General features: G+C 70.5%; 95 protein-coding genes (2 of these 95 cut by a window edge). 41 read left to right on the top strand and 54 right to left on the bottom strand.

Annotated features, from left to right (window positions below):
- A protein-coding gene (locus BLV57_RS06775; RefSeq protein ID WP_091287633.1) for a glycoside hydrolase family 15 protein crosses the window boundary here: on the bottom strand, positions 1–488 show its start. The gene continues 1,348 nt to the left of window position 1, outside the view; only the first 488 of its 1,836 coding nucleotides appear in the window; it begins with the start codon at positions 486–488; its stop codon lies beyond the left edge, outside the window.
- A 184-nt stretch (positions 489–672) separates the two neighbouring features.
- Between BLV57_RS06775 and BLV57_RS06770 the strand changes: the two genes are divergently transcribed.
- The gene (locus BLV57_RS06770; RefSeq protein ID WP_245757182.1) at positions 673–1,140 is read left to right on the top strand and encodes a DUF7144 family membrane protein; all 468 of its coding nucleotides are present in this window, start codon (positions 673–675) and stop codon (positions 1,138–1,140) included.
- Positions 1,137–2,201 (top strand): AI-2E family transporter, encoded by a 1,065-nt coding sequence (locus BLV57_RS06765; RefSeq protein ID WP_091287632.1) that lies wholly within the window; start codon positions 1,137–1,139, stop codon positions 2,199–2,201. The genes BLV57_RS06770 and BLV57_RS06765 overlap by 4 nt, the downstream gene beginning before the upstream one ends.
- Here the strand turns inward: BLV57_RS06765 and BLV57_RS06760 are convergent.
- Positions 2,188–2,805, bottom strand: coding sequence for a GAP family protein (locus BLV57_RS06760; protein ID WP_091287631.1), 618 nt, complete (start codon positions 2,803–2,805; stop codon positions 2,188–2,190). The two genes, BLV57_RS06765 and BLV57_RS06760, sit on opposite strands and share 14 nt — an antisense overlap.
- A 119-nt stretch (positions 2,806–2,924) precedes the next feature.
- Between BLV57_RS06760 and BLV57_RS06755 the strand changes: the two genes are divergently transcribed.
- Positions 2,925–3,416, top strand: coding sequence for a DUF1269 domain-containing protein (locus tag BLV57_RS06755; RefSeq protein WP_091287630.1), 492 nt, complete (start codon positions 2,925–2,927; stop codon positions 3,414–3,416).
- On the opposite strand, the gene BLV57_RS06750 is transcribed toward BLV57_RS06755, so the two are convergent.
- The 3 genes from BLV57_RS06750 to BLV57_RS06740 form a co-directional block, all read right to left on the bottom strand.
- Positions 3,358–4,350 carry a TauD/TfdA dioxygenase family protein gene (locus BLV57_RS06750; protein ID WP_218134618.1) on the bottom strand — a complete coding sequence of 331 codons (993 nt, stop codon included), beginning with the start codon at positions 4,348–4,350 and terminating at the stop codon, positions 3,358–3,360. The two genes, BLV57_RS06755 and BLV57_RS06750, sit on opposite strands and share 59 nt — an antisense overlap.
- 634 nt (positions 4,351–4,984) lie before the next feature.
- Positions 4,985–6,247 carry an HNH endonuclease signature motif containing protein gene (locus BLV57_RS06745; RefSeq protein WP_091287628.1) on the bottom strand — a complete coding sequence of 421 codons (1,263 nt, stop codon included), beginning with the start codon at positions 6,245–6,247 and terminating at the stop codon, positions 4,985–4,987.
- Positions 6,248–6,528: 281 nt separating this feature from the next.
- Positions 6,529–8,067, bottom strand: coding sequence for an IucA/IucC family protein (locus BLV57_RS06740; RefSeq protein ID WP_218134616.1), 1,539 nt, complete (start codon positions 8,065–8,067; stop codon positions 6,529–6,531).
- Between the two features lie 61 nt (positions 8,068–8,128).
- Between BLV57_RS06740 and BLV57_RS06735 the strand changes: the two genes are divergently transcribed.
- A complete protein-coding gene (locus tag BLV57_RS06735; RefSeq protein WP_091287627.1) occupies positions 8,129–9,751 on the top strand; it encodes an IucA/IucC family protein in 1,623 nt (540 codons plus the stop codon).
- 103 nt (positions 9,752–9,854) lie between these two features.
- Here BLV57_RS06735 and BLV57_RS06730 read toward each other — a convergent pair whose 3' ends face one another.
- The 6 genes from BLV57_RS06730 to BLV57_RS06705 form a co-directional block, all read right to left on the bottom strand.
- Positions 9,855–10,646 (bottom strand): polyphosphate polymerase domain-containing protein, encoded by a 792-nt coding sequence (locus tag BLV57_RS06730; RefSeq protein WP_091287626.1) that lies wholly within the window; start codon positions 10,644–10,646, stop codon positions 9,855–9,857.
- Positions 10,643–11,227, bottom strand: a complete 585-nt coding sequence (locus tag BLV57_RS06725; RefSeq protein ID WP_091287625.1) for a DUF4956 domain-containing protein — start codon at positions 11,225–11,227, stop codon at positions 10,643–10,645. Before BLV57_RS06725 ends, BLV57_RS06730 begins: the two co-directional genes overlap by 4 nt.
- Before the next feature lie 57 nt (positions 11,228–11,284).
- Positions 11,285–11,941: a response regulator transcription factor gene (locus tag BLV57_RS06720; RefSeq protein ID WP_091287624.1), complete on the bottom strand. Its 657-nt coding sequence runs from the start codon at positions 11,939–11,941 to the stop codon at positions 11,285–11,287.
- Positions 11,938–13,314, bottom strand: coding sequence for a sensor histidine kinase (locus BLV57_RS06715; protein WP_091287623.1), 1,377 nt, complete (start codon positions 13,312–13,314; stop codon positions 11,938–11,940). The genes BLV57_RS06720 and BLV57_RS06715 overlap by 4 nt, the downstream gene beginning before the upstream one ends.
- A 12-nt stretch (positions 13,315–13,326) precedes the next feature.
- The gene (locus tag BLV57_RS06710) at positions 13,327–13,575 is read right to left on the bottom strand and encodes a hypothetical protein (RefSeq protein ID WP_091287622.1); all 249 of its coding nucleotides are present in this window, start codon (positions 13,573–13,575) and stop codon (positions 13,327–13,329) included.
- Positions 13,576–13,640: 65 nt separating this feature from the next.
- Positions 13,641–13,991, bottom strand: a complete 351-nt coding sequence (locus tag BLV57_RS06705; protein WP_091287621.1) for an RNA-binding S4 domain-containing protein — start codon at positions 13,989–13,991, stop codon at positions 13,641–13,643.
- A gap of 50 nt (positions 13,992–14,041) precedes the next feature.
- On the opposite strand from BLV57_RS06705, the gene BLV57_RS06700 reads away from it, so the two are divergent.
- A complete protein-coding gene (locus BLV57_RS06700) occupies positions 14,042–15,364 on the top strand; it encodes a M20/M25/M40 family metallo-hydrolase (RefSeq protein ID WP_091287620.1) in 1,323 nt (440 codons plus the stop codon).
- 52 nt (positions 15,365–15,416) lie between these two features.
- On the opposite strand, the gene BLV57_RS06695 is transcribed toward BLV57_RS06700, so the two are convergent.
- From BLV57_RS06695 to BLV57_RS06685, 3 genes are read right to left on the bottom strand one after another with little or no spacing between them, the layout of a single operon-like run.
- Positions 15,417–15,638 carry a DUF5703 family protein gene (locus BLV57_RS06695; protein ID WP_091287619.1) on the bottom strand — a complete coding sequence of 74 codons (222 nt, stop codon included), beginning with the start codon at positions 15,636–15,638 and terminating at the stop codon, positions 15,417–15,419.
- Positions 15,635–16,672 (bottom strand): YncE family protein, encoded by a 1,038-nt coding sequence (locus BLV57_RS06690; RefSeq protein WP_091287618.1) that lies wholly within the window; start codon positions 16,670–16,672, stop codon positions 15,635–15,637. The genes BLV57_RS06695 and BLV57_RS06690 overlap by 4 nt, the downstream gene beginning before the upstream one ends.
- 51 nt (positions 16,673–16,723) lie before the next feature.
- The gene (locus tag BLV57_RS06685; RefSeq protein ID WP_176968511.1) at positions 16,724–17,680 is read right to left on the bottom strand and encodes an aldo/keto reductase; all 957 of its coding nucleotides are present in this window, start codon (positions 17,678–17,680) and stop codon (positions 16,724–16,726) included.
- Between the two features lie 87 nt (positions 17,681–17,767).
- On the opposite strand from BLV57_RS06685, the gene BLV57_RS06680 reads away from it, so the two are divergent.
- The 3 genes from BLV57_RS06680 (at position 17,768) to BLV57_RS06670 (ending at position 20,166) form a co-directional block, all read left to right on the top strand.
- Positions 17,768–18,805, top strand: a complete 1,038-nt coding sequence (locus BLV57_RS06680; protein WP_091287926.1) for an LLM class F420-dependent oxidoreductase — start codon at positions 17,768–17,770, stop codon at positions 18,803–18,805.
- A gap of 1 nt (position 18,806) precedes the next feature.
- The gene (locus BLV57_RS06675; RefSeq protein WP_091287617.1) at positions 18,807–19,646 is read left to right on the top strand and encodes an undecaprenyl-diphosphate phosphatase; all 840 of its coding nucleotides are present in this window, start codon (positions 18,807–18,809) and stop codon (positions 19,644–19,646) included.
- A 100-nt stretch (positions 19,647–19,746) separates the two neighbouring features.
- Complete coding sequence (locus BLV57_RS06670) at positions 19,747–20,166, top strand: nuclear transport factor 2 family protein (RefSeq protein WP_091287616.1); 420 nt, start codon at positions 19,747–19,749, stop codon at positions 20,164–20,166.
- A gap of 50 nt (positions 20,167–20,216) precedes the next feature.
- Here BLV57_RS06670 and BLV57_RS06665 read toward each other — a convergent pair whose 3' ends face one another.
- Genes BLV57_RS06665 through BLV57_RS06625 form a run of 9 tightly spaced genes read right to left on the bottom strand, consistent with a single transcriptional unit; the run spans position 20,217 to position 31,920 of the window.
- Positions 20,217–21,155 carry an NAD-dependent epimerase/dehydratase family protein gene (locus tag BLV57_RS06665; protein ID WP_091287615.1) on the bottom strand — a complete coding sequence of 313 codons (939 nt, stop codon included), beginning with the start codon at positions 21,153–21,155 and terminating at the stop codon, positions 20,217–20,219.
- On the bottom strand, positions 21,152–22,462 hold the full coding sequence (locus tag BLV57_RS06660) for a nucleotide sugar dehydrogenase (protein ID WP_245757180.1): 1,311 nt from the start codon (positions 22,460–22,462) through the stop codon (positions 21,152–21,154). The genes BLV57_RS06665 and BLV57_RS06660 overlap by 4 nt, the downstream gene beginning before the upstream one ends.
- Positions 22,463–22,496: 34 nt before the next feature.
- Positions 22,497–23,357: a glycoside hydrolase family 191 protein gene (locus BLV57_RS06655; protein WP_245757179.1), complete on the bottom strand. Its 861-nt coding sequence runs from the start codon at positions 23,355–23,357 to the stop codon at positions 22,497–22,499.
- A 14-nt stretch (positions 23,358–23,371) separates the two neighbouring features.
- A complete protein-coding gene (locus BLV57_RS06650; RefSeq protein WP_091287613.1) occupies positions 23,372–24,256 on the bottom strand; it encodes an NAD-dependent epimerase/dehydratase family protein in 885 nt (294 codons plus the stop codon).
- Positions 24,253–24,975, bottom strand: coding sequence for a nucleotidyltransferase family protein (locus tag BLV57_RS06645; protein WP_091287612.1), 723 nt, complete (start codon positions 24,973–24,975; stop codon positions 24,253–24,255). The genes BLV57_RS06650 and BLV57_RS06645 overlap by 4 nt, the downstream gene beginning before the upstream one ends.
- Before the next feature lie 18 nt (positions 24,976–24,993).
- A complete protein-coding gene (locus BLV57_RS06640; RefSeq protein ID WP_091287611.1) occupies positions 24,994–26,322 on the bottom strand; it encodes a hypothetical protein in 1,329 nt (442 codons plus the stop codon).
- Positions 26,319–27,767 (bottom strand): GT4 family glycosyltransferase PelF, encoded by a 1,449-nt coding sequence (gene pelF / locus BLV57_RS06635; protein ID WP_091287610.1) that lies wholly within the window; start codon positions 27,765–27,767, stop codon positions 26,319–26,321. Before pelF ends, BLV57_RS06640 begins: the two co-directional genes overlap by 4 nt.
- Complete coding sequence (locus tag BLV57_RS06630; RefSeq protein ID WP_091287609.1) at positions 27,764–29,815, bottom strand: Agd3-related carbohydrate-binding protein; 2,052 nt, start codon at positions 29,813–29,815, stop codon at positions 27,764–27,766. The genes pelF and BLV57_RS06630 overlap by 4 nt, the downstream gene beginning before the upstream one ends.
- Before the next feature lie 2 nt (positions 29,816–29,817).
- Positions 29,818–31,920 (bottom strand): Agd3-related carbohydrate-binding protein, encoded by a 2,103-nt coding sequence (locus BLV57_RS06625; protein ID WP_091287608.1) that lies wholly within the window; start codon positions 31,918–31,920, stop codon positions 29,818–29,820.
- Positions 31,921–32,565: 645 nt separating this feature from the next.
- On the opposite strand from BLV57_RS06625, the gene BLV57_RS06620 reads away from it, so the two are divergent.
- Both BLV57_RS06620 and BLV57_RS06615 read left to right on the top strand, forming a co-directional pair.
- Positions 32,566–33,273, top strand: coding sequence for a histidine phosphatase family protein (locus BLV57_RS06620; protein ID WP_091287607.1), 708 nt, complete (start codon positions 32,566–32,568; stop codon positions 33,271–33,273).
- A gap of 60 nt (positions 33,274–33,333) precedes the next feature.
- A complete protein-coding gene (locus tag BLV57_RS06615) occupies positions 33,334–35,385 on the top strand; it encodes a M3 family metallopeptidase (protein ID WP_091287606.1) in 2,052 nt (683 codons plus the stop codon).
- A gap of 6 nt (positions 35,386–35,391) precedes the next feature.
- On the opposite strand, the gene BLV57_RS06610 is transcribed toward BLV57_RS06615, so the two are convergent.
- From BLV57_RS06610 to BLV57_RS06600, 3 genes are read right to left on the bottom strand one after another with little or no spacing between them, the layout of a single operon-like run.
- Positions 35,392–35,568, bottom strand: coding sequence for an acyl-CoA carboxylase subunit epsilon (locus BLV57_RS06610; RefSeq protein WP_091287605.1), 177 nt, complete (start codon positions 35,566–35,568; stop codon positions 35,392–35,394).
- The gene (locus tag BLV57_RS06605; RefSeq protein WP_425425963.1) at positions 35,565–37,148 is read right to left on the bottom strand and encodes an acyl-CoA carboxylase subunit beta; all 1,584 of its coding nucleotides are present in this window, start codon (positions 37,146–37,148) and stop codon (positions 35,565–35,567) included. Before BLV57_RS06605 ends, BLV57_RS06610 begins: the two co-directional genes overlap by 4 nt.
- A complete protein-coding gene (locus BLV57_RS06600) occupies positions 37,120–38,661 on the bottom strand; it encodes an FAD-dependent monooxygenase (RefSeq protein WP_091287923.1) in 1,542 nt (513 codons plus the stop codon). The genes BLV57_RS06605 and BLV57_RS06600 overlap by 29 nt, the downstream gene beginning before the upstream one ends.
- A 145-nt stretch (positions 38,662–38,806) precedes the next feature.
- Between BLV57_RS06600 and BLV57_RS06595 the strand changes: the two genes are divergently transcribed.
- Genes BLV57_RS06595 through BLV57_RS06575 form a run of 5 tightly spaced genes read left to right on the top strand, consistent with a single transcriptional unit; the run spans position 38,807 to position 48,007 of the window.
- The gene (locus BLV57_RS06595) at positions 38,807–40,207 is read left to right on the top strand and encodes a cation:proton antiporter domain-containing protein (protein ID WP_245757178.1); all 1,401 of its coding nucleotides are present in this window, start codon (positions 38,807–38,809) and stop codon (positions 40,205–40,207) included.
- A gap of 11 nt (positions 40,208–40,218) precedes the next feature.
- Positions 40,219–41,574, top strand: a complete 1,356-nt coding sequence (locus tag BLV57_RS06590; protein ID WP_176968509.1) for an NAD(P)/FAD-dependent oxidoreductase — start codon at positions 40,219–40,221, stop codon at positions 41,572–41,574.
- Positions 41,575–41,586: 12 nt separating this feature from the next.
- Positions 41,587–41,838 (top strand): acyl carrier protein, encoded by a 252-nt coding sequence (locus BLV57_RS06585; protein WP_091287604.1) that lies wholly within the window; start codon positions 41,587–41,589, stop codon positions 41,836–41,838.
- 10 nt (positions 41,839–41,848) lie between these two features.
- On the top strand, positions 41,849–46,975 hold the full coding sequence (locus BLV57_RS06580) for a type I polyketide synthase (protein WP_218134614.1): 5,127 nt from the start codon (positions 41,849–41,851) through the stop codon (positions 46,973–46,975).
- Between the two features lie 3 nt (positions 46,976–46,978).
- Complete coding sequence (locus tag BLV57_RS06575) at positions 46,979–48,007, top strand: ketoacyl-ACP synthase III family protein (RefSeq protein ID WP_091287603.1); 1,029 nt, start codon at positions 46,979–46,981, stop codon at positions 48,005–48,007.
- Between the two features lie 42 nt (positions 48,008–48,049).
- Here the strand turns inward: BLV57_RS06575 and BLV57_RS06570 are convergent, their stop codons facing one another.
- Complete coding sequence (locus BLV57_RS06570; protein WP_218134613.1) at positions 48,050–49,648, bottom strand: class I adenylate-forming enzyme family protein; 1,599 nt, start codon at positions 49,646–49,648, stop codon at positions 48,050–48,052.
- Between the two features lie 195 nt (positions 49,649–49,843).
- Here BLV57_RS06570 and BLV57_RS06565 point away from each other — a divergent pair, with 195 nt between their 5' ends.
- The 3 genes from BLV57_RS06565 to BLV57_RS06555 are packed head-to-tail and all read left to right on the top strand — an operon-like array spanning position 49,844 to position 53,176.
- Positions 49,844–51,433, top strand: a complete 1,590-nt coding sequence (locus BLV57_RS06565; RefSeq protein ID WP_091287601.1) for an FAD-dependent oxidoreductase — start codon at positions 49,844–49,846, stop codon at positions 51,431–51,433.
- Positions 51,433–52,218: a cyclase family protein gene (locus tag BLV57_RS06560; protein ID WP_091287600.1), complete on the top strand. Its 786-nt coding sequence runs from the start codon at positions 51,433–51,435 to the stop codon at positions 52,216–52,218. The genes BLV57_RS06565 and BLV57_RS06560 overlap by 1 nt, the downstream gene beginning before the upstream one ends.
- Complete coding sequence (locus BLV57_RS06555; protein WP_091287599.1) at positions 52,211–53,176, top strand: acyltransferase domain-containing protein; 966 nt, start codon at positions 52,211–52,213, stop codon at positions 53,174–53,176. The genes BLV57_RS06560 and BLV57_RS06555 overlap by 8 nt, the downstream gene beginning before the upstream one ends.
- Positions 53,177–53,228: 52 nt before the next feature.
- Here the strand turns inward: BLV57_RS06555 and BLV57_RS06550 are convergent, their stop codons facing one another.
- From BLV57_RS06550 to BLV57_RS06540, 3 genes are read right to left on the bottom strand one after another with little or no spacing between them, the layout of a single operon-like run.
- Positions 53,229–54,371 (bottom strand): nucleotide disphospho-sugar-binding domain-containing protein, encoded by a 1,143-nt coding sequence (locus BLV57_RS06550; protein WP_091287598.1) that lies wholly within the window; start codon positions 54,369–54,371, stop codon positions 53,229–53,231.
- A 31-nt stretch (positions 54,372–54,402) separates the two neighbouring features.
- Positions 54,403–55,353, bottom strand: a complete 951-nt coding sequence (locus BLV57_RS06545; RefSeq protein WP_091287597.1) for an aromatase/cyclase — start codon at positions 55,351–55,353, stop codon at positions 54,403–54,405.
- A gap of 35 nt (positions 55,354–55,388) precedes the next feature.
- Positions 55,389–56,171: an SDR family NAD(P)-dependent oxidoreductase gene (locus BLV57_RS06540; protein ID WP_091287596.1), complete on the bottom strand. Its 783-nt coding sequence runs from the start codon at positions 56,169–56,171 to the stop codon at positions 55,389–55,391.
- A 157-nt stretch (positions 56,172–56,328) separates the two neighbouring features.
- Here BLV57_RS06540 and BLV57_RS06535 point away from each other — a divergent pair, with 157 nt between their 5' ends.
- The 3 genes from BLV57_RS06535 to BLV57_RS06525 are packed head-to-tail and all read left to right on the top strand — an operon-like array spanning position 56,329 to position 59,046.
- On the top strand, positions 56,329–56,766 hold the full coding sequence (locus BLV57_RS06535; RefSeq protein WP_091287595.1) for a nuclear transport factor 2 family protein: 438 nt from the start codon (positions 56,329–56,331) through the stop codon (positions 56,764–56,766).
- A gap of 26 nt (positions 56,767–56,792) precedes the next feature.
- A complete protein-coding gene (locus BLV57_RS06530; protein ID WP_091287594.1) occupies positions 56,793–57,827 on the top strand; it encodes a methyltransferase in 1,035 nt (344 codons plus the stop codon).
- Between the two features lie 22 nt (positions 57,828–57,849).
- Positions 57,850–59,046 (top strand): nucleotide disphospho-sugar-binding domain-containing protein, encoded by a 1,197-nt coding sequence (locus BLV57_RS06525; RefSeq protein ID WP_091287593.1) that lies wholly within the window; start codon positions 57,850–57,852, stop codon positions 59,044–59,046.
- A gap of 92 nt (positions 59,047–59,138) precedes the next feature.
- On the opposite strand, the gene BLV57_RS06520 is transcribed toward BLV57_RS06525, so the two are convergent.
- Genes BLV57_RS06520 through BLV57_RS06505 form a run of 4 tightly spaced genes read right to left on the bottom strand, consistent with a single transcriptional unit; the run spans position 59,139 to position 63,872 of the window.
- Positions 59,139–60,104, bottom strand: a complete 966-nt coding sequence (locus tag BLV57_RS06520) for an aldo/keto reductase (protein ID WP_091287592.1) — start codon at positions 60,102–60,104, stop codon at positions 59,139–59,141.
- Between the two features lie 7 nt (positions 60,105–60,111).
- Positions 60,112–61,341 carry a nucleotide disphospho-sugar-binding domain-containing protein gene (locus BLV57_RS06515; RefSeq protein WP_091287591.1) on the bottom strand — a complete coding sequence of 410 codons (1,230 nt, stop codon included), beginning with the start codon at positions 61,339–61,341 and terminating at the stop codon, positions 60,112–60,114.
- Between the two features lie 29 nt (positions 61,342–61,370).
- Positions 61,371–62,609, bottom strand: a complete 1,239-nt coding sequence (locus BLV57_RS06510) for a nucleotide disphospho-sugar-binding domain-containing protein (protein WP_091287590.1) — start codon at positions 62,607–62,609, stop codon at positions 61,371–61,373.
- 18 nt (positions 62,610–62,627) lie between these two features.
- Complete coding sequence (locus BLV57_RS06505) at positions 62,628–63,872, bottom strand: nucleotide disphospho-sugar-binding domain-containing protein (protein WP_091287589.1); 1,245 nt, start codon at positions 63,870–63,872, stop codon at positions 62,628–62,630.
- Positions 63,873–63,998: 126 nt separating this feature from the next.
- Between BLV57_RS06505 and BLV57_RS06500 the strand changes: the two genes are divergently transcribed.
- Positions 63,999–65,153: a nucleotide disphospho-sugar-binding domain-containing protein gene (locus BLV57_RS06500; RefSeq protein ID WP_091287588.1), complete on the top strand. Its 1,155-nt coding sequence runs from the start codon at positions 63,999–64,001 to the stop codon at positions 65,151–65,153.
- On the opposite strand, the gene BLV57_RS06495 is transcribed toward BLV57_RS06500, so the two are convergent.
- Positions 65,146–66,066 carry an NAD-dependent epimerase/dehydratase family protein gene (locus BLV57_RS06495; RefSeq protein WP_091287587.1) on the bottom strand — a complete coding sequence of 307 codons (921 nt, stop codon included), beginning with the start codon at positions 66,064–66,066 and terminating at the stop codon, positions 65,146–65,148. The genes BLV57_RS06500 and BLV57_RS06495 overlap by 8 nt on opposite strands.
- Before the next feature lie 40 nt (positions 66,067–66,106).
- Positions 66,107–66,979, bottom strand: a complete 873-nt coding sequence (locus BLV57_RS06490) for an LLM class flavin-dependent oxidoreductase (RefSeq protein WP_218134611.1) — start codon at positions 66,977–66,979, stop codon at positions 66,107–66,109.
- 111 nt (positions 66,980–67,090) lie between these two features.
- On the opposite strand from BLV57_RS06490, the gene BLV57_RS06485 reads away from it, so the two are divergent.
- On the top strand, positions 67,091–68,608 hold the full coding sequence (locus tag BLV57_RS06485) for an FAD-dependent monooxygenase (RefSeq protein WP_091287586.1): 1,518 nt from the start codon (positions 67,091–67,093) through the stop codon (positions 68,606–68,608).
- Positions 68,601–69,599, top strand: coding sequence for a methyltransferase (locus BLV57_RS06480; protein WP_091287585.1), 999 nt, complete (start codon positions 68,601–68,603; stop codon positions 69,597–69,599). The genes BLV57_RS06485 and BLV57_RS06480 overlap by 8 nt, the downstream gene beginning before the upstream one ends.
- A gap of 66 nt (positions 69,600–69,665) precedes the next feature.
- Here the strand turns inward: BLV57_RS06480 and BLV57_RS06475 are convergent, their stop codons facing one another.
- The 3 genes from BLV57_RS06475 to BLV57_RS06465 all read right to left on the bottom strand — a co-directional run bounded on the left by BLV57_RS06475 (position 69,666) and on the right by BLV57_RS06465 (position 73,370).
- Complete coding sequence (locus BLV57_RS06475) at positions 69,666–70,568, bottom strand: SRPBCC family protein (protein ID WP_091287584.1); 903 nt, start codon at positions 70,566–70,568, stop codon at positions 69,666–69,668.
- Between the two features lie 22 nt (positions 70,569–70,590).
- Entirely contained in the window at positions 70,591–71,613 is a 1,023-nt protein-coding gene (locus tag BLV57_RS06470) for a class I SAM-dependent methyltransferase (protein ID WP_091287583.1), read from the bottom strand.
- 155 nt (positions 71,614–71,768) lie between these two features.
- Positions 71,769–73,370, bottom strand: a complete 1,602-nt coding sequence (locus BLV57_RS06465; protein ID WP_245757177.1) for an MFS transporter — start codon at positions 73,368–73,370, stop codon at positions 71,769–71,771.
- A gap of 122 nt (positions 73,371–73,492) precedes the next feature.
- On the opposite strand from BLV57_RS06465, the gene BLV57_RS06460 reads away from it, so the two are divergent.
- Positions 73,493–74,149 carry a TetR/AcrR family transcriptional regulator gene (locus BLV57_RS06460; protein WP_091287582.1) on the top strand — a complete coding sequence of 219 codons (657 nt, stop codon included), beginning with the start codon at positions 73,493–73,495 and terminating at the stop codon, positions 74,147–74,149.
- 93 nt (positions 74,150–74,242) lie between these two features.
- Entirely contained in the window at positions 74,243–75,280 is a 1,038-nt protein-coding gene (locus tag BLV57_RS06455) for a ketoacyl-ACP synthase III family protein (RefSeq protein ID WP_143046992.1), read from the top strand.
- Here BLV57_RS06455 and BLV57_RS06450 read toward each other — a convergent pair.
- The 3 genes from BLV57_RS06450 to BLV57_RS06440 are packed head-to-tail and all read right to left on the bottom strand — an operon-like array spanning position 75,255 to position 77,938.
- Complete coding sequence (locus BLV57_RS06450; protein ID WP_091287580.1) at positions 75,255–76,760, bottom strand: PH domain-containing protein; 1,506 nt, start codon at positions 76,758–76,760, stop codon at positions 75,255–75,257. The genes BLV57_RS06455 and BLV57_RS06450 overlap by 26 nt on opposite strands.
- Positions 76,757–77,281: a PH domain-containing protein gene (locus tag BLV57_RS06445; protein ID WP_091287579.1), complete on the bottom strand. Its 525-nt coding sequence runs from the start codon at positions 77,279–77,281 to the stop codon at positions 76,757–76,759. Before BLV57_RS06445 ends, BLV57_RS06450 begins: the two co-directional genes overlap by 4 nt.
- A 60-nt stretch (positions 77,282–77,341) precedes the next feature.
- Positions 77,342–77,938, bottom strand: coding sequence for a dTDP-4-dehydrorhamnose 3,5-epimerase family protein (locus BLV57_RS06440; RefSeq protein WP_245757176.1), 597 nt, complete (start codon positions 77,936–77,938; stop codon positions 77,342–77,344).
- 157 nt (positions 77,939–78,095) lie between these two features.
- Between BLV57_RS06440 and BLV57_RS06435 the strand changes: the two genes are divergently transcribed.
- The 13 genes from BLV57_RS06435 to asnB all read left to right on the top strand — a co-directional run bounded on the left by BLV57_RS06435 (position 78,096) and on the right by asnB (position 92,904).
- Positions 78,096–79,208, top strand: coding sequence for a nucleotide disphospho-sugar-binding domain-containing protein (locus BLV57_RS06435; RefSeq protein WP_143046991.1), 1,113 nt, complete (start codon positions 78,096–78,098; stop codon positions 79,206–79,208).
- A 12-nt stretch (positions 79,209–79,220) separates the two neighbouring features.
- Entirely contained in the window at positions 79,221–80,369 is a 1,149-nt protein-coding gene (locus BLV57_RS06430) for a nucleotide disphospho-sugar-binding domain-containing protein (protein WP_091287576.1), read from the top strand.
- 194 nt (positions 80,370–80,563) lie between these two features.
- Positions 80,564–81,544 carry a dTDP-glucose 4,6-dehydratase gene (rfbB, locus tag BLV57_RS06425; RefSeq protein WP_091287917.1) on the top strand — a complete coding sequence of 327 codons (981 nt, stop codon included), beginning with the start codon at positions 80,564–80,566 and terminating at the stop codon, positions 81,542–81,544.
- 28 nt (positions 81,545–81,572) lie between these two features.
- Positions 81,573–83,012: an NDP-hexose 2,3-dehydratase family protein gene (locus BLV57_RS06420; RefSeq protein ID WP_091287575.1), complete on the top strand. Its 1,440-nt coding sequence runs from the start codon at positions 81,573–81,575 to the stop codon at positions 83,010–83,012.
- Positions 83,013–83,023: 11 nt separating this feature from the next.
- Positions 83,024–83,968 (top strand): NAD-dependent epimerase/dehydratase family protein, encoded by a 945-nt coding sequence (locus tag BLV57_RS06415; RefSeq protein ID WP_091287574.1) that lies wholly within the window; start codon positions 83,024–83,026, stop codon positions 83,966–83,968.
- Positions 83,969–83,987: 19 nt separating this feature from the next.
- Positions 83,988–85,100, top strand: coding sequence for a nucleotide disphospho-sugar-binding domain-containing protein (locus tag BLV57_RS06410; protein WP_091287573.1), 1,113 nt, complete (start codon positions 83,988–83,990; stop codon positions 85,098–85,100).
- A gap of 1 nt (position 85,101) precedes the next feature.
- Positions 85,102–86,061 (top strand): Gfo/Idh/MocA family protein, encoded by a 960-nt coding sequence (locus BLV57_RS06405; RefSeq protein WP_091287572.1) that lies wholly within the window; start codon positions 85,102–85,104, stop codon positions 86,059–86,061.
- Between the two features lie 194 nt (positions 86,062–86,255).
- Positions 86,256–87,089, top strand: coding sequence for an AfsR/SARP family transcriptional regulator (locus tag BLV57_RS06400; RefSeq protein ID WP_091287571.1), 834 nt, complete (start codon positions 86,256–86,258; stop codon positions 87,087–87,089).
- 150 nt (positions 87,090–87,239) lie between these two features.
- Positions 87,240–88,211 (top strand): SDR family oxidoreductase, encoded by a 972-nt coding sequence (locus BLV57_RS06395; RefSeq protein WP_091287570.1) that lies wholly within the window; start codon positions 87,240–87,242, stop codon positions 88,209–88,211.
- Positions 88,212–88,285: 74 nt separating this feature from the next.
- On the top strand, positions 88,286–89,563 hold the full coding sequence (locus BLV57_RS06390; RefSeq protein ID WP_281244387.1) for a beta-ketoacyl-[acyl-carrier-protein] synthase family protein: 1,278 nt from the start codon (positions 88,286–88,288) through the stop codon (positions 89,561–89,563).
- Entirely contained in the window at positions 89,560–90,810 is a 1,251-nt protein-coding gene (locus tag BLV57_RS06385; protein WP_091287568.1) for a ketosynthase chain-length factor, read from the top strand. Before BLV57_RS06390 ends, BLV57_RS06385 begins: the two co-directional genes overlap by 4 nt.
- Positions 90,803–91,060 (top strand): acyl carrier protein, encoded by a 258-nt coding sequence (locus BLV57_RS06380; RefSeq protein WP_091287567.1) that lies wholly within the window; start codon positions 90,803–90,805, stop codon positions 91,058–91,060. The genes BLV57_RS06385 and BLV57_RS06380 overlap by 8 nt, the downstream gene beginning before the upstream one ends.
- Complete coding sequence (gene asnB / locus BLV57_RS06375) at positions 91,060–92,904, top strand: asparagine synthase (glutamine-hydrolyzing) (RefSeq protein WP_091287566.1); 1,845 nt, start codon at positions 91,060–91,062, stop codon at positions 92,902–92,904. The genes BLV57_RS06380 and asnB overlap by 1 nt, the downstream gene beginning before the upstream one ends.
- 68 nt (positions 92,905–92,972) lie before the next feature.
- On the opposite strand, the gene rfbH is transcribed toward asnB, so the two are convergent.
- The 6 genes from rfbH to BLV57_RS06345 all read right to left on the bottom strand — a co-directional run bounded on the left by rfbH (position 92,973) and on the right by BLV57_RS06345 (position 100,248).
- On the bottom strand, positions 92,973–94,280 hold the full coding sequence (gene rfbH, locus BLV57_RS06370) for a lipopolysaccharide biosynthesis protein RfbH (protein WP_091287565.1): 1,308 nt from the start codon (positions 94,278–94,280) through the stop codon (positions 92,973–92,975).
- A gap of 111 nt (positions 94,281–94,391) precedes the next feature.
- Complete coding sequence (locus tag BLV57_RS06365) at positions 94,392–95,546, bottom strand: nucleotide disphospho-sugar-binding domain-containing protein (RefSeq protein ID WP_091287564.1); 1,155 nt, start codon at positions 95,544–95,546, stop codon at positions 94,392–94,394.
- A 4-nt stretch (positions 95,547–95,550) separates the two neighbouring features.
- Complete coding sequence (locus BLV57_RS06360) at positions 95,551–96,705, bottom strand: nucleotide disphospho-sugar-binding domain-containing protein (protein WP_091287563.1); 1,155 nt, start codon at positions 96,703–96,705, stop codon at positions 95,551–95,553.
- Positions 96,706–96,740: 35 nt separating this feature from the next.
- Positions 96,741–97,892, bottom strand: coding sequence for a nucleotide disphospho-sugar-binding domain-containing protein (locus BLV57_RS06355; protein ID WP_091287562.1), 1,152 nt, complete (start codon positions 97,890–97,892; stop codon positions 96,741–96,743).
- A gap of 15 nt (positions 97,893–97,907) precedes the next feature.
- A complete protein-coding gene (locus tag BLV57_RS06350; protein WP_091287561.1) occupies positions 97,908–99,071 on the bottom strand; it encodes a nucleotide disphospho-sugar-binding domain-containing protein in 1,164 nt (387 codons plus the stop codon).
- A gap of 25 nt (positions 99,072–99,096) precedes the next feature.
- Positions 99,097–100,248 (bottom strand): nucleotide disphospho-sugar-binding domain-containing protein, encoded by a 1,152-nt coding sequence (locus BLV57_RS06345; protein ID WP_091287916.1) that lies wholly within the window; start codon positions 100,246–100,248, stop codon positions 99,097–99,099.
- A 196-nt stretch (positions 100,249–100,444) separates the two neighbouring features.
- On the opposite strand from BLV57_RS06345, the gene rfbA reads away from it, so the two are divergent.
- Complete coding sequence (gene rfbA, locus BLV57_RS06340) at positions 100,445–101,317, top strand: glucose-1-phosphate thymidylyltransferase RfbA (RefSeq protein ID WP_091287560.1); 873 nt, start codon at positions 100,445–100,447, stop codon at positions 101,315–101,317.
- 13 nt (positions 101,318–101,330) lie between these two features.
- Here rfbA and BLV57_RS43870 read toward each other — a convergent pair whose 3' ends face one another.
- The 6 genes from BLV57_RS43870 to BLV57_RS06310 form a co-directional block, all read right to left on the bottom strand.
- On the bottom strand, positions 101,331–102,056 hold the full coding sequence (locus BLV57_RS43870; RefSeq protein WP_143046990.1) for a LuxR C-terminal-related transcriptional regulator: 726 nt from the start codon (positions 102,054–102,056) through the stop codon (positions 101,331–101,333).
- Positions 102,057–102,698: 642 nt separating this feature from the next.
- Positions 102,699–103,688, bottom strand: a complete 990-nt coding sequence (locus tag BLV57_RS06330) for a malate dehydrogenase (protein ID WP_091287558.1) — start codon at positions 103,686–103,688, stop codon at positions 102,699–102,701.
- A gap of 521 nt (positions 103,689–104,209) precedes the next feature.
- Positions 104,210–106,261 (bottom strand): FUSC family protein, encoded by a 2,052-nt coding sequence (locus tag BLV57_RS06325; protein ID WP_245757175.1) that lies wholly within the window; start codon positions 106,259–106,261, stop codon positions 104,210–104,212.
- A complete protein-coding gene (locus BLV57_RS06320; RefSeq protein WP_091287556.1) occupies positions 106,258–109,284 on the bottom strand; it encodes a GH92 family glycosyl hydrolase in 3,027 nt (1,008 codons plus the stop codon). The genes BLV57_RS06325 and BLV57_RS06320 overlap by 4 nt, the downstream gene beginning before the upstream one ends.
- 187 nt (positions 109,285–109,471) lie before the next feature.
- Positions 109,472–113,764 (bottom strand): GH92 family glycosyl hydrolase, encoded by a 4,293-nt coding sequence (locus tag BLV57_RS06315; protein WP_091287555.1) that lies wholly within the window; start codon positions 113,762–113,764, stop codon positions 109,472–109,474.
- Positions 113,765–113,922: 158 nt separating this feature from the next.
- Positions 113,923–114,876, bottom strand: a complete 954-nt coding sequence (locus BLV57_RS06310; RefSeq protein ID WP_091287554.1) for a helix-turn-helix transcriptional regulator — start codon at positions 114,874–114,876, stop codon at positions 113,923–113,925.
- Between the two features lie 52 nt (positions 114,877–114,928).
- On the opposite strand from BLV57_RS06310, the gene BLV57_RS06305 reads away from it, so the two are divergent.
- On the top strand, positions 114,929–115,343 hold the 5' portion of the coding sequence (locus tag BLV57_RS06305; protein WP_091287553.1) for a VOC family protein. The gene runs 17 nt beyond the window's last position; 415 of the gene's 432 nt are visible here — the first part of the coding sequence; it begins with the start codon at positions 114,929–114,931; its stop codon lies beyond the right edge, outside the window.

The raw sequence follows: 115,343 nt of genomic DNA, 5'->3' as shown, positions 1-115,343 counted from the left end.
GCGTCACCGGGTTCGCGGACCGCGTGCAGGGTGAGCACGAGATCGCCCGCGTCGAACACGGCGCCGTCGGCGGTCACCTTGGTCAGGTGGTCCCGGCGGCCGTAGTCGAAGCGGGGCGCCACCTCGAACGCGAAGTCGATCTCGCCGCGAGCGCAGCGCAGCATCCGGACCAGCCGGTGGTTCGCGGTGGCCGCCGGGCCCGCTGGCGGCATGAAGTCGACCACCTCGCCGGTGCCGTGCTCGGTCGAGAACCTGGTGATCAGGATCGCCGTGTCGGGCAGGTACAGCTGTTTCGAGCGATAAGGCCCGGACACCGGGCCGATCCGGCAGTGGCCGCCGCGTTCGCCGTCCAGCAGCGCGGCGAACACGCTGGGCGAGTCGAACCGCGGGCAGCAGAACCAGTCGACGGCGCCGTCGGTGCTCACCAGCGCGGTCGTGTGGAGATCCCCGATCAGGCCGTGCTCGGCGATCGTGGGGTAGTGAGCCATGTCCCGTCCTCCTTGGTCCCCCTCACCGCCACCATGTCCGCGCCGTGCGGCGGTGGTCGTCATCCGCCGGGGATGAGCCCCGGCGCCCCGGCGGGCCGCTCTCGCGCGATCCGGGTGATGAGCGCGGCGTCCGGCGCGTGCGACCGTGGCCGCGGCAAAGGTCCATTCAGGGAACGGAGTCAGCATGCGTCAGCAACGCCACGACCGGCCCGGACGGGTCGAGGACCCGGTCAGCGAGGAGTGGGCGGCCCCGCCGGCGCCCGCCCGCTCCCCGATGTGGGCGGGCTGGGTCTGGTTCGCCGCCGTGATGATGATCATCATCGGCGTTTTCGGCGTGATCGAAGGCCTGGTGGCCATCTTCAGCGAGTCCTACTACGTCGCCGGTCCCAACAACGTGCTCGTGCTCGACGTGACCGGCTGGGGCTGGTTCCACCTGATCGCCGGGATCCTGATCGGCCTGACCGGGATCGCCCTGTTCTTCGACGCGACCTGGGCCAGGGTGCTCACGGTCGTGCTCGCCGCCGTCGACGCGGTCGCCCAGCTCTCGTTCATCGCGGTCGCCCCGGTGTGGTCCGCCATCGTGATCGCGCTCTGCGTGATGGTCATCTGGGCGATCGTGGTGCACGGCAGCGAAAGCCGGCTCGAGCTGTGACGACGGCGGCCCCGGCGCTGCCGCGGTGCCTGGTGATCCTGCTCGGCACGGCCGCGGCGGTGGTCACCGTGGCCGGGCTCAAGGCGATGGCCTGGCTGATCACGCCGGTACTGCTCGCGCTGGTGATCGTGATCGTGCTCAGCCCGGTGCACGCGTGGTTGCGGCAGCACGGTTTCCGGCCATGGGCCGCGACGCTCGTGCTCGTGCTGCTGATCTACGGGCTGCTCGTCGCGTTCAGCCTGGTGGTGATCGTCTCGGTCGCGAAGCTCACCTCGCTGCTGCCGCAATACACCGACCGGGTCCGGGAGCTCGCCACGTCGGCCGTCGACGCGGCCGGCAGCCTCGGCGTGCGGCCGGGCGCGCTCCGGGAAGCGGCGAACTCGCTGGATCTCGGCAAGGTGCTGACGTCACTGGGCGGGCTGCTGGGTGACCTCACCGGGCTGACCACGAGCATCGTGTTCCTGCTGGCGCTGCTGCTGTTCTTCAGCGTGGAGGCCAACGGCATCGACTCGCGGCTGAGCGACGTCGACGGCGACCGCCCGCAGGTCCGGGAGGCGCTCGGTGGCTTCGCGGGGCGCACCCGGCGCTATCTGGCGGTGGCGACCGCGTTCGGCCTGATCGTCGCGGTGGTGGACACGGTCGCGCTGCTGTGGCTCGGCATCCCGCTGGCCGTGCTGTGGGGCCTGCTTTCCTTCGTCACCAACTACATTCCGAACATCGGGTTCCTGCTCGGGCTGCTCCCGCCCGCGCTGCTGGCGCTGCTCGGCTCTGGCTGGCAGCGCATGGTGGCCGTGATCGTGGTGTACGCGCTGATCAATTTCGTGGCGCAGTCGGTGATCCAGCCGCGCTACGTCGGTGACGCGGTCGGCCTGTCGACGGCGCTGACGTTCGTGTCACTGGTGTTCTGGGCGTGGGTGCTCGGCCCGGTCGGCGTCCTGCTGGCCATCCCGGCGACCTTGCTGGTGATGGCCGTGCTCGTGGAAATCGACCCGGCGGCGGGCTGGGTGGCGGCGCTGGTGCGCGCGCCGCCCAAGCGCACCGACGAGCTCAGCCCAGGATGAGCACGACGAACAGGAGCGCGACGATGATGGTGACCAGCCAGCTGTGCCCGGTCAGCCAGTCGCGCACCCGGGGCATCGCCCGCTCGGCCTTGCGGCGGAAGAGCAGATAGGCCAGCAGGGGCAACGCGGCGATCAGCACGGTGGCGGCGATGAACGGCCACGCCGCCGCCACCGGCTCGCCGGTCCGCGCCAGCTCGGCGCCCACGGTGAGCATCACCAGCACGTCCGACGGGAACAACCCGATCAGCAGCAGCCCGGTGGTGAACGCCTTGCCCGGACCGGCCGTCATCAGCGACCCGAGCCAGTTCGGCGGCTCGATGGTCTTGCGGTTGATCCAGTTGTACCCCGCGACCCCGAGCAGCAGCGCCACCAGCACGAATTCGATGCCCTTGGCGGGCCCGCCGCCGTGCCCGCCCCCGACCACGAACCGCGTCGCCAGCCACGCCGTGAGCGTCACCCCGGTGTAGACCGCGACCGTCACGCCTGCCAGGAACGACAGCGACACCGCGACCGGCCGCTTGGCGGTGATGAACAGCAACGCGGACATGAGCTGCGGCCCGGCCATCATCGTGACGGCGAGCGGCAGCACGGCGAGATTCGTCATGTCCCGGAGCGTGGCAATCCGCCGGGCACGTGGTCATCACCCGCGCCGGGCGATGCGCGGGGGTGGCGCCATGGCCTGCGATGGCACCAGCGAAATCCCATCAGCGAAAGGGCAAGACCATGGTGACGTTGACCATTTGGCGCTTCGGCACGGCCGAGGGAGCCAACCGCGCGGCCAGGACATTGGAGGTGCTGACCCAGACCGAGCTCATCAGCGTCCACGACGCGGCGATCGTCTCCTGGCCGGAGGGCCGCAAAAAGCCCGTGCTGCGCCAGCTCCGCCAGGTGACCGGCCGGGGCGCGCTCACCGGCGCCTTCTGGGGCATGCTGTTCGGCCTGATCTTCCTCGTCCCCCTCCTCGGAGCCGCCGTCGGCGCGGCAGCGGGCGCGGCGGGCACGGCACTGACAGATGTAGGCATCGACGACGACCTCATCAAACAGATCCGCGATCAGCTCAGCCCCGGCACCTCAGCGTTGTTCGTGCTCAGCTCGGGCGCGGTGATCGAGAAGGTCGAGAACGCCTTCGCCGGCCAGGAAACACCCGAGCTGATCTTCACGAACCTGTCGCCGGAGGAGGAGCGGAGGCTGCGCGAGGTGTTCTCGGAATCCTGACCAGCGGAGCACCCGTGATCGGGGTGGACGCCCGCCCGTCCACCCCGACCGGGACCTCACCCGCGAGCATCACCCGATGCATGATGCGCGGGAAATCGAGGTGCCCGGTATCGCTGGGAGCCAGGTGAATGGTCGCCCGGTTGTCCCAGAAAGCCACGCTCCCCGCCTCCCACCGAAACCGCACGGTGTACTCGGGCCGCGTGACCTGTTCGAGGAACATCTCCAGTAGCAACCGGCTTTCGGCCCGCGAGACATCCCGGATCTGCTCGATGTAGTAGCCGTTGACGGACAGGATCCGTTCCCCGGTCTCGGGATGCACCCGCACGACCGGGTGCACCGAGGCGACCTGATGGTCCTGAAGATGCTTCGCGTAGGCATCCGGCCCCGGCCGCGTCTGATAGCCGACGCCCAGCCGATGCTCAGCCCAGAGCGTGTCGGAGAACCGCTTCACGGGCTCGGACAGGCCCTCATAAGCGACAGCCAGGTTCGCCCAGGTCGTGTCACCGCCGTATGGCGGCACGGTTTCGGCGCGGAGAATGGTCGCTGCGGGCGGGTCGATCCTGGCACCGTGGTCGCAATGCCAGCCCCGCAGCACCGAGTGACGCCTGCGTTCAAGCCACTCCTGGTTGTCCATGCCATAGCGCCCGGCGAGTTCGAGCCGGTCAGCCGTCGTCTCGACCTCGGGGAACTCTTGAGGCGAAGCGCTACCACGCGACCTGAGCACGACCGGCTCTCCGAACCGCCGCGCGAAGGCGACGTGAGCGGCGTGGTCGAGCTTCTGGTCACGGAAGAACACGACCTTCCACCGCAGTACGGCCGCCCTGATCGCGGCGACGACCGCGTCGTCGAGCTGCCCTGCCAGGTCGACTCCGGCGATCTCGGCGCCGATGTGTCCCGCGGCGGGCCGGACTTCGACACCGGCGACTGTTGTCACTGCGGACCTCCGCTCAGTCGTGATCTTGTCTCGACCGACCCTATGACGGCTGGGGTCGGGTTCGGTACGGCCAAGCGGATGTGTCCCGGCGCACGCCTCGTTACCCCGAAAGCCACTTTCGTCAGGTGCTATCTGGCGGAAGTGGCTTTCGGGCATCTCTTGCCCTGGGCTTGGGGTCTGTCTGGGTCGGATCTAGGGCGGTCCCGTATGGAAATTTCCGCTCGTGGGGTCGGGTGGTGTTTGGGGTCGCCGCGGAAATATCCATACGGACCGGGGCACGGTGGCACAACGCTGCTTGGGCTCGCCAGAAGCCTCGGCCGGTACTTGCTGCCTGCGTGAGCGTTGGGTCGGGCTGCCGGGGTCGTGGTGGGCGATGGCGGCAGGAAGGGTGATCGGGTAGGTGGTCGGCGGCCTGCGGGGGCGGCCGACGCTTTCTGTGGGGCTCGGGGTGGTTGTTGTGTGGGGTTTTCGGCCGTTGGGTGGCCGGAAAGCCTGCACATCGGCGGGGTGGATTCCTGGGTTCTGCGCCGGTGCCCGCGGCCGGGGTCGCTATCGCGCGGCGATGGGTGCTTCCGGTCTCTGCTGCGCACGTCGTGGAGGCATTGCGCCACAGGCGATCCTCACCTGCTTGCGATCAGGTTCGGGTGGTGTGCATGGTGTTGCGGCGGGGCGCCCGTGCGGGGTCGATAAACGCCGGGGGAATGAACTCCGGGTATCCGTCGCTGGCGATGCGGACTTCCCAGTCGCTGTTGTGGATCAGCCGGTGATGCCGTCCGCAGAGCAGCACGAGATTCCCGATCCGGGTTTCTCCATGGTGGGCCCAGAAAACGATGTGGTGCGCTGTGCATTGCTGGGGCGGGGCATCGCAGCCGGGGAAGGCGCAGCCGCCATCGCGGATCGCCAGCGCCCGGCGCTGGGCTGGTGTCGCGAGGCGCTGAGCCCGGCCCACATCCAGCGGCTCGCCATGAGAGCCGAGGGTGACGGGGATGACTTTGCAGTCACACGCGAGCAGGCGTGCTTCGGTGGCGCTGATGTCCCCGACCAAGTCCAAGCACGCTCGCCCGATGCCGGTCTTGAGTTCGTCGAGGCCGACGGTGACTACGACATGCACACTGTCCCCGGCCTGAGTCGGGATATCAGGGTTGCCCATGCCGATGCGGACGAAGTGGGCGAACGCGTCGCCGAGTCGTTCCCATTGGGATCGGGTGTCGCGGCCTTCTTCTTCGGTGGCGGGGCGGGGTTTGGCGAGTGGGTCCAGGGTTGCTTTGAGCCGGGCGATGGTTTCGGCGTCGGTTTTGATCTTTATGCCGTGGGTGCCGTCGCGGTGGGTCACGAACCCGAGTTCATGGCGCGGCTCGGTCGGATCCGGGTCTTTGGGTTCCCGTCCGTCGGGGTCGAGCCGGTCGCGCAGGTTCTTCGCGGCGTGGCTGATCTGCCGGGGTCCGGCGGTGCGGGCGAGGTTGACCAGGATCTGCTCACCGGTCTCGCGGTCTTCGGCTGAGACTGTGGGTGGGAGTGCCCCGAGCGCGGCGATGATCGGATCCAGCTGTGCGGCGCCGAGATCACCCGCCAGCGCTGCTGCGGCGGCATGTGGTGCCAGCGCCGGGATCCGCGTGCCGCCATCCTGGCGCGGGTTGAGCGCTCGGGCGCGGTCGACGCGGGCTTTGGCCTCGGAGTGCTTGATCTGCACCCAGTCCACCAGCATCCCCGGCACAGTGGCGTAGCCGGTTACTTCTTTCACGCCGCGGGATTCGATTTCGGCGAGGATTTGTCCTTGCTCGGCCTCCAGGCGCCGTTTTTCTCGTTCGCGGCCGACGTAGGCGAGCAGCAGCGTGTCTTTGTCGCAGCGCCACCATTCCGGCGGTGCTGCGGTGTCAGGACTTTCGGTGCTGATCATGCATTCCATGCTACGCGCGTTCAGAGTCATATGCCACTGGACACGCCGGGCTGGTCGACCCCACACCCAAGCAAGCAGCAAGTACCAGCCGGGGTTTCCGGCGAGCCACAACGAAAACCGACCACCGTGCCCCGGTCCGTATGGATATTTCCGCAGCGACCCCAAACACCACCCGACCCCGGAGCGGAAATGTCCATACGGGATGTCTTTAGATCCGACCCCAACAGACCCAGACCAAAGGCGACAGTCCGCGCAAGCCAGCCGAGCCCCGTGAAAGGCCCTCAGGCAAAGGGATTCGGCTGGTAAGCCCACGCCGTCGTCTCAGGAGCCAACCGCATCAGGGTGAGCGGCTTCGTAGGGATCGGTTCCCCCAGCAAGGCCGCCCTGTCCGTGCGAACAGCGGCACCGTCCGGCATAGCCGCGTAAGCCCGGCGCACCTGATCCCCGACAACATCCCAAAGCCCAGAGCAGTGCTCAGCGAGCGTCCCCACCAGACCGGTCATCGTCGTAGCAAAGAACGTCGCGAACAACTTCGCGCGCAGGTCGGCGTCAGCAACCCGAAACCGGTCCGGCATCCCCGGCCACGAGAGCCCGGCAGCCCGCAGCCGATCCGGGCCAAGCCGGATATCCGCGAGATCCCGATAGATCAGCCGACGCGGCCGACCCTTTTCCAGCACCAGCAACAAGTTCTGCTCGTGCGCCTCCAAAGCCACGCCCCAAGCGAGCAGAGTCAGCAGCGGTGGCAACGCCATCGCCGCGAACTCAGCCAACCACTCCGCCGGGCAACCCAGCGAGCACAGCGGCGGGCAGCCACCCGAGACCGGCCGAGCGGTCAGCGCGGCGATCGGCAGCACGGTCTCGCCGGGGCCGACGGCGGGGGAGTCCCGGACGATCGCGGCGAGATCCCGATGCGGTGAGCCGTCGATGAGCACCGCTGCGGCGGCGCGGTTCTCTTGCAGGCTGAAGCCGTCGAGGCGGGCGACCGTGTCGCGCAGGAACGCTGACAGCGCGACGCCCGTCTCGACGGAGCCGCCGGAGATGTCGCGCACCGCCGAGGTGAGCTGTGTGCTCAAGGCCGTCTTCACCTGCCAGGGCTTGCCGATCGGCGCGAGCGTGCGTAGCGCGAGAAGCGGTTCGGCGGGTAAGGCTCCGGGGTGAGTCGGACGCAGGCCGTGGCGCGGCAGGACGTTCGCCGACTGCCACGGGTGGACCGGGAGGAGCACGTCGGAGCCGCTGCGCAGATCGTCGGGCCAGTCGCCGCGGACCAGGCAGCGGTCAACAGACACGGCGAGGAGGTCGAGTGCGACGATCGGGCGGAATTCGGGGCCGTAGGCCAGATGGTCGGCCACCGTGAAGCCGGTCCGGTTGCGGCAACAGGGATGTAAAGGATGACCGTCGACGATGCTTTGTTCGTGTTCCGGCAACGTCGATGCCGGGTACCCGAGGGATGGAGCGCCTGCACGGGCCAGTGCCATGGCCGCGACGCTGTGGGCGACTTCGGCTTCCAGGCGGGCTGCTTCCGGCCAGCCGAGCGCCGCGAGGAACGCGGCGGGGTGGTCGTAGGGCTTGCCGTCGATGCTGATCACGGGGCCGGAACGGGTCAGGCGGCGTCCGTCTTCGAGGGTGATGGCGTCCGCCGAACGGTGCGTGATGCGGGGGAGCGGGTCGAGGCGGAAGCCGCGCCACAAGCGGTCGAGCACGGCCGCGCGTGCTCCGGGAAGCTTGTCGCGGTAGGGGAGTTCGGGGCGGAGCCGGGCCAGTTCGGTGGCGAACGTGGACTCAAGGGGTGATTCGAACGCCTGTGAGGAGACCAACGACACCGCACCTCTGCCGGTTACACGAGAATGATGGGCGACTGCGATCAAGCCTAGAGGGAGATCGGTGGAACCGAGCACTGACCTGGAGCGCCGCGCCGACGCCATCACCGGCACGGCGGTGCTGAACTGCCTCCGGCGCGAGGTCACCGCCGTCGAGGGCGGGCTGACGACCGACGACACGCACGTGACGATCAGGCTGCCGCGCGCTGGCATCGTGTTGCGCGCGCGGCATGGGCGCTGGGCGTCCGAACCCGAGCGGCTCACCGGTGAGGTCTGGAGTCCGCTGACCTGGCGGGAACTGGCCGGTGCCGTCTGCCAGGAACTGACCCTGCACACCGGCGTCGCGGCGGACGCGCTCGTCGCCGAGATCACCGACAGCCGTACGGCGCTCGAAGCGATGCTGCGCGCGCGTGTCGGCGCCGCGATGCCGGACGAGCTCTACCAACGCTCGGAGCAGGCGCTGGTCGCCGGGCACCGCTACCATCCGGCGCCGAAAGGCCGGGGCGGCATCGCGGCCGAGCACTGGCTGCCGTACGCGCCCGAGGCGCACGCGAGCTTTCCGTTGAGCCACTTGGCCGTCCGTGCGGATGTCCTGGTCGACGAGGGTGACACCGCGGCGCTGGAAGGACTCGGCGCCGTCGTTCCCGACGGCTACCGGCTGCTGCCCGCGCACCCGTGGCAGCTCACGTTGCTCCAAGACCGGTTACGCGACCTGCCCGCGCTGCGCGACGGCAGGCTGCTCACGCTCGGCACGAGCGAGCGCCGGGTGTGGCCCACCTCGTCGGTGCGCACGGTGTGCGATCCGGCCGCCGACCTGTTCTACAAGTTCAGCCTCGACGTCCGGATCACCAACGACGTCCGGCGGCTGTGGCTGTACGACCTGCGCTGGACCGCGCCGCTCGCCCGCGTGCTGCGGCCCGCGTTCGCCGACGTCGCCTCGGCCTTCCCCGGGACCGCCTTCCTGATCGACCGCGGCTACCGCACGGTCGACGTCGGCGACGTGGACGTCTACGAGGGGTTGGCGGTCGTCGTCCGCGACGGGGTCCGCGCGCACGCGCTGCCCGGGGTGACCCCGCTGCTCACCGCGGGCATCAGCGAAGGCTTCCCCGGCAACCCGCTCGACGGGCTCGACGCCGCGGCCACGCTCACCTGGTGGCGCCGCTACCTCGCGACGGTCGTGCCGCCGGTGCTGCACATGTACTTCCGCCATGGCGTCGTGCTCGAATGCCACCTGCAGAACGTGCTGGTCGGCGTCGGGCCCGACGGCATGCCGGTGCAGGCGCTCTTCCGTGACCACGAGGGCGTGCGGCTGCTCGCGTCCCGCCACGCCGGGCTGCTGCGCGAGGTCGACGGGCCCCACTCGCTCGCGCGGGGCGTCGACGCCGAGCACGGGTGGCAGCGGCTGCAGTACTGCCTGGTCACCAATCATCTGCACGAGATCGCGGGCGCGGTCATCGAGCGCCATCCCGCGCTCGCGCGGGACGTGTGGGCCGAGGCGCGGGGCGCGTTCGTCGCATACGGACGCGAGCACGGCGCGCCGGTGGAGTTGCGTGAGCTGCTGGACAGCCCGCAGGTGCCGAGCAAGACGAACCTGCTGCTGCGCTGGTTCGACGCGGACGGCGCGGCGAGCACGTACGTCGCGCACCCGAACCCGTTGCTCACCCGGTCTGAGGAAGCTGTGTCTTAGAAAGCTGTGGTGGTGCCGCCCGGTCGGGGGGCGTGCCGAGTGGCACCACCACACGCCAGGGAAGAGGGCACCCGCGATTGATCATGACGGCTGGGCCGCGGCTTCACCCGATGGAGTGAACGGCGAGTCGTCGCAGGGCGGGTAACCAGCGGTTTCCGCCTTGTGCCAGACCGAGCGCGACCAGGCCAGCGCAGTACTTGCTGACCGACAGCTCGTGCAGCCGCAGCCGGGAGAGTGCCTCGGTGGCCGGGCCGCGCCCGGCGGCCGACTTGACTTCCAGCAGCACCAGGTCGCGGGCCGCTGGCACGTCGTGGCGGCCCGATGACCAGGTCAGCGCGGTGTCACAGGTGATACGGGTGAGGCGGTCGGCGGTCACCAGCGTCGCCCTCCGATAGGTCGTGACGAGGGACGCGGTCAGCGGCCGCGGCGCGCGGGTGCCGTACGCGGCCATGAGCTGCTCGTCCAGGAACTCCAGCGTGGACGCGGTGAGCGTGTGCGCCGCCGCCGTCGGATGCGGGCGGCGGACCTTGATGGTCTCGTCACGCCTGCCGTTGAGCTTGAGCTCGCAGAAGGTGTCGGCCGAGTCCGCGTACGTCCGGGTGCGGATCTTGAACCGGCGCCTGCGGTCCTGCCGGTGCGCGCGGAACACCGCCAGGCCGGGGGTGTCGAAGTAGGTCGACGAGTAGCGGAACGAGCGCCCGCCCGCGATCTCGAGGCAGGACAGCTCCGGCCGGAGCGCTTCGGCGAGCGCCAGGAACTCCGACGGCCGCAGCAGGTATTTGCGGTCAGTCCGGCTCATCAACGCGCTCGTGGCGACGACCTCGGCGAGCGAAAGGGCGGGCAGACCGGCGGTCACCGCGTCGACGACCGCCGTGCCCCGGTCCGCCGCGCTCATCGGACCGCCACGGGCGCGCCGTGGGTGACCGCGGCCGGGTTCGGCCGGAACCTCACGTCGACGACGGTCACCTCACGCACGTAGTCCACTTCGGACACGCTGTGCCTGACGACCGTCCCGTTGAGCCTGCCCTGCAGCTCCAGCACCATGCTGGCCTCGTCGGGGTATACCGTGTCGAGCACGACCGTCCGCCGCACCGGGCCGACGGCGCGCGCGGGGTGGTCGGCGACGTACATGACGGTCAGCAGCAGTACGTTGAACACGGCGACCAGCCGCCAGTCCGCCGACGGCAGGCCGTTGACCAGGCCCAGCACCAGCGCGACGAAGTAGTACGCGACCTCCTGCTGGCTGATCGAGTCCGACCGCAGCCGGATGATCGACAGCACCCCGAACAGGCCGAGGCCGAGCGTGCCGGCGGCGGGCACGGACAGCAGCACGGCCACCGAGACGCACACCCCGACGTTGAGCGCGAGATACGCGCAGGCGAGGTCACGCCGATGATGGCGCCGGGCATAGATGCCGTAGGCGAGCAGGACGGCCGCGACGAGGTCGGCGGCGAGATGGAACACGGTGGTGGTCATGGGAACCACTGTTCCGCCCGCGGGGGAAAGCCCCGTGAAAGGCGGATGAGAAGCCGCTCATTCGAGCCGGTATCCCATGCCCCGCACGGTTTCGATCCGATCGGCGCCGACTTTCCGGCGCAGGTAACGGATGTAGACGTCCACGACGTTCGAACCGGGGTCGAAATCGAACCCCCAGACCCGGCCGAGCAGCTGTTCGCGCGAGAGCACCTGGCCGCGGTTGCGCAGCAGCGTCTCCAGCAGTGCGAACTCCCGCGCTGTGAGGTCGGTTTCCTTGCCCGCCAACGAAACGCGCCGCGTCCGCAGGTCCAGTGCGAGGTCGCCCGACCGCAGCACCGCGGGTTCGGCGTCGGCGTGCCCGCGCAGCCGGAGCCGGATCCTGGCCAGCAGTTCCTCGAAGGCGAACGGCTTCGCCAGATAGTCGTCGGCGCCACCGGACAGGCCCGCGACGCGGTCGACGACGCTGTCCCTCGCCGTCAGTATCACCACCGGCGTCGTCCGCCCGGCGCCGCGCAGCGCACGCAGCAGATCCGACCCGTCGAGGTCGGGCAGGCCCAGATCGAGCACGACGAGATCATGCGCGCCGGTGAGCGCCTCGGCGAGCCCGTCGGCGCCGGTGCGGGTCCAGCGCGTCGCGAAACCGTGCGCCCGCAAGCCTTTCTCGACGAAGGCGCCGATACGCGCGGAGTCCTCCACGACGAGGATGCTGGTCACGGTGCCTCCGAAGGCAGTTCGATGGTGAAGCGGGCGCCCGCGCCCGGCACGCTGTCGAGCAGCACCCGGCCGCCGTGCGCCTCGGCGATCGCAGCGACGATCGGCAGGCCGAGCCCGGCGCCGTCGTCCCCGCCCGCGTTGGTGCCTCGCTTGAAACGCTCGAAGATCCGCGCCCGCGAATCCAGCGGGACGCCTTCGCCGGTGTCGCGTACCCACAGCAGCGCGGACCCGGCGGTGACCGCCGAGCCGATCGCGATCTCCTGGCCGTCGCGGGTGTGCCGGACCGCGTTCGAGACGAGCTGCAGCAGCGCCTGGCCGAGCCGCTGCCCGTCCGCTCGGATCACCGTCTCGGCGACCGCGTCGACCCGCCACGCGCGGTCGGCCAGCGGCCTGGCCTTCGCCAGCGTCTCGACGGTCAGGTCGGCGAGATCGGTCTCGACGGGCACTACGAAGCCGGGGTTGCCGGATTTCGCCAGTACGAGCAGGTCGTCGACGATGCGCTGCATCCGCGCGAGCTCGTCGAGCACGAGCAGGCGGGTGGTCTCCCGGTCCTCGTCGCCCATCAGCTCGAGATGCCCGCGCACGATGGTGATCGGGGTGCGCAGCTCGTGCCCGGCGTCGTCGAGGAAGTCACGCTGGCCCGCGAAAGCCCGCTCCAGCCGGTCCAGCATGGTGTTGAAGGTGCGCCCGAGTGCGGCGACGTCGTCGGAGCCGCGGACCTCGATGCGGCGGGTGAGATCGGATTCGCCGATCTGCTCGGCCGCCAGCCGCACCTCGCGCACCGGCGCCAGTATCCGGCCCGCGACGAGCCAGCCGACGAGCCCGGCCAGCACGAGCGCCGCGCCGGACATCACGGCCATCACCCTGACCACATCGCCGATCTCACCGGCGGCGTGGTCGACGAACTCGACGATCACCAGCGCGCCGCGGCCCGGCGCGTTCTCGGCCGAAACCGGGATCACGCCGTAGCGGGCGGACCCGACGGCGGTGTTGACCGTGCCGTACGCCGGTGCGGTGGCGCGCACCAGCTCGGTGACCAGCGCGTGGTCGTTGTCCAGCCGCGCGGGCGGTTCGATCGCGCTGCGCCGGGACGCGACGCCGCCGACGATCGAGAAGAACGTCTCGTACTTCTCCGGCAGGTTGCGCTCCAGATACCGGCCGAGCAGCGCGTCGACGGTCACCGGCTGTCCAGGCGGACGCGAATCCGGCGACGCCAGATAGGCGCGAAGCTTGTTCGTCCCGTGCGCGATCTCGTTGTCGAGCCGCTGGTCGAGCTGGTTGCGCAGCACGGTCCTGGTCGCCAGCAGCGTGCCGGCCAGCGCGAGCAGCACGACCAGCAGGACCCAGGCGAGGATGCGAGCCCTGGCACTCACCGGAGCACCGGGTCAGTCATCGAAGTCGTCGAGGTCATCAAGGTCATCATCGACGTCGTCGCCGTCACCGGCCACCCGTGGTGGTACCGGCACCGGGGGCGCGCCCCGGTCGGCGGTCCCGGTGTGCAGTGCGGGCGCGACGACCGGTGGCCCGAGGTCAGGCGGCGACCCCGCCGAGGTCGCGGTGACGGCCAGCGCACCGAGCACGGCCACGACGAGCACCGCCAAGCCGGTCGCGAGCACAGCTGTCCTGGTGGGCATGGACTCGATCGTCGCGGGCGCCCGTGAGTCCCCGATGAGGGTTCGATGAGAGCTTTCTCATCCGCTCAGGCGCCGCCGGCCCGGAACTGGTCCATGACCCGCCGCTCGCGCTTGGTCGGCCTGCCCGCGCCCCGGTCCCGCTTCGCGACGGGGATCGCCATCTCCTTCGGCGGAGGCGGCGTCCGGTCGATGAAACAGGTGGCCGCGTCGGCCGCGCCGACGCGTTTCTGGATCACGCGGACGACCTCGATGATGCGGGTGACGTCGTTGACCCGCGCCCGGATCTGGTCGCCGGGCACCACGGTCGTCGCAGGCTTGGCCGGTTTGTCGTTGACGCGCACGTGCCCGCCGCGGCAGGCCACCGCGGCGTCGGGTCGGGTCTTGGTCAGCCGGACCGCCCAGAGCCAGCGGTCCACACGAGTGGACTCCACAGCTCTACATACTGGCACCTGGTAGGAATGGCCACGTGACCGAACCGAACTTGATCGAAACCGCCGCCGACGAAGCCGTCACGCTCGTCAGCGAGCTCATCCGCATCGACACCACCAACACCGGGGACCCCGCGACGCTGGTCGGCGAACGGGAGGCCGCCGAGTACGTCGCGGAGAAGCTCACCGAGGTCGGGTACGAGATCACCTACGTCGAGTCCGGGGGCAAGAACCGCCACAACGTGATCGCCAGGCTCGCCGGCGCCGATCCGGGCCGCGGCGCGCTGCTGATCCACGGGCACCTCGACGTCGTGCCCGCCGACGCCTCCGAATGGTCGGTGCACCCGTTCTCCGGCGCGATCCAGGACGGCTACGTCTGGGGCCGCGGCGCGGTCGACATGAAGGACATGGTCGGCATGACGCTGGCGCTGGCCCGGCACTACAAGCGGCACGACATCGTGCCGCCGCGCGACCTCGTGTTCGCCTTCCTGGCCGACGAGGAGGCCGGGGGCCAGTACGGCGCGCAGTGGCTGGTCGAGAACCGGCCGGAGCTGTTCGAGGGCGTCACCGAGGCGATCAGCGAGGTCGGCGGCTTCTCGATCACGCTGAAGGACAACGTCCGGGCTTACCTGATCGAGACCGCGGAAAAGGGCATCCGCTGGATGAAGCTGCGGGTGCGCGGCACCGCCGGGCACGGCTCGATGATCCACCGCGACAACGCGGTCACCAAGCTCTCCGAGGCCGTCGCGCGGCTCGGCAACCACCGATTCCCGTTGGTGCTGACCGATTCCGTCAAGGAGTTCCTGGCGGGCGTCACCGAGATCACCGGCTGGGACTTCCCCGAGGACGACATCGACGGCGCCGTCGCGAAGCTCGGCAACATCTCGCGGATGATCGGCGCGACACTGCGCGACACGGCGAACCCGACCATGCTGACCGCGGGCTACAAGTCGAACGTCATCCCGTCGTTCGCCGAGGCCGCGGTGGACTGCCGGATCCTGCCGGGGCGCCTCGAGGCGTTCAACAAGGAGCTCGACGAGATCCTTGGGCCGGACATCGAGAAGGAGTGGATGGAGCTGCCGCCGGTCGAGACCACCTTCGACGGCGCGCTGGTGGACGCGATGACCGCGTCCGTGCTCGCGGAGGACCCCGGTGCGCGGACGCTGCCGTACATGCTCTCGGGCGGCACCGACGCGAAGGCGTTCCAGACGCTCGGGATCCGCAACTTCGGCTTCGCGCCGCTGCAGCTGCCCGCCGACCTGGACTTCTCCGCGCTCTTCCACGGCGTGGACGAGCGGGTGCCGGTCGACGCGCTGAAGTTCGGGGTCCGGGTGCTGGACCGCTTCTTCCAGGCCTCGTGAATGGGGGTCGTGAGTGGTACGGCCGGTTCTAACCGGCCAAAACACTCACGACTCAGGTGATCAGGCCGGGCAGCAGGCCGGGGCGGTGCTTGCGGCGGAGCAGGACCCGCCGCGTGCCGTCCGAATAAAGCCGTACGGTCGAGAGTTCCCAGCCTGCGAACTCGGCGTGGATCGCCAGCTGGATCGCTGCCGCCCGGCGGGAAATCCCGGGTGGCAGCTGCAGCCGGCGATACTCCCAATCCCCTTCGACCACCGCCTCGTCTACGACACTCATGGCGCGATCACCTGGATCCCTTCCCCGGTCGCCGAGCCGACGGCGACCTGGCCGGTCTGTTCGTCGACGGTAACCGAATTCGGCTGGCGGACCGTCGCGAAACGGTACTTTTCGGTCGGTTCACCGCCACGGACGTCGAAACCGACGACCTCGTTCCGCTCCGTGAGAGTGACCCAGGCGAGGTTGCGCTTGGCGTCGTAGGTAATCCCGTAGATCCCACCGGGCACCGGGAACCGCTGGCGCATCAGCAGCGGGTTCGTCGAGAACGCGAGCAGCGCGCCGTCGCGGGTGTCGGTGACCAGAACCCGGCCGAAGCCGTCCGCGGTGGCGTTAGTGGCGCCGTCACCGGCACGCAGGCCCTCTCCGACCGTGCCCGCCGCGACGTCGACCGCGAACACGGCCGTGCGCAGCCGGTCGAGCACGACCGTGGAATTGGCGGTGGTGGTGATCACGTCGTCGGCGCTGTAGATCTTGCCGCTGATGCTCTTCGTGAGCGTGCCGCCGTCGAAGACGTCGAGCGCCTTGCGGTCACGCACGGCCACCAGCAGCTGGTTCCCGGCCTCGCGACCGGCGGCGGGCTGACCCGCGACCTCGAGCGGGGCGAGCGTCCCGGTGGGAAGCGCGACGCGGGCGAGCTGGGACTTCGACGGGATGCTGGCCACCGCGTGGCCGCCCGTGATGGTCAGGCGCTCGGCGGGACCGGCCAGCGGCACGTCACGCGGCGCCGCGTCGGGCGTGTCGAGGTTGTACAGCCGCAGCGAGGCCGGTTCCGCGAGCGCCACGACCAGAGTGCGCGTGGACGCGTCCATCGCCATGGCCGTCACCCCGGCGGCCGGGAGCACCCGGCCTGCCGGCTTGGCCGCGGTGGCGGGGGAGACCGGCGCGGTTGCGGCCACCGGGTTGGCGACGATCTGCAGGTCGTCGCTCGGTTTGCCGTCACCGGAGCAGCCGGTGAGCACGAGCGCGCCTGCCAGGCCGATCACCACCAGCTGCAGACGCACCAAGCCTCCCGGCGATTCTCTACGCAGAGTCATTCCCAGCATCCTCTAACTCACCCGTCCCGTCACCCCTGCGTCACCAAACGGTCACCTGGGCCAACGCTCCGGGTATCCGAATTCGATGGCGCTGACGTCGTCGAGCGCCGATTTGATCGCGGGCGGCAGGGTGATCTCCTCGGCGGCCAGCGAGCCCGTCAGCTGGCCGGTGTCGCGCGACCCGACGATCGGGGCGACCACACCCGGCTGGTCACGGACCCAGGCCAGCGCGACCGCCAGCGGCGACGTCCCCAGTCCGTCGGCGGCCGTGACGACGGCCTGGACGATGCGGGCGGCGCGCTCGGTGCGGTGCTGCTCGACGTACCCGGCGAAGGTCGCGGACGCGCCACGCGAGTCTGCGGGCGTGCCGGTGCGGTACTTGCCGGTGAGCACGCCGCGGCCGAGCGGGGCCCAGGGGAGCAGCCCGACGCCGTGGTGCGCCGCGGCTGGCACGACCTCGCGCTCGATGCCGCGCTCGACCAAGGAGTACTCGGCCTGGGTGGAGACGATCGGCCCGCTCGCGGCGACGGTGGCCAGCTGCCAGCCCGCGTAGTTGGAGACGCCGGCGTAGCGGACCTTGCCGCTGGTGATCGCGTAGTCCACAGCGGACAGTGTTTCCTGCACCGGCACGGCCGGATCCCAGGCGTGCAGCTGCCACAGGTCGATGTGGTCGACGCCGAGCCGTTTCAGCGAACCGTCCAAAGCGGACAGGAGCGCGCCGCGCGAGGCGCCGCCGTCGAACGGCCCGTCGCCGCGCCGGGCGACCGCCTTGGTGGCCAGCACGATGTCGTCACGGGGCACGAGGTCCGCGAGCAGCGAGCCGAGTATCCGCTCGCCCTCGCCCTCGTGGTAGATGTCGGCGGTGTCCACGAGCGTGCCGCCCGCGTCGACGAACGCGACCAGCTGGCTGGCCGCCTCTTCGGCGTCGGTTTCGCCGCCCCAGGTCATCGTGCCGAGGCCCATGCGCGAGACACGGAGTCCCGAGCGGCCGAGCTGTCGCTTTTCCACGACCGCCGAGCCTAGTCGCCGTGCCCGCGTCACCTTGACCAAGGCACGTCTGTGTCGTGCACACCGCCCCCGTTAGTGTCTGCGATCGTGCGGATCGGACTGAATCTCGGTTACTGGGGCGCGGGCAACGACGCGTCGAACCTGGCGCTCGCGAAGGACGCCGACCGGCTGGGCTACTCGGTGGTCTGGGTCGCCGAGGCGTACGGGTCGGACGCGCCGACGGTGCTCGCGTGGATCGCGGCGCAGACCGAAAAGATCGACGTCGGCAGCGCTGTACTGCAGATTCCCGCCAGGACCCCGGCGATGACCGCGATGACGGCCGCCACCCTCGACACGCTCTCGGCGGGCCGGTTCCGGCTCGGGCTCGGTGTGTCCGGCCCGCAGGTGTCCGAAGGCTGGCACGGCGTCCGGTTCGCGTCCCCGCTGGGCCGCACGCGCGAGTACGTCGACGTCGTCCGGATGGCGTTGCGGCGCGAGCGTGTGCGCTATGAAGGCGACCACTTCACACTGCCTTTACCTGACGGGCCAGGCAAAGCGCTCACACTGACCGTCCACCCGGTACGCGAGCACATCCCCGTGTACCTCGCCGCGATCGGTCCTCGTAACCTCGAACTGACCGGTGAGATCGCCGACGGCTGGCTGCCCGTGTTCTACTCGCCCGAGCACGCGGGCGAGCTGCTCAAGCCGCTGCGGGCGGGCGCCGAGCGGGCGGGCCGGTCGCTCGACGGCTTCGACATCGCGCCGACCGTGCCGCTGGTGCCCGGCGACGACTGGAAGGCGTGCGCCGACAACGTGCGCGGGTACGCCGCGCTGTACATCGGCGGGATGGGCAGCCGCGAGAAGAACTTCTACAACCAGCTGGCCTGCCGCATGGGTTTCGAAGCCGAGGCGGCCGAGGTCCAGGAAAAGTATCTGGCCAGGGACTACGCGGGCGCACAGGCCGCGGTGCCGCTCGAGTTCCTCGACGCGACAGCGCTCCTCGGCCCGAAGGAAAGGATCGCCGAACGCATGCAGGCCTTCGCCGAAGCCGGGGTGACCACATTGACCATCGCGCCGAGCGTCGCGGACCAGGCGTCCGCGCTGCGCACCGCCGTCGAGGCGCTCGAGCTGGCGGGGGTGGCCTGACATGGGCTGGTTCGAAGCACTCGTGCTCGGCCTGGTGCAGGGCCTGACCGAGTTCCTGCCCATCTCGTCGAGTGCGCACCTGCGCATCACGGCGGCGCTGGCAGGCTGGGACGACCCGGGCGCGGCGTTCACCGCGGTGACCCAGATCGGCACCGAACTCGCGGTCATCCTGTACTTCGCGAAGAAGATCGGCAAGGTCATCCAGGCCTGGTTCTTCTCTCTGTACAAAAAGGACTGGCGCGGCCACCCCGACGCCCGGCTCGGCTGGCTGATCATCGTCGGCTCGCTGCCGATCGTGTTCCTCGGCCTGCTCTTCCAGGACGACATCGACCACGCGTTCCGCGATCTCCGCATCACCGCGACCATGCTGATCGTCTTCGGCGTGATCCTGATGATCGCCGACCGCGTCGGCAAGAAGTACCGCGAACTCGATCACCTGACGGTCCCGCACGGCCTCGGTTTCGGCTTCGCGCAGGCCTTGGCGATCGTGCCCGGTGTCTCGCGCTCCGGCGGCACGGTCAGTGCCGGTCTGTTCCTGGGGTACACGCGCGCCGAGGCGACCGAGTACGCGTTCCTGCTCGCGGTGCCCGCGGTGTTCGGGTCCGGTTTGTACAAGCTGACCGACATCGGCAAGGACGGCGTGCCCGCGCAGTGGGGGCCGACGATCCTGGCGACGCTGGTCGCGTTCGGCGTCGGGTACGTGGTGATCGCGTGGCTGATGGCGTTCATCAAGACCAAGAGCTACCTGCCGTTCGTGATCTACCGGATCGCGCTCGGCATCCTGCTCTTCGTGCTCATCCTGACGGGTGCGCTGGCCCCCAACGCGGGCCCTGCGCTGTAGGTGGCGTATAACGCCCTATACCGCTGGGCTCGTATGACGCCGCCGGTGTTGTCGCAAAACGGCCAGCCATGAGCGCGGAGGGCTGCCTAGGGTTGCTGTCATGCAGGGCAACATCATTGTTCAGAACGCGTGGAAAGCCTTCGCCAGTCGTGACGCCGGTGAGATCGCGGCTGTCTTCACCGCGGATGCCGAGTGGTTGGCGCCCGAAGGCAACGCCACGGCCATCGCGTTGGGCGGGCCCAGTCATCTGGTCGGCAGGGCCGCGATCGTCCAGTTCCTCGCCGTCGACTTTCACCGGCTATTCGTGCGGGACGTCAGCCTGACCTTCCATGGGTTCCATGGCGATGGCGACCGGGTGGTCGTCGAGGAGACCATGACGGCCACGCTGGCCAACGGCAACCACTACGTCAACGACTACTGCTTCGTCTTCGAACTCAAGGACGGCTTGGTCCATCGTGTCCGCGAGTACATGGACACCGCGCGGGGCCACCGCATGCTGGGCAGCCTCACGGCGGTGTGAAAGGGCTCGTGCGCGTTGCGGGCGGTTCTAACCGCCCGCAACGCGCACGACTACTTCCAGTTGTCGCGGTACCAGTCGAAGGTGCGGCGGACGCCGTCCGCCAAGGACACGGTCGGCTCGAAGCCCGTCAGGGAGCGGAGTTTCGAGATGTCCGGGCAGCGGCGGGCGACCGAACCGGGCGGGGCCGGGACGCGGTCGAGTTCCGGGTCGTGGCCCGCCATCTTCAATACCAGGGCCGTGAGGTCGCCGATGTTGGTCTCCTCGTCGTTGCCGATGTGGACGATCTGGTTGACGGCCGCGTCCGTGGTCATCAGCTGGAGCATGGCCTCCGTCGCGTCGTCGACGTAGCAGAAGGCGCGGGCCTGGTCCTGGCCGAAGGCGCGGAACGGGTCCTCCTTGGCCATCGCGCGCAGTGCCAGCTCCGGGACCACGTGGTCGGCGCCCATGCGGGGGCCGTAGACGTTGTGGAAGCGGCCGATGACGTACGGGACCTTCTTGGCGCGGGCGGTGTGGACGACCGCGGCTTCGCCGAGCATTTTGCTGACCGCGTAAGCGAAACGGGGCGACGTGATGTCCTCGATCAGCAGTGGGACGCCCTCCGCCGTCGGCACCGGGACGACGCCCGCCGTCACGCCGCCTGCGTACGCCTCGCTCGTGGACGCGAAGAAGAGCTTCGCACCCGGCTGGATCCAGTCGAGGGTGTTCATGAGCGCGAGGGTGTTGATGCGGACCACGCGGGCGGGGTCGGCCTCGACGTTGCGGACGCCGACGACCGCGGCGAGCATGTAGACGTGGTCCCATTCGGTCGGGATCGTCAACGGCTCGGTGAGGTCGGCCGAGATCACCGGCACGCCGAGCGCCTCGAGTTCCGGGTCGCGCTTGCCGCGGGAGAAATCGTCCACAATGGTCACTTCTTGGCCCGCGGCGAGGAGGCGGCGGGTCAGGTGCAGGCCGATGAAGCCGGCGCCGCCGAGGATCAGGGTCTTCATCGGGCCGCTCCGGTCGGTTCGTAGCCGAGTCCGGCGTAGCGGACTCCGTGGGTGGTCACGCTCTTCTCGTCGAGGATGCGCCACGAGTCGAAGAGCAGCTTGACGTTCGAACCGGCCAGGAGGCCGTCGACGTCGAGTTTCCGGTACTCGGGGTGGTCGGTGATGATCAGCACCGCGTCCGCCTGGGCGAAACCTTCGGCGAGGTCGACCGGGGCGCCGCCGTGGTGGTTGATCACCGCGGGGCCGACCAGCGGGTCGTGGCCGAGGACCGTGATCCCGGCTTCGGTGAAGACCGGCATCATCGAGGCGATCGGCGTGCCGCGCATGTCGTCGGTGGGAGGCCAGCCCTTGTACGCCCAGCCGAGCACGGTGAGCGTCTTGCCGCTGCCCATCAGCTCGACCACGCGCTCGGCCACATGGACCGGCGTCTTCTCGTTGACCGTGCGCGCCGCGCTGATCAGCGGGGGAGCGTACCCGGCCGACGAGCCCGCGGCGAGCATGATGTACGGGTCCTTGGACAGGCAGCCGCCGCCGACGTAGCCGGGCTTGGCGATGTCGGGCCTCGGGTAGTCGAGGTTGGTCGCGCGGATGACTTCCAGTGGGTCGAGGCCGAAGCGCTGGGTGAGCCGGGCGACCTCGTTGCCGAACGAGTAGATCACGTCGGTGTGGCAGTTGTTGGTGAGCTTGACCAGCTCGGCGGTCTCCAAAGTGGACACTGGCACCAGCTGCGCCGACAGTCCGCCGAACATCGCGAGCCCCAGCTGCAGGCTCTCTTCGTCGAGGCCGCCGACGACCTGCGGAAGCTCGACGAGCTCACGCAGCGCCTGGCCTTGGATCGTGCGCTCGGGCGCCATCACCAGGCGCGCCGAACCCCAGGCGTCGACCAGCGCGGGCAGCACGACCTTGCGGCTCGCGCCGACGGGGACCGTGCTGCGCACGACCACGAGCGTCTCGGGGGAGCAGCGCTTGGCGACGTGCTCGGCCGCGGCGGCGAGATTGCCGAGGTAGGGCTCGTGGGTGTCGAGGTTGACCGGGGTGGACACGGAGATCACGGCCGCGTCGACGCCGCTCTCCGGCAGTTCCGAGCCGACGAAGATCCGTTCGCCGACGAGCGTGGCGAATGCCTCCTCGACGCCGGGCTCGAAGATGTGCGGCTTGCCGCGGTTGAGTGAGTCGACGACGTCGGGCTGGGTGTCCACGCCGTGCACCTCGTACCCGCGCTTGGCCATCGCCGCGGCCAGGGTGAGGCCGACGTAGCCCATTCCGATGATGCCGATCTTGCGCAATTCCGGTGACGCCTCTGCCACTTCCTGCTCCTCTTAGCGCGGATTGGGGAATAAGTCACTTGCAGGGCGCGCTGATGCGATCGAGAGCGCGCACGGTGACGTATCCTTCGAAACCTTCGTCGCGGTAGCGACGGCAAGCGTTAGCGATGTTTTCGGGCTGGTTCGCGTAGTCGATCGCCAGCACGGTCTTGCCTGCTTTACGTAATTCTCTGGCCCCCTGGAGGTTCTCGGCGCAGAAATCTGCGGTACATGGCTGGTCGGTGGCCTGGAAGAAGAGTTCCTCCATGCCGATTCCGTCGATCGCGTCGGCGAAGCCCGGGTATTTTTGTAACTCGGGATTGTTCTGCGGGAAGATCGAGAAGCCGGATTTCACCCGCTTGGCGTAAGAACTGATGCGCACGATCAGCGCGGCCATCCGCGTGCCGAGTTCGTCGCGGGTCAGTGCGGGTACCCGGCGCAGCTCGATCTCTTCGTAGGCAAGGGGAGTGTCGAGGTAGACGCCGTCGAACCCGGCCGCGAGCGCGCGGTCGACCCGTGGCCGGACCACGGTGTCCCACCATCGCTCTTCCCAGTAGCGCACGAAGAATTCACCGGGCCAGCTCGGCCATTCGTTGAGCATGAGCGAGCTGTCCTTCACGGCCGCGTATTCGGGCCGGAAGTTCTCGATCGCGCCGATCTCGAAATAGGCGAGCACCTTCTTTCCTGAGTTCTTGACCAAGGCGACCTCGTCAGCTGTGAAATAAGCGCCGGAAGCATCCCTCGCCAAATCGATCACGGCCATCCGGAACGGGGCGGCCGCGACCTCGTCGAGCCGTCCGCTCGCATAGCCTTGAAGCTGATAGACGAATCCGCCGCTCGAAACCGGTTTCTCTGCCGACGAACACGCCGATATCCCGATGAGCGCGACGAGAAGCACACCGAAAAGCCTGATCACTCCTCATGCCAGATCGCGTGAATCGAGTCCTCCAGTGAGTACCGCGGCGTCCAGCCCAAAGCGAGCTTGGCCCGCGACACGTCCGCGGCGATCCAGTTCACCGCGCCGGAGCGGGCCTGCGCGGCGCCTGCCTCGCGGACCGGTCCGGTGAACCCCGCGACCTCCGCGAGTAATGCGACCGCGTCGCGGGTGCGGACGGCCGTCCCGCTGCCCACGTTCAGCACCGGCTCCTTGAGTTCGGCCGACAGCGCGGCGGCCGCGATCGCCGAGGCCACGTCCCGCACATCGACGAAGTCACGGTAAGCGTCGAGCGGCCCGAGTTCGATGAAGTCCTGCCCGGAGATCCGAGCCTCGCGGATACGGGCCGCCGCCCTCCCGAGCACGGTCCCCGCGGGCATCCCGGCGCCGATCGGGTTGAACACCCGCAACGACACCGCGTCGACCCCACTGTCCACAGCGGACTGGACGAGCCGGGTCGCCGCCAGCTTGGTCACCCCGTACGCCGCGACCGGCTCGGCCGGCGCGTCCTCGGCGACCGGATGACCGACCGGCACCGCGCCGTACTCGCCAGCCGACCCCAGCGTGACCAGCCGGATGTCCGAAGAGGACACCGCGTCGAGCAGCCTGGCGGTCGCGAGCACGTTCGCCGAGACCAGTTCGGCTGTCGTCCCGTCGAGCCTGCCTGTGCAGTTGACCACGGCGTCCGGGCGGACCTGCCGGAGCACGGACTCCAGCGAGTCGTGCTCCAGGTCGTGCTTGATCCAGCCCGGTTCGTCGCGGGCGCCGCGGCCCGCGCACACGAGATTCGCGTTCCCGGTGAACGCGGACACCACCGCGCGCCCGAGGAACCCGGACGCGCCGAACAGCAGGATGCGCTTCACTGGGCTTCTCCGGAGGGCAGCAGCACCGAGCGCAGCTTCTCGAAGCTGGCGTTGGCTTCGTCGTAGTCGTCGGGGCGGCCGATGTCGAGCCAGTAGCCGCCGAAGTCGTACGAGCAGGGCAGATCACCGCGGGCGAGCAGATCGAGCACGAGGTCGTCGAGTCCGAAGGGGACATTGCGCGGATACGGCGCGAGTGTCTTGCGGGACATCGCGTAGACGCCCATGCTCACGCCGTACGCCAGCGTCGGCTTTTCGACGAAGCTGGTGATCCGGCCGTCCGAGGTCTCGAGTGTCCCGAAGTCGATCTTCACCTGTCTTTGGTAAGTGGCGACGGTCAGCGGGGCCTTGGCTTGCCGGTGGTGTTCGAGCAGCGCGAGGTAGTCCAGGTCGGTGAGCACGTCCCCGTTCATCACGAGGAAGTCCTCCGGCAGCCGGTCGAGGAAGTTCAGGATGGGGCCGATCGTGGACAGCGGGGTCTCCTCCTCCGCGTAGTCCACTCTGATGCCCCACTTCGAGCCGTCGCCGACGAACGCCTGGATCAGCGAACCCAGATGCCCGATCGCGAGCGTCGCCTGGTCGAACCCGTACGACCGGAGTTGCTGCAGGATGATGTCGAGGATCGCGTATTCCTCGCCGATCGGGACGAGCGGCTTCGGCAATGCCGTGGTGTAGGGCCGCAAGCGCACTCCTCGGCCACCGGCGAGTATCACCGCGTGCATCTGATGGTGCCTCCTTAGTCAGCCGTAATGACGTACCTGCCCGACGCTCGTCCGGAGCGCCATGAGCATCAGTGCCACCAACCCGGTGGCACTCACCAGCAGCAGCGGCACATGGCCGCCGTTCAGAACCTCGGCGAGTCCTATGTAGACGAACAACACCCCGCCCCACACCGCGAGCAGCGCGGGAACCGAGACCCTGGCGAGCACGAACCCGAGGAAGAACGCGCCGCCGAGCATCAGGTGACCGTCGATCAGCAGCGCGCCGCTGCGCGAGAGCACGCCGTGATACGCCAGCAGCGCCAGCACCGGCAACCCGCACAACGCCAGCAGGATCAGGCACGCGCCGAGCTCACGCAGCAGCACGCGCCAGACCTCGCGGCCGAACTGCGCGGGCAGGATCGAGCCGCGGACCAGCTCACCCGCCTGCTCGAAGAACCGGTGTGCCCGCCATTCGACCGCGCCCATGCCGAGCACGAGCGGCGCCACACCGACCGCGAGATCGATCCGCGCGACGACGTACCGCGTGTCGGTGTACAGCAGCAGCCCGGCGCACAGCGCGGCGTAGACCATGCTCGGCGCCGCGCCGATCGCGAGCGGCCGCCAGCGCGGCATTCGCAGCGCGCCGGTGCCGGTGAACGTGGCGCGCAGCGCCGCGAAACCGGCCAGCAGCACCGAAACCACCGCGCAGACCAGCGTCGGGATGGTCAGGCCCTCGTCGTAGCCGGACATCAGATGCGCGATCCCGGCGACGCACGCGGGCGTCATCGCGATCGCCAGCCGGTTCTCGTCGCGATAGAACACCAGCGTGCCGACCGCGAGCTGGAAGATCATCTGCACGACCGCGAACAGCACCAGCCAACCGGGCGTGAGCAGCATCGACCCGACCAGGACGAGCACCAGCCCGACCCCGCCGAGCACCCGCTGCGCCTTGCCCGCGGCTTTCTCCAGCCCCTGCCCGAGCAGGCGGTACGCCACCCAGCTCGTGCCGGCGCCCCAGATCCAGCCGAGGGCGGTGGTGAACACCATCGCGGGCACGATCCGCGTCTCGTCCATGGCCATCGACACCGCCGGATAGACCATGGCGGGCAGCGCGTACAGCGGGCCGCGCACGATCTCGGTCCAGTTGCGTGTCTCCGGCGGCTCTTCCGGCGCGGGCGCGGGCGCGGGCCGGTCCCGCAGCCGGTCGAAGACGAGCACGGCGACGGCGAACACGTCGGCCATCCCGTAGTCGTCGGCGGCGCCCTGATCGGTCAGGCCCTGGCTTTCCAGCAGCGCGGCGACCTGCAGCTCGTCGACCGGGTGCGGCAGGATCCCGGCCACCCGCGTGGTCAGCTCGTCCAGACTCACTCGTGACCTCCGGTGAGCTCGCGGTACATCGCGCGGTAGCGGTCGTTCCAGCGTTGCAACGTGAAGTTCTGCAGCACCCGTTGCCGGGCCACGCGGCCGAGCCCACGGCGCAGGTCGTCGTCGGTCAGCAGCTTGAGGCAGGCGCGGGCGACGGCTTCGTGGTCTCGCGGCGCGACCACGAAGCCGGCGTCCCCCACGGCCTCGGACACCCCGCCGACGTTCGTGCACACCTGCGCGCGGCCGGTGGACATCGATTCGACGACGGTGAACGGGAACCCCTCGGAGATGCTGGTCAGCGCGACGATGTGCCCGGCCTGGTAGGCGTCGGACTGGTTGGGCACCCGGCCTTCGAACACCGCGGCCCCGGTCAGCCCGAGGTCGTCGACCAGCTGCCGGCAGCCCGCGTGGTAGTCGCGGTTGTTCTCGGTGACCGGGCCGAACATCCGCAGCCGGGCGCCGGGCAGTTCGTCCCGCACGATGCGGAACGCCCTGATCAGCGTGTGGAGGTCCTTGAGCGGGTCGATCCGGCCGACGAACACGATGGTCGGCTCGTCGGGTTCGGTCTCGGCCTCGGGGAAGTCGGCGGGATCGATCCCGTTGTACATGGTGTGGATGCGCGACTCCTCGGCGCCGCCACGCAGCTGCCAGCGCCGGTTGTAGCTCGAATGCGGGGCCAGCGCGTCGCAGCTGAGGTAGGCGGCCTCGGCGAGCGCGCGGTGGAACGCGAGCAGCATCGTTTTGAGCCGGGGCGGTGTGTCGTCCTTGGCCATGCCGAGATAGCGCTCACGCAGGTAGACACCGTGCTCGGACATCAGCATCGGCGTGCCGTACGCCCATTTCGCGGTCATCCCGACCAGCGCGCTGAGCCCGTTCATCGCGAGGTGGACGACGTCGGCCACGATCGGCGGCGCGCTGAGCGGGCGGAGCATGTGCTCGAACAGCCGCGTCGCCGTGGTGGCCTCGCGCAGGGGGAGCCGTTCGCCGAACGCCTGCCGGTAGCTCTCGCTCAGCCGCTCGACCGACGCGTTGGACAGCAGCGCGGCGGCCACATTGGACGTCTGCGCGAGTTCGAAAAGCTTGCGCAGCGCGAAAAGCAGCTCACCGGCACTCGAGGAGCCATGCGGGATGAATGACCGCAGGAACGCCTTGTGCACCTCGGCGAAGTCGGCGGGCTGACGGCGGAACGGCCGGCGCCGCCGTCCCCACAGCGGCAGGTTGACGATCTCCACGAGGTTGCCGGGGGACTCCCAGGTCGGCTTCTCCGCGCCGTCGACGGTCAGCGCGACCGCGAGGAAGGAGTGCTCCGGCATGCCTCTGACCAGCTGATCACACCAGAGACTCACCCCGCCCGGCTGGAACGGATAGGCGCCTTCGGAGACGAGTGCGATCCGCAGCGGCCGGGTGGCCGTCTTCCGGCCGGGCTCGAGGTCCACCAGCTCGGTCATGTCCGGGGGCTCGCCTTCACTACGACGGTGTTGCCTGCGGTCAGGTCCAACCTGGACACCGAGTCGGACCCGTACTGCTCGCCCTCGTCCGGCTGCGCCTGGTCGGCGTCGGTCGCCTCGCGGGTTTCCAGTCCGGTGACGAACAACGCGGTGACGCCGTCCGGGGTGTAGCTGACGGTGTTGTGCGTCCGGTCCCAGATCGCGTCGTGGCGCGCGGCCAGCTCGGTGAAGTGCGCCGTCCGGTCGCGCGTGTAGTGCGCGAGAGTGGTCCAGTCCGGTGTCTTCAGCGGGACGCGGTAGAGCTTCGCGTACTTGTCCACCGTGGCCGTGATCCAGTCGAACGCGACGCTGCGGCCGGGCTGGTAGATGTGCAGGTTGCCCTGGTGCAGGGTGTGCGCGTAGGCCGAGCCGTTCATCAGGTGTCGCAGCGAGACGTCGGCTTCGGCGTTGATGACCGCGGTGTAGTCCAGGCCCTGCTTGTACTCGGCGTTGTACAAAGTGGACTGTTCTTCCGGGGTGGTCGCCTCGAAGGCGATGTTCGTCGGCCAGTCGGGGACCACCAGCAGCTCCGGCCGCAGTGGATGGTGGATGCCGCAGTTGAAGCAGCCCGGCCGATGCCCGGCGAAGGACATGTTGCCCTGCAGGAACTTCACGCCCAGGTCGCGCGCGGCGTCGAGCATCGCCTGGTTCGACTTGGCCAGCCCGAAGTCGGTCGGCGGCTCGGTGGACTCCCGGTCGGGGTTGTACACGCCGAGTCCCGAGTACTCAGGGGTCTTGAGGATCTCGCCGGGCACGGCCAGCCCGCCCGCGGTGCCGAGCCGGAGGTTGTCGGCGATCTCCTTGCGGCTCACGTCGTAGGAGGTGTCGTTCATCTCGGGGTGGGTGAGCGTGTGGTTGATCCACCGAAACTCGCCGGCCAGGCAGCGCGAGTAGCGGCTGAGCGAGTCCTCGTCACCGTTGGCCGAACACGCCGCGGGCACCCAGTTCTGGAACCGGCCCGCGTTGTACGGCAGGTTGAGCGTGAACCCGTCCGCCAGCGGATACTTGCCGCGCAGCTCTTTCTGCTGCGCGCTGATCGTGGCGGCCTCCGGCCCGTCGAGCCGGAACACCGCGCGGGTGCCGTCCGGCTGCAGGCGCATGGTGACGTTGAACCAGTCGTCGACGTCCACGGTGAACCAATGCCGCTGCTCACCGACCATGACGCCGTGCGTGGCCCAGCGGACCAGCCCGTAGCCGAGCAGCACAGTGGACAGTGCGTCCGGGCCGGTCGAGAAGGTCAGCGCGGCGCGCTCGCGCCCGTCGGGCGACTTGGCCACCACGCCGGCCACCGAGTCCTCAAAGGACAGCAGTGGCTCAGCGGAGCAACCAGGCTTGAGGTCGGTCTCGTACAGATAGGACTGGGTGAGCGGGATGCGGACATCCGGCGCGAGGTAGTCCAGCAGCTTCGCGCCGGACGGCGTGAGCGTGAGCTGGGCGGGGTTCTTGCCGATATCGGTCTCGCCCTTGGCACGCAGGCAATATTCGTCGGGACCGGCGCCGGGGGCGGCGTTGAGCGCGACCTGGCGCACGCGGTGCGCACGCTCGTAGTCCGCGAGCACCTGCCACTGCGCGTCGTCGAACACCGAGGTGTACTTCCCGCCGCCCCGCGCCTTGAGCAGCGCGTTGTCGGTCAACAGGATCGCGTTGTACCGCCCGATACCGTCAGGCCCGGCCAGCTTCGCCGGGTCGAGCCGCTCGCGGTCGGCGAGCAGGACGTCGTACGGCGAACCGAGTGAGTCCAGCACCGACTTCCAGGTGGCGAGGCCGAAATCGTCCTCGCCGGTGGCGATCACCAGCTGGCGCAACGCGATCCGGTCGCCGGGGCCGCCCGGCGCGGACACCCGCACCGGGACCCGGCTCTTGCGGGCGGCGGGCGCCTGTGGCGGCACGGATGCCGCCACAGGCTCACCGCCCGGGACCGGCCCGGCGCTGTTCGGGCTCGCCAGCGTCACCCCGACCAGGGTGAGCGCGGCGACGACCAGCGCCGGACCTTGAAGCCTGCGTGCCATCTTCACGGGCGCGGCGTCGCGGTCGCCGTGAACCGGGTGCCCGCCACCGTGTTGAACTGCGCGATGTTCTCCGCGCCGTAGCGCTCACTGGAGGCCGATGCGCCGGTGACGCCGGTGAGGAACACCGAACCGGTCTTCGTCGGGGTGTAGCTGACGGTGTTGGTCGTCTTGTTCCACACCGGATCCTGACCGGCGGCGAACTCGGCGAAGTGCGCGGTGCGGGCCTTGACGTACGCGGCCAGCGCCGGCCAGTCCGGGTTCTTCAGCGGGACCTGGTAGTGCGAGCTGTACTTCTGGACGGTCGCCCGCAGCAGGTCGAACGTGAGGCTCTGGCTGGAGTTGTACTGGTGCAGGTTCCCTTCGTGCAGGGTGTGCGTGTACGCCGAGCCGCTCATCACGTGCTGCAGCGTCACGTCCGACTCGTAGCCGATCACCTCGGTGTAGTTCAGGTCGTGGTCGTAGTAGGGGAACCGGCCGTTGGGGCCGTAAAGGCTGTTGTAGAGCGAGGTCTCCTCGTCGGCCGTGGTCGCCTGGTAGCCGATGTTGGTCGGCCAGTCGGGCACGATCATCAGGCTCGGCTCGAGCGGGTGGTTGATCCCGCAGTTGAAGCAGCTAGGCCGGTGGCTGGCGAAGGACATGTTGCCGTGCAGGTACTTCACGCCGAGATCCTTGGCGGCGGTCAGCATGTTCCGGTTGGACGCGGCGAGCCCGAAGTCGGTCGGCGGGTCGGTGTCCGGGGCGTTCGGGTCGGGGTTGTAGACACCGAGCCCGGAGTACGCCGGGGTCTTGAGCACCTCGGTCGGCACGGTGAACCCGTTCTGCCTGCCCACCGTGAGGTTGTCGGCGATCTCGGCCTTGTTCACCGCGTAGGTCGTGGTGTTGAGGTCCGGGTGGGTCAGCGTGTGGTTGATCCAGCGGAAGTTGTTCGCCAGGCACTTGGAGAAGCTGGTCAGCGGGTCGGGGGAGAGCAACGAGGTGCACAGCGGGAGCGCGCCCGCGACGATCCCGTCACCGTTGTACGGCAGGTTCAGCGTGAAGTTGGCCGCGAGCGGGTACAGCGAGCGCAGCGCGATCTGCTGGCCGTTGGCGGCGGCCGCCTCGGGGCCGGTGAGCCGGAAGCCGGGGTCGGTCTCGACGTGACCGTCGGGGTAGCGGTGGTCGTTGTAGTTGAACCAGTCGTCGACGTCCGCGGTCAGCCAGTGCCGGAACTCGCCGGTCAGCACGCCGCGGGTGGCCCAGCGCAGCAGGCCGTAGCCGAGCAGGTCGGTCTGCATCAGGTACTCGTTGGAGGAGAACGTCAGCGCGGCGCGCTCGCGGCCGTCGGCCGACGGGCTGGTCACGCCGAGCACGTAGCCGCCGGAGGTCAGCAGCGGCTGGGCGTTGCAGCCCGCGGCGAGCTTCGAGCGGTAGACGTAGGAGTACGAGATCGGGATCTGGCTGCTGGGATTGAGATCGCTGAAGAACTTGACGCCGTCGGTGGTCAGCGCGGACTGGATCGACGCGCCGACGCTGCCTTCGATGCCGGGGCGCAGGCAGTAGTCCTCGGGGAAGCTGCCCCACGAGGTGTAGAGGGAGACCTGGCGGACCTTGAAGGTGCGCTCGTAGTCCCAGAGCGTGTTCCACTCGGCCGGGTCGAGGCCGGAGATGTAGTTGCCGCTGCCGTCCTGGTAGAGCAGCGCGTTGTCGGTGAGCAGGATGGCGTTGTACTTGCCGGCCCCGTCACCGCGGACGAGCTTCGCGGCGGTCAGCGGGTCCGACTTCGCGTACAGCACGTCGTACGGCGAGCCTGCCCGGTTGAGCACGGCCTTCCAGGTGGGCAGCCCGAAGTCCGCGCTGTCGAGCGCGATCACCAGCGGGCGCAGCGCGACCTGGTCGGTGGCCAGCACCTGCGCCGCACGCGGGACGGCCCCGCCGACGGGACCGTCCCGCACCGGTAGCGGCGCCGCGGGCGGCGGGGCCGGGCGGGCGACCTCACCGCGGATGAGGCCGTGGCGCGGGTGCTCACTCGCGCTCGCGGCGGATGGGACCAGTGCCCCCGCCGAGGTGAGCAGCAGGGTGAGCAGCAGCGTTGCGGTCTTTCTGCCACTGGAGGGCGACTTTGTCATAGTCCGTTTTTTCCCCTCGGACGTAGGATGATGTGGGCAGGGGAGGTCCGGCCCCGTCGGCTCGCGTGACGGGGAATGGTGAGTGAAGCGTGGGTGGCCTACCCGAAGTTGGCGAAGCAGGAGCGACAGCAACTAGTGGGTCGGACTCGGCGCCGGATGCGTTACACCGTTACCGGCAATTTCTTGAATTGCTCTCTGATGGAGTAGTGGACCGCCCGATCGGCCTATAACACGCAGACCGAGAGATGATCTGATGCCCGGTTTCCTTGGGGTACCGGTATTTCTACCCGCAGGAACGCTGAGTGTCGTTGGCAGTCCGACAGATAGTGCGGGCCCGAACGATCCGCTCCGTAATCATTCTTTTCTTGTTTCATTCATTGTCAGGTTAGTGGTCGCTCACTTCTCCATTAAAGAATGGATTCCGCTGAGTGGGATAGCGCTTTCTTGTGTTCGATGTGGATCAAGCGTCGGAAAGGGCTTTACCGCAGGTCGGCGCGGCCGTCCGAGTGCGCCATCTGGCGTAGGTGGACTGGACCATTTTCACGGCCTTCGGTTGGTGATCCCTCCACCCGGGAAACCGTTTACCCTCCGTGATCGAACGTTTTCGCGCCGCCACGGCGATCATGGACACGTAAGGTGGGCCCGGTGAGTACCGTCATCCTGCTGCGGCACGGCAAGTCCACCGCCAACGGCTCCGGTGTGCTGGCCGGGCGCTCGCCGAAGGTCAACCTCGACGAGACCGGCAAGGCGCAGGCCGAGCGGCTGGTCGAGCGGCTCGCGGAAGTCCCGCTCGCCGAGCTCGTGGTGTCCCCGATGCTGCGCTGCAAGCAGACCGTCGGCCCGCTGGCGACCGCGCGTGGCCTGGGCAAACTCGTCGAACCCCGACTGTCCGAAGTGGACTACGGCGAGTGGACCGGCCGGGAGCTGAAGACGCTGTTCGGTGAGCCGCTGTGGCGGGTCGTGCAGGCGCACCCGTCGGCCGCGGTGTTCCCCGGCGGGGAGGGGCTGGCGGCCATGCAGGCCAGGGCGGTCACCGCCGTGCGCGAGCACGACGCGCGCATCACCGCCGAGCACGGCGACGAGGCCGTCTGGCTGCTGTGCAGCCACGGTGACGTGCTCAAAGCCATCCTCGCCGACGCGCTCGGGCAGCACCTCGACGCCTTCCAGCGGATCGTCGTCGACCCGGCGTCCATCTCGGTCGTCCGGTACACCGAGACCAGGCCTTTCGTGCTCCGGATGAACGACAACGGCGGTGACCTGGCCGGTGTCGTGCCGCCGAAGCCCAAGCCGTCGCGCGGCCGGAAGCGGAAGGCTTCGAGTGATGCCGTCGTGGGTGGGACGACCGGACGTTAAAGTGCGCCAAGACGCACCACTGAGTGAGATGACACTGAGCCGACCTGAGCTGGAGATCCGATGATTTCGCAGGACAACCCGTTCGCGGCACCGAGCGGGCTCCCGTACGCCCTGCCGCCGTTCGACCGGATCGCCGACGAGCACTACCTGCCCGCGTTCGAAGCCGGGCTGGCCGAGCAGACCGCCGAGATCGACGCCATCGCGGGCAACCCCGAGCCTCCGACCTTCGAAAACACGATCGTCGAGCTGGAGCGCTGCGGTCGGCTGCTGTCCAGGGTCATCTCCGTCTTCTACAACCTGGCTGGCTCCGACAGCAACGACACCATCCAGGGGATCCAGGCCGACATCGCGCCCCGGCTGGCGGCGCACCACGATGCCATACACCTGAATGAGAAATTGTTCGCCAGGGTGTCCGATCTTTTCTCCCGGCGTGCCGAGCTGGGACTCGATGACGAGTCCGATTGGCTGTTGGAAAGGATCCACACCGATTTCCGCCGGGCGGGAGCCGGTTTACCCGAGGGTGACCAGCAACGGTTGCGCGAGCTGAATGGTGAATTGTCCACTCTCAGCACCAAATTCCAGCAGAACCTTCTCAAAGACACGAACGAATTGGCCGTCGTCGTCGACGACGTCGCAGAACTTTCGGGCCTTTCCGCGGACACGATCGCGGCCGCCAGGGAAGCAGCGAGTGCCCGCGAACTGCCGGGCAAGTACGTTCTCAACCTCGTTCTCCCGACCGGCCAGCCCGCATTGGCCTCGTTGGAAAATCGCGCACTGCGTGAGCGCCTTTACCACGCCTCCATCGCCCGCGGTAACGGTGAAAATGCCTACGACAACAAGGCGACCCTCGCCCGCATGGCCGCACTGCGCGCCGAGCGGGCGGCGCTGCTCGGCCACCCGCACCACGCGGCGTACGTGATCTCCGACGAGACCGCACGGACGGCCGAAGCGGCGACCGGCCTGCTGGAGCGCCTCGCGCCCGCCGCGGTCGCCAACGCGAAGGTCGAAGCGGAGGAGCTGGAGCGCTACCTCGCCGAAGACGTCCCCGGCGCCTCGCTGGAGCCGTGGGACTGGCCGTTCTACGCCGAACGGGTCCGCCGCGACCGCTTCGACGTCGACGCCGCCGCGCTGCGCCCGTACTTCGAGCTGAACCGCGTCCTCGTCGACGGCATCTTCCACGCCGCGGGCAAGCTGTACGGCCTGTCCTTCTCCGAGCGCCACGACCTGCCGAAGTACCACCCGGAGGTCCGCGTCTTCGAGGTCTTCGACGCCGACGGCACCGGGCTCGGCCTGTTCCTCGGCGACTACTACACCCGCGACTCCAAGCGCGGCGGCGCCTGGATGAACACCTTCGTCGACCAGAGCGAGCTCTTCGGCACCCAGTGCGTGGTCGTCAACAACCTCAACATCGCCCGCCCGCCGGAGGGCGAGCCGACGCTGCTCACCTTCGACGAGGTGAACACGGCGTTCCACGAGTTCGGCCACGCGCTGCACGCGCTGGTCTCGGACGTGCGCTACCCGACCTTCTCCGGCACCAACGTCCCGCGTGACTTCGTCGAGTACCCCTCGCAGGTCAACGAGATGTGGATGCTCTGGCCCGAGGTGCTCGCCAACTACGCCCGCCACCACGAGACCGGCGAGCCGCTGCCCCAGTCGCTGGTGGACAAGCTCCTCGCGTCCCAGCTGTACGGCGAGGGCTTCTCGACGACCGAGTACCTCGCGGCCTCCCTGCTCGACCAGGCCTGGCACGGACTGGGCGTCGACGACCACGTCGAGGACGTCCAGCGCTTCGAAGCCGCCGCGCTGGAGAAGGCGGGCGTCGCGCTGGGAAGCGTGCCGCCGCGCTACCGCAGCACGTACTTCGCGCACATCTTCTCGGGCGGCTACGCGGCCGGGTACTACTCCTACATCTGGAGCGAGGTGCTCGACGCGGACACCGTCGAGTGGTTCAAGGAGAACGGCGGCCTCACCCGCGACAACGGCGACCACTTCCGCCGCGAGCTGCTCGGGCGCGGCGGCAGCGTCGACCCGATGGTCGCGTTCCGCAACTTCCGCGGCCGCGACCCGGAGATCGAGCCACTGCTCAAGCGCCGCGGTCTCACCGGCGCCTGAGCCAGGTCAGCGGGACCAGGCGCCGGGAGGCTCGTAGGCCGGGCGGGTCCAGCCGGGCCGGGGGTCGGGCTGGACGGCCTCGGTGCGCGGCTTCTCCGCGAGCAGGCGCAGCGCGACCGTCAGGGCGGCGAGTTCCTCGTCGTCCGGCCTGCCGCGCAGCACGGTGAACCCGAACGCGGTCACGCGGGCGGGTTCCCGTGCTTGCGGCCGGGCAGGCTGGCGTGCTTGGCGCGGAGCATCTCGAGTGAGGCGATGAGGACGGCCCGGGTGTCGGCGGGGTCGATGACGTCGTCGACCAGTCCGCGCTCCGCGGCGTACAGCGGGTGGACGAGCTGGCTGCGGTACTCCTTGATCCAATGCTCGCGGGCGGCTTCGGGGTCTTCGGCGGCGGCGATCTCGCGGCGGAAGACGACGTTGGCCGCGCCCTCGGCGCCCATGACGGCGATTTCGTTGGTGGGCCAGGCAAAGGAGAGATCGGCCCCGATGGAGCGGGAGTCCATGACGATGTACGCGCCGCCGTACGCCTTGCGCACGATGAGCTGGATGCGCGGGACGGTGGCGTTGCAGTAGGCGTAGAGCAGTTTGGCGCCGTGGCGGATGATGCCGCCGTGTTCCTGGTCTTTGCCCGGCAGGAAGCCGGGAACGTCGACCATGGTGATCAGCGGGATGTTGAAGGAGTCGCACATCGAGACGAACCGCGCGGCTTTTTCGGAGGTATGGATGTCGAGGACGCCCGCGTAGGAGGCGGGCTGGTTGGCGACGATGCCGACGACGTGACCGTCGAGGCGGGCGAGGCCGCAGATGATGTTGGTGGCCCAGGAGGCGTGGACCTCGAACAGGTCGCCGTCGTCGATGATCTCCTCGATGACCGCGCGCATGTCGTAGGCCTGGTTGGGATCGGCGGGCACGAGGTCGAGCAGCGGCTCGCACCGGCGGGCCCGGCTGTCGGTGGCCGGGGCGGGCGGCGGCAGCTCGCGGTTGTTCGACGGGAGCATCGACAGCAGATGCCGGACGTCGGCAAGACAGTCCTCTTCGGTGTCGTACACGAAACCTGCGGCGCCGGAGACCGTGCCGTGCACGTCGGCGCCGCCGAGCTGGTCGTGGGTGATCTCCTCGCCGGTGACGCTGCGGACCACATCCGGGCCGGTGATGTACATCTGCGCGATGCCGCGGACCATGAACACGAAGTCGGTCAACGCGGGCGAGTACGTCGCGCCGCCCGCGCACGGGCCGAGCATGACCGAGATCTGCGGGATCACGCCGGAACACCGGACGTTGCGCCGGAAGATACCGCCGTAGCCCGCGAGCGCGGTCACCCCTTCCTGGATCCGCGCGCCCGCACCGTCCGAAAGGGACACGAGCGGCGCGCCGGCCGATTCGGCGAGGTCCATCACCTTGTGGATCTTCTGCGCGTGCGCCTCACCGAGCGAGCCGCCGAAGACGCGGAAGTCGTGCGCGTAGGCGAACACCGTGCGGCCGAACACGGTGCCCCAGCCGGTGAGCACCCCGTCCGTCCACGGGCGGCGGTCCTCGAGGCCGAACCCGGTCGCCCGATGCCGCCGGAAGCCTTCGATCTCCCGGAAGGAACCCGGATCGAACAACAGGTCCAGCCGGGCGCGCGCGGTGAGCTTGCCCCGCTCGGCCTGCAGCCGCGTCGCCCGCGCCGACGGCCCGGCGAGCACCTCGGCGCGGGCCGCGGTGAGCTCCTCGGCGTACCCGCGCAGATCGGGAGGGCTACCCGCGGGGCCTGGCTGGTCGATGATCGTCACGCCCGCCAGCAAACGCGCGCTCGCTCGAGGACGGACCGAGGACGGCCGCCACCGCGCCGTCGGCGCCGTCCGCCGTGTCCGCCGCCCACGCGACGTAGCCGTCCGGGCGGACCAGTAAGGCAGGCACTCCCGGCGGCCTGGCGGTGACGACGGTCAGCCGGGAGTGCGCGGCGGGCTGAGCTGAGTTTTCGTCGGTGAGCAAGAGAAAACGGCCGTCGTGGGCGTGCTCGGCCAGTCTCGTGCCATCGGCCAGCTCGACGTCGGGCGCCATCCGTCCGGTCAGCGGATGCTCGCCAGGCAGGTCGTAGTGCTGCCACGCGCCGGAGATGCGCGTCGTCACGTACGTGGCGGCGGGCCCGGTATCGAGGAAGTCGGTGACGATCTCGCGCAGCGCCCGCGACGCCGGATCCGTGCGGCCGAGCGCGGTCTGGGCGAGTGTCCACCGCTGCACCCAGTCACCGACCGGGTGGCGCTCGGCGGTGTAGGTGTCCAGCAGGCCGGGTGGTCCGTCGCCGCGCACCGCCGCGGCCAGCTTCCAGCCGAGGTTCATCGCGTCGGCGAGGCCGAGATTCATGCCCTGGCCGCCGAACGGCGAATGGACGTGTGCGGCGTCGCCCGCCAGCAGCACCCGGCCCCGGCGGTACTCCGTCGCCTGCCGGGCGGTGTCGGTGTAGCGGGTGGCGACCGGGACGGCGCCGATCTTCACCTCGATCCCGGCGACCCGGCGCAGGCTGTCCTCGATCTCGGCGGCGGTGACCGGCCGGTCACGGTCGGCCGTCCTGCCGTATTCGACGGTGTGCAGGCGCCCGTGCACCGGGCCGTGGACGTACGCGCCAGCGGGCGTCGGCGTCCATTCGCCGACCGGGGGAGCACCGGGGCCGTCGAACTCGACCATGGCCTGGATACCGGTGAACTCCGGGCCCGCGCCAGGGAAGGCGAAGCCGGCGAGCTTGCGTACCCGGCTGCGCCCGCCGTCGCACCCGGCGAGCCAGCCTGCCCGGATCGTCTCGCCGCCCGCCTCGACGGTCACGCCGTCCGCGGACGCGGTGAAGCCGGTCAGCCCGCGGCCCCAGCGCACCTCGGCGCCGAGCGCGGTGGCCCGCTCGGCGAGCACCGTCTCGAGCGCGGACTGGCTGATCACGCCCGCGCCGAGCCGGTGGGCCGCGAAGTCCGGATGGCCGAAGTCGAGCCGGTCGTAGCGGATGACGATGCCGGAGAAGTGGCCGACGAACCGGGGTTTCGCCTCGTCCGGCGAGCCGGGACCCGCCGATTCGGGGTCGTACCACCAGATCGCGGCCTCGCGCACCGCGGGCAGCAGGCCGCGCCAGTGGAACGCGTGCGCGGTCGGCGCGTTGACCGACCTGGCGCCCATCGCCCCGGTCATGATCGCGCGCTCGGCGCCGTCGCGTTCCTCGAGCACCAGCACGGAGGCGCCGGCCAGGCTCAGTTCACCGGCGAGCATCAGGCCGGTCGGCCCGGCACCCGCAATCACCACGTCGTAGCCCACAGGTTCCGCTCCCGTCCGTCCGGTTCTCGCCGCCAGCGGGGGACAGCCGACCACGGCCGCCTCGAGCCCATCTGGATACCGGGTTTCGACCGGTTCTCGAATCCACGCCAGCACAGTGAGCCGGTCCGCGAGGAGGGAAGTGCAGATGACCACGACCGAATCGGCCGAGCCGCGCGCGGCCGCCCGCTTCACCCGGTTCGCGCTGCCGTACGCGCTGATGGTGGTCGTCCCCGCGGTGCTCGCCGTCGTGCTGCTGCGCACCGGCGGCGGTTTCGACACCGCGGGCGGGCAGCGGCAGCCGGGCTCGGCCGACCTGTTCGGGAAGCTGCTGTTCGTGCTGCCGGTGGTGTTCCTGGCCTGCCGTCTGCTCACCGTGGTGGCGAAACGGCTCTGGCAGCCCGCGGTGATCGGCGAGATCTTCGCCGGTGTCCTGCTCGGACCGTCGTTCCTCGGCTGGGTGTGGCCGAGCGGGTTCGCCTGGCTCTTCCCGGCCTCGCTCACCTCGACGATCAACGTACTGGCGCAGGTCGGGCTGGTGCTGTTCATGTTCCTGATCGGCTACGAGGTCGACGCGGCGCTCATCCGGCGGCGCTCGGACACGGTCGTGCTGGTCAGCCACGCCGGCATCCTGCTGCCGTTCCTGGCGGGCACCGCGCTGGCGCTCGGCATGTACGGACCGCTCGGCGGCACGGCGAACCGGCTCGCGTTCAGTCTCTTCCTGGCGGTCTCGCTGAGCGTCACGGCTTTCCCGGTGATGGCCAGGATCCTGGTCGACCGCCGCATGATGGACCGGCCGATCGCGGCGTTCTCGCTCGGCTGCGCGGCGATCACCGATGTCACCGCGTGGTGCCTGCTGGTGCTCGTGGTCGCCATCGCGAACGGGACCTCGCTCGCGGCCATCGGCTGGACGGTGCTGCTGGCCGCGGTGTTCTTCCTGGTGATGACCATGCTCGTCCGCCCGCTGCTGCGGTGGCTGGTGGCCCGCGAGCCGTCCGGCGCCGTGCTGCTCCCGGCCTTGCTGGCCGGGCTGGTGCTGGCCGCGCTGGCGACCAACGAGATCGGCATCCACCCGATCTTCGGCGCTTTCCTGTTCGGCGTGATCACCCCGCGCGGCGCGCTGGTCGTGCGGCGCGTCACCGGCGAGATGCACGGGCTGACCTCGGCGCTGCTGCTGCCGCTGTTCTTCGTCTACACCGGACTCAGCACGGACTTCGGGCTGCTCGGCTCCGACTGGACGCTGTGGGCCTGGTGCGCGCTGCTGACCGTGGTCGCGATCGTGACGAAATGGGGCGGCAGCCTGCTGGCCGCGCGGCTCGGCGGCATGGGCTGGCTCGAGTCGTTCTCGGTCGGCGCGCTGATGAACTGCCGGGGACTGACCGAGCTGGTGGTGCTCACCATCGGCCTCCGGCTGCACGTGATCACGCCGACCGTGTTCGCGATGCTCGTGCTCATGACCTTGGTGTCCACCGTGATGACCGCTCCCGCGCTGACGCTGGCCGACCGGCTGCGCCGTCGCGGGCAAGACCGGCGGGCCACCGCCGGCTGAGAGGAGAACCTGTGTCCAAGGACGTGGATTTCGACATCGGCGTGATCGGCGGCGGGCCCGCCGGTGCGACGATCGCCTCCTATCTGGCGAAGGCCGGGCTGAGCGTGGCGGTGTTCGAAGGCGCGGTCTTCCCGCGTGAACACGTCGGCGAGTCACTGGTGCCCGCGACGATGCCGGTGATGCGGGAGATCGGCGTGCTGGAGAAGATCGACACCGCCGGGTTCCCGCGCAAGTACGGCGCCGCGTGGACCTCCGCCGACGACCGGCGCGACAGCCCGACCGGCTTCCAGGCCAGCTCGCACGGCTGGGGAGTCGCCGAAATCGCTTATGAGGAACGGGATCAGGCCGGTGTCGACCGGCCGTACACCTACCACGTCGACCGAGGGCGGTTCGACCAGATCCTGCTCAAGCACGCGGAGGAACTGGGCGCGAAGGTGTTCCAGGGCACCCGGGTGACCGGAGTGGACTTCGACGATCCGGACCGGCCGGTGCTGCGGGTGAAGCTCGGCGGGCAGCGGGCCGGTGTCGGCGTGCGCATGGTGGTGGACGCCAGCGGCCGCGGCACCACACTGGGCACCCAGCTCAAGCTGAAGGTGCCCGACCCGGTGTTCGACCAGTACGCCGTGCACACCTGGTTCGAGGGACTGGACCGCGGGCTGGTGGCGCGCCGCCCGGAGGACGCGGACTACATCCACGTGCATTTCCTGCCGCTCGAGAACACCTGGGTGTGGCAGATCCCGATCACCGACACGATCACCTCGGTCGGTGTGGTGACGCAGAAGTCGAGATTCAAGGAAGCCAGGGAAGACCTCGAGGGATTCTTCTGGAAGACCGTTTCCAGCCGCCCCGAACTGCTCGACGCGCTGAAGAACTCCGAACGGATCCGTCCTTTCAAGACAGAGGGCGACTACAGCTACGGAATGCGGCAGATCGCGGCCGACGGGATGGTGCTGATCGGGGACGCGGCGCGCTTCGTCGACCCCATTTTCTCCAGCGGTGTCAGCGTCGCGATGAACAGCGCGCGGCTGGCGGCCAAGGACATCATCGCCGCGCACGCGGCTGGCGATTTCCGCAGGGAACGGTTCGACGGCTACGTCTCGACGCTCCGGCGCGGAGTGCGCATGTGGTACGACTTCATTTCCATGTACTACCGGCTGAACGTGCTGTTCACCGCGTTCATCGACGACCCGCGCTACCGGCTGGACGTCATCCGGCTGCTGCAGGGTGACGTCTACGACGCCGAAGAACCCGAAGCGCTCACCGCGATGAAGGAACTCGTGGCCGCGGTCGAGCAAGATCCCGATCACCTGTGGCATCACCGGCTCGGCGACCTGAAGGCGTCGTCCTCCGCGCTGGCCCTTTTCTGAAATCGGAGAACCATGTCGTCAGAAGTGCTCGAGAAACTGACCGAATACGCGCGGGCGGAACTGTTCCCGGCGACGGAAGTGCGCCCGGAGACTGCGCTGGTCTCGTCCGGACTGCTCAAATCCGTCGACACCGCGCGGATCGTCGCCTATGTGCACGAGGAGTTCGGCGTGCGGATCCCGCTGGCAGGGCTCAAGCGTGACAATTTCGAGAACCTGGGCAGGCTCGCCGCGCTGGTGACCTCGCTGCGCACCCCGACGGCCTGAGGGAGTACCCGTGAATCCGAGCCAGCGCCCGGCGCCGCCGATCGCCGTCATCGGCATGGCCTGCAGGCTGCCCGGCGGCATCGACACCCCGGACGATCTGTGGGAATTCCTGATGGCGGGCAAGGACGCGATCGGCGAGGTCCCGCCGGAGCGCTGGGCCGCCTATGCCAGGCGTGACCAGGAGACGGCGAACGCGCTGCGCGGGGTGACCCGGCGTGGCGGGTTCCTCGCCGACGCGGCCGGGTTCGACGCGGACTTCTTCGGGATCACCCCGCGCGAGGCCGAGCTGATGGACCCGCAGCAGCGGATCATGCTCGAACTGGGCTGGGAGTCGCTGGAGCACGCCGGGATCGACCCGCACACGCTGGCCGGGTCCGACGCGGCCGTGTACGTGGGCGTCGGGTCCGACGACTACGGCAGGCAGCTGCTCGAAGACCTGCCGAGGATCGAGGCGTGGACCGGGATCGGCGCCGCGCAGTGCGCGGTGGCCAACCGGATCTCCTACACCCTCGACCTGCGCGGTCCGAGTTTCAGCGTCGACACCGCGTGCTCGTCCTCGCTCGTCGCGCTGCACCTGGCCTGCGCAGGCCTGCGCGACGGCGAGTGCGCGGTCGCGCTGGCCGGTGGCGTCAACGTGATCGCTGGGCCAGGCCTGTCGAAGGTGCTCGACGAGGCGGGCGCGACCTCCGCGCAGGGCCGGTCGCGGCCGTTCGACGCCGAGGCCGACGGCTACGGCCGCGGTGAGGGCGCCGGGATCGTCGTGCTGAAGCGGCTTTCCGACGCCGAGGCGGACGGCGACCGGATTCTCGCGGTGATCCGCGGCAGCGCGGTCAACCAGGACGGCCGGACCAGGGGCATCATGGCGCCCAACGGCGCCGCGCAGGCCCAGGTGGCGCGGCTGGCGCTGCGGCAGGGCGGCGTCGACGCCGGGTCAGTCGCCTACGTGGAGGCGCACGGGACCGGCACGCCTGCCGGTGACCCGGTCGAGGCGGCGGCGCTCGGCGAGGTGTACGGCGCGGGCAGGCGGCCGGGCGACCCCTGCCTGATCGGCTCCGTCAAAGGCAACATCGGTCATCTCGAAGCGGGTGCCGGGATCGCCGGCGTGATCAAGGCCGTGCTGGCTCTCGGCCACGGGATGATCCCGCCGCAGGCAGGCGCCGGGATCAGCGCGCCGAACCCGGAGATCCCTTGGGAGACAACGGGTCTGCGGCTGGTCACCGAACCGACGCCGTGGCCGGAGCATGCGGGACCTCGGCGGGCCGGGGTCTCGGCGTTCGGTTACGGCGGCACCGTCGGCCATGTCGTGCTCGAGCAGGCTCCGGCCCGGCGCCCGGTGGCGACCCGGCCGGAATCCGCGGCGCCGCAGGTGTTCCCGCTGTCGGGGCGGACCGAGGCGGCGGTGCGCGAGTACGCGGGCAGGCTCGCCGAGTTCGTCGGCAGGGACAGCACGCCCGAGGTGCTGGCGGACCTCCGGCACACGCTGTGGAACCGGCGCGCGCGGCTGCCGTCGCGGGCGGCGGTCGTGGCGCACGATTCCGCGTCACTGCGGTACGAGCTGCGCAAGCTCGCCACCGACCAGCCTTCGGCAGGGATCAGCACCGGCACGGCGCCGCCCGGCGTGCCGGAGCCCGTGGTCTGGGTGTTCTCCGGGCACGGGTCACAGTGGAGCGGCATGGCCCGCGAACTGCTGCTCGGCGACCCGGACTTCGCCGGGGTGATCGACACGATCGACCCGATCTTCCGGCAGGAGGCCGGCTTCTCCGCCCGCGAGGCGCTGCTGGACGGCGAGCTCGGCGGGGTGGACCGGATCCAGTCGTTGCTCTTCGCCGTCCACTGTGGACTCGCGGCGGTCTGGCGGCGGCTCGGCTCGCGCCCGGCCGCGGTGCTCGGGCATTCGGTCGGCGAAGTGGCGGCCGCGGTCGTCGCCGGCGTGCTCGACCTGGAGCAGGGCGCGCGGCTGATCTGCCGCCGGTCGGCGCGGCTGCGCGCGGCGGCCGGTGGCGGGGCGATGGCGATGGCCGCGCTGCCGTTCGCCGAGGTGGAAGCGTTGCTGGCCGGGCAGTCCGAGGTGGTGGCGGCCATCGAGTCGTCGCCGGTGTCGACCGTGGTCAGCGGCACGCCGGACGCCGTCGCGGCGTTCACCGCCCGCTGCGGCGCCGACGGTGTCGCGGTCCGGCCGGTGGCCTCCGACGTCGCGTTCCACAGTCCGCAGATGGAGCCGCTGCTGGCCGGTCTGCAGGCCGACCTGGCCGGCCTGACCCCGGCGGCGCCGTCGATCCCGCTCTACTCGACCGCGCTGGCGGATCCGCGGGCGGATGCTCCGCGTGACGCCGGATACTGGGCGCTGAACCTGCGCGAACCGGTCCGGCTGGCCACCGCGATCGAGGCCGCGGTGGCCGATGGTCACCGGTTCTTCCTGGAGGTCTCACCGCACCCGGTGGTCAGTCATTCGATCGGCGAGACACTGGCCGAACTCGGGGCCGGCGACGCGTACGTCACCGGGTCGCTGCGCCGTGGCCGTCCGGAGCTGGCGACGCTGCTGACCTCACTCGCCGAGCTGCACTGCCACGGCGGCGAGGCCGTCCCGCCGGCGCCGGGTGAGCTGATCACGCTGCCCCGGGTCGCGTGGCGGCACCGCCGCTACTGGCGGGCGGGCCCGGACGCCGAGCACCCGGGTGCGGCGGCGCGGTGGCACGACCCCGCGTCGGCCGGGCTGCTCGGCGCGCCGGTGACGGTCGCCGTGCCGGGCGCGCCGCGGATCTGGCAGACCCGGCTCGACGACGCGAGCCGCCCGTACCCCGGCAGGCATCCGGTGCAGGGCGTGGAGATCGTGCCAGCCGCCGCGCTGCTCAACACGCTGTCCGCGGCGGTGGACGGGCGCGCGCTGAGCGGTGTCCGGCTGCTGGCGCCGCTGGCGGTGAGCCCGGCGCGCGAGGTGCAGGTGCTGCGCCAGGACGAGGTGGTCACCATCGCGTCGCGGCCGCTCGGCGCCGAAGAGGACCACTGGCAGACCCATGCGACGGCGACGTCGGGCACCGCCGCCGAGGAGTCCATTGTGGACATCGCGGCGGCGCGCGAACGGTGCGGCGTCCGGCGTGAGCCCGGTGTGGTGCTGGAATCGCTCGTCGCGGCGGGGATCGCGAGCGCCGGATTCGGCTGGACGGTGACCGAGGTGCGCACCGGCGACGGCGAGCTGCTGGCCACGGTGCGCCCGGACGGCGAGACGGCCGAGCAGGCCTGGGCCGGTGTGGTAGACGCGGCGTTGTCCGCCGCGCCGCTGGTGTTCGGCGGCGAACCGGTGCTGCGCATCGCGGACCGGGTGGACCGGGTGAGTTTCGCGGCCAGGCCACCGGCCGCGCCGGTGCTGCGGATCAGCGTGTGCGGCGATGGCGTGGTGGATGTCCAGGTGCTCGACGACGAAGGCCGGGTCGCCGGCGTGCTCGCCGGGTTGCGGTATCGGACGCTCGACGGCGGCGCGGAGACCGGTGTCGACCGGCAAGGTCTGGTCCACCGGCTGACCTGGTCGCCGGTGACCAGGCAGGCCCGGCCGTTGCGCAGGCTCGTCGTTTTCGGCGCGGACGACGGCCTCACCGAAGGATTTACCGGTGTCGAATGCTTGCACCTGACCGAGATCGTCGAGCTGGCGAACCTGCTGGGGGAGCTGGACGACCGTGACGCCATCGCCGTCGTCCCCGCCGCGGAACCGGCGGACGCGGCGCCGGGCGCGATCACCGCCGCGGCCGCCGAAGCGGCGTGGACCCTCACCCGCGTCGCGCAGCTGCTGGCCGGGCGCGACCTGCGCAAACCACCCCGGCTGTGGGCCGTGACGAAGGGCGTCCGCGAAGGCGCCGGGGTGACCCACTCGGTGCTGTGGGGACTCGGCAGGGTCATCGGCGGCCAATATCCCGGCTTCTGGGGCGGGATCGTCGACCTGCCGGACGCCGGGGCCGCCGGGCTCGCCGAGGTGCTCGGCGGGACGGGGGAGGCGGACGTGTTCGCGCCCCGCGAAGGCGTCGTCGAAGCCGCGCGCCTGGTGCCGCTCGACGGCGACCCGGAGCGGCCCGCGCTGCGCTGCCGTCCCGACGCGACCTACCTGATCACCGGCGGCCTCGGGGTGCTGGGACTGCGGGTCGCGGCGTGGCTGGCCGACCGCGGCGCGCGGCGCCTGGTGCTGACCGCGCGGACCCCGGTGCCGCCGCGGGCCGAGTGGCCGGGTTCGGCCGACCCGCGCGTCCAGGCGCTGCGCGTGCTGGAGGACCGCGGCGTGACTGTGCGGACGCTGGCGCTCGACGTCGCCGACGAGCGGGCGGCGCGGATGCTGGCGGACCCGGACGCGCTGGGCCTGCCGCCGATCCGCGGTGTCGTCCACGCGGCAGGCGTGCTCGACGACCGGATGCTCGACGAACTGGACTACGACTCGCTGGCCGCCGTGCTGCGGCCGAAGGCGCGGGGCGCGCTGGTGCTGGACCGGCTCTTCCCGCCGGGCAGCGTCGACTTCTTCGCGTTGTTCTCGTCGTTCGGCCAGTTCCTCGGACTGCCGGGGCAAGCGGCCTACGCGTCGGCGAACGCGTTCCTCGACGCGGTCGCCAACCGGCGCGCGGCCGCCGGGCACGCCGACGCGCTCAGCCTGTGCTGGACGTCGTGGCGTGGCATGGGCATGGCGGTCAGCGAGGTGGTCGACGCCGAGCTGCGGCACGCGGCGGTGACGGACATTTCGGCGGACGAGGCGTTCCGGGCCTGGCTCGACGCGTCACGTCACCGCGTCGGCCAGGTGGCGGTGTTCGGCACGACGGACGCGCCGCACCGGCGGCCGCCGGTGCTGACCGAGCTGCGGTCCGAAGTGGACACCGAGGACGACGGGACCGGCGTGCTGGCCGGGCTCACCGGCGAGGAGCGGCTGGCACGGCTGGTCGAGGAGATCACCGCGCAGATCGCCGCCGAGATGCGGCTGCCGGTGGCGGAGCTCGACGCCCGGCGGCCGCTGACCGCGCTGGGCCTGGATTCGGTGATGACGCTGTCGATCCGGCGGCGCCTGGAGACCCGGTTCGGCCTCGGCCTGCCCGCGACCCTGCTGTGGAAACTGCCCACCGTGGCCGAGGTCGCGGGCTATCTCAGTGATCTGCTGCCGGAGGACTGAAGCATGCGTTTCGACGAGTTGTTCATCGCGGGCGTCGGCTCGTATCTGCCGAAGACCGTGGACGTGGACGAGGCGGTCGCCGACGGCCGCTACGACGCCGAGGAGCAAGCGGGCAGCGGTCAGCTGGCGGTGGCCGTCGCGGGTGACGGCGAAACCCAGCCGGAGATGGCGGCGCTGGCAGGCCGGGTCGCGCTGGAGCGGTCCGGCAGGCGGCCGGACGAGGTCGCGCTGCTGCTGCACGCCGTGACCGGCCACAATGGACTCGAAGGCTGGAACTCCGCGGCCTATCTGCAAAAACGGGTACTCGGCGGCGCGGGCATCTCGTTCGAGATCCGGCAGCTGTCCAACGGCGCCATCGCGAGCGTCGAGCTGGCGGGCGCCTACTTGGCCGCCTCGGGACTGGACGCGGCCATCATCACCTCGGCCGACCGGTTCGCCGAGCCGGCGTGGGATCGGTGGCGCTCGAGCTGGGGCCTGGTCTTCGCGGACGGCGCGAGTGCCGCCGTGCTCTCCCGCGACGGCGGGTTCGCCAGGGTGCTCTCGGCGGTCACCGTGTCCGACCCGGACCTCGAGGTGCTGCACCGAGGCAGCTTGCCGTTCACCGCGGCGCCCGACACCGGCGGCTATCCGATCGACTTCCGCGCCCGCACCCTGGACTCGTCGTACGACATCGGGTTCGACGAGGTCTCCGCCAGGATGGCGACCGGGCTGAAGTCGGCCGTGGCCCGCGCGACCGAGGAAGCGGGCGTGTCGGTGGCCGACGCCCGGCACTGCGTCGTGCCGCACTTCGGGCGCGAGCTGCTGCACCGCGAATGCCTCGGCGTGCTCGGCATCGACCTCGCCCGCACGACCTGGTCCTGGGCGGCGCACATCGGCCACCTCGGCGCGGCCGACCAGTTCGCCGGTCTCACCTATCTGACCGAGGCCGGTGCGCTCGCGCCGGGTGACCGGGTGCTGCTGCTCGGCATCGGCGGCGGCTTCAACTGGACCTGCGTCGTGCTCGAGATCACCGGCCATCCGTCCTGGTCGTGACCCTGGCCCGGGATAAAGCCCGCTTTATCCCGGGCCAGGGCGCTAGGCGAAGTGGTGGCGGAGGTCGCGGCGGACGACCTTGCCGGTCGCCGACCGTTCGATGGCGTCGACCAGCACGATCCGGCGGATCTGTTCGTAGTAGGGCAGATCCGCGTTGACGGCGGCGGCGATCGCGGCCGCGTCGGCGTCCGGGGAGGCGGCGACGACCAGCGCGTGGGCCACGGCGCCGCTGAACTCGTCGGGGACGTCGACCACCACGCCGTCCGCGACGGCCGGGTGGCGCAGCAGTACCCGCTCGATCTCGGTCGGGGACACCAGCCAGTTGTCGCACTTGAACGTGTCCTTGATGCGGTCGACGACGAACAGGTCGCCGTCCTCGTCGTAGAAGCCGACGTCGCCGGTGGAGAACCAGCCGTCGGCGTCGACGTCGTTGCCGATGTCCCTGCCGAGATAGCCCACCATCAGCTGGGGGCCGCGGAGCTGGATCTCGCCCTTGGCCCCGGTCGGCAGCGCGGCGCGGGTGTCGATGTCGACGATCCGGCTCTGCGCGCCGGCGACCAGCAGCCCCGACGAGCCGGGTTTCGGTTTGTCCCAATCGGACAGATGGGTGGACGGCGAGTTCTCGGCCAGGCCGTAGCCCTGCGCCACCGGGACGCCGAACTGCTGTGACAGCACCAGGTTCACCGACGGCGACAGCGCGGAGCCGCCGGAAAGGATCGCACGCAGCCGGGGCGGCGCGAGCTCGGCGAGGCGGGGATCGGCGGCGAGCCTGGCCAGCCGCATCGGCAGGCTGTAGTAGTGCGTCGCGCGGTACGCCTCCGCCGCCTCGACCGAGCCCGCGATGTCCTCGCCGGTCCACAGCACGTGCGTGGCCATCGCCTGGACGCCGATGGTCAGGTGCATCAGGTGGAACGTGGGCAGGTAGGTGAACAGGACGGAGGTCTCGTCGAGCCGGTGCGCCACCGCGGTCTGCGCGGCGTTGACGGTGAGATTGCGATGGCTCAGCCGCACGGCCTTCGCCGCGCCGGTGGTGCCGCTGGTGAACTGCAGGCAGGACACGAGATCCTGCTCGTCCGGTGACCGCGGCGCCGCCGCGAACGCGGGAGCCGCGTCGAGCAGCTCGCCCAGCGTCGGCAACGAGGCCGCCTCCGGCGGGAGACCGGGCGCGCGTTCGGTCAGCACCACGGTCTTCAGCGCGGGCAGGCGATCCGCGATCGCGGCGAACCGCGGGTACATCTCCGGTGCGATCACCGCGACCCGCGCGTCGGCGACGGCCAGCACGTGCAGCATCCGCTGCTCGGTCAGCAGCGGGTTCACCACGGCACTGACCAGCCCGGCACGCGCGGCGCCGAAGTAGGCGACCGCGAACACCGGGTCGAGCACCGCCGGGATGGCGATCACCGCGCCCGGCCCGCCCGCGAGCGCGGCGAAGGCCGACGCGCAGCGGCTCACCTCGGCGTCGAGTTCGGCGTAGGTGAGGCCGCGGTCCGCGGTGACCAGCGCGGCCTTGCCCGGCACCCGCTCGGCGGCCCTGGTGAGCAGGTCGTCCACCCGTGGCCCGCCGAGCAGCCCGGAGATCGTCGCCAGCGGCGGGCCCGACCAGATCCGGCCTGCCTCGGTGTCGGACACGCTCATTGTCATCGTCGCCGATCCTTCCTGCGCTCGCCGGAAACAGCCCGGTCCGGCGATGAGGCTGCCCCGTCGCGCTCAGCGCTGTCTTGAGCCTGCTTGGAGCGACGGTCGACGCGGCGCTCCAGCACGGGTCCGGCGAGCGTCGAGCGTGCCGGGAAAGCATGCCGTGCGGGATCACTCGCGGTGGCATGGAAGGGAATTCTCATGGACGGCTCCCCAGCGGTGCTCGTGGTCGGCGCCGGACCGGTCGGCCTCACCGCCGCGCACGAGCTGCTGCGGCGCGACATCGAGGTCAGGGTGATCGACCGCGCGGACGGCCCAGCGGTCACCAGCCGGGCCACCGCGACGCACGCCCGCGCGCTCGAGGTCTACCACCAGATGGGCCTGCTCGACGAGGTGCTCGAGCGCGGCCAGCGGGTCGACGGGTTCACCGTGCACCGGCTCGGCCGGGCGCTGACCAGGCTCGGCACCAACTTCTCCGCGCTGCCGACGCGATTCCCGTTCACCCTCCAGGTCGATCAGGTGATCACCGAGGAGATTCTCCGCGCCAGGCTGGCGAAATCCGGCGTCGAGGTGGAATGGGGTGTCGCGCTGGAGGACCTGAGCGGCCACGCCGACCGGGCCGACGTCCGGCTGCGACATGCCGACGGGACCGCGGAGGAGCTTTCCGTGCCCTGGCTGATCGGCGCGGACGGCGCGCACAGCGTCGTCCGTGACCGGCTCGGCCTGCGGCTGGCCGGCGAGTCCTCGGAGACTTGGCTGATCGCCGACGCGATCGTCGACGCCGACCTGCCGCGCGACAGCCTGCACTGGATGCACACCGGCCAGGGCACGATCATGCTGGTCCCGTTCCCCGCGCCGGGCAAATGGCGGCTGCTGGACACCGTCGACGTCGACGGCGCGGACGATCCGGACGCGATCGCCGCCCGCTTCGCCGCGAAGATCACGGCAGGGCTGGGAAAACCGGCCACCGTGCGCACGCCGAGCTGGGTCTCGGTGTTCACCATCCGGCAGCGGATGGTCGAGCGGATGCGGGTTGGCCGCTGCTTCGTCGCGGGCGACGCGGCGCATGTCCACAGCCCGGCCTCCGGCCAGGGCATGAACACCGGGGTGCAGGACGCGCACAACCTGGCATGGAAACTCGCGGACGTGATCAGGGGGCACGCCGACGAGGCGCTGCTCGACAGCTACAGCGCGGAGCGGGTGCCGATCGGCGAGGCGCTGCTCGGCTCGACCAAGACCGCGACCCGGCTGGTGGCGCTGCGGGAGGCGGCCGTCAGCGCGCTGCTGCCGGTCGGCACCACCCTCCTCAATGGACTGGGCGGGGTGAAGCGGCGCGTCGAGGGCAAGGTGCAGAAGGTCATGTCCGGGCTGGCACTGAACTATGTGGACAGTCAGCTGACCGTGCCCTCCGGCGCGCCCGGAGCGATCGCGCCGGGCGACCGGGTCGGCTGCGACGGTGAGACCGAGCGGACCAGCGCGGGCTGGCGCGCGATGTGCGCCGAGTTCACCGATCCGCGCTGGACACTGCTCGCCTGTGCGGAAGACGAGCTGCTCGAGACGGTCGGCCGTGGCTACGGCCAAGCGGTTTCGGTGCGGTCGGTGTCGGCGCTCGGCGACCGGGGCCCCGGCGCGCTCGCGGATCCCGGCGGCACGCTGCGGGCGGAACTCGGGCTGCAGGACGGCCAGTACGCGCTGATCCGCCCTGACGGTTACCTCGCGGCGAAGGGCCCGCTCGGCGAGCTCACCGCGACACTCGGCAGGCTGCATTTGATCGACCGGGCGGTGGCGTGATGCGGCTGATCGACCTGTCCGTCCCCATCGACGCGTCGGTGTGGGAGCCGAACCCGGTGGTGCACGAGGTGCTCTCGCCAGCCGAGGGCGCGCGGCACATGGCCGACGGCATGCTCGCGAACCACGGCATCGCGTTCGACCCGGCCGAGCTGCCCGGCGGGGAGATGCTGTCGCTCGACACCCTCACCCTCACCTCGCACACCGGAACGCATGTGGACGCCCCGTCGCACTACGGGTCGCACGCGGCGTACGGCAGGCCCCGGCACATCGACGAGATGCCGCTCGACTGGTTCCTGCGGCCCGGCGTCGTGCTCGACCTGACCGATCAGCCGGTCGGCGCGACCGGGCCGGACAAGCTGCTGCGCGAGTTCGAGCGGATCGGCCACACGCCGCGCCCGTTCGACATCGTGCTGCTGCGCACCGGCGCCGACGTGCTGGCCGGCACGCCGAAGTACTTCACCGACTTCACCGGGCTCGACGCCGCGGCCACGAACCTGTTGCTGGACCTGGGGGTCGTGGTGATCGGCACGGACGCGTTCAGCCTCGACGCGCCGTTCGGCTGGATGATCGAGCGGTTCCACCGCACCGGGGATCGCGGCGTGCTGTGGCCCGCGCATTTCGCGGGCCGCGAGCGCGAGTACAGCCAGATCGAGCGGCTCGCGAACCTGGACGCGCTGCCTTCGGCCACCGGGTTCACCGTGTCCTGCCTGCCGGTCAAGATCGCGGGGGCGGGCGCGGGCTGGGCGAGGGCGGTCGCCATCGTCGAAGACCCCGCTGATGGCTGAGGTCGCGCTGCTGCTGCCGGGCCAGGGTTCCCAGCGGATCCGCATGGCGGCCGGGCTCTATCCGGGCGAGCGGGTGTTCGCCGAGGCGATGGACGAGGTGTTCGCCGCGCTGGGCCCGCCCGGTGACCGGTTGCGCGAGGACTGGCTGTCCCCGGCCCCGCGCCTCTCGATCGACGACGCCGCCTGGTCGCAGCCGCTGCTGTTCGCGGTCGGCCACGCGCTGGGCAGGCTGGTGTGCAGCTGGGGTGTCCGCCCGGCCGCGCTGCTCGGGCACAGCGTCGGCGAACTAGCGGCGGCCACGCTCGCCGGCGTCTTCCGACTGCCCGACGCCGTGGCGCTCGTGCTGGACCGGGTCGCCAGGGCCGCGGCCGCGCCGCCGGGCGGCATGCTCGCGGTCGCCGCGTCCGCCGCCGAGCTGGCGCCGTTCCTCGGTGACGGCGTGACGGTCGGCGCGGTCAACGCGCCGCGGCACACGGTGCTCGCGGGCGCGCGGGAACCCTTGGCCGCCGTGGCGGCCGCACTGACCGCGGCGGGGCTCGCCTTCCGGCCCGTTCCGTCGCTGTGCGCGTTCCACAGCGCGGCGCTGGCACCGGCGTTCGAAGGCGCGGAGAGCGCGGTCGGGCCAAGGAGAACCCCGCGGCTGACTGTCTACTCGGGATACACCGGAGCCCCGCTCGGCCCGGCCGAGGTGGCGGATGCCGCGTTCTGGGCCACCCAGCCGGTCGCGCCGGTGCACTTCTGGTCCACATTGGACAGTATGCTGGGCGACGGCGAGTTCGTGCTGGTGGAATGCGGCGCGGGACAGGAACTGTCCAAACTGGCCCGTCGCCATCCCGCCGTGCGCGCCGGGCGCAGCTCGGTGCTCCCGCTGCTGCCGTCCCGTGCCGGGACCCCGGACGCCGACCGGGCCGCCGTGCTCACCGCCCGTACCGTCCTGACCGACGCACGAGGGTCGTGAGTGTTCCGGCCGGTTAGAACCGGCCGGAACACTCACGACCCTGGGGCTGTGGTCAGCGCGTGGCGAACGTGACGAGCCGCCCGGCGACCTCGTTCGGGCTGGGCATCGTGGCCATCTCGGCCGCGATGTCGAGCGCGGTCTTGCGCAGTGTCTCGTCCTCGAGTGCCTGCCGGATCAGCGCGGTGGTGACGACGCCGTCGTCCGGCACCAGCGCGGCGCCGCGGGCGGCCAGCGCCAGCGCGTTGACGTTGCGGCCGGCGCCGCCGGTCACCACCAGCTGCGGGACACCGGCCGAGAGCGCGCTCATCGTGGTGCCGCCACCGCCGTGGTGCACGATCGCCTGACAGGTCGGGAGCAGCGCGGTCAGCGGGACCCAGCCCGCGATCCGGACGTTCGCGGGCGTGGTGCCCAGCTCCGCCGCGTCGGCTTCGCCGAGCGCGACCACGAAGTCCGCGTCGACCTCGGCGGCCGCGCCGATGATCTCGGCCGCCTTGCCGAGCCCCTCGTACCCGGGCACGATCGAGCCCAGGGTGACCGCGACCCTCGGCCGGTCACCGGTGGGCAGCAGCCAGTCCGGCAGCACCCCGGAGCCGTTGTAGGGCACACAGCGCATCGGCCATTCGTCCTCGGCCACCTCCACCGCGCTCGGCGGCGCCACGTCGAGCGTGACCCGGCGCGCGGGCAGGCCGTCGATGCCGAGCTGGTCGAACACCGGGGCCATGTGATGGCGGAACAGCTCGTCGATCCCGGTGGTGCGGCCGAGGTCGGCGTTGTGCCGGACGTAGGGCAGCCCGAGCTTGGCCGCGACGGCGAGCCCCGCGCCGTCGAGGAACGAGCCGACGATCAGGTCCGGCCGCCAGCCGCCTGCCACCTCCAGCAGCGCCGGGGTGTCGAACCCGGCGGTCTCGCCGAAGTAGTCGACGGCGTCGCGGACGTCGGTCTGCCGCTCGGTCTGCACCGCGTGCATGCGGGCGTACAGGTCCGGCCGCACCTGCTTGAGCTGCTCGAGCGCGGCGTCGAGGTCGAATCCCGGCGGCGTCAGGTCGGCCACCGGCAGGCCCGCGCGCTGGACCTGCAGGCCACCGGCGGAGGTGGCGAACAGGACGTCGTGGCCGGACGCCCGCAGCGCCCAGGCCAGCGGAACCATCGGGAAGGCGTGCCCGAGCGCGGGGGAGGAGGCGAAGAGTACTCGCATGAGTGGGTTCCTTCTGCTGTCGTGGTGACGGTCAGACCTTGTCCGTCGCCGCTTCGAGATGCCGCTTGGCCAGGGTGAGCGTCGCCAGGCTGTTGCCGCCCGCCGCCTCGGTGATGAACTTCCGCGCGTCCGCGACGGTCCGGCCGGCGCCGAGCACCCGCTCGACGGCGGCCTCGTTGACCGCGACCACGTGCCGCGAGGTCACGAGTACCCGGCCGCCGCCGAGTTCACGCACGGTCCATTCCCCGGTGTGCACGGCCATCAGCGACGGCGGCACGAGCTGCTTGTAGACGATCCGGTGCGCGTCGGGAAAGCAGACCCGCACCGACTCGGTCGTGTGCACTGAGCCGTCCTTCGCCGTGGTGTCCATGGTCATCCGCTGGATGTGCTCGACGTCCTCGCGCAGGTCGAGCCTGGCCACATGGGGCAGCAGGGCGGGCCACCGGTCGGCGCGATCGAGGAACGCGTAGACGTCCTCGGCGCGGCAGTCCATGGTGACCGAGTCCTCGAAGGAGAAGAGCAGTTCCCCGGCGTGGTCCCAGTTCTCGGCGAGCGCCTTGATGTTCGCGAGTTCCTTGTGACTGTTGCGATCCGTCGCGCTCGCGACCCAGTCGAGACCGGCGGCGTCGACCGCGGTGAACTCATGGGTCAGTGCCAGCACGCAGCCGCCGGAGACCGGCCGCACGGTCCACTCGCCAGCCATCGAGGCCACCGGCGCGGTCGACACCTCCTGGCGGAACTCGATCCGGTGCTCGTGGGGGTGCAGCACCCGCCGTGACGTCCAGTTCTTCACCTCGCCGTTCGCGTCGGCCCAGATCCGCAGCCGCTCTTCGCCCGCGGGCAGCCCGGTGCGCTCGACGTGGATCGTCGGCGCCAGGTGCTGCGGCCAGGCGGTCGCGTCGGCGATCACCCGGTACACCGTCTCGGCGGGCGCGTCGATGCTGATCTCGTGCCGGGTGTGCTGGAGTTCGGTTTCGGCCATCACGCCGCCATCCTTCGCTGGTAGTGACGGGAAGATCAGTAAATGCCCAGTCCGCCGCAGACGTTGAGCGCCTGCGCGGTGATCGAGTCGGCGTCGGCCGTGGTCAGGTAGTCGACGAGACCGGCGACCTCCGACGGCGTGCTGTACCGGCCGAGCGGGATCTTCTCGTTGAACTGGGCGAGCACGTCCTCCTCGGTCGTGTCCCAGGTCTCGGCGTACCGGCGGCGCACCCCGACGGCCATCGGCGTCTCGACGTAGCCGGGGCACACGGCGTTGACCGTGACCCCGGTGCGCGCCAGCTCCTTGGCCAGCGCCTTGGTGAACCCGATGACCCCCGCCTTCGCCGCGGAGTACGGCGCGCCGAGCGGCACGCCCTGCTTCCCGCCGGTCGAGGCGATGTTGATGATCCGGCCGCGGTCGGCGTCGCCGAGCCCGCCGGTGGTCAGCGCCGCCCTGGTGAGCAGGAAGACGCTGTTGAGGTTGGTGTCGATCATGTCGTACCAGAGCTCGTCGGTGATCTTCGCGGTCACCCCGCCACCACCGCGCCCGGCGTTGTTCACCAGCACGGTGAGCGGCCCGAACGTGTCCACCGCCGCGGTGACCAGCTCGCGCACCGACTCGGCCGAGCGGACGTCCGCGGGCGCGCCCGCGACGTCGAGGCCTTGCTCGCGCAACTCCTTCACCGTGGACGTCACGTTTTCCGCGGTCCTGGCGCACAGGAAGACGCGCAGGCCCCGCGCGGCGAGCTTCTTCACGACGGCGAGCCCGATACCGCTGGTCCCGCCGGTGACCAGTGCCACGCCCGATTGCTGTGTCATGCGTTGTCCTTTCGGCGATCTGCGAGCCGAGCCTGGGACCGGGCGCTCGAGTATCGGCGGACCACCGGTCGAGACCCGGCCGCCGCGCTCCACCGCGATTCGAGCCGCCGGTGCCACGGTCTGTCGCGGCTTTCCCCGGCGAAAGGACCCGGAGCAGATGACCAGAGCGATCACCGAGGCGGACACGTCGACGTACCTGGAGATCCAGCACTTCTACAGCCGCCAGATGAGCTACCTGGACAGCGGCGACGTCACGCGGTGGGCGGAGACGTTCACCGAGGACGGCGTCTTCGCGGCGAACGCCCACCCGGAGCCGCAGCGCGGCCGCGCGGTGATCGAGCGCAAGTCCCGCGAGATGGCGGATTCCCTTGCCGCACAAGGGATCCAGCGCCGCCACTGGCTCGGCATGCTGCACGTGGACGACGCGGGTGACGGCACCTACCTCGCGCACACCTACGCGCTCATCCTCGCCACCCCGGCTGGCGGGCAGGCCGAGGTCCGGCTCAGCTGCACCTGCGACGACGTGCTGGTCAAAACCGGCGGCCGCTGGCTGGTGCGGCATCGGCAGGTCTACCGCGACGATCTGCCGAAGTGACCGGGCGGACAGGGAAGGACGAGACGATGGAGAACACGGAGACAGTGGTCCCGGAAGCGGTGCTGCGGATGCGGGAACTCGCGCACAGCGCCGTGTGCGCGGCGGCGATCCGCGCCGCCGCGCGGCTCGGCGTGCCCGACGCGCTGGGCGACACGCCGGCGACGGCGGCGGCGCTGGCGTCCGAAGTGGACGCCGACGCCGACGCGCTGGCCAGGCTGCTGCGCGCGCTGAGCAGCTACGGGGTGTTCGCCGAGGAGCCGGACGGCCGGTTCGCGCACACCACGATGTCACGGCTGCTGAGGGAAGACGCGCCGCGCGGCCTGAAGTACAACGCGCTGTGGGCGACCGAGCCGTGGTCGTGGGAGGTGCTGCCCCGGCTCGAGGAGGCCGTCCGCACCGGCAAGGGCGTGTTCGAAGGCTTGCACGGCAAGCAGTTCTTCGACTACCTGCACGACGGCGTCCCCGAATCGGCCGAGGTGTTCGACAAGGCGATGACCCAGTCGAGCCTGCTCTCGGCGCGGGCCATCGCGGACGCGCTCGACCTCGGCGGGGTCACCACGGTCGCCGACATCGCGGGCGGGCAGGGCCGGGTGCTGGCCACCCTGCTGGAGCGCCATCCGTCGCTGCGCGGCATCCTGTTCGACCTGCCGGAGGTCGTCGCGGGCGCGGATCCCCGCCTGCGCGAGGGCGGCGCATTCGGCGGCCGCGTGCGCCTGGTCGGTGGCGACTGCCGCCGCTCCGTCCCCGGCGACGCCGACGTCTACCTGCTGAAGAACATCCTCGAGATGGACGACGAGCGCACCGTCGAGATCCTGCGGACGGTCGCCGCCGCCGGGCGGCCAGGCAGCCGGGTGGTCGTGCTGGAGAACCTGATCGACGGCAGCCCCGAGCTGAAGTTCACCACCGCCATGGACCTGTTGCTGCTGCTCAACGTCGGCGGCCGCAAGCACACCAAGGACGGGCTGGTCGCGCTGATGGAGAAGGCGGGCCTCGTCGTCGGCGAGTGCCGCGCGGTCAACTCCTACCTGCACCTGTTCGAGAGCACCATCCCGCGTTCCTAGCGCGCCGGCGGAAGTGAGCGACATGCGAGTCATGTTCACCGCGTTCGTGCCCAGCCACTTCACGATGATGGTCCCGCTGGCGTGGGCGTTGCGGGCCGCCGGCCATGAGGTGGTCGTGGCCGGGATGGGGGATATCGTCGCCGCCGCGCAGGCGGCGGGGCTGTCGACCCACCGGATCGGCACCGACGGCGGGTTCAGTTCCCATGTGAAGCCCGGTCATATGGCGGCCGACGGGGCAGGCGAAGCGCCGCCCGAGGTGCCGCTGACCGCGCACGAACTCGCCGCGCGCCGCCCCTGGGCGCAGATGAGCAGGCTGTGGCCGATGCTGGTCACCGATCTGAATCATTTGTTTGTGGATTTTGCGCGGGGGTGGGGTGCGGATTTGGTGGTGTGTGAGACGGATCATAATGGGTTGATTGCTGGTGGGGTGTTGGGTGTTCCGGTGGTGTATCACCGGTGGGGTCCGGATATGTTGGGGCCGTTGATTTTTGAGCATGCTTCGGTGGCGTTGGCTGAGGTGTGTGGTGGTTTGGGTTTGGGTGGTTTGCCGGTGCCGGATTTGGTGGTGGATTCGTGTCCGCCGGGTTTGCGTTTTAGTGGTTTGCCGGTGGCGGAGTCGGTTCGTTTTGTGCCGTTCAATGGGGTTGGTGAGGTGCCGTTGTGGTTTGGTGAGCGGCGGGGTCCTCGGGTGGTGGTGGCGTTGGGTTTGTTGGGTGGTCAGACGTTGTTGCCGGAGTTTGTGCGGGGTGTGGTTGAGGGGGTTTCGGCGGCGGTGGCTGGTGTGGGTGGGGTTGAGGTGGTGTTGCCGTTGGGTGTGGGTGCGGTGGAGGGGTTGGGTGTGTTGCCGCGGTGTTTTCGGGTGGTGGAGCCGACTCCGTTGAATTTGTTCGTGGGTGAGTGTGACCTGGTGATCAACCATGGTGGCGCCGGCACTGCGCTGACCGCCTGCGCTTACGGCATTCCCCAGCTGGTCCTTCCCCAGCCGCACGCGGCACCGGTCGGATGCGCGGAACGCGTCGTCGAAACCGGCGTCGGCCTGTCCGTGCCGTACGACACGGTCGTGGAGGACCCCTCCTCGCTCGTCGCCCCGATCCGCGCCCTGCTCGAAGACCCGCGCTACCGCGAGAACGCCGCCGCGATGGCGGCCGAGATGGCCACCCTGCCCGGCCCGGACGAACTCGTCCCCACCCTCGAAGCACTGGTCCGCACCCGGGGATAAAGCCCGCTTTATCCCCGGCTAGGGGGGTCGTGAGTGGTACGGCCGGTTCTAACCGGTCTAAACACTCACGACCCCAGGCGAGTGAGGGCGGGTCAGGTGGGGCGCGGGGCCCGGGCTCGCGAGCCGCGAACGGCCGAGGGCGGCACGAGCGCGCTGAGCCGGTCCACCGTGGCGGCGTCGAGCGCGAGGTCCGCCGCCGCGAGGTTCGACGTCAGGTGCGCGATGCGGCGGGTACCCGGGATCGGCACGACGCCGGGCCCTCGGCTCAGCAGCCAGGCCAGTGCGAGTGTCGCGAAAGGAACATCGCTGGGGAACGCGGCGCGCGCGGTCTCGATCAGCGCGTGGTTGTGGGCGAAGTTGGCGGTGTCGAACCGTGGATGGTTGCGCCGGAAGTCACCCGGCGCGAACTCGACGGCGCGGAGTTCGCCGGAGAGCATTCCCTTGCCCAGCGGCGTATGCGCGACCAGGCCGACTCCGAGCGAGGCTGCCGCCGGCAGGATCTCCGCCTCGACATGGCGTTCCCACAACGAATATTCGCTCTCCAGCGCCGTGATCGGATGCTCGGCGTGGCCGCGGCGCAGTTGGTCCGCGGACACCTCGGACAGTCCGATGTGGCCGATCTTGCCGTCGGCCACGAGCGACGCCAGGCCGCCGACGCTCTCCTCGATCGGCACGTCCGGGTCGGGCCTGCCCAGGTAGTAGAGGTCGATGTGGTCGACGCCGAGCCGTCGCAGTGAGGCGTCGCAGGCCTCGCGCAGGTAGGCGGGGCGGCCGTCGGTGATGACCGGTGGGCCGCCCGGCTCGGCCGACCGCAGGCCCCCTCGGGTCGCGAGCACGACGTCGGCCCGGCGTCCGGACACCGCGCGGCCGACGAGCTCCTCGTTCGCGCCCGCACCGTAGAAGTCCGCGGTGTCCAGCAAGGTCAAGCCCAGCTCGAGTCCTTTTCGGATGGTCGCGACACAGTCGTCGGCCGATGCGGCGCCGTAGCCGCCGGACATGCCGAGGCAGCCAAGCCCGACGGCGGACACTTCGAGTTCGCCCAGTTTCCGGTAGTCCATGGCGGCGTCAGCAGAGCTCGGCGAGCCGGTCGACGACCGACGACGGGGACGGCTGGTCTTCGATCTCCTGCCGCAGCCTGGCCGCGTCCTGTGCGAACGCGGGCTTCTCGAGCAGCGCGGCCACTTCGGCGCTGGTCGCGGCCTGGTCGGACGGCAGCTCGCCGATCGGCAGGTGCCGTCCGGCGCCGATGCGCGCGACCTGGGCCGCGATCGCCGCGTTGTGCGGGTGGTTGGTGATCATCAGCTGGGGGAGCCCGGCGGCGGCCGCGGTCAGCGTGGTGCCGGGGCCAGCGTGGTGGATCACGGCCGTGCAGGTGCGCAGGACCGCGGCCATCGGCAGGCCGGTCACCGTGCGGACGCCCTCGGGCAGGTCGGTCAGCAGGCCGAGCAGGGTCGGGCTCAGCGCCGCCACCAGTTCGACGTCCAGGCCGGCGGCCGCCTCGATGGCCTGCCTGACGAAGTTCCCGATCGCCGCGCCCTCCCACTCGCCGGTGGTCTTGCCCCAGGTCAGGTACACGCGCGGGCGTTGAGGCGGCTCGTGGAGCCAGGCGGGTAGCTCGGCCGTGCCGTTGTAGGGCACGTAGCGCATGCGGAGCACGGACGGCCCCGACAGCGACGGGTACTGCATGCTCGGCGGGCAGGGATCCAGCCACACAGTCGGCTCCTGCCGGGGCGTGACGCCGAATTTCTCGTACAGGGCACGGTATTCCGGCACCAGCTCCGGGCCGTAACAGGTGTCGACGCGCAGCTGTCCCGGATAGCCGAGCAGATACCGCGCGTTCGGCACGCCGAGCGCCGACGCCAGCACCGGGCCGGCGAACTGGGTGCCGTCGTGCACGATGAGGTCGGGCCGCCACGACTCGCCCAGCGCGATCAGGTCCGGCAGTTGCGCGGCGGCGATCACCGAGGCGAACAGCCCGATCTTGCGGAAGTAGTCCCGTTGCCCGTCGCTGAGCGATTCCGGGTGCGCCGGCCAGTCCTCGGGCCACCGCGCCTGGGCAGCGGCGTCGGGTTGATCGCCCTTCGGGGGCGTGAACTCGACGCCCGCCTCGCGGAAGGCGTCGCTCGGATCGCCGCCGACGGAGACGACCGGGAGCCCGGAGCGGCCGACGACCTCGGTCATGGTCGGTGTGGTCGCCACTCTCACCTCGTGCCCGGCCAGCACCGCCGCCCAGCCCAGCGGCACGATCGGGTTGAAATGCGGCTCCCAGGGGAAACTGGTGACCAAGACGCGCATCGAGGCTCCTTTTCGGATTTCGGGGGCGATCAAAGCTTTTCGAGGTGGTCGATCACCTGGCTGAGTGACGGCTGGGCCAGGTTCTCGCGCCGCAGCCGCTCGGCCGCCGCGCGATACCCGGGATCGCCTGCCAGCACCGCGATCTCGGCGGCGAGCACGGCCGCGCCGTCCTGGCCGGTCGGCGCGTCCGACGGCAGCAGCCAGCGCCCGGCGCCGGCTTTCGCCAGGCTCGCCCCGGCGGCCACGTTGTGCGGCTGGTCGGTGATGACCAGCTGCGGCACCCCGGCCGCGACGGCGGTCATGGTGGTGCCGGGCCCGCCGTGGTGCACGATGGCGCGGCAGTCGCGCAGCAGCGCGTGCAACGGCACGCCGACCGCGGCGCGGACACCGGCAGGCAGCTCGCCGAGCCGGTCGAGCAGGTCCTGGCCGACGGCGACGACCACCTCGAAGTCGAGCGCGGCGATGGCCTCCACGGTGCGGCGGCAGTCGTCGACGGCCACCGAGCCGGTCTCGGACGAGCCAGTGTGCCCCCAGGTCAGGCACACCCTGGGCCGCCGAGGCGGTTCGTGCGTCCAAGCCGGGATGACACCGCGGCCGTTGTAGGGCACGTACCGCATCGGCAGTATGGGCGTGCCCGCCGGATACGGGTACTGCAGGCCGGGCGGGCACGGGTCCAGCCACACCGTCGGCTCGATCTCCGGCGCGAGCCCGTACCGCTCGAACAGCCGCCGGTAGGCGGGCACCGGTTCGCCGGTGTACGCGGTGTCGATGCGCAGCATCCCGCTGTGGCCCGCCAGGAACCGCGCGGTCGGCAGGCCCAGCACAGCGGCCGCGACCGGCGCCGCGAACTGAGTGCCGTCGTGCACCAGCACGTCGGCGCGCCAGCCGCGCGCCAGCGCGATCAACTCGTCGGCCTGCGCGGCGGCGAACGCGGTCGCCCAGCCGCCGATGGTGCGGAAATAAGCGCGCTGCTCCTCGGTGATCCGCTCGGGCGCGGCCACCCAGTCTTCCCGCCAGCTCGCCCTGTCGAACCGCCGCGCCGCCCGCTCCTCGTCGGACTGCTCCAGGCTGAGACCCGCGCGGCGCAGCGCCTCGGCGGGGTCACCGCCGATCGGCGCCATGGCCAGTCCCGACTCGAGTACCAGGTCGGTGATGGTCGGGCTCGCCGCGACCAGCACCTCGTGCCCGGCCAGCCGCGCGGCCCAGCCCAGCGGCACGATCGGCAGGTAGTGCGACGGCCACGCGAACGTGGTGATCAGGATCCGCAACGCGGGGCTCCTTCCGGGTCAGCCCAGTTCTTCCAGCCGGGAAACGACTTCGGCGGGCGAGGGCTGCTCGGCGACGTGCTGGGCGAGCAGCGCGGCCGCCTTGGCGTACCTGGGTTCGAGCAGCTCGCCGACCTCGGCCTTGGTCAGGTCGGCGCCCTCCGCGCCCGCCGGGACCTCGTCGGCGTGCCGGTACCGGGCGGCGCCCGCGTCCTCGAGCCGGGCGGCGAGCGCGATGTTGTTCGGGAAGTTGGTGGTGATCAGCTGCGGGACGCCGAGCGCGGCCGCGGTCATCGTGGTGCCCGCGCCACCGTGGTGCACGATGGCGCCGCAGTGGGCGAGCACCGCGTGCAGCGGGACGCCGACCGCGGCCCGCACACCGGCGGGCAGCTCGCCGAGCAGGTCGCGCAGCGCCGGGCTGACCGCGAGCACCACTTCGACGTCGAGCCCCCGGATCGACTCGATCGTCTGGCGGTACTCGTCCAGCATCGCGGACCCGGACAGCTCGGTGTCGGTGAGTCCCCAGGTCAGGCATACGCGCGGGCGTGACGGCTCGGTGTCCACCCACTCCGGCACCACGCCGGGGCCGTTGTACGGCACGTAAGCGATACGCTCGATTTTCGCGTTTTCCCCGTGGGGATAGGGAAACTGCAAACGCGGCGGGCACGGGTCGAGCCACGTGGCCGGTTCGATCCTCGGCTCGGCGCCCACGAGATCGAACAGCCGCAGGTAGTCCTCGGTCGGTTCGCGGGTGTACGCGGTGTCGACGCGTTGATAACCGTTGTGCCCCATCAGATAGCGGACATTGGGCCGCCCGAGCGCCGAGGCCACCACCGGTCCGGCGAACTGCGTCGAGTCGTGCAGCACGACGTCGGGCCGCCAGCTCTTGGCGAAGGCCAGCAGGTCTTCGAGCTGATCCTCGGCCATGATCGACGACCACTGGCTGGTGCGCCGGAAATGCGCGCGCTGCTCGTCGGTCAGGCATTCGGGGCGGCCCGGCCAGTCCAGCGGCCACGGCTCCGGCGCGGCGGGTTCGGCCTTGCGTGCCGCGTTGGGCGGCTCGAACTTCACCGCCGTCTTCGCGAAGGCGTCGCGCGGATCGCCCCCGATCGGCACCGCGGGCAGGCCGGATTCGCCGATCGCGGCGGTCAGCGTCGGGCTTGCCGCGACGCGCACCTCGTGCCCGGCCAGCCGCGCCGCCCACGCCAGCGGCACGATCGGGAGGAAGTGCGGCTTCCAGGCGAACGTCGTGATCAGGATGCGCATGCTGGCGGCTCCTAGTCTGGGGTCCGGCGCAGCGAGGTTCGCCGACCCTGCTCGACCGGTGATCCAGCCGCGGTCGATCCAGCCCGGCTTGAACCGGAGTCGAAGCACCGGGTCTTGAATCCGGCCATGCGAATACTGGTAACCGCGTCCTGCTCGGAAGGTCTCGTACTGCCGCTCGTCCCGATCGCCTGGGCGCTGCGCTCGGCGGGCCACGAGGTGCTCGTGGCCGCGCCGGAGAACATGGCCAAGGTGGTCGTCGAGGCGGGCCTGCCCTATGTCCGGTCGGCCGCGGCGGTCGAGATGCCGGAGGTGCTCTCGGTCGACCGCGACGGCGAACCGGTGCCGATGCCGCGCGAAGAAGCGGCGCTGCTGCGCCACATCGGGCGCGGCTACGCCAGGCTCGCGCTGCGGCTGATCGACGGCCTGCGCGACATCGCGAAGCGCTGGCGGCCGGATCTGATCGTCAGCGAGACCTACGGTTTCGCGGGCCCGCTGCTGGCCGCCGAACTGGGCATCCCGTGGATCGAGCAAGGCATGCGGCTGGTGTCCCCGCCATCGATCAGCCAGTCCGGAGCCGACGAGCTCGCCCCCGAGTTGAAGGAACTCGGCCTGTCCGACCTGCCGTCACCGCTGCTGTCGCTGGATCTCTGCCCGCCAGGCATCAGGGGAGCGGACGGCGGCCCGGCGCAGAAGATGCGGTTCGTGCCCTACAACGGGCGGGCCAGCGGACTGCCGGACTGGGTGCACGAGCGGCGGGACAAGCCGCGGCTGTGCCTGACCTTCGGCACCCGCGTGCCACTCAACCGGTCACCGATCAAGGGCGGCTTTTCCTTGCTGGAGCAGCTGATGCACCGGCTGCCCGAACTCGGTGTCGAGGTCGTCGTCGCGGTCTCCGACGAGGTCTCCGGCAACTTCACGAAGCTGCCCGGCGGCGTCCGGGTGGCGGGGCAGCTGCCACTGAACCAGATACTGCCCGGCTGCGACCTGATCGTGCACCACGGCGGGGTCGGCACCACGCTCACCGCGCTCGCGCTGGGCGTGCCGCAGGTGACGGTGCCGGTGATCGCCGAGGTCTGGGAGTCGGCGCGGCTGCTCGTGGCCTCCGGCGCCGGGCGGCAGGTCCCGTTCATCGGCGCCACGGCGGACGGCATCTTCGACGCCTGCGCCGCGATACTGGGCGAGCCGTCGTACCGGCGCAACGCGGGGAGGCTGCGCGAGGAGATCGCCGCGCTGCCTTCGCCTGCCGACGTCGTGCGCCGGATCGAAGAGCTGCTCAGCTGACCGGCGCGACGGCCGCCCACGTGTCGGCCAGCGCGCTGTCGAGGTCGCGCCGCGGGATCCAGCCGAGCCGCTCGCGCGCCGCGGAGATGTCGAGACACTGCCAGTCGCCCACCGCACGCACCGCGGTGGGCGGCCGGCTTTCGAACACGACCTCGGCGGGCACCCCGCTCAGTTCCACCAGCCGCCGCACCACCCCCGCGACGTCGACCGCCGTGCCGCTGCCGATGTTGACCAGCCCGGTGCACCGGGTGCCAGCGGCGAGCGCGACGGCCTCGGCCACGTCCTGCGCGGCCACGAAGTCGCGGTGCGCGCGCAGCGGGCTGAGCCGGACCACCGCGCGACCGTCCCGGTCGCCGGCCAGCTGACGGGCGACCGCACCGGTCAAGCTCGCCGCCGGCGCGCCCGGACCGAGCACATTGGACACGCGCAGCACGATCGCGTCCAGCCGTCCGGCGCGCACGGCCGCCAGCACCTGTTCGGTGGCGGCCAGTTTCGTGCGGCCGTACGCGGTCAGCGGCTCCGGGGGCCACGATTCGTCCACTATGGACCCGTGCGGGACGGCGCCGTACTCGTGCGCGGAGCCGAGATGGACGAGCCGGGGCCGCCACGGCAGCCCGGCGAGTGCCTCGACGAGCGAGCCGGTCAGGTCCGCGTTGGACTTGCGCATCTGGTCTTCGTCGCTGTTCCAGACCCCGCCGGCGGCGTTGACGACCACCTCCGCCCGCTCCGCGCGCAGCAGCTCGGCGAGCGGGCCCGGCCCGCTCGCGGTGAGGTCCAGCGCGGCCGACCTGATGGCCGCGCCCGGCCTCGGTGTGCGGGAGACCGCGAGCACCGGGTGGCCGAGTTCGCTGAGCCTGGCGCAGACATGCCGCCCGACGAAGCCGGTACCGCCGAGGACAACCGTGCGTTTCATGCCGCTGATCGTGGTCGGCCTGGCTCGAGCCTGGGTCAACTCAGGCGAGCAGCAACGCGCGTGCCTCGGCCAGCACGTCGAGCTGGGCGCGCCAGTCCTGGCCGAACGGGGACAGCACCAGGTGCTCGGCGGCGGTGTAGCAGGCGAGCCGGTCGGCTATCTCGCGCGCGCCGCCGCCGACGGCGATCGCGTCGGCGCGCTCCGGCTCGAGGCCCAGCCGTGCTCGCAGGAAGTCCGACACCGCCGACCGGGTCTCGCCGACGAGGACCGAGCAGCCGGTGACCGGCGCAGGCCTGCCGAATTCGCCAGCCATCGCGCGCACCTTTCCGGCTCCGGCGGCCAGTTCCGCCGGGGTGGTGATGGTGGCGAGCCAGCCGTCGCCGTACTCGGCGGCGCGGCGCAGCCCGCGCTCGGAGATCGCGCCGAGCCAGACCGGGGGGACCGGCACCGCCGGGGTGAGCGTGACCTCGGGGGCGCCCGGCTCCGTGGTCAGCCTGGTCGGCTCCCCGGCGAGGAGCCCTGGGAGCGCCCGCAGGATCGACTCGGTGCGCTTTCCGCGGCCGGACAAGGGAATCCCGGCCGCTTCCCACTCGCCGGGCACCAATCCGCCGACCCCGACGCCGAGGATCAGCCGTCCGCCGGAGAGGTACTGCAGTGACCCGATCTGCTTGGCGGCCCACGCGGGCTGGCGCAACGCCAGCTGCAGCACGCCGAACCCGACCTTGACCCGGCCGGTGACCGCGGCCGCCGTGGTCAGCGCGAGGGTGCTGTCCAGTATCGGCCTGGCGTCGGCGAGATGGTCGCCGGCCCAGACCGAGTCGAAACCGAGCGATTCGGCCGCGCGGGCGGCCTCGGCGATGTCCGGGATCGCCGCGCCCGAGGTGGGCAGTGAGATACCGACTTCTGGTGCCACCGTGGCCTCCTCGCGTCCGTTGCCGGGCGAGCCGATCACGGGCGGCTCGAGCGACGCTCGGTTCGACGTGGACTCGAGCGGGCATCGACGGCGCCGGGTGAGCCTCGGCGCATGGAAACCGACGTGGTGATCGCGGGCGCGGGCCCGGTCGGCCTGCTGCTGGCGGCCGAGCTGCGGCTGCACGGGGTCGGCGTGGTGGTGCTGGAACGGCTGGCGCGGCCCGACGAGCGGTCGCGGGCGCAGGCACTGCACGGCCGGACCATCCCGACGCTGGACCTGCGCGGCCTGCTCGGCCGTTTCCTCGCCGAGCAACGGAAACTCAACGGCGGCGGCGGGGACAGTCACCGGAAGCGCCCGCTGCCAAAGGCGCACTTCGCCGGTATCACCGGCCTCGCCGCGCCCCCGCACGAAGGTGCACTGCCGCCGGTGGTGTTCGTTCCCCAGGCGGTCACCGCCCGGCTGCTGGCCGACCGCGCGCGCGAACTCGGCGCCGAGATCCGGTACGGCGCCGAGGTCACCGATTTCACCCAGTACGAGTCCGGGGTGACCGTCCACTTCGGATGGAGCGAGGTTCGCGCACTGTTCCTGGTTGGCTGCGACGGTTCGCGCAGTGTCGTGCGCGAACACGCCGGAATAGCCTTCGAGGGCACCGCCGCGACACTGACCACGCTCGCGGGGGAGGTCACGCTCGGCGACGCCGCCGCGGCGCCGTCCGGCTGGCGGCGGACACCACGCGGCTGCACGGTCATCTCGCCGCACCCGGCAGGCGGGCCGAGCCGCGTGGTGGCCATCGACTTCGCGGGCCCCGCCGCGCACCCCGGCGAGCCGGTCACGCTGGCCGAGCTCCGGTCACTCGTCGAGCACGTGCATGACAGAGAGATCCCGATGACCGGCTTGACCGGCGGCCAGCGGTACGGCGACGCCGCGCGCCAGGCCACCGCGTACCGCCACGGCCGCGTGCTGCTGGCAGGCGACGCGGCCCATGTGCATTACCCGGTCGGCGGACAGGGCCTCAACGTCGGGCTGCAGGACGCGGTGAACCTCGGCTGGAAACTCGCCGCCGAGGTACGCGGGCATGCCCCGGACGGCCTGCTCGACACCTACCAGGCCGAGCGGCATCCGGTGGCGGCCGCGGTGCTGCGCCTGACCCGCGCGCAGGTCGCGCTGCTCAATCCCGACGAGCGGCTGGACCCGGTGCGCGAGCTGGTCGCCGAGCTGATCGGGTTCGCCGTGGTCGGCCGTCACCTGGCCGATCAGGTGTCCGCCGCGAACGTCGCCTACCCGCCGCTCGACCGGCACGCGCATCCGCTGACCGGGCGGTTCGCCCCCGACCTGGTGCTGGTCACCGCCGACGGTGAACGCAGGCTCGCGGAGTTCCTGCACGGCGGCAGGGGAGTGCTGGTCCTGCTCGGCGGCCACCGGCCCGACCCTGCCGCCGGGCAGCACGTCGACGTCGTCACCGCCGACTGTCCGGAAAGGACGGACCTGGGCGTGCTGCTGGTCCGCCCCGACGGCTACGTCGCCTTCGCCGCGGGGGCCGCCGAGTCTTCCGGCGGCCTCGAAACCGCGCTGCGCCAGTGGTTCGGAACCTCGGAAACACGACAGGAAAGTGGAGCACATCATGGTTGACGCCCCATGGGCCTCGCGGCTGCAGGATCTGGCCGACCTGACCACCCCGATGACCCTCAGGGTCGCCGCCACCCTGCGGCTGGCCGATCACCTCGCCGACGGCGTGAGCGGGATCGACGAGCTGGCGCGGCGCACCGGCACGCATGCCCGTTCGCTGCACCGCGTCCTGCGCCACCTCGTCGCGATGAACGTCTTCACGGAGCCCTCGCCCGGCTCGTTCGAGCTGGCCGACCTCGGCAAGGAGCTGTGCGACCACGGCCCCGGCGACGCGCGCACCTGGCTGGACCTCGGCACCGCGGTAGGCCGGGTCGACCTCGCGCTGACGAACCTGCTCGACGTGGTGCGCACGGGGGAGCCCGCGCCCGGTGAGAACACCTGGTCCGCGCTCGACGCCGACCGCGCGCTCTCGGACTCCTTCGACGACCAGATGGCGTCCGGCGCGGCGGCGAAGGCGCCTGGCCTGGCCGCGGGCTACGACTGGGGCACGGTGGAGCGGGTCGTCGACGTCGGCGGCGGCAACGGCACCCTGCTGACCGCGCTGCTGCTGGCGCACCCGCACCTGCGCGGCACGGTCGTCGACCGCGACGGGCCGATCGACAACGCCCGCCGCAAGTTCGACGGAGCTGGCCTGACGGCACGGGCTTCCGGTGCGGCGCAAAGCTTCTTCGACCCGCTGCCCGCCGGCGCCGACGTCTACGTGATCTGCGGTGTCCTGCACGACTGGGACGACGAGCACGCGGGCCGGATCCTCGCCAGGGCGGCCGAGGCCGCGGGCTCGCACGGGCGCGTGCTGGTGCTGGAGTCACTGCTCGAGCCGTCGTCGGCCCGCAGTTCGACCACCGACATGGATCTGCTGATGATGGTCACCACGGGCGGGCGGGCCAGGCCGTTCGAGGACATGGTGGCGCTGGGCGCCGCGGCCGGGCTGAAAGTACTGAGCCGCAAGGCGTTGACCGCGCCGCACACGCTGATCGAGTTCGCCGCTCGTTGAGCCTGGGGTCGTGAGTGTTCCGGCCGGTTAGAACCGGCCAAACCACTCACGACCCCCTGGGTGAGGTCAGTCGTCTTCGGCGAAACCGGCCAGGCCGGTGAGCAGATCCAGGGTGACGTCGGACCTGAGCCGGTCGACGCGGTCACGGGCCTCGGCCGCGTTCCAGCCGAGCGTGGTGAGCGCGTCGGGGTCGAGGCTGTGCACATCGCGCGCCACCACCTCGACGCCGTCGTCGTGCTGGGTGAAGGTGATCTGCCCGCGCAGCCAGCGATACCAGCCGGGGAGGCCTTCGGTCTGCTTCCACACGATCTTCCCCGGCGCGGGCATGGCGTAGAAGCGTGGCGCGGGCGCGGCCTCGCCGAGCGCGAGTTCCACGACTTGGTAGCCGGTCTCCCGCTGCCGCCGGACGGCGGACCGGCAGTTCTCCACGCACAGCGACCACAGCGCGGGTCCCCAGCAGAAGTCGGCGGCCTCGGTCACCTTGCCTGGCACGAAGACCGTGGACTCGTCGGTGAGCTCGGCCGCCGCGATCCGGGTCCGGTTCTCGGCGAACCGCTTCAACCCGGCCAGCTGCCTGACGATCCCGGTGTCCATGGTGGACCCAAAGTCTTGGTCGCCGGTGTGGGTCCAGTCGTGCCGCAGTTCGACGGCGGTGGCGCCGCCGTCCTCGGTCAGTGTCCATTCGCCGCGCATCGCCATCAGTGGCGGCCGCGGATCCTGGTGCGCGAAGGTGATCCGGCCGCCTGCCCGGTCGAGTTCGCGGGTGACCTGCCAGGTCCGCATCTTCGCCTCGTCGGCCACCCAGCGCCCGATGACGTCGCCGCGGTCGTCGCCGTCGAGCCGTTCGACGTGCACGACGGTCGGGGACAGCCGCGCGGTGTGCGCGGGCTCGGCGAGCAGGTCGTAGACGACGTCTCGCGGGGCCTCGACCGTGATCTGGTGCCGGGCGCTGCCGGTGGGGTTTTCCATGCCCGTCTGCCTTTCCGTGGGTTCAGGCTCGTTCGCCGAGCACGATCGGGACCGGCCCGGCGGAGGCGGGCCTGCTCGGCGCCAGCCCGGCCGCGGCGAGCATCGCCAGGTAGTCCGCGCCGGAGTGGAGTTCGCCGCCGGACGTGCCCGCCAGCATCAGCAGGCCCAGCAGGTGCGCGTGGCGCTCGGCGGCGGGTGGCGCGTCGCCGGTGGTGAAGCCTGCGATCACGATCCGGCCGCCCGGCTTGAGCGCGGGCACCAGCCGCGCGAGCAGCTCGGCGCAGCGGGCGGCGGAGAACTGCAGCAGGAAGTTGGCCAGCACGATCACGTCGTACGATCCGCCCAGCTCGGCCGTGAACGCGTCACCCGGCAGGTAGGACGTCCGGTCCGCCATCCCGCGCCGCGCGGCGTACCCGGCGGCGACGTCGAGCACACTGGGCCAGTCCTGGCACCAGAGGCGGCCTTCGGGGTGCGTGGCGGCGAGCGCGAGGCCGAACAGGCCATGCCCGCAGCCGACGTCGAGCACGTCCATGGCCGGACGCTCGCGCGCCCACGGCGTCAGCAGCTCAGCGACCGCTTGGGAGCCGGCCTTGGTGAGACCGGTGAGATGGGTCGCGAAGTCCACCCAGAACGGGAAGTCCGGCGCCTCGGCCGCGGTGCCCGCTGCCGGCCCGCCCGCGCGGACGAAACCGGCGAGCCCGCCCATGAGCCGCCATTCCCAGTCACTCGACGCGACCGCCGTGTTGCCGCCGAAATAGCCGGGGCTCGACGGGACGAGCAGCTCGGCCGCGCCCGGCGCCAGCGCGAAACCCTCGCCGCCGAGGCCGAGCAGGCCTTCGGCGGCCAGCGCGCCGAGCAGGATCCGGGTGGCGCGTGGGTCGGTGCCGAGCGCGGCGGCGACCTTGGCCGCGCTGGCCGGGCCGTCCGCCAGCGCGCCGAAGACGCCCAGCGACACCGCGGCCCGCAGCAGGTAGGTGGCCTTGTATCCGGTCATCATGTCGAGCAGGCGTTCCCGCGTGACGCCGGGTGCCGCTGGGGTGCTCATCCGTGCCGTCTCCTCGCCGGCGGCGCCCGGCCGCCCTCCGGCGCAGCCTCACACCGGCGGCTCGAAAACCCTTCGAGCACACGGTGACGGCCTCCTTACCGGCTCTGAGGAGGCCGGTAAGGAGGCCTTCGCGGACTCCCGTGGGGGTGCGGGTGTCACGCGGTCGCGGCGACCTTTTCGGCCGCTGGTCCTGGGGTCTTCGGGTGCTTGTCCTCCTTGATCAGCAGCGCGAGTCCCGCCGGGATCAAGGTGATGATGGCACCGAGCAGGAACACCGTGTCCACGGCCGTGATGAACGCGCCGATCGCCGCGGAGTGCTCGGCCGGGCTGAGCCCGGACAGCTTCGCCAGGTCGAGATTGCCGTTGACGTTGGCGGCGCCCGCGGCCCCGGTCAGGTGACTGGCCAGGATGTTGGTCACGATCGTCGCGAAGAACGCGAACCCGATGGAGACGCCGAGCTGCTGGTTGAACCGCAGCGAGGTGGTGGCGATGCCGATGTCCTCCACGCTCACCGAGTTCTGCGTGTACTGCAGGCCGAGCCCGAGCGAGAAGCCCATGGCCATGCCGACCGTGAACATCGCCACGGCGACCAGGTACAGCGGGGTGTCCGCGGTCAGCCCGCTCAGCAGGAACAGGATGATCGCCTGGATGACACCGGTGATGGTCAGCATGTACTTGAACTTGCCGACGATCCGGATCAGCACCGGTCCGACCAGAATGGACAGCAGCAGGCCCGCGGCCATGCACAGGGTGAACATGCCCGCCGCCGTGGGCGTCAGCCCGCGCGCCACCTGCAGATAGCCGGACACGTAGAAGAACGAGCCCGCCATGCCGAGTCCGGCGATCAGCGACGACGGCATCATGATGCGGAACACCGGATGCTTCAGGATGCTCAGCGAGATCAGCGGATCGGCCGCCGTCAGGATGCGCCAGACGAACAGCCCGAGCAGCACCGCGCCACCCGCCAGCATGAGCACGATCTGCGAGGAACCCCAGGCGTACTTGGTGCCGCCCCATTCGGACGCCAGCAGCAGCGCGGCCGCGGCGCCTGCCAGCAGCGTGCCGCCGAGGTAGTCCACCTTGCGCTTGGTGAGGCGTTTCGGCAGCTTCAGCAGGAACACCGCGGTGAACAGCGCGAACAGCGCCAGCGGCAGGTTGATGTAGAACACCCAGCGCCAGTTGAGGTTGTCGGCGATGACACCGCCGAGCGTCGGGCCGAGCGCGAGGCCGACACCGAACATCACCGCGCCGAACGCCGTCTGCGTCGCCGCCTTGTTCTCGAAACTCTGTTCCTCGTTGCGGAACATGGTGCCGATCACGACCAGCGCCAGCGCGGCCAGCCCGCCGGCCCCGACACCCTGGATGGTGCGGAACACGATCAGCTCGGGCAAGCTGGTCGCGATGCCGCACAGCGCGGAGCCGACGACGAAGATCCCGAGCGCCGCCGAGAAGACCGGCTTCGGGCCGTAGACGTCGGCGATCTTCCCGTAGAGCGGCACCACGATGCAGTCGGCGAGCGCGTAGCAGGTGGTCAGCCACGGCATCATCGCGATGCCGTGCACCGGGTCCAGCTCCGCCGACATCTTCCAGACCACCGCGCCGACGATGTTGATGTCCAAAAGGGACAGCAGCAGGGCCCCCAGGCAGCCGAGCGCGACCAGGATCATCTGCCACTGGTTCATCAGCAGGGTGGACCCGTCGTAGAGCGCTAGCGGCTCTTTCTCCTTCTTAGCGGTGGCCTTCTTGGCGCTTGCCATGCCGCCCCCTTCCACTCGGTTGACGAGTTACAAACTCATAATGAGACAAAGCTTGAGTCGAGTCAAGGAATTTGCCGATCTTAAATATCAGCTTCGACCAAGTTTCTGCTAGGATCTTCGGTATGACGGAGAGGCTCGGCTTGCGTGAGCGCAAGAAGCTGCAGACGCGCGAGACCATCGCCAACGTGGCGCTCGCGATGTTCCTGCAGCGGGGCTTCGACAGCGTCTCGGTGGCGGAGATCGCCGACGCGGCGGACGTGTCGAAGGTGACGGTCTTCAACTACTTCCCGGCCAAGGAAGACCTCGTGATGCACCACATCGAGGACCACACCGACGAGGCGGCCGTGATCGTCCGCGGCCGGGCCGAAGGGGTCAGCCCGCTCGACGCGCTGCGCGGCCATTTCCTCGCCAGGCTGGAGAGCCGCGACCCGACCACCGGGCTGTCCGACGACGAGTCGTTCCTCGCCTTCCACCGGATGCTGATGGACAACCCCAGCCTGCTGCTGCGGGTGGGCCGCCAGTGGATGAACCAGGAGTCGGCGCTCGCCGAGGCCTTCGCCGAGGCGATGGGCGCCGGTCCGGACGACATCGTCCCGCAGGTCGCCGCGAACCAGGTGATCGGCGCGCAGCAGGCACTGGTCAACCGCAACTCGCAGCGGATGTTCGCGGGCCAGACCGCCAAGAAGGCGTACCGCGCGGCCGTCGAGGACGCCGAGCGCGCCTTCAGCATGCTCGCCAACGGCCTGGCGGGCTGCGGCCTCGCCGACGCTCGAGGCTAGGTCACCGGTCCGCGTTCGACGGCCGCTCGAGCCGTCCGGCCGAAGCTGACGGCGTAGTCATACGCCGAGCGGCTGGAGTGGACCGTGGAGATCGTGTCCGATGTTTTCGTGCAATCACTGGGCACCTGCCTGCCGGAGCGGGTCAGTGTCGAATGGGCGATGGAGCAAGGCCTCTGCGGAGACGGCACGCTCAACATCGCCCAGCTGACCGGCGCGCTGGTGGCGGGGGAGACCTCGGCGGCGGAGATGACCGTCACGGCCGCGGGCCGCGCGCTCGCACGCGCCGGTCTCACCTCGGCCGACCTCGACGCCCTGATCCACTCGAGCGTCTTCGAGCCGGGCCCGGCCGGCTGGTCGATGCCCGGGTACACCTTACGTGAGCTCGGCGGCGGCTCCGCGATGGTGAGTGAGCTGCGCACCGGCTGCGGCGGCTCGCTCAACGCCATCCAGCTCGCCACCGGGCAGCTCACCGGGGACCAGGGCCTGCGCCACGTCCTGATCACCGCCGCCGACAACTTCGAGCCATGGGTCCAGCGCTGGAACTCGTTCGCCTTCATCGTCGGCGACGCGGGCAGCGCCGCGCTGCTCAGCGCCACCGGCGGGTTCGCCCGCGTCAAGGCGATCAACTCCCGCACCATGCCCGAACTCGAGGCGATGTACCGCGGCGCCGAGCCCCTCTTCCCGCCGTCGGCCGGTGGCCGCCCGATCGACGAGAACGCCCGCTTCGACGTGTTCACCGAGCAGGTCATGCCCGCGCTGGAGGTCGGCGCCATCATGGCGAGCACCCACGCCGAGCTCGCCCGCCTTTCGGCCAAGGACGCCGGCATCGAGGTCGACGGCTTCGCCCGGGTGATCACCCACAACATGGCCGCGTTCACGGTCGAGCGCTTCTTCATGGAGCCGATGGGCCTGCCGATGGACCGCAGCTGCTTCGAGTTCGGCCGCGGCCTCGGTCACCTCGGCTGCAGCGACCAGGTCACCTCGCTCGAGCACCTGCTGACCGGCGGCGAACTCTCGCCTGGCGACCACGTCCTGCTCATCGGCGGCTCCGCGGGCTTCGCCACCACGGCGATCGTCCTGGAGATCCTCGAGATCCCCGACTGGGTCAGTCCCACTCCAGGAAAGGGCTGAGGAGACCGGGGATGGCCTCGTCGGCGAGGGTGAGGGCGTCGGACTCGGCGAGGTCGGGGATCGAGTAGGCGCCGTGCCCCGCGGCGATGGTGGCGATCAAGGTGGTGAGACCGGCCCGCCGCTGGAAGAAGGTGCGGTCCAGCTGCCAGCCGATGATGCCGTCCTGCTTGAGCGCGACCGTCTCGCGGCGGAGACTTCCCTTGCGCCCCAACAGGTAGCCGCCGTCGAGGCGGTTGCCGAGGTTGCGGTAGCAGTCCCAGCCCGCCGCGAGTGAGAACGGCAGCAGCACGAGCGCCAGCTGCCAGGTCCAGCTCGGGATCCAGCCGGTCAGCGCGATCAGGTACAGCGCGGCCGCGGCGAGCAGCGGGCCGGTGAAGGCACGCAGCAGCCTGCGGCGCAGCGCGCGGCGGGGGTGGGGGCGGAGCGGGAGGGCGGTCGGATCCTGCTCCTCGCGCAGCACCTTGGCCAGCACTTCGTGGACGTGGGCGGCCGGGGCCGGGGGCATCAGGATCGCGCCACCGAGGCGGGTGGCGAGGCCGCTCGCGATCGCGGTGGCGCGGGCGCCGCCGAGCAGGCGGAGCGCGACGCCGTCGCGGTAGTGGACGCCGCGCAGGCGGTTCTGCTCGATCGACACCGCGCGCGTGGTCAGCAGGCCGCGCCGGACGTGGAGGGTGTCCTCGTCGCGGGTCAGGCGGAAGTTACCGTAGGACACCAGGTATCCGGGCACCGAGACGAGTGCGGCGAGCAGCAGCAAGGGAAGCACCGCCTCGGCCAGCGCCAGTCCCCATGGCGCCGCCTCGAAATGCGCGATGAGCGCGCGCAGCGGGCCGAAGTCCGACGGCTCGATGTGGAGGTCGTGCGCGGCGTGGTAGAGCACGCCGATGCCGGCGCCGATGGTGGTGATCCCGGACAGCGACGCAGGCGCGTAGCGGACCCAGCGCGGCTCGGCCTCGGCCAGCACCTCTTCGGTCTCCGCCCGCGACTCCGCCTCAGCGCGCCGCAGCAGCACCCGCGCCAGGCGCTGGGCTTCCGCCTTCGACACTGCGTCGAGCACGAGTTCGCCGCTGCCGTCCTTGCTGTGCTGCCCGGTCCCGATCTTGACGAGGCTGAGCCCGAACAACCGGTGCTTGAGCGCCGCGGTGACGTCCACCGTGCGGATCCGGTCGCGGGGCACCGCGCGGTGGCGCCGGTGCACGATCCCGGTCCGCAGCTCGAACTGCTCGCCGGTGATCCGGTACCGCGCGGTGAGGCAGTGCCCGATGCTGATCAGCACGGCCAGCCCGACCACGCCCAGCCCGAGCCACTGCCAGACACTGTTCTGCCCGCCGAAGATCAGCGTGCCGATCAGCAGCGGCAATGAGCGGATGATGTCGACGGCCGGTCGCACGAGGATCATCCGCGGGTCGAGACGGCGCCACGGTTCCTCGTGGCCGCCGGGCGTGGCCGAATCAGGTGCCCGCACCTGGTCAGGGGCGCTCATGTCGCGTCCCCGAGCTGCGCGGGCGTCGTGCGCGCGAGCTGGTCGATGAGCTCCTGGGCGACTTCGCGGTCGAGCGGGTGGATGTGCAGCGGGCCCGCCGCCGACGCGGTGGTGATCGTGACCTTGGCCAGCCCGAACAGCTGCTGGAACGGGTCCCGGCTCACGTCCACCGTCTGCAGGCGGGATATCGGCGCGATGCGCCACTGCTGGCGCACCCAGCCGGTGCGGGTGAACACCGCGTCCTCGGTGACCTCCCACCGGTGCACCGCGTAGCGCCACCGCGGCATCACGAGCAGGTGGGCCGTGGCGAGCACGGCGGTGGCCGCGAAGGTGTACGGCAGCGCGGCTGGCGTCCCGTCGGCGGTGAGCAGGATGACGACCTGGACGATCGTCACCAGCGCCCAGAACATGGCAGCGCCCAGCGCCCAGTAGCCGAGCGCCCTGCGGCTGACCCGGTTCGCCGGGGCGCGCAGCCGTGGCGTGCCCGGCCCGGCGGTGGTGGAGGTGGTCGGTTCTGGCATCTCAGGCAACCATTTCGTCGGTGCCGTCTGCGCACCGGATCGCCTGACGGCCACCGAGGTTCAGCGGGGACCGGGTCCGGTGTAGACGGGCAGTAGCTTGTCGGCGATCGCCGTCGCCAGCGAAGGCGCTTTCAGGTCGGCGTCGGACTGGATGGGTTCTCCGGTGAGCCCCCACGGCAGGTCCAGGTCGGGGTCGCGCGGATCGACCTTGTAGACGGCGTCCTCGTCGTAGGTCATCGAGCAGTAGTAGTGCATCGACGTGTTGTCCTCCAGCGCGAGGAAGCTGTGCGCCAGGTCTTCGCCGATGTAGACGCTCGCCATCGACTCCGCGTTCAGCCACACCATCGCGTGCTGGCCGAAGTTCGGCGAGCCGACCCGCAGATCGACCACGATGTCGAGCACGGCGCCGCGGACACAGGTGACGAGCTTCGCCTGGCTGCGCGGGCCCCTGGTGCCGTGCAGGCCGCGCAGCGTCCCCCGGCGGGACACCGACAGGTTGCTCTGCGCCACCGTGAAGGGCCGTCCGACGGCCTCGCTCACCAGGTCCTGGCGGAACGACTCGTAGAAGACGCCGCGTTCGTCCGGGAAGCCTCGTGGCTTGACCAGGAAGACCTCGGGCAGAGCCAGTTCGCGAATCTCCATGTTCCAAGCCTCCATGGGCCGGACGGTAGGAGCGCGGCCTCAAGCCGTGATCGAGCCGGTTCGCCGCGGTGGCCGCCGAGCGGTCTTCGAGGCGTTCTCGTCCGCGCGCGGACAGGCTCGCCCGGTGCGACGCGGGCCCGTGTCGCCCGGTGTCCGACTGGGAGGAACCCCGATGCGCGCGTTGTTCGTGACCGTTCCCGCGCGGGTGCACGCGCTGCCGGTAGTGCCGCTGGCGTGGGCCTTGCGCGCGTTGGGCCATGAGGTGCTCGTCGCGACCGCCGACGAGGGCGGCGCCGTCGCCGAAGCGGGCCTCGCGGTCGCCGACGTCTCGCCGGAGCTCGACCTGCTGGCCTACTACGGGCAGCCGGTGCTGCGGCGGCATCCGGAGTTCACCGAACGCCGGGCGCCGTCCGACGAAGATTTCGCCGTGCTGTGCGAAATGCTCGGTGACATCAACGCGCACCTGGCCGAGCCGGTGCTCGCCGTCGCCGGGCACTGGCGCCCGGACTTCGTGGTGTACGAGGGAAGCGCTCCGGTCGGCGCGCTCGCCGCGGCCGTGCTCGGAGTGCCGGCGGTGCGGCTCGGCATCCGGGTGGAACGGTGGCCAGCCATGGCCGAGCGGATCGGCGCGAAGCTGGCCGCCGCCGCGCGAAGCCGAGGTGTCGTCCTGCCGCCGGACGCGGCGACGATCAGCATGACGCCCCCGAGCGTGCTTCCCGCACTCGACGGTGAGGTGCCGATGCGCTGTGTGCCGTTCAACGGCGGCTCGGTCGTCTCGGAACCGCCCAAGACCGCGAGGCCGGTCGTCGCGGTGACCATGGGCGCCACCTGGAGCACGCTCGGGCTGATCGGCTCCCTCGTCCGCGCGGCGTCCGAAGTGGACGCCGAGTTCGTGCTGGCGCTCGGCGAGCAGGACCTCGCGCCGCTGGGCGCGCTGCCGTCGAACGTCCACAGTGCCGGGTGGCTGCCGCTGACCGAGCTGCTGCCGCACTGCGCCGCCGTGGTCCACCACGGTGGCTGCGGCACCGCGTTCACCGCGCTGGCGCATGGTGTGCCGCAGCTGATCGTGCCAGCCGGCATCACGCACTACGCCACGGCCGAGGTGCTGCGCGAGCGCGGGGTCGCGCTGGTCGGCACCGGTGATCACGTGGATTCCGCGCTGCTTAAGGAGATTCTGGCCGCGGACGCGCAGCGCGCCGCCGCGGCGGAGGTGCGCGCGGAGATCACCGCGATGCCGGCGCCCGCCGAGGTCGCGGCCCGGCTCACCGAACTCGTCCAGGCCTGAGGAGCGCGCCCGATGCGTGTGCTGATGCTGAGCACGCCCTTCCCCTCGCATTTCGTGCCACTGGTGCCGCTGGCCTGGGCATTGCGCGCGGCGGGCCACGAGGTGGTGGTAGCCGCGCAGCCCGACGTCACCGACGTGGCGCACTCGGCAGGCCTGTGCACCGCCATGCTCGGTGACCGGTTCCATGGCCTCGATGTCGTGCTCGACGTGCTGCCCGAGGGCAGCAGGCTGATCCACCTGCTCGGCAAACCGGCGCCGGAGCAGGTGAACCTGTCGTTCTGGCAGGTGCACGCCAGCTACCTGCTGCCGCGCTATCTCGAGTTCGCCCGTGCGTGGCGGCCCGACCTGGTGGTGTCCGAGCAGATGGAGTTCGCCGGGCCGATCGTCGCCGCCGCGCTCGGCGTGCCGTCGATCCAGCACCGGTGGGGTGTCGACGCGATGAGCGACTGGGCACGCGAGGACTGCGCGCGGTCGATGCGGCGCATCTGCCTGCGCCTGGGCCTCGACGGTTTCCCCGGCCCCTCGGTACTGCTCGACCCTTGCGCGCCCGAGCTTCAGGTGCCGGGAATCGCACCGGCCCGCCCGATCCGGCATGTGCCGTTCAACGGTCCCGGTGAGCGGCCGGGCTGGCTCGGCGACCGCACGGCGGACCGGCGGCTCTGCGTGACACTCGGCGGGCAGACCTTGGCGCTCAACGGGGTTCCGCTGTTCCGCACGATCATCGAGGCGGCGGGCGCGCTGCCGGAGGTCGAAACGGTGGTCACCGCGGACCCGGCGTACTGGGCGGCCATCGGGCCGGTGCCGCGCTCGGTCCGGCTCGTGCCGCCGACCCCGCTGCACCTGTTCCTGTCCACCTGCGACGCGGTGCTCCACCACGGCGCGGCCAACACCACGATGACCGTCTCGGCGGCGGGACTGGCGCAGCTGGTGCTGCCGCAGATGCAGGACGAGTTCACCGCGGCCGACCGGGTGGCCGGGGCGGGCATGGGGCTCGTCATCGACACGGCGGACGGCCAGGACGACCCCGCGACGGTCCACGCGGCACTCGAGAAACTGCTCGCCGACCCGCGCTACGGCACGGCCGCGGCCGGGATCGCACGCGGCATGGCGGCCATGCCTTCCCCGGCCGCCGTCGCGGCCGAGCTGGCCACGCTGCGCTGACCCCTTCATGACACCTTTCGTCCGGATCGTCCGCGACTGCCCGCGCCTGAAACCAGGATGAGACAAAACTTGGTGACGGTCAAGTATTTTCCCGGGTCAGGTTTCGGTGGCCGCGTCCTTGAACCTTTCTCGACGGTCCCCGAGAAGCATCACCGGTGTTGGCAGGGGTTTCCGGTGTGAAGGCGGGTGTCGTGATGCGGATTCTGGTGACCGGCGGGGCGGGCTTCATCGGCTCGAACTATGTGCGAGCGCTGCTGGCCGACGCCTATCCGGGCTGCCGGGGTGCGCGGGTCACCGTGGTCGACAAGCTCACCTACGCCGGCAACCGGGCGAACCTGCCTGCCGAGAGCTCGCGGTTTTCCTTCGTACAGGCCGATATCGCCGATCCGGAGCCACTGCGCGAGCTGGTCGCCGGGCACGACGCGGTCGTCCACTTCGCCGCCGAGTCCCATGTGGACCGTTCGCTGACCGGCGCAGGGGAATTCGTGCGCACCAACGTGCTCGGCACGCAGAACCTGCTCGAGAGCTGCCTGCGCGCCGGGGTCGGCACGGTCGTGCACGTGTCCACCGACGAGGTGTACGGCTCGATCGAGTCCGGCGCCTGGACCGAGGACTGGCCACTGCTGCCGAACTCGCCCTACGCCGCGTCGAAGGCGTCGAGCGATCTGATCGCCAGGTCGTACTGGCGCACCCACGGCCTCGACGTGCGGATCACCCGCTGTTCCAACAACTACGGGCCCTACCAGCACATCGAGAAGCTGATCCCGCTGTTCATCACCCGGCTGCTGTCCGGGCTGCCGGTGCCGCTGTACGGCGACGGGGCCAACGTCCGCGAGTGGATCCACGTGGACGACCACTGCCAGGCCGTCCAGCTCGTGCTCGAAGGCGGCGCGCCCGGTGAGATCTACAACGTCGGTGGCGGGACCGACCTGTCCAACCGCGACATGACCGAGCGGCTGCTCGAGCTGTGCGGCGCGGACTGGAGCAGCGTGAAACAGGTCGAGGACCGCAAGGGCCATGACCTGCGGTACGCGCTGGACGACACCAAGATCCGGACCGGGCTGGGGTATCGGCCCCGTGTCCCGTTCGACCGAGGACTGGCGGAGGTCGTCGACTGGTACCGGGACAACCGCGACTGGTGGACACCGCTGCTGACCAGCCCGACGACCCGGTGAGCACGTGACCACCGCGAGGAGTACTCCCATGTCTGTGACCATCGACCGGCCCGCCGACCGGCGCGGCGCCGACCTGAGCCGCCGTTTCACCACCTCGGCGCACGCGCTCGACAGCGAGGTGACGCCGAACAAGGTGTTCCACGACTGGTTCGACGAGCAGCGCCGGGTCAACCAGTTCGACGTCCGGCCGATCCCGTTCGCCGAGCTGACCGGCTGGCATTTCGGCGACGGCGACGGCAATCTCCGCCACGACAGCGGCAAGTTCTTCTCCGTCGAGGGGCTGCACGTCAGCACCGACTGGGAGGACAGGGGCTCGTGGATGCAGCCGATCATCAACCAGCCGGAGATCGGCATACTCGGCATCGTCGTCAAGGAGTTCGACGGCGTGCTGCACTGCCTGATGCAGGCCAAGATGGAGCCGGGCAACATCAACACCATCCAGCTTTCCCCGACCGTGCAGGCGACCCGCAGCAACTACACCGGGGTGCACCGCGGCCGGGGGATCCCGTATCTGGAGTACTTCGCGCAGCCGCGCCGAAGCCGCGTGCTCGTCGACGCGCTGCAGTCCGAGCAGGCCGCGTGGTTCCTGCACAAGCGCAACCGCAACATGGTGGTCGAAGTCGTCGAGGACGTCGAGCCGCATCCGGACTTCTGCTGGCTGACCATCGGCCAGATCCACCAGTTGCTGTTGCGGGACAACGTGGTCAACATGGACGCCCGCACGGTGCTGTCCTGCGTCCCGTTCGAGGCGCCCAACGGCGGAGCGCGCGGGATCGTCCGCGGCGGCTACCGCGAAGGGCTGCTGCGGTCGCTGTCGGCGGACACCCGGTCGCTGCACAGCACCGGGGAGATCCTCAGCTGGCTGACGGAGGCGAAGGCACGCCACGAGCTGGTCCAGCGCAGTGTCCCGCTGCACCTGGTCGAGCGCTGGCATCAGCGTGAGGACGAGATCGGGCACGAGGAAGGCAAGTACTTCAAGGTGATCGCGGTCGCGGTCGGCGCCAGCAACCGCGAGGTCACCCAGTGGACCCAGCCGCTGCTGGCGCCCGTGGAGCAGGGCCGGGTCGCGTTCCTGGTCCGCCCGATCGACGGCGTGCTCCACCTGCTGATGCACGCCAAGATGGAGGCGGGCGTGCTCGACGTGACCGAGCTGGCGCCGACCGTGCAGTGCCTGCCCGGCAGTTTCGCCGACCTGCCACCGGAACGCAGGCCCGCCTACCTCGACCTGGTGACCGCCGCCGACCCCGCGTCGATCCGGTACGACACCGTGCAGTCGGAGGAGGGCGGCCGGTTCTACCGCGCCGACAACCGGTACCAGGTGATCGAGGTCGGCGATGACTTCCCGCTGCAGGTGCCGGAGGAGTTCCGCTGGGTGACCGTGGCGCAGGCGACCGAGCTGCTGCGGCACAGCAACTACCTCAACATCCAGGCCCGCAGCCTGCTGGCCGGCCTGCACACGACGTGGTGAGGGGACAGTCGATGGCGCTGAAGCAACCGAAAGTGGTGGTGCTCGGCGGGACCGGCTGGGTCGGCAGGCATGTCACCGCCGCGTTCACCGCGGCCAGTCACGAGACCGTGGTGGTGGCCAGGGACGGCGCCCGCGCCGTCCCGCCCGCGCGGTTCGTCTCGCTGGACCTGGTGACCACCCCGGTGACCGAGATCGCCGCGTTCTTCGCCGAGACGGCCCCGGACATCATTGTCAACGCGGCCGGACGTCCTTGGGGCGTCAGCGAAACCGTGATGCGGTCTTCGCTGCTGGAGCTGACCGAACGCGTCGTGGCCGCCGTCGCCGGGCTCGAGCGGCGGCCCCGGTTCGTGCAGATCGGGTCGGTGATGGAGTACGGCCCGGCCACCGAAGGCGTGCCGATCACCGAGTCGACGCCCGCGAACCCGGCGAGCGCGTACGCCCGGATCAAGCTCGCCGCCTCGGCCGCCGTGCTCGCCGCCGCCAGGGCGGGGCGCCTGGACGGTGTCGTCGTGCGCCTGGTCAACATCGCGGGGCCGGGCACGGCGCCGACCAGCCTGCTGGGGCGGGTCATGGAGACCCAGCTCGCGGCCAGGCGGGCGGGTGAGACCTCGCGGCTGCGGCTCACCCCGCTGCGTGCGCTGCGGGACTACATCGACATCCGCGACGGCGCCGACGCGATCCACGCGGCCGCGCTCGGTGGTCCCACCGGGGAGCCGGTCAACATCGGCAGCGGCGCCCCGATCGCCGTCCGCTCGCTGGTCGATTCGCTGATCGAGATCAGCGGGGTGCCCACCGACCTGGTCGAGGCCGAGGCGGTCGCGCCCGCTTCGCCTGGCGCTGGCGGGGACTGGCTGGCGGTCGATCCGGCCGCCGCCGCGCGGCAGCTGGGCTGGAAGGCGCACCGCGGCCTCGACGGCGCGCTGCGGGACGACTGGAACGAGCGCCTCGAGCGCTGAGCTGGAAGGAAGAAAGTCGATGCGAGTTCTGTTCGTCACGGTCCCGGTGCGCGCGCACACGATGCCGCTGGTGCCACTGGCCTGGGCGCTGCGCGGCGCCGGGCACGAGGTGCTGTTCGCCAGCGCGGGCGAGGCGTCCGCGGTGGCGGGCGCCGGGCTGCCGATGGCCGATATCGCGCCGGGGCTGAACATCCGGCCGCTGTTCGTCTCGCTGTTCGCCAGGCACGACGGGCTCAACGAGCCGCGCCCGCCGAGCGACGAGGAGAACCTCACGATCGCGGAGATCTTCGGCAAGCTCAACCTGATCCTCGCCGACGGGCTCGACGGGCTCGCCAGTGCCTGGCGCCCAGATCTCATCGTGCACGACGCGACCGCGGTCGCCGGCGCGGTGATCGGCGCGAAGCTCGGCATCCCGGCGGTGCGCCACGACTACGCGATGGAGAGCGCCGAAGGCCTGCGCGACCGGTTCGGCGCCGCCATGGACGCCGAACTCGCCCGGTTCGGGCTCGACGCGCTGCCCGAGGAGATCGCGGCCATCAACATCACCCCGCGCAGCGTGGTGCCCAGCGACGACTGGCCGATGCGGTGCCTGCCGTTCAACGGCGGCGCGACGACCCCGCCGTGGCTGCTCACCGAGCCCCGCCGCCCGCTCGTCGCCGTCACCATGGGGCTGACCTGGGGCAATCTGTACGGCCCCGTCGAGCAGATCGTCTCGGCCGCCGCCGAGGTCGACGCCGACTTCGTGCTGGCGCTCGGCGAGCGCGACGTGTCGCATCTCGGCGCGCTGCCGCCGAACGTGCGCGCGGAAGGCTGGGTGTCGATGTCGGAGCTGATCCCGCGGTGCGCCGCGCTGATCCACCACGGGGGCGGCGGCACCGCGTTCGCCGCGCTGGCGCACGGGGTGCCGCAGCTGATCTATCCTGGCGGGATCTCGCATTTCGAGGGCGCCGACGCGATCGCGGGCCGCGGCGCCGCGCTGATCGGCGCCGAGGAGGACTTCGACCCGGCACTGGTCGGGCGGGTGCTGGAGGACCCGGCGGTGCGGGCCGCGGCCACCGAGGTGAGCGCGGAGATGGCGCAGATGCCGTCCCCGCTCCAGGTGGCCAGGCGCCTGACCAGCCTGGTGGCGTGAGGTGCCCGGAGCGCTACGGATCGGGGTGCTCGGCTGCGCGAGCATCGCCGAACGCCGCATGCTGCCGTCGATGCTCGCGCAGCCCCGGGTCGAGCTGGTCGCCGTCGCCAGCCGTCACGCGGAGAAGGCCGAGCGCTTCGCGCGGCTGTTCGGCTGCGAGGCGGTGACCGGCTACGAGAGACTGCTCGCCCGCGAGGACATCGACGCCGTTTACGTGCCGCTGCCGCCTTCGCTGCACGCGGAATGGGTGCGCAGGGCATTGCTGGCGGGAAAGCATGTGCTGTGCGAAAAGCCGTTCGCGGCCACGCTCGCCGAAGCGGAGTCGGCCGTCGCGCTCGCCAGGGACCGCGGTCTACTGGTGATGGAGAGTTTCATGTTCCTGCATCACCGGCAGCACGCCGAAGTCCGGCGCCTGCTCGATGAAGGCCTGATCGGTGAGCCACGCGGATTCTCCGCCGATTTCGGCATCCCGCTGCTCGATGGCGGTGGCGGGCACGCCAGCACGTTGCCCGAGGTCGCCGTCTACCCGATCCGCGTGGCCGAGTTCTTCCTCGGCTGGGAGCTCGAAGTGCTCGGCGCGTATGAACGCTGTGACGCGGCAGGCGAGTTCGCCGTCGCAGGCGACGCCATGCTGCGCGCGCCGTCCGGGGTCATCGCTCATCTGCGCTATGGGCTGGAACACGGCTACCGGGCCGAGTACACGTGGTGGGGGAGCGCGGGCACGCTCACGGTACGCCGCGCGTTCAGCACCCCGGACGACCACGCGCCGGTGCTGCGCGTGGAATGCCGCTCCGGCGTCGAAGACCTCGTGCTGAAGCCGGACAGCCAGTTCGTGAACATCGCCGGATTCTTCGCGGAGGCGGTACTCGACGGCGGCGAATTCCGCACGCACGCCGACGCGATACTCCGGCACGCCGAACTGCTCGACCGCGTCCGGGTCGCCGCCCAGCTCGGCGGCTGAGCCGTTTTCGCGACTTGACCTGCATTTGATATCGGCGGGTTTGTTTGCCCGGTTATTCCCGAATGTTTGGATCGGGGATGTGCACAAAGAAACATCGGGCGCGTGGCCTTGATACCACGTTGGAAACACTGCCCTTGAGCGGTGGCCATCGCGTGCATAGGTTCGGTTTAGTACCGCTGAACTGGGGGTAAGAAATGAAGTTCAACATTCTCGGGTCGATCCAGATGTTGCACGAGGGGGAGTCGTGCACCCCGTCGGCGCCGAAGGTCCGGCGCACGCTGGCCCTGCTGCTCCTGCGGACCAATCACCTGGTGAACACATCGTCCTTGATCGACGAGTTGTGGTGCGACAACCCGCCGAGAAGCGCGATCACCACCACGCAGACCTACATCTACCAGCTGAGGAAGATCCTGCTCCGCGTGCTCGGGGAGCAGGCCGCCGCCGAGATGCTGCTCACCCAGCCGCCCGGTTACGTGCTCCGCCTCGAGGACGACCAGCTCGACGTGAAGGTCTTCGACCGGCTCGCCGAGCAGGGCCGCGACCTGGTGGCCCGCAACCGGCTCGAGGACGGTTCGCGGGTGCTGCGGGCCGCGCTGAGCCTGTGGCGCGGGTCGGCGCTCGCCGACGTCACCGCGGGCCCGATCCTCGAGTCCTATGTGTCCCATCTCGAGGAGACGCGGATCCGGACACTCGAGCTGCGCGTGCAGACCGATGTCCGGCTCGGCCGCTACCGCGAGCTGATCCCGGAACTGCGTTCGCTGGTCGCCACCCACCCGCTCAACGAGTGGTTCCACGCCCAGCTGATCACCGCGCTGCGACAGGCCGGCCGCCGTGGCGAGGCACTGCAGGCCTACCAGTCGCTGCGCCGGGTCTTGCGTGACGACCTCGGCCTCGAGCCGTCGCAGTCGGTGCGCCGGTTGCAGGAGGACCTGCTCAACGGCGGCGATCAGCAGGGCTCACTGGCCACCGTGGTCGAGCTGCCCTCGCCGGCCGAGCGGCGGGAGTTCGGGTCGCTCGCGATCATCTGAAGCAGTCTCCGGAAGCGGGAGCCGTCGTGGTCGACGGCTCCCGCTTTCTTTGCGCGCCAGGTGATCCAGCGAGGCTCCACCCTGGTTCGAACGCGGGCGCCCATCGTGGAACCGGCGTCAGCGCCCGTCCGTCCACAAAGGAGGCAGCCAGTGACCTCACTCCCGCGTCAGGCACCCACGGTGCTGGTCACCGGCGCCGCAGGCATGCTCGCCAGAGCACTCGTCCCCGTGCTGCTCGACGCCGGGTTCCGGGTCACCGTCACCGACATCGACTTGAGCGTCCCGGCGCCGTGGGGACCCGGCGGGCCGATCCTGTCCACAGTGGACGTACGGGTCGACTCGCAGGTCGAGCTGGCCGTGCGGGCGGCCGCGCCGGACGTCGTGCTGCATCTGGCCGCCGAGACGAGCCTGGAGATCTGCGAGAACGACCCGGCGCACGCGATGAGCACCAACGCCGAAGCCGTCCGCCGGGTCGCGCTGTCCTGCCGCCGCAACGGCGCGCGCATGGTGTACATCAGCACCGCCGGGGTCTTCGACGGCGAGAAGGACGATCCGTACACCGAAGCCGACGCCCCTCGGCCGATCAACTGGTACGGCCGCAGCAAGGCGGTGGGCGAGGAGCACGTCGCCGGGCTGCTGGACGGCCACCACATCCTGCGTGCGGGCTGGATGGTCGGCGCGCCGATGGCCAAGGACCACAAGTTCCTCGGCCGGATCGTCGGCCAGCTCAAGTCCGGCCGCACGGTGCTCAACGCGGTCGGCGACAAGTTCGGCAGCCCGACCTACGCGCCGGACTTCGCCGCCACCATGCTTCCGATCCTGCGCGGGGAGGTCGCTCCCGGGCTGTACCACGCGGTGTCCGAAGGCCGCCGCAGCCGCTACCAGATCGCCCGCGAGATCGTCGCCACGCTGGGCCGGGACGACATCGAGGTACGCGAAGTGGATTCGGCCTTCTTCGCGCGCGACTTCTTCGCACCGCGCCCGCGCTCGGAAGTGCTGAGCAACACCAGCCTGCGCGCGGCGGGCCGCAACCTCATGCGGCCGTGGCCGGAGCCGCTGGCGGACTATCTGCGGCCATGGCAGGCCGAGCTCGGCACCCCGCTGCGGAGTGCGAGCCGGTAGCCCGGTCTTCCACCGGCGCTCGAGCCCCCGATAGCAGGCTGCACAACGGAAACACCGGTGGAGAGGACCACGCTGTGGCAGGAATAGGCACCGCGCGACGCGTCGTGATCACGGGGATCGGCGTCGTCGCGCCCGGCGGCATCGGCACCAAGCAGTACTGGGAACTGCTGACCGCGGGCCGCACGGCGACCCGCACGATCTCGCTGTTCGACGCCTCGCCGTTCAGGTCGAGGGTGGCGGCGGAGTGCGACTTCGACCCGGTGGCGGCGGGTCTGTCCCGGCGGGAGATCCGCAAATGGGACCGCACCACCCAGTTCGCGGTGACCGCGGCGAAGGAGGCCTTCGCCGACAGCGGGATACTCGGCGAGGCCGAGCCGCACCGCGTCGGCACCATGGTCGGCACCGCGTGCGGCATGACCACCAGCCTGGACCGCGAGTACGCGGTGGTCAGCGACGAGGGCAAGACCTGGCAGGTCGACGCGGAGCACGCGGTGCCCTACCTCTACGACTACTTCGTGCCCTCGTCGATGGCGGCCGAGATCGCCTGGCTCGCCGACGCGCAGGGCCCGGTCGGCATCGTCTCGACCGGCTGCACCTCGGGGATCGACGTGCTCGGGCACGCCGCCGACCTGATCCGCGACGACCTCGCGGACGTGATGATCAGCGGGGCCTCCGACGCGGCCATCTCCCCGATCACCGTCGCCTGCTTCGACGCGATCAAGGCGACCACCCCGCGCAACGACGACCCGGAGACGGCGTCACGGCCGTTCGACCGCTCACGGGACGGGTTCGCGCTCGGCGAGGGCGCGGCGATCTTCGTGCTCGAGGAGCTCGAGCACGCCCGCCGCCGCGGCGCCTCGATCTACTGCGAGATCTCCGGGCACGCCACCCATTCGAACGCGCACAGCATGACCGGCCTGCGTGCCGACGGCCGTGAGCTCGCCGAGTCGATCCGCGCCGCGCTCGACCAGGCCAGGCTCGACCCCGGCGATGTCGGGTACGTCAACGCGCACGGCTCGGCCACGAAGCAGAACGACAAGCACGAGACCCAAGCGGTCAAGCGCAGTCTCGGCCACCACGCCTATTCGACGCCGATGAGCTCGATCAAGTCGATGATCGGGCACTCGCTCGGCGCGATCTGCTCGCTCGAGGTCGCGGCCTCCGCGCTGACCATCGAGCACTCGGTGATCCCGCCGACGGCGAACCTGCACGAGCCGGACCCGGACTGCGACCTGGACTACGTGCCGTTGGTGGCCCGGGAGCGGCGGGTGGACTCGGTGGTCAGCCTGGCCAGCGGGTTCGGCGGGTTCCAGAGCGCGATCGTGCTCACCAAGCTCCGGATCGACCGGTGACGGCGGTCGCGGCGGCCGCGTACCGGCCGGTCGTCACCGGCATCGGCGTCGTCTCGCCGAACGGCCTCGGCACCGAGGCGCACTGGGCGGCCACCCTGCGCGGCGAGCTCGGGATCACCGCCGTGACCAGGTTCGACCCCGGCCAGTACCCGGCGCGCCTGGCAGGCGAGGTCAAGGATTTCGTGCCGGGCGAGCACCTGTCGGGCAGGCTGCTGCCGCAGACCGACCAGATGACCAGGCTGGCGCTGGTGGCCGCGGCCGAGGCGCTGGCCGACGCGGGCGCGGACCCGGCCGAGCTGCCCTACTTCGGCGCGGGCGTGGTGACCGCGGCGTCCGCCGGTGGCTTCGAGTTCGGCCAGCGCGAGCTGGAAGCGTTGTGGAGCAAGGGCGGAGCCCACGTCAGCGCCTATCAGTCGTTCGCCTGGTTCTATCCGGTCAACACCGGTCAGATCTCGATCCGGCACGCCATGCACGGCCCCGGCGCGGCCCTCGTCACCGACCACGCCGGCGGGCTGGACGCGGTGGCGAAGGCACGGCGGCACGTCCGCGACGGCACACCGCTGATGGTCACCGGCAGCGTGGACAGCGCGCTCTCGCCGTGGGCCTGGGTCTGCCTGCTGCGGTCCGGCAGGCTCTCCGAGTCCGCCGATCCGAGCCGGGCCTACCTGCCGTTCGACCGCGGCGCCAACGGTTACGTGCCGGGCGAAGGCGGTGCGCTGCTCGTACTCGAAGACCCAGCGGCCGCCGCGCGGCGCGGGATCCCCGACGGCTACGGCACGATCGCCGGGCACGCGTCGACCTTCGACCCGAGGCCGGGTTCCGGCCGTGAGCCCGGCCTGCGCCGGGCGATCGAGCTCGCGCTGGCCGACGCCCGGCTGGCGCCGTCCGACATCGACGTCGTGTTCGCCGACGCGGCGGGCGTGCCGGAGCAGGACCTGCTCGAGGCACAGGCGCTGGCGGCGGTGTTCGGGCCGCGCGCGGTGCCGGTGACCGCGCCGAAGACGATGACCGGCAGGCTGCTGGCAGGCGGCGCCGCCCTCGATCTCGCGATGGCGCTGCTCGCGCTGCGCGACGGCGTCATCCCGCCGACCGTCCACATCGACGACCCCGCGTACGGCGCACTGGTCGATCTCGTGGGGCCTTCGCCCCGCGAAACCGGGCCCGCCACCGCACTGGTCGTCGCCCGCGGCGTCGGCGGTTTCAACTCCGCCATGGTGGTCAACGGAAAAGGAGCCGGAAATGGCTGAATTCACCCTGGAAGCACTGATCGCGGCCCTGCGTGAGGCGGCGGGCGAGGACGAGGCGGGCGGGCTCGGTGGCGACATCCTCGACACCGACTTCGACGAGCTCGGCTACGACTCGCTGGCGCTGTTCAACACCGTCGGCAAGATCGAGCGGGAGCTCGGGATCAGCCTCCCCGACGAGACGGTCGGCGAGGCCACGACGCCCCGGCTGCTGCTGCGGTCGGTGAACGAGAACCTCGGGCAGCGGGTCTGATGTGCGGAATCACCGGGTGGGTCGACTTCGCCCGTGACCTGACGGCCGAGCTCGCCACGGCACGGGCGATGACCGCCACGATGAACTGCCGGGGCCCGGACGCGGAGGGGCTGTGGTCGGACCGGGACGTCGTGCTCGGCCATCGCAGGCTCGCCGTGGTGGACCTGGCGGGCGGCGTCCAGCCGATGGTCGCCGAGGAGGACGGCCGCACGGTCGCGCTGACGTTCTGCGGGGAGGTCTACAACTTCCGTGAGCTGCGCGCGGAGCTGGTGTCGCACGGGCACCGGTTCCGCACCCGCAGCGACACCGAGGTGGTGCTGCGGGCGTATCTGCGCTGGGGACCATCCTTTGTGGACCGTCTCAACGGCATGTTCGCGCTGGCGATCTGGGACACCGCCACGCGCGAGCTGCTGCTGGTGCGCGACCGGATGGGCGTCAAGCCGCTGTACTACCACGTCACCGCGCACGGCGTGGTGTTCGGTTCGGAGCCCAAGGCGCTGCTGGCGAATCCGCTCGTGCCCCGCCGGGTCGACCGGGAGGGGCTGTGCGAGGCGCTCGACATGGTGAAGACCCCGGAGCACGCGGTGTTCACCGGACTCAAGGAGGTCCGGCCGGGACAGCTGGTGCGGGTCGGCCGCGGCGGTGTCGAGAAGCGGCAGTACTGGCGGCTTGAGGCCAAGCCCCACACCGACGACCTGCCGTCCACCATCGCGCACATCCGCGGCCTGCTCGAGGACATCGTGGACCGCCAGCTAATCGCGGACGTGCCGGTCTGCACACTGCTGTCCGGCGGGCTCGACTCCTCGGCGGTCACCGCGCTGGCCGGAAAGCGGCTGAGCGAGCAGGGGCGCGGCCCGGTGCGGTCGTTCTCAGTGGACTTCGCGGGCCAGGACGGCTTCGAGCCCGATGCCGTCCGGCGGGCGGCGGACACCCCGTTCGCGCTCGACCTCGCCGCCCATGTCGGCGCCCGGCACGAGCAGGTGCTGCTCTCGGGCGGCGACCTCGTCGACCCGGCCGTCCGCGCCGCGGTGCTGGCCGCCACCGACCTGCCGCCCGCGTTCTGGGGTGACATGTGGCCGTCGCTGTACCTGCTCTTCCGCGCCGTCCGCCAGCGCTCCACCGTGGCGCTGTCCGGGGAATCGGCCGACGAGCTCTTCGGCGGCTACCGCTGGTTCCACAACCCACGCGCGGTGAGCGCCGAGACGTTTCCCTGGCTCACCAAGGGATCCGCGCGCTACTTCGGCGGCCTCACCTTCCTCGACCGCGACCTGCTCACCAAGCTCGACATCCCCGGCTACCGCGCCGAGCGCTACGCCGAGGCACTGGCCGAGGCGCCCGAGCTGCCCGGCGAGCCACCGGAGGAGCGGCGCATGCGCACGCTCACCTACCTCAACCTCACCCGGTTCGTGCAGACCCTGCTCGACCGCAAGGACCGGATGAGCATGGCGGTCGGGCTCGAGGTGCGAGTGCCGTTCTGCGACCACCGACTCGTCGAGTACGTCTTCAACGTGCCCTGGTCGATGAAGTCCTTCGACGGCAGGGAAAAGAGCCTGCTGCGGGCCGCGACCGCCGACCTGCTGCCGCGCTCGGTGCTGGACCGCGTCAAGAGCCCGTACCCGGCGATCCAGGACCCCGGCTACGAGCGCGCGTTGCGCACGGAGCTGGCGGGCGTGCTCGACGACCCGGACGCGCCGGTGCTGCCGCTGCTGGACACCGGCCGCGTCCGGACGGCGCTGGCCACCCCGGTCAGCGCGGTCAGCAGGCCGTACGACCGCGGCGGCCTGGAAATGGCGCTGTGGCTCAACGCCTGGCTCACCCGCTACGGCGTCACCGTCGACCTCTGACGCAGGAACACCACAAGGGCCGCCCTTGTCACGCTCTACGTGACAAGGGCGGCCCTTGTGGTGTCCGGTCAGGACTTGGTGGCGACGAACTCTCGGATCGAGGCCGCGACGAAGTCGATCATCTCCGCGGTCAGGTCCGGGTAGACGCCCAGCCAGAACGTCCGCTCGGTGATGATGTCGCTGTTGGTCAGCGCGCCGACGACGCGGAACTCGCGGTCGAGGTAGCCGGGGTGCCTGGTCAGGTTGCCCGCGAACAGCAACCGCGTGCCGATCCGGCGCGCGCCGAGGAACTGCAGCAGCTCGTAGCGCTCGAAGGGCGCGTCGGCGGTAAGGGTCAGTGCGAAGCCGAACCAGCTCGGGTCCGACTCGGGGGTCGCCTCCGGCAGCATGAGCCAGGGGGTCGTCTCGAGGCCGGCGCGCAGGCGGGCCCAGTTGCGGCGGCGGGCGGCGCCGAACTCGTCGAGCCTGGCGAGCTGGCTGAGGCCGAGCGCCGCCTGGATGTCGGTGCCCTTCAGGTTGAAGCCGACGTGCGAGAAGGTGTACTTGTGGTCGTACTGGGCGGGGAGTTCGCCCAGCTGGTAGGCGAAGCGCTTGTGGCAGGTGTCGTCCTCGCCCGGCTCGCACCAGCAGTCCCGGCCCCAGTCCCGCATGGACTCGACGATCCGGGCCAGCGCCAGGTTGTCGGTGAGGACACAGCCGCCTTCGCCGGTGGTGATGTGGTGCGCGGGGTAGAAGCTCACCGTGGACAGGTCGCCGAAGGTGCCGGTGAGCCTGCCGCGGTGGGTCGAGCCGACGGCGTCGCAGTTGTCCTCGATCAGGAATAGCCCGTGCTCGTCCGCGATGCGGGCGATTTCCTCGATCTCGTAAGGGTTTCCGAGCGCGTGCGCGATCATGATCGCCCGCGTCTTCGGCCCGATCGCCGCTTCGACCCGGTCCGGGGTGGTGTTGTAGGTGCGCAGGTCGACGTCGACGAACACCGGCACCATGCCGGTCTGCAGTATCGGGTTGACCGTGGTCGGGAACCCGGCGGCGACGGTGATCACCTCGTCGCCTGGACCGAGCCTGCGGTCCTCCAGCTGCGGCGAGGTGAGCGCGGACAGCGCCAGCAGGTTCGCCGAGGAACCCGAGTTGGTCAGGTGCGCCTTGCGCAGGCCGAGCGCGCGGGCGAACTTCCGCTCGAACTTGCGCGAGGTGACGCCCGCGGCGATCCGCATCTCCAGCGCCGCCTCGACGAGCGCGACCCGGTCCTCCTCCGCGAGCACCGCGCCGGACGGCCCGATCGGCGTCACCCCGGGGCGGAACACGCGATCCTCGGTCACCTGCTGGTGGTACTTGCCGACGGTGTCCAGGATGAGCGCCTTCAAGTCGCTCGCCATCGTTGCCTCCATCAAAGGGGTACGGGGAAGGTCCGGCACGCAGGCCGCCACCGTCCGGCTCGGCTCCATGCTGCGCAACGCGGTTCGAGGCGGCGTCAAGCTGCGGTGGAGTTACGTGAGCGCCTTCGTGCGGCTCACGAGGTCGCGCGCCACCGCGGCAGGGCTCGGCATGGCCGCCATGACCGCGCCGAGTGCCGTGGCCTTGGCGGCGGGGCCGTCGTCGAGCATCCGCCGGACGGCCGCCCTGATCGCGTCCGGGTCGTTCTGCTCGGCGGCCTCGTACAGCGCGGCCGCGGCTCCGGCGCCGGCGAGCCGCTCGGCGGCGTCGGCCTGGTCGGGGAACTGCGGCAGCAGCACCTGGGGCAGGCCAGCGCTGAGCGCGCTCAACGCGGTGCCGGCGCCGGTGTGGTGCACGATGGCCGCGCAGGTGTCCAAGAACAGGTGCAACGGGGCAGGCGCCACCAGCCGGACCGGCTTCGGCACCGGTCCCAGCGCGGCGAGGAATTCGGGGCTCACGGTGACGACCGACTCGACGTCCGGCATCCCGCCCAAAGCGTCCACAATGGACCGAAGCAGGGGAATGCCGTTGAGGCTCAGCGTCTGCCAGCCCAGCGAGACACACACGCGGTGCTCCGCACGCCGGTCGTGCAGCCAGCCGGGTACCGGGCCCGCCGCGCTCGGCAGGTGCCGGATCGGGCTGCCTTCGGCGATGCCGGGCATCTGCAGTTCCGGCGGGCAGGGGTCCAGCAGCACATCCGGATCGGGCAAGCCCGGCAGCCCGTGGCGGCGGCACGCGGCGAGCAGCGCGGTCCTCGCGAATTCGCGGGCCGGGCCGCCGAGCGGGTCGATGCCCCACCGGTGCTGCACGCACGGCACGCCGAGCACCGCGCCGAGGATGGTGCCGCAGAACTCCAGCTGCTCGGAGACGATCAGGTCCGGCCGCCACCGCCTGGCGAACTCGAGATAGCGGGGGAGCAGGTAGTTGGCGTGGATGTACCACAGCGCGACCAGCTGCCGGATCGGCACCCGCCGCCCGAGATACTCCAGCGGCCTGCGGCCCTCGGGGAGCTCGGCGAGCATGTTCTCCAGTCCGTGGAAGCCTTCGCCGACCGTCGCGGTGGTCAGGCCCGCCGTGTGCACCACGCCGGTGATGTCGGGTTGCGCGGCGAACACGACCTCGTGCCCGTCGGCGCGCAGCGCGTGCGCCAGCGGCAGCACCGAGGCCGCGTGCGAGGGATACGGCGTGCTGAGGAACATCACCCGCATCGGGTCACCCGCCCGCGAGCGCGACGAGGTCGCGCACGACGGCGGCGGGGGTGGGCATCGCCGCGATGGTGTCGCGCAGCCCGGCCGCCGCCTTGGTGTGGCGTGGATCCTCGAGCAGCCGGGTCAGCGCCGCGTGCACGGCGGCGGGGTCGTCCTGCTCCTCGGCCAGCGGGACGCTGATCCCGGCCTCGGTCGCGGCGATCCGCTCCGCCGCGATGTGCAGGTACGGCAGTTGCGGCAGCACCAGCTGCGGCAGGCCGTAGTAGAGGCTGGTCAGTGTCGAGCCCGCGCCGCCGTGGTGCACGACGGCGTCACAGGTGTCGAGGAAGAGGTTGAGCGGCGTCGGCGGCACCACCCGCACGGACTTGGGCACCGGGCCGAGCTCCTCGGTGAACTCGGGCGCGACCGTCACCAGCACCTCCGTGTCGTCGACCTGACCGCAGGCGTCCACAATGGACCGCAGCAGCGGCACGCCGTTGAGACTCAAGGTCGAGCCGCCGAGCGAGACGCAGATCCGCCGGTCGGCTCGCCGCTCGGTGCGCCAGCCGGGCACCTGGCCGACGCCGTTGAACGGCACCGGCCGGATCGGCAGCCCCGCCGGGATGCCGGGCACCTGCAGCGGCGGCGGGCACGGGTCCAGCACCGCCGTCGGCTCCGGCAGGCCGTCGAGGCCCAGCCGGACGCAGGTGGTGTGCATGAGCGAGCCCGCGATCTGCCTGGCAGGGCCGCTCAGCGGGTCGACGCCCCAGCGGTGCAGCACCGACGGCACGCCGAGCACCCCGGCGATGATGCAGCCCGCGAGCTCGACCTGCTCGGAGACGATCAGGTCGGGCCGCCACGCGCGGGCGAACTCGAGGTAGCGGGTCAGGTAGTAGCCCGCGTGGATGAACCACAGGCCGACCTGCGGCGGGCCGTCGGACGGCGGACCGGCCACCTGGAGCGGCCGCTTGCCGTCGGTCAGGGTGAGCCGCACGGCGTCCTCACCGTGGAACCGGTCGCCGATCGGGGCCGCGCACAGCCCGGCGGCCTTCGCCGTGTCGGCGACGTCGGGCTGCCCGACCACGATGACCTCGTGCCCGGCGGCACGCAGCGCGTGCGCCAGCGGCAGCATCGGCAGCGTGTGCGACCCGAAGGGCGTGCTGGTGAACATGACCCGCATCGGAGTTTCTCCTCATCGCCGGGATTTCAAGGACTTCAGCGCAGTGCGGTGGCGAGATCGGTGACGACCAGGGCCGGGCTGGGCATGGCGGCCATCTCGGCGCCGATCGCGGCCGCGGCCTTCGCGTGGCGCGGATCGGCGAGCACCTGGTCGAGCGCCGCACGCAGCACGGCCGGATCTCGTTGCCGGTCACCGTCTTCGATCGTGACCGCCGCCTCGACGGCGGCGACCCTGTTCGCGGCCGCGTACTCGTCGCCGAGCTGCGGGAGGATCACCTGCGGCTTGCCTGAGCCCGCGACGGTCATCGCGGTGTTGGCGCCGCAATGGTGGACGACCGCGTCGCACCCGTCGAGGAACAGGTGCAGGGGAGTCGGCGGCACCACCCGCACGGACTTGGGCACCGGGCCCAGTTCGGCGGCCGACTCGGCGTCGGCGGTGACCACGGCCTCGACCTCGTCCATGCCGTCGAACGCCTCGCAAATGCCGCGCAGCAAAGGGATCCCGCCGAGTTTCAGCGTCCACCTGCCCAGTGAGACGCACACCCGGCGGTCGGCGCGTCGGTCGTCGAGCCACTCAGGGACACCACCGGGGCCGTTGTACGGCACATGCCTGATCGGCAGCCCCGGCGTGACGCCGGGGATCTGCAGCGTGGGCGGGCACGGGTCGAGCAGCAGCGTCGGTTCCGGCAGGCCGTCGAGGCCGTGGCGCAGGCACGCGGCGAGCAGCGCGGTCTTCGACACCGCGCGGATGGTGTCGCTCAGCGGGTCGATTCCCCACCGGTGCCGGATCGAGGGGATGCCCAGCACGGCCGCGATGATCGTGCCGGTCAGCTCGAACTGCTCCGAGACGATCAGGTCCGGCCGCCACGACCGCGCGAACTCCAGGTACCTCGGCAGCAGATAGCCGGCGTGGAAGTACCAGAGCATGGCGCTGCTGGCAGGCGACGCCGTCCGGCCGGACGCGGCGCCGCCCAGCCCGCCCGCCCGCGCCAGCGCGCGGACGTTGTCGAACGCGTAGTACCGCTCGCCGACGGTCGCGGTGCACAGCCCGGCTTCGTGCGCGAGGTCGACGACGTCGGGCTGCGCGACGACGCGCACCTCGTGGCCCGCGGCGCGCAGCGCCCAGGCGAGCGGGATCATCGGGGAGAAGTGGGAAGGAAACGGGGTGCTCAGCAGCATGACGCGCATGGACGGGCCTCCCGCTCAGGCGGCCGGGGCGCAGGCGAGCGCCTCGAGCCGGGTGACGACCTCGGCCGGGCTGGGCGCCGCGGCCATGTCGGCGGCGAGCCCGGCGGCCGCTTCGGTGAACCGGGGCTCCGCCAGCAGCTCGTCCAGCGCGTGCCGCACCGTCTTGACGTCGTCCTGATCGGCCGCCTCGTCGAGGACCAGCCCGGCGCCGGTCGCGCGGAGCCGGTCCGCCACCTCGAACTGGTCGACCAGCTGGGGCAGCGCGAGCTGGGGGAGCCCGAAGGAGGTGGCCGTCATGAGCGAGGCGCTGCCGCTGTGGTGCACGACGGCGTCACAGGTGCCGAGGAACAGGTTGAGCGGCGTCGGCTCGACCACGCGGACATTGCGTGGCAGCGGGCCGAGCTTCGCGGCGTGCTCGGGCTCCAGCGTGACCAGTGCTTCGACGTCGTCCAAACCGTCGAAGGCGTCGATGATCGTGCGGAACAGCGGCAGGCCGTTCAGCTGGACGGTGACCCCGCCGAGCGAGACGCACACCCGCTTGTCCGCACGCCGGTCGTGCAGCCACGGCGGCACCGAGCCCGCGCCGTTGACCGGGAGATACCGCAGCGGCTCCGCGGCGGCGATCCCGGGCACCTGCAGTTTCGGCGGGGTCGGGTCGAGCCATTCGGCCGGCTCGGGGAAGCCGTCGAGGCCGAGGCGGCGGCAGAGCATGCCGAGCACACCGCCGCCCATCTCCCGCACCACGGCGCTCAGCGCGTCGATGCCCCAGCGGTGCTGGATCGCCGGAACGCCGAGCACGGCGCCGATGACGCAGCCGGTCAGCTCGAGCTGCTCGGAGACGATCAGGTCGGGCCGCCACGCGCGGGCGAAGTCGAGATGGCGGGTCAGGTGGTAGGCGGCGTGGATGTGCCAGATGGACAGCCCCCTGCTGTTCTCCACCGTCTTGTCGAACAGATGGATCGGCCGGTGCCCCTCGGTGAGGCCGAACCGGAGCATGTCCAGCGTGTGGAACCGGTCGCCGATCACCTCGGCGCACAACCCGGCGCCGGTCGCGACGTCGGCGACGTTCGGCGACCCGGCGAACACCACCTCGTGGCCCGCCGCCCGCGCGGCCCACGCGAGTGACAGCATCGGCGCCACATGCGCCTCCACCGGGGTGCTCAAGAACATGACTCGCATCGAAGGCTTCTCCTCGGTCCGGTGGTCAGGTGGCGGCCGCGAGCGCGCCGAGTTCCCGCGCGACCTCGGCCGGGCTGGGCATCGCGGCCATCGCCGCACGCAGGTCCCCGGCGGCGTGGCGGTACCCGGGCTCGCCGAGCAGCGTCCCCAGCGCGGCGCGGAGCACGGCGGGGTCGTCCTGCTCGTCCGCGGTGTCGACGCTGATCCCCGCGCCCAGCGCCGCCAGCCGTTCGGCGCCGGCGAACTGGTCGGTGTTCTGCGGCAGTGCCAGCTGGGGCAGGCCGAAGTGCAGTGACGTCAGCATCGAGCCGACCCCGCCGTGATGGATCACCGCGTCGCAGTGGGGGAGCAGCAGGGTCAGCGGGGTCGGCGGGACGACGCGCACCGTGGGGGGCACCGGGCCCAGCTCGGCGGCGTACTCCGGTTCGGCCGTCACGAAGACCTCGGTCTCGTGGTCGTCGGCGAAAGAGTCCACAATGGACCTGAGCAGCGGGACGCCGTTCAGCTGCAGCGTCAGCCTGCCGAGTGAGACGCAGACCTGACGGTCGGCGTGGCGGCGAGCCCAGTCCGGCCGGGCGCCGGCGCCGTTGAACGGCACCGGGCGGATCGGCGTCGCGGCCGGGAGCTCCGGCAGCTGCAGTCCTGGCGGGCACGGGTCGAGCCAGAGCGTCGGATCCGGCAGCCCCGGCAGGCCGAGGCGTTCGCAGGTGGCGGCCAGCACGACCCGGCCGAGTTCGCGGGCGGGGCCGCTCAGCGGGTCGACCCCGAGCCGGTGCCCGACCGACGGCACGCCGAGCGTCGCGCCGATGATGGCGCCGGTCAGCTCCAGCTGTTCGGAGATGATCAGGTCCGGCCGCCACTGCCTCGCGAAGTCCAGATAGGACGGAAGCAGATAGCCGGCGTGCACCGACCAGGTGCCCGACTTCGCCTTCGGATCGGGCTTCCCGAACGCCCGCAGTGGCCGCTGCCCGGCGCCGAGGCCGATCCGGAGTATGTCGGTGCCGTGGAACGGGTGCCCGATCGTCGCGGTGCAGAACCCGGCCGCGTGCGCCGCGCCGGTGATGTCCGGCTGCCCGGCCACCAGCACCTCGTGCCCGGCCGCACGCAGCGCCCACAACAGCGGGGTCATCGGCGCCAGATGGCTGGGGAACGGCGTGCTCAACACCATCACACGCATCGGCGCGGTCTCCTCGTCAAGCGGCGGAACGGCTTCGCTGCGGAAAAGTAGGCCGGTCGCGTGGTGGCTTTTTCGGAGCGGCATCCAGCCCCGCTCGACGTTCGGTCGAAACCGCTGGCTCCAGCTCCGCACGAGGCCGCGCTGGTGTCATCACCGCTGTACGCGAAGACTTCCGACGAACGAAGGCGACGGACCCATGAAGGGAATCGTGCTGGCCGGTGGCAGTGGCACCCGGCTGTACCCCACGTCACTTGCCGTGTCGAAACAGCTGATCCCGGTCTATGACAAGCCCACCATCTACTACCCGCTGTCGACGCTGATGCTGGCGGGCATCCGCGACATCCTGATCATCTCGACGCCCGCGGACCTGCCGCAGTTCAAGCGGCTCTTCGGCGACGGCAGCGCACTCGGGCTCACCCTCGACTACGCCGAGCAGCCCGAGCCGAACGGCCTGGCCGAGGCGTTCATCATCGGCGCCGATCACATCGGGGACGACCAGGTCGCGCTCGTGCTCGGCGACAACATCTTCCACGGCCAGGGCTTTTCCGGCCTCCTGCAGGAGACCGCGCGGTCGATCGACGGGTGTGTCCTGTTCGGATACCCCGTGCACGACCCGGAGCGCTACGGCGTCGGCGAGGTCGGGGCGGACGGCAGGCTGATCTCGATCGAGGAGAAGCCAGCCCGCCCGCGCTCGGACCGCGCGATCACCGGGCTGTACTTCTACGACAACGACGTCATCGACATCGCGAAGAACCTGCGGCCGTCGGCACGCGGTGAGCTGGAGATCACCGACGTCAACCTCCGCTACCTGGCCGAGGGCAGGGCGAGGCTGGTCGAGCTCGGCCGCGGGTTCACCTGGCTGGACACCGGCACACCGGAGTCACTGCTCACCGCCAGCCAGTTCGTGCACGTGATGGAGAGCAGGCAGCAGGTCCGCATCGCCTGTCTCGAGGAAGTGGCGTTGCGGATGGGTTTCATCGACGCGCAGGCCTGCAGGCGCCTGGGCGAGCGGCTCGGGAAGTCGGGCTATGGGCGCTATGTGGTGGAGGTGGCGGAAGCGGCGAGCTGAGGGCGTGCGGGCGCTAGCCGGCGCCCGCAGGCCTACCGGCACTTTTCAGCAGCGACATCGCGACGGCCTTGTTGACCGCGTCGATGCGGGAAACGGCCCGCAGCTTGATGAAGACGTTGCGGAGATGTCTTTTGACGGTCCCTTCGGTGATGCCGAGCTCGCGGGCGATCTGCGCGTTGGTGCGCGCCTTGGCGACCAGCGCCAGCACTTCACGCTCCCGCAAGGAAAGCGCGCCCTCGCTCGCGGCTTCGAGCCGTTCCGTGTCCTCGTCTCCGGCGCTGTCGATGGCGTCCGGCGGACCGTGCGCGACCACGATCCGGTGATCGGCCGGATGCGAAGTGTAGATCACCGAAACGAGATAACGGTGCTCGACGTCTTTGGGTAAATAGGCCCGAATGCCGAGCCGCATCAGCCGGTGGAGCGAATCGGGGTCGTCCAGATGGCCCAATACGACGATCTCGCTGCCCGGCGCGATCTCCAACATCCGGCTCACCGACTTCTCGGCTTCGGAACCGATCATCTCCACGCCCAAGAGGATCATGTCCGGGCGCGCGTCCTCGAAAACGGCCGCGAGCTGCTCCGGATCATCGACCTCGCCCACGACGACGATGCCGTTCTCCAACCGCAGGATGGCGCTCAGCCCGGCGCGGAAAATCCCGCTTTTCTCCACGAGCATAACGCGTATCGAGCCGGACTTATCGATATTTCTTTCTTGTCCGTTTTCTGTGGTTATGTGCACCCCAGCATGCAATGAGAAGCCCCCAGACTCGTCTCTGACGCGTGCGAGCTGCCTCTTGGGGACGCGCCTGTCCTCGGCGGCGACCCGGCTGCGTCTCGGGCTGAGAATCTCGGCAGCTCGCCAGCCTACCCCGAGACGCGTCGTCAAACGGCGAACAAAGAAATCCTGCGCAAAATCGGTCGTGCCCCCAGTCAACGGCCCGCGCGGAGAGCGGGGCCGGCAACATCCGCGATCTTATAGCCAGGCCTTTGCGCTGGCAAGGATCGTGGTAAGGGATGAGATCGTCGGTCGAACGGAGGATGTGCGTTGGCGCGTTTTGCGCTAGGGGCGCTTTTCGCGCGCGGGTGCGGCCGGTGAAAAACGCGGATGCGCGTCAAGTCAATTTCGGGAATAAAGCTCGTGTTAAGTCTTGGCTCGCGACTGCCGGGGGTGTGCGGGGGCCGGGTTGCCTACCGCGGAGTAGGCATTGCGGACAATCGTGAATCCGATTTCACGTGTGGTCGAAACCCTGAGAGTGCGCCAAATGATGGCACCGAGGTGAGGAATGGGTATCGGTTATTCAAGGCAACAGTAAGGCCCCGCCAGGAACCTCCAGAGTTCCCGACGGGGCCTTGGCTGCAAAAGAACCCGGGTGATGGAGCCTTAGATCAGGCCGAGCTTGCGGACGGCGTCGCGCTCCTCGGCGAGCTCGGCGACCGAGGCGTCGATGCGTGCGCGGGAGAAGTCGTCGATCTCCAGGCCCTGGACGATCTTGTACTCACCGTTCGCGGCGGTGACCGGGAACGAGGAGATCAGGCCCTCCGGCACGCCGTACGAGCCGTCGGAGACGACCGCGGCCGACGTCCAGTCGCCTTCGGGGGTGCCGTTGACCCAGGTGTGGACGTGGTCGATGGCGGCCGAGGCGGCGGAAGCGGCCGAGGAGAGGCCGCGGGCCTCGATGATCGCGGCGCCGCGCTTGGCGACGGTCGGGATGAAGGTGTCGGCGAGCCACTGCTCGTCGTTGACGACCTCGGTGGCGTTCTTGCCGGAGACCTCGGCGTGGGCGATGCTCGGGTACTGGGTGGCGGAGTGGTTGCCCCAGATGGCGACCTTCTTGATCTCCGTGACCGGCACGTTGAGCTTCTTCGACAGCTGCGCGAGCGCGCGGTTGTGGTCGAGGCGGGTCATCGCGGTGAAGCGGTCGGCGGGCACGTCGGGGGCGTGCGCCTGGGCGATGAGGGCGTTGGTGTTGGCCGGGTTGCCCACGACCAGCACCTTGATGTCCGAGGCGGCGCCCGCGTTGATGGCCTCACCCTGCGGCTTGAAGATGCCGCCGTTGGCCTCGAGCAGGTCGCCACGCTCCATGCCCTTGGCGCGGGGACGGGCGCCGACCAGCAGCGCCACGTTGGCGCCCGAGAAGGCCTGCTTCGGGTCGTCGAAGATGTCGATGCCCGCGAGCAGCGGGAACGCGCCGTCGTCGAGCTCCATCGCGGTGCCCTCGGCCGCCTTGACCGCCTGCGGGATCTCGAGGAGCCGCAGCTTCACCGGGGTGTCGGCACCGAGCAGCTGACCGGACGCGATGCGGAACAGCAGCGCGTACCCGATCTGGCCGGCCGCACCGGTGACGGTCACGTTGACAGGGGCTTGGGTCATTGCGTTCTCCTGCAGACGACGATGGCTTGTACAGGCGACTCTATCCGCCCCGCGCCACGCCGATCGGGTGCGTCCTGTCACTCTCCGCTTAATCGATCACGCCCGGAGAGGCGTATAACGCCCTATACCGCTCGGCATGGTGCGAAATTCCCACTCAAGCAGCCAAAACCCGCCCAGACGCCAGGGGTCGTGAGTGGTACGGCCGGTTCTAACCGGTCCAAACACTCACGACTCCTGACCGGGGAGCTCGTCGTGGCGGACCAGCGACCATGCGTACGGGACGGGCAAACTCGCGTGCGCAAGCGGCAAACTCGCGTACGGGAAGCGCAACGACTCGTGCGCGAGGGGCAAAGACCCCGAGGCTGAGTCTTTGCCTGTCCCGTACGGATCTTTGCGCCTCCCGTACGGGTCTTTGCCCGTCCTGCACGCGAGATTGCTGGCCCCCGAGTGCGGTCGGGAACCCGGGTTCCTGCAGGTCAGGGGTCGTGAGTGGTATGGCCGGTTAGAACCGGCCGTGCCACTCACGAGTGGCGGGGGACGGCTTCGAGGTCGAAGGCGCGGCCGAGCGCGATGAGGGCGCTGTCGAGCTGGCCCAGGCTGGACAGGACGGACCTGGCTTGGGCGTCGACGATGGTGTCCGAGACCGGGGTGCCGTCGTCGAGGACGAGCTTGTCGCTCCCGGTCTCGCGGACCGCGTCGAGCAGGACGCCGATGTTGCCGTTGATGCGGCCCGCGAAGAGGAGGAAGCGGTCCTCGCCTGCCAGGAGACCCGGCTGGGATCGCGCGGCCACGTGGCGGGCGCGGAAGGCGATGGTCTCCAAAGCCGTCAGTACGTGCCAGCCGTAGTCGCGGCGGGCGCTGCTGAAGTTGATCGGGTGGGTGAGGGGCTCGATGGTCGCGCGGACCTTCTCGACTGCGCGGTCGAGGTCGCGGGACAGCTCGATGATGTTGACGTTTTCGCTGCCGGACAACAGTTTCACGGCCTGGTCGAGGAAGTCGCGGAGTTCTTCGAGCACGGTCGCGGTGTCGTCGAGCATGACCGAGCGGGTGCGGACGGGGACGATGACCACGGCGGCGAGGATGCCCGCGGCGGCGCCGACGGCGGTCTCGGCGAGGCGGATCCACAGCACTTCGAGGCTGAAGGTGCCGAGGAGGCTGTAGAGCAGCCCGAGCATGGCGGTGACGAAGAACGCCATGATCACCTGGGACACGCGGGACATGTAGACCACGCCGAACACGCACACCAGGATGAGCGCGAGTGTCGCGCCCGTGCTGCCGGTGACCAGCGTCGCGAGCACGACGCCGCCGACGATGCCGATCAGGGTGCCGCCGAGCCTGCGTGCGCCCTTGACGAAGGTGGCGCCCGCGGTCGACGAGCCGATGAACACCACGAACACGGTCAATACAGCCCAGTACCAGCGCTGCTGGGAGACGAGCGCGCCGCCGACCACCGCGAGCCCGCCGCCCACGACCGCCTGGATGGCGCTGCGGGTCTGGTTGTCGTAGGTGAAGGCGGGCGTCTTCTCCGGCTCTTCGGCCGGGTCCACATCGGACTTGTCGTGTTCGGCCACGCGCTGGGCATTGACGTCGGCGAGTGCGAGTTCGGCGATGGCGCGGCGGAGTTCGTCGCCTGGCTCGGGGTGGTCGTCGATGCGGCTGCCTTCGACGAGCATCTTGCTGAACTCGCCGGTCTCGCTGATGAGCGGGAGGTCGCGCGGGTCGCGTTCGATGAGCGCGTGGAAGCGCTGGAGGCTGGCGATGAGCTTGTCACGGTTCGCGGGCGCGAGATCCTCGGTGACCGTGCGCTGGGTGGTGATCGAGAGCCATTGGACGGCCAGTTCGACCTCGATCGCGCGGCGGCGGAGCAAGCCGGCGTCCTGCTCGTCGATGACGTCGGGTGCGGTGTCTTCGATGAGGAGCACGCACTCGTGCAGGCGGGAATTGGCGGTGCGGAGCTGTTTGCGGGCGTGGTCGGAGCCGCCGCTGGCGAGGTAGGACTCGGCCGCGCGGACGACGGCGCCGAGCCTGGCCCGGAAGGCGCGGCGGATACGGAGGAACTCGGCGTCCGGGCGGCGGCGAAGCAGGACGAAGCGGACGAGCGCGTTGGCGGCGATGCCGACGGTCAGCGCGAGCAGGAGCGAGGGAACCTGGCGCAGGTGCGTCTGCAGGAACATCGCGAAGAAGAACAGGAAGAAGGCGACTGAGCCGAGCGCGATGCCGCGGCTGCCGAAGCGCTGCGCGTACACGGCGACGAAGATGAGCAGCACGAACAGGATGCTGTCGAGCGGCGGGACGGCGGTGCCGAGGCTCGCGACGGTGAGCGAGACCGCGCCGACGACCAGCGCCAGCAGCAAGGTGACGGCCTGCTTGCGCGGGGTGGCGTCGCCGACGGTGAACGCCGCCATCATCGCGGCGATCGCGCCGACCAGCATGATCGTGAGCGGCTGGTGGAGCGGGAGGAGCGCGAGTACGGAAAGGACTATGCCGAGCACGGCCGAGAGGCCGAGCTTCAGGCGGACGAAGCCGGGGTCGGAGGCGACCAGCCGGTCCCTTGTGGAGTCCCAGAGTTTCACAGTGCCAGTAGCTCCCATTGGGACAGGGTGATCCAGCTGGCGGAGCTGCCGGTGATACGCAGGCGATACCGGCCGAACGTGACCGGGCGGCTCAGCAGGAACGGCCTGGTCTGGCGGCGCCACGGGAACACCTGATCGGTGCGTTCGTCGAGGACCGTCCACTCGGTACCGTCGTCGGAGCCTTCCAGCACCCAGGATTTCGGGTCGCCGCCGCGTGCTCCGGAAGTGAGGGTGTAGATCTCGACCGGCCGATGTGGACCGTCCACTGTGTACTCGATGGTCGCGGTGGTCGAGCGGAAGGTGGCTTCGGTGCGGGTGGTGTCGTCGATCAGCGCCTCGACGTTGGTGCCTTGTGCACTGTGGACGGTCCCGGTCAGGTCGTGCAGCGGGGCGGGGACGCGGGGGCGCGGTCTGCCCGAACCCCAGCGCGACGGCTGCGGGCCGAGGGTGAAGTCGATGGTCCCGCCCTTGGCGAGCGCGGCGTGGGGGAGGAACGGCATGGCCTGCGGCGCACCGTTGACGTGCAGGTTCTGGACGTACGGGTACTGGTGGCCGGACGCGCGGATGACGAGGTCTTCGCCGTTCTCCAGGTGGATGGTGACCTTGGGGAACAGCGGCGAGCCGACCGCGTAGTACGGGCTGCCGATGGCCAGCGGGTAGAAGCCGAGCGCGCCGAAGACGTACCAGGCGGACATCTCGCCGTTGTCCTCGTCGCCGGGGTAGCCCTGGCCGATCTCGCTGCCGAGGTAGCAGCGGTTCAGCACCTCGCGCACGATCCGCTGGGTCTTCGACGGCGCGCCGGCGTAGTTGTAGATGTAGGGAATGTGGTGTGACGGCTGGTTGGAGTGCCCGTACTGGCCGAGCCGGACGTCGCGGGCCTCGGTCATCTCGTGGATGACGCCGCCGTACGCGCCGGGGTTGCGGCCGGTCTCCGGGGTGGCGAAGAACTTGTCCAGTTTGGACTCGAGGTCGCCGTGCAGCGCGACGAGGCCGTGCCCGTCATGGGGCACGGAGAACGCGGTGTTCCAGGCGTTGGTCTCGGTGTAGTCGCCGCCCCAGGCTGCCGGGTCGAACTGCTCGGGCGTGTGGTGCCAGCTGCCGTCCCGGTTACGGCCCTGGAAGAAGCCGACGCGCTGGTCGAAGTGGTTGACGTACTGCATGGCGCGGCGGCGGAAGTAGGCCTCGTTGTCGCGGTCGCCGAGCGCGGTGGCCATGTTGGCGATGCCGAAGTCGTTGATGCAGCCTTCGAGTGCCCAGGACAGGCCTTCGCCGACGCTGGTCGGCGTGTAGCCGAGGAAGATCGACTCCCCGAGCCCCTTGCGGCCGACGCCGGCGCCGGTGGGGGTGACCGTGGCGTTCTTGAGCGCGGCCTCGTAGGCGGTGCGGAGGTCGAAGTCGTTGGCGCCCTTGAGATAGGCGTCGGCGAACGCGACGTCCGAGCTGGTGCCGGTCATGAGGTTGGCGTAGCCGGGGGAGGACCACCGGGAGACCCAGCCGCCCTCGCGGTACTGCTGGAGGAAGCCGTCGATCATGCGCGCGCAGCGGCTCGGGGTGAGCAGCGCGTACGCGGGCCAGGTGGTGCGGTAGGTGTCCCAGAAGCCGTTGTTGACGAACATCTCGCCGTCGACGATCCGGGCGCCGGTGCGCTTGCGGGTGCTGGGCCGGAGGCTGCGGATGACCGGGCTGGCGTGCCGGACGCCGTCGGGGGTGTCCTCGTGGCCGGAGTTCGGGTAGAGGTAGAGCCGGTAGAGGCTGGAGTAGAAGGTGGTCAGCTGGTCCTCGGTGGCGCCTTCGATCTCGATGCGGCCGAGGAGGTCCTGCCAGGCGGCGCGGGCGTTGTCGCGGACCTCATCGAAGGTGGTGCCGTCGGGGATCTCGAGTTCCAGATTGCGTTTGGCCTGGTCGAGGCTGATCAGCGAGGTCGCGATGCGCATGGTGACCTCGCGCGCCTCGAACTCGAGGTAGCCGGTGACGGTCCGCCAGAAGGGCCGCCGGAGCTTGCCGCCGTGCTTGGCGGGCTTGTCGAACTCGGCGTAGACGAACATGCGCCGTGCGCCGGTGGAGAGCCTGCTGCGGACCCAGGTGTGCCCGGTCAGTACGCGCTTGTGTGGTTTGACGCGCAGGCCGCCGCGGTTGTTGACGTTGTCGAACAGCAGCCAGGAGCGGTCTTCGGGGAAGGTGAACCGGAAGATCGCGGCGTGGTCGGTGGGCGCGATGTCGGTGGTGATGCCGTTCTCGAACTCGACGCCGTAGTGGTGCGGCCGGTCGGTCTCGTTCTCGTGGCGGAAGGTCAGCAACCGCTTGTAGCGCGCCGACTCGACCGGGCCGATGCCGGGCATGACGTGGAAGGTGTGCCGGTCGCCCATCCACGGGCTCGGCTGGTGGCTGAGCCCGAACGCCTCCAGCGCGGGGAGGTTCTCGGCGGTGTTGTGCCGGTGGTACTCGTAGATCCAGTCGGTCACGCGCGAGTTGGTGACCGGGGTCCAGAAGTTGAACCCGTGGGGCACGGCCGTGGCCGGGAAGGTGTTGCCGCGGGAGAAGTCGCCGCTGGAGTGGGTGCCGCGGGTGGTGCGGACCCAGTCGACCGGGTCGCGGTTCTCGATGGGCCGTTCGGCGAGGCGCACGTCGTCGAGCCAACCGGGGGACTGGGCGTGCAGCAGGATGCGGCGCACCCGCCTGCCCGCGAAGCGGCCCAGCCGTCTGCGGACGAGGTTCCACTGGTCCGGGTAGAGCGACTTCGGGTCGGTGGTGAGGCCGGCGCGGCCACCGTCGTCGAACTCGACGTCGAGGGTGACGAGCAGATCACCCTCGGGGAACACCACATAGGACAGTTCACTGTGCGCGGTGACGGCCACGTCCACTTCGAACAGGACCCCGCCGCCGGTGAAGCGCAGGGCGTGCAGTCCGGTGAAGCCGACGTTCTCCCTGGCAGTGGGGGAGTGGGCAGGCCCGGTGTCTATGCCGGGAAGCAAGGGCTGAGGATCGCTTGGTTCGAAAGAGGAGAAGAACCCGGTGCCCGTCACCCGGTCACCGTATCGGCAAGCCCGCGAGCGCACTCACCGAGTCTTCGAAGTGTATAACGGCCTATACCGCGTGGCTCTTAAGGGCAAAACCTGAATCACTCAAAGATCAAAAGCAAGCCCAGAGCATACGGGTCGTGAGTGGCACGGCCGGTTCTAACCGGTCATACCACTCACGACCCCAGGGTGGCTAGAACTTGGCGCACTGCCCGGCCGAGGGACCGCGCACCGTGTTCGTCAGCGCGTAGTCCGACGGCGCGGGTGCGTTGGCCGCGCAGGCCAGCGGCCCGCCGACCGAACTCGCCGTGAGCACCGGCCCGTGGTTGCCGGTCAGGGTGACCGGGCCGCCGATGTCCGCCTGCTCGATCGAGACCGTGCCCTTGGTGCCGGTGATCGACACCGGTCCGCCGACCTTGGTCCCGACCAGCACGACCTGCTGGGCGTTCGCCGACGACAGCGGGCCGCCGATCGAACCGCCGGTGGCGATCAGGGTCGCGCCAGGTGCCACGGTGACCGGCCCGGTGACTGTGGCGTTGTCGAGGCAGACGGTGCCGGTGACGGTCAGCGGCCCGTTGTGCGTGCCGGTGATCGTCTTCGAGCACACCGCGTCCGGCTTGCCGAGCAGCTCGAACTCGGCCAGCGACATGGTGCCGCCGGACGTCGCGGTGACCTCGAGGCGGTAGTACTTGAAGTGCGCCGGGTTGGTCACCTTGAACGCCCGCGTCTGCTGGCGCCACTGGAAGCTCTGGTCGGTGCGCTCGTCGGCGACCGCCCAGTTCGTGCCGTCGTAGGAACCCTTGAGCGTCCAGCTCTTCGCGTCACCCGGGATCTTCGCCGAGGTCAGCGTGTACATCGTCGCTGCTTCCTTGGTGGACGCCAGCTGGTACTGGATCGGCGCGGTCACCTTCGACTCGGTCCGCGAGGTGTTGTCGAAGATCGCGGTGACGGCGTTGGCGTCGACGTCCGCTCCGGTGGCCGTGCCCTTGCCGGGGCCGGTCAGGTCGTGCAGCGGGGACGGCGCCGCGTCGCCGGTGGTGATGGAGGGCGGGGCGTCGTGGGGGCCGGTGCCCCACTTCGACGGGGTGGGGCCCATGTCGAAGTCGAGGGTGCCGCCCTTGGCGATGAGGTCCTGCGGGATGGACGTCGAGGTGTAGGGCTTGCCGTTGACGCGCAGGCCCTGCACGTAGATGTTCTTCGAGCTGTTCTTCGGCGCGTTGATCACCAGGTTCTTGCCACCGGCGAGGTGGACGGTCGCCTTGGTGAACAGCGGGGAGCCGATGGCGTAGTTCGGGCTGCCCATCTGGAGCGGGTAGAAGCCGAGCGCGCTGAACGTCCACCAGGCCGACTGCTCGCCGTTGTCCTCGTCGCCCGCGTAGCCCTGCCCGATCTCGCTGCCGGTGTAGAGCCGGCCGAGTGCTTCACGGACCTTGGCCTGGGTCTTGGACGGCTGGCCTGCGTAGTCGTACATGTACATCGTGTGGTGTGACGCCTGGTTGGAGTGGCCGAGCTGGCCCATCCGGACGTCGCGGGCCTCCCGCATCTCGTGGATGACGCCGCCGTAGGTGCCGGGGAAGCCGGCGGTCTCCTGGTCGGCGAAGAACGCGTCGAGCTTCTTGGCGAGGCCTTCCTTGCCGCCGTAGAGGTTGGCGAGGCCTTGTCCGTCCTGGGGAACGGAGAACGCCATGCCCCAGCCGTCGGTTTCGGTGTAGTCGATGCCCCAGACGCGCGGGTCGTACTGCGCCTTGTCGCGGCTGAACTTGCCCGTGGCGTCGCGTCCCTGGAAGAAGCCGACGCTGGGGTCGAAGAGGTTCACGTACTGCTGGGCGCGGCTGGTGAAGTACTCGTAGTTGGCGAGGTACTCCTGCTTGCGCGGGTCGGTGGCGGGTGCTTCGTCGTAGAGCTTCTTCGACAGGTTGGCGATGCCGAAGTCGTTGACGTAGCCCTCGATCGACCAGGAGAAGCCGTGGTCGGCGGTGTTGGGCGCGTAGCCGAGGAACATGCCCTCGTCGACGCCCTTGCGGCCGACGGCGTTGTTGGGCGGGGTGACGGTGGCGTTGCGCAGTGCCGCGTCGTAGGAGGATTTGACGTCGAAGTTCTTGACGCCCTTGAGGTAGGCGTCGGCGAAGGCGACGTCGGAGCTGGTGCCGGTCATGAGGTCGGCGTAGCCGGGTGAGGACCAGCGGGAGATCCAGCCGCCGTCGCGGTATTGCTGGACGAAGCCGTCGATCATCTTGCCCGCCATGTCGGGCGTGAGGAGTGAGTAGGCGGGCCAGGTGGTGCGGTAGGTGTCCCAGAAGCCGTTGTTGACGTAGGTCTGGCCGTCGACGATCTTCGAGCCGGTCTGGGTGGGGGTGTCGGCGCCGGTCTTCGGGGAGACGAAGCTGGCGTACTTGTAGGCCGGTGCGGCGGGGGTGCCGGTGTTCTCGTGCCCGGAGTTGGGGTAGAGGAACAGGCGGTAGAGGTTGGAGTAGAGGGTGGTCAGCTGGTCCTTGGAGGCGCCTTCGACCTCGATGACGCCGAGTTTCTCGTCCCAGGCCTTTTGCGCGGCGTCGCGGACGCTTTCGAGGGTGGCGGTGGGTGCGAGTTCCTGGGCGAGGTTCTTCTTGGCCTGGTCGACGCTGATCAGCGAGGTGGCGATGCGCATGTTCACGGTCTGGCCGTTGAAGCGCAGGTAGCCGCGGACGTTGTCGCGGCCTTCGCCGGGGAGTTTGCCGCCGGCGGTGACGGGCTTGTCGAAGGTGGCGTAGACGAACATGCGGCCGGCGCCCGCGGAGAGTCCGCTCTTGGCGTCGGTGTAGCCGCTGAGTGTGCCGCCGGTGGTGTCGAGGGTGAGGCCGCCGTTGTTGTTGACGTTGTCGAAGATGAGGTTGGCGTCGGTGCCGGGGAAGGTGAAGCGGAAGAGCGCGGCGTGGTCGGTGGGGGCGAGTTCGGTTTTGATGCCGTTCTCGAACTGGACGCCGTAGTAGTGGGCGCGTGCGGTTTCGTTTTCGTGTTTGAAGGCCAGCTGGCGCTTTTCGCGGTTGGCGTCGGGGACGCCGGTGGCGAGTGAGGGCATGACCTGGAAGCTTTGGCGGTCACCCATCCAGGGGCTGGGTTCGTGGCTGGCGCTGAACGATTGGAGTGTCGGCAGGTTCTGGGCGTTGTTGCCGGAGTGGTAGTTGTAGAGCCAGCTGTTGGAGCCGGCGTCGGTGACGGGGGTCCAGAAGTTGAAGCCGTGCGGGACGGCGGTGGCGGGGAAGTTGTTGCCGCGCGAGAAGGTGCTGTTGGCGAGGGTGCCTCGGGTGGTCAGCACGTTGTCGGTGGGGCGCTGGCTGGCGGGCGGGGTGGGGGTCGCCGAGATCTTGATGTCGTCGAGCCAGCCCTGCAGCAGGCCAGGGCCGTTGGGGTTGTCGTAGCCGACCAGGATGCGGTCGATGGTCTTGCCCGCGGCGAGTGCGATGTTCGAGCGGACGAGGTTCCACTGGTTGGTGTAGAGGACCTTGCTGGCGCCCTGGCCCTGCGGGGTGAGGGGGAAGCCGTACTGGTCGACGGCGCCGAGCTGGCTGAGGTAGGTGCCGTCGGTGAAGGCGAGATCGACGGCGACGTTGGTGCTCGGGTACTTGAGGTCGTCCTTGATGAACTGGGGCTGGACCTTGTACGAGAGCTCGGTCGTGGTGGTGACCGGGATGTCGACGTCGAAGATCTTGTTGTACGACCAGCCGTGGCCGGTGACGGTCTGGCTGCCGGAGTAGCGGTAGGCGCGCAGGCCGGTGAACCCGACGCGGTTCTTGTTGGTGTAGCCGGAGGTGGGTCCGGAGTCGGGGAAGGTGCGCATGGTGGGCAGCGGCGGCGGCGCGGGGTCGTCGTTGGCGAGCAGCAGTTCGGCGACCTGCATGATCGGGCCGCCGTTGTTGCGGGTGACGTCGAAGCGGAAGTACTTGTAGGCCGTGGTGGGTGCGGCGAGCTTGTAGTCCTTCTGCTGGAAGCGGTCGCTGTAGGACTGGCCGGTCTGCTTGTCGATGTCGGTCCAGGTCAGCGCGTCGTTGGAGCCTTGGAGTGCCCAGTCCTTGGGGTCGCGCTCGGGGGCGTCGTTGGCCGAGGTGACCGCGTAGTGGGTGATGGAGGTGGGCTCGGAGAGGGTGATCTGGGCCCAGGCGGTGGGGGTCCAGGCGAGCCACTTGGTGTCGGCGGTGCCGTCGACGAGCATGGGTGAGTCTTCGCCGGAGGTGTTCTCGCTGCTGGCGCTGGTCTCGGTGACGCGGCCGCGGATGTCGCCGGGGATGGCGGTGCCGTTGGCGCCGTTGACGCCGTAGGCCTTCTGCTTGCCTTGCGCGTCGGTTTCGACGGTGTCGTTCCAGGTCGGCTGGGTTTCGCCGGTCTCGAACGAGGAGTAGAAGTCGGCGGGGGCTTCGGCGCTCGCGGTCGTGGGGACGGCGGCCAGGCCTGCGGCTATGACAACGACGGACAGCGCGGAGCTGAGCGTTGTTCTGGCGCTTCGGGGCATCGTTGCTCCAAGCTCTTCTAGCGGGGCGACATCGGGGCGCGCGGGGGAGCGCTCAGAGAGGCAACCTCGTGTGTGACATCGATGTCAAGTCCGGTGGCTGATCCTGGCCCGAATCGGACAAGGGGAGCGTCCGTCCGGGTCATCGGCGTGCTTGATGGTCAGGTGGCGCGGAAGCGCTCGGCGAGGGTGTGGCAGGCGTGGGTGAGCTCGGCGGGTTCGACGTCGGTGAGGTCGGTGTCGAAGGTGCCGAGCAGGCCCGCGATGCCCGCCCATGACCAGGCGCCGAGGGTGAGGCGGGTGCGGCCGGGTGCGAGGTGTTCGACGACGGAGCCGCCGGGTGCGAAGCGGGCGACGACGTCGGCGGGCAGGTCGAGGGTGGCGGCGCCGAGGCAGGGCCAGGTGGGGGTGGTGTCGCCGCGGTCGGCGGTGGTCATGACGTAATGGGCGACGTCGGGTGCTGGCAGTGCGCGGCGCTGGAATGCGATGCCGGTGGGGGCGCGGGGGTGGATGCGGTCGAGGCGGTGGATGGTCCAGTCGCCGTCGTGGGCGACGAGGTACCAGCGGCCTGCCCAGTGCACGAGGTGGTGGGGTTCGACGCGGGCGGGCGGGGCGGGTGGCGGGCGGTCGCCGTCGGGGGTGAGGTGTTCGAGGTCGAGCAGGTGCTGGTCGCGGATGGCGGCGCCGACGGCGGTGAGGGTGCTGGGCGGCACGGTGGGTGCGGGGAAGTCCCAGTAGTTGCCGATGGTGGTGAGGTGCAGTGCTTCGGCTTGGGCGCGCAGGTGGGCGGGCATGATCTGCTTGATGGTGCTGAGTGCGCGGGCGGCGGCGGTGGTGGTGCCGGAGATGGTGGCCGGAGCGGTTTGGAGTGCGACGGCGATGGCCAATGCCTGGTCGCCGTCGAACAGCAGGGGCGGGAGTTTCCCGCCGGCGAGCCGGTAGGTGGCGTCGCGGCCTTTGGTGGCTTCGACGGGGTAGCCGAGGGTGCGCAGGACGTCGATGTCGCGGCGGAGGGTGCGGGTGCTGACGCCGAGGCGGGTGGCGAGGTCGGTGGCGGTCCGGCGGGTGCCGAGCAGGGTGAGCAGTTCGAGCGCGCGTGCGGAGGTGGTCGCCATGTGCTCAGTGTGGCGGACATCCGGTGTCCGCCATGGCTGCGATGGTCGGGGTATGAGTTCATCTTTCGTGGATCGCTCGGGTTCGAGGATCGATCATCTGAACATCGCGGTGCCGGATCTCGGTGCGGCTGCGGGGTTTTACGAGCCGGTGCTGGCGTCGATCGGGATCGTGAAGATGCTGGAGATCCCGGCGGGGCTGACCGAGGGGCAGCTGGCGATGGTGGGGTTCGGGTGGCCGGAGCGGAAGCCGTATTTCTGGCTGCTGGAGCGTGGTTCGGTCGGGACGGGGATGCATCTGGCGTTCACTGTGGACGATCGGGCCGCGGTGGAAGCGTTCTACCGGGCGGCTTTGGCGGCGGGTGCGGTGCCGGAGCACGCGCCCGCGGTGCACGCGGAGTACCACGAGGACTATTTCGGTGCGTTCGTGACGGATCCGCTGGGGATCAGCCTCGAGGCGGTGTGTCACC

Source organism: Amycolatopsis xylanica, assembly GCF_900107045.1.
GTDB classification, from domain to species: Bacteria; Actinomycetota; Actinomycetes; order Mycobacteriales; family Pseudonocardiaceae; genus Amycolatopsis; species Amycolatopsis xylanica.
This window is presented reverse-complemented; position numbering and strand designations above follow the sequence as displayed.

Coding starts and splice junctions, on each gene's coding strand:
- BLV57_RS06770 (WP_245757182.1), top strand. CDS start 673: ATGCGTCAGCAACGCCACGACCGGCCCGGACGGGTCGAGGACCCGGTC.
- BLV57_RS06760 (WP_091287631.1), bottom strand. CDS start 2,805: ATGACGAATCTCGCCGTGCTGCCGCTCGCCGTCACGATGATGGCCGGG.
- BLV57_RS06755 (WP_091287630.1), top strand. CDS start 2,925: ATGGTGACGTTGACCATTTGGCGCTTCGGCACGGCCGAGGGAGCCAAC.
- BLV57_RS06745 (WP_091287628.1), bottom strand. CDS start 6,247: ATGATCAGCACCGAAAGTCCTGACACCGCAGCACCGCCGGAATGGTGG.
- BLV57_RS06730 (WP_091287626.1), bottom strand. CDS start 10,646: ATGAGCGCGGCGGACCGGGGCACGGCGGTCGTCGACGCGGTGACCGCC.
- BLV57_RS06725 (WP_091287625.1), bottom strand. CDS start 11,227: ATGACCACCACCGTGTTCCATCTCGCCGCCGACCTCGTCGCGGCCGTC.
- BLV57_RS06710 (WP_091287622.1), bottom strand. CDS start 13,575: ATGCCCACCAGGACAGCTGTGCTCGCGACCGGCTTGGCGGTGCTCGTC.
- BLV57_RS06695 (WP_091287619.1), bottom strand. CDS start 15,638: ATGAGTGTCGTAGACGAGGCGGTGGTCGAAGGGGATTGGGAGTATCGC.
- BLV57_RS06690 (WP_091287618.1), bottom strand. CDS start 16,672: ATGACTCTGCGTAGAGAATCGCCGGGAGGCTTGGTGCGTCTGCAGCTG.
- BLV57_RS06675 (WP_091287617.1), top strand. CDS start 18,807: ATGGGCTGGTTCGAAGCACTCGTGCTCGGCCTGGTGCAGGGCCTGACC.
- BLV57_RS06670 (WP_091287616.1), top strand. CDS start 19,747: ATGCAGGGCAACATCATTGTTCAGAACGCGTGGAAAGCCTTCGCCAGT.
- BLV57_RS06665 (WP_091287615.1), bottom strand. CDS start 21,155: ATGAAGACCCTGATCCTCGGCGGCGCCGGCTTCATCGGCCTGCACCTG.
- BLV57_RS06645 (WP_091287612.1), bottom strand. CDS start 24,975: ATGCACGCGGTGATACTCGCCGGTGGCCGAGGAGTGCGCTTGCGGCCC.
- pelF (WP_091287610.1), bottom strand. CDS start 27,767: ATGACCGAGCTGGTGGACCTCGAGCCCGGCCGGAAGACGGCCACCCGG.
- BLV57_RS06630 (WP_091287609.1), bottom strand. CDS start 29,815: ATGGCACGCAGGCTTCAAGGTCCGGCGCTGGTCGTCGCCGCGCTCACC.
- BLV57_RS06625 (WP_091287608.1), bottom strand. CDS start 31,920: ATGACAAAGTCGCCCTCCAGTGGCAGAAAGACCGCAACGCTGCTGCTC.
- BLV57_RS06615 (WP_091287606.1), top strand. CDS start 33,334: ATGATTTCGCAGGACAACCCGTTCGCGGCACCGAGCGGGCTCCCGTAC.
- BLV57_RS06595 (WP_245757178.1), top strand. CDS start 38,807: ATGACCACGACCGAATCGGCCGAGCCGCGCGCGGCCGCCCGCTTCACC.
- BLV57_RS06585 (WP_091287604.1), top strand. CDS start 41,587: ATGTCGTCAGAAGTGCTCGAGAAACTGACCGAATACGCGCGGGCGGAA.
- BLV57_RS06575 (WP_091287603.1), top strand. CDS start 46,979: ATGCGTTTCGACGAGTTGTTCATCGCGGGCGTCGGCTCGTATCTGCCG.
- BLV57_RS06570 (WP_218134613.1), bottom strand. CDS start 49,648: ATGACAATGAGCGTGTCCGACACCGAGGCAGGCCGGATCTGGTCGGGC.
- BLV57_RS06565 (WP_091287601.1), top strand. CDS start 49,844: ATGGACGGCTCCCCAGCGGTGCTCGTGGTCGGCGCCGGACCGGTCGGC.
- BLV57_RS06560 (WP_091287600.1), top strand. CDS start 51,433: ATGCGGCTGATCGACCTGTCCGTCCCCATCGACGCGTCGGTGTGGGAG.
- BLV57_RS06555 (WP_091287599.1), top strand. CDS start 52,211: ATGGCTGAGGTCGCGCTGCTGCTGCCGGGCCAGGGTTCCCAGCGGATC.
- BLV57_RS06550 (WP_091287598.1), bottom strand. CDS start 54,371: ATGCGAGTACTCTTCGCCTCCTCCCCCGCGCTCGGGCACGCCTTCCCG.
- BLV57_RS06545 (WP_091287597.1), bottom strand. CDS start 55,353: ATGGCCGAAACCGAACTCCAGCACACCCGGCACGAGATCAGCATCGAC.
- BLV57_RS06540 (WP_091287596.1), bottom strand. CDS start 56,171: ATGACACAGCAATCGGGCGTGGCACTGGTCACCGGCGGGACCAGCGGT.
- BLV57_RS06535 (WP_091287595.1), top strand. CDS start 56,329: ATGACCAGAGCGATCACCGAGGCGGACACGTCGACGTACCTGGAGATC.
- BLV57_RS06530 (WP_091287594.1), top strand. CDS start 56,793: ATGGAGAACACGGAGACAGTGGTCCCGGAAGCGGTGCTGCGGATGCGG.
- BLV57_RS06525 (WP_091287593.1), top strand. CDS start 57,850: ATGCGAGTCATGTTCACCGCGTTCGTGCCCAGCCACTTCACGATGATG.
- BLV57_RS06520 (WP_091287592.1), bottom strand. CDS start 60,104: ATGGACTACCGGAAACTGGGCGAACTCGAAGTGTCCGCCGTCGGGCTT.
- BLV57_RS06515 (WP_091287591.1), bottom strand. CDS start 61,341: ATGCGCGTCTTGGTCACCAGTTTCCCCTGGGAGCCGCATTTCAACCCG.
- BLV57_RS06505 (WP_091287589.1), bottom strand. CDS start 63,872: ATGCGCATCCTGATCACGACGTTCGCCTGGAAGCCGCACTTCCTCCCG.
- BLV57_RS06500 (WP_091287588.1), top strand. CDS start 63,999: ATGCGAATACTGGTAACCGCGTCCTGCTCGGAAGGTCTCGTACTGCCG.
- BLV57_RS06495 (WP_091287587.1), bottom strand. CDS start 66,066: ATGAAACGCACGGTTGTCCTCGGCGGTACCGGCTTCGTCGGGCGGCAT.
- BLV57_RS06485 (WP_091287586.1), top strand. CDS start 67,091: ATGGAAACCGACGTGGTGATCGCGGGCGCGGGCCCGGTCGGCCTGCTG.
- BLV57_RS06480 (WP_091287585.1), top strand. CDS start 68,601: ATGGTTGACGCCCCATGGGCCTCGCGGCTGCAGGATCTGGCCGACCTG.
- BLV57_RS06475 (WP_091287584.1), bottom strand. CDS start 70,568: ATGGAAAACCCCACCGGCAGCGCCCGGCACCAGATCACGGTCGAGGCC.
- BLV57_RS06470 (WP_091287583.1), bottom strand. CDS start 71,613: ATGAGCACCCCAGCGGCACCCGGCGTCACGCGGGAACGCCTGCTCGAC.
- BLV57_RS06465 (WP_245757177.1), bottom strand. CDS start 73,370: ATGGCAAGCGCCAAGAAGGCCACCGCTAAGAAGGAGAAAGAGCCGCTA.
- BLV57_RS06460 (WP_091287582.1), top strand. CDS start 73,493: ATGACGGAGAGGCTCGGCTTGCGTGAGCGCAAGAAGCTGCAGACGCGC.
- BLV57_RS06450 (WP_091287580.1), bottom strand. CDS start 76,760: ATGAGCGCCCCTGACCAGGTGCGGGCACCTGATTCGGCCACGCCCGGC.
- BLV57_RS06445 (WP_091287579.1), bottom strand. CDS start 77,281: ATGCCAGAACCGACCACCTCCACCACCGCCGGGCCGGGCACGCCACGG.
- BLV57_RS06440 (WP_245757176.1), bottom strand. CDS start 77,938: ATGGAGGCTTGGAACATGGAGATTCGCGAACTGGCTCTGCCCGAGGTC.
- BLV57_RS06435 (WP_143046991.1), top strand. CDS start 78,096: ATGCGCGCGTTGTTCGTGACCGTTCCCGCGCGGGTGCACGCGCTGCCG.
- BLV57_RS06430 (WP_091287576.1), top strand. CDS start 79,221: ATGCGTGTGCTGATGCTGAGCACGCCCTTCCCCTCGCATTTCGTGCCA.
- rfbB (WP_091287917.1), top strand. CDS start 80,564: ATGCGGATTCTGGTGACCGGCGGGGCGGGCTTCATCGGCTCGAACTAT.
- BLV57_RS06420 (WP_091287575.1), top strand. CDS start 81,573: ATGTCTGTGACCATCGACCGGCCCGCCGACCGGCGCGGCGCCGACCTG.
- BLV57_RS06415 (WP_091287574.1), top strand. CDS start 83,024: ATGGCGCTGAAGCAACCGAAAGTGGTGGTGCTCGGCGGGACCGGCTGG.
- BLV57_RS06410 (WP_091287573.1), top strand. CDS start 83,988: ATGCGAGTTCTGTTCGTCACGGTCCCGGTGCGCGCGCACACGATGCCG.
- BLV57_RS06400 (WP_091287571.1), top strand. CDS start 86,256: ATGAAGTTCAACATTCTCGGGTCGATCCAGATGTTGCACGAGGGGGAG.
- BLV57_RS06380 (WP_091287567.1), top strand. CDS start 90,803: ATGGCTGAATTCACCCTGGAAGCACTGATCGCGGCCCTGCGTGAGGCG.
- asnB (WP_091287566.1), top strand. CDS start 91,060: ATGTGCGGAATCACCGGGTGGGTCGACTTCGCCCGTGACCTGACGGCC.
- rfbH (WP_091287565.1), bottom strand. CDS start 94,280: ATGGCGAGCGACTTGAAGGCGCTCATCCTGGACACCGTCGGCAAGTAC.
- BLV57_RS06365 (WP_091287564.1), bottom strand. CDS start 95,546: ATGCGGGTGATGTTCCTCAGCACGCCGTATCCCTCGCACGCGGCCTCG.
- BLV57_RS06360 (WP_091287563.1), bottom strand. CDS start 96,705: ATGCGGGTCATGTTCACCAGCACGCCCTTCGGGTCGCACACGCTGCCG.
- BLV57_RS06355 (WP_091287562.1), bottom strand. CDS start 97,892: ATGCGCGTCATGCTGCTGAGCACCCCGTTTCCTTCCCACTTCTCCCCG.
- BLV57_RS06350 (WP_091287561.1), bottom strand. CDS start 99,071: ATGCGAGTCATGTTCTTGAGCACCCCGGTGGAGGCGCATGTGGCGCCG.
- BLV57_RS06345 (WP_091287916.1), bottom strand. CDS start 100,248: ATGCGTGTGATGGTGTTGAGCACGCCGTTCCCCAGCCATCTGGCGCCG.
- rfbA (WP_091287560.1), top strand. CDS start 100,445: ATGAAGGGAATCGTGCTGGCCGGTGGCAGTGGCACCCGGCTGTACCCC.
- BLV57_RS06330 (WP_091287558.1), bottom strand. CDS start 103,688: ATGACCCAAGCCCCTGTCAACGTGACCGTCACCGGTGCGGCCGGCCAG.
- BLV57_RS06315 (WP_091287555.1), bottom strand. CDS start 113,764: ATGCCCCGAAGCGCCAGAACAACGCTCAGCTCCGCGCTGTCCGTCGTT.
- BLV57_RS06310 (WP_091287554.1), bottom strand. CDS start 114,876: ATGGCGACCACCTCCGCACGCGCGCTCGAACTGCTCACCCTGCTCGGC.